A 115,343-nucleotide genomic window follows, 5' to 3' on the forward strand; every position below is an offset into this window, starting at 1 on the left:
GGTTTTCTCTTCAACCGGACCGGCTGTTTGTGTGAAGTGATTCACATCCGCCGTGTCGATGGAGGCGCATTATAGGGAGTCGCCTCAGGAAGACAAGCGGAAAAATGCATTTTTGTTTCAACCGCTCACCTTTTATCCACAACGCTTACTTTTGCTGCTTTTTTATCGCCGATGGCAGGTCAGCCAGACTATTTAGCACTATATCTGCCGCATTTTCTGCTTCCGGGGTGACAGGTTTGCCTGTACGCACTAATACTTTTGTCCCCACATTCGCCGCTGTCGCCGCCTGCATATCTTCTATTTTGTCGCCCACCATATAAGAAGCGGCCATATCAATGTGCAGAAAGTCTCGAGCAGAGATAAGCATGCCCGGATGCGGTTTACGGCAATCGCAGACCTGACGGTACTCTTCTACTGTTCCCTGCGGATGGTGAGGACAATAATAGATACCATCCAGATCAACATCACGATCGGCCAGCGACCAGTCCATCCATTCAGTGAGCGTTTCGAACTGCGCTTCGGTAAATTTACCGCGAGCGATACCAGACTGGTTCGTCACTACAATAAGTGCGTAACCCATACTTTTAAGCTCACGCATGGCATCAATGACACCTTCGATAAACTCGAACTCGTCGATCTCATGTACATAACCGTGGTCCACATTAATGGTGCCGTCACGGTCGAGAAAAATTGCGGGTACAGACTTTGCCACCTTTTATAGCTCCTGAATAAGGCATGTCGCTCTAGTATCGCATGTTTCTGCGGGCAAGAAAGTGCTCATCGTGCAAACCCCGATTGATTTAGACGTCTGGATGCCTTAACATCCATCTTGTTAACGGCTTTGACCGTACCAGACAGACGAAAATGCCACGGCTAACTTAATTACGATAATAAATAACCAATGATTAAACTTTCGAATATCACCAAAGTGTTCCAACAGGGGACTCGCTCTATTCAGGCGCTGAACAATGTCAGCCTGCATGTTCCTGCCGGGCAGATTTATGGCGTTATTGGCGCTTCAGGCGCTGGTAAAAGCACGTTAATCCGCTGCGTTAACTTACTCGAACGCCCTACTGAAGGCAGCGTACAGGTCGGTGGCCAGGAGCTAACAACGCTTTCTGAATCTGAGCTGACCAAAGCTCGCCGTCAAATCGGCATGATTTTCCAGCACTTTAACCTGCTGTCGTCCCGTACTGTTTTTGGTAACGTCGCGCTTCCGCTGGAGCTGGATAACACCCCCAAAGAAGAGATTAAACGTCGCGTGTCGGAGCTGTTGGATTTAGTTGGCCTTGGCGATAAGCATGACAGCTTTCCCGCTAACCTTTCAGGTGGGCAGAAACAGCGCGTCGCCATTGCCCGTGCGTTGGCCAGCAATCCTAAGGTGTTGCTGTGCGATGAAGCCACCAGCGCACTCGATCCAGCAACCACTCGTTCGATACTGGAATTATTGAAAGACATTAACCGTCGTCTTGGATTAACCATTCTGCTGATTACCCATGAGATGGATGTCGTAAAACGTATTTGTGACTGCGTAGCCGTTATCAGTAATGGTGAACTGATTGAGCAGGACACCGTCAGCGAAGTGTTTTCACACCCGAAAACGCCGCTGGCGCAGAAATTTATCCAGTCCACGCTACATCTGGACATTCCGGAAGATTATCTGGAGCGCTTAAAAGCAGAGCCCGAAAACGACAGTGTTCCAATGCTGCGGATGGAATTCACAGGGCATTCGGTGGATGCGCCATTGCTCTCTGAAACAGCACGTCGCTTTAATGTGAATAACAATATTATCAGCGCGCAAATGGATTACGCCGGTGGCGTGAAGTTCGGCATCATGCTGACTGAAATGCACGGTACACAAGAAGATACGCAAGCGGCCATCAACTGGCTGCAGGAACACCATGTAAAAGTAGAGGTACTGGGTTATGTCTGAGCCGATGATGTGGCTGCTGGTTCGCGGCGTATGGGAAACGCTGGCAATGACCTTTGTGTCCGGTTTTTTTGGTTTTGTGATTGGCCTGCCCGTCGGCGTGCTGTTGTACGTGACGCGTCCCGGACAAATCATTGAGAACGCGAAACTTTACCGTACGCTGTCTGCACTGGTAAACATTTTCCGTTCCATCCCGTTCATTATTCTGTTGGTCTGGATGATTCCGTTTACCCGCATGATTGTTGGCACCTCTATTGGTTTGCAGGCAGCCATCGTCCCGTTGACCGTTGGCGCCGCACCATTTATTGCCCGCATGGTTGAGAATGCGCTGCTGGAAATCCCTACCGGACTGATAGAAGCATCACGCGCAATGGGTGCTACACCATTGCAGATCGTACGTAAGGTGTTGCTGCCGGAAGCGTTGCCAGGTCTGGTGAATGCGGCGACTATCACACTGATCACCCTGGTCGGCTATTCTGCGATGGGCGGTGCCGTCGGTGCCGGTGGTCTTGGACAGATTGGCTATCAATACGGTTATATTGGATACAATGCTACCGTGATGAATACAGTACTGGTATTACTTGTAGTTCTGGTTTATTTAATTCAGTTATCCGGCGATCGCATCGTCCGGGCTGTCACGCACAAATAACGTTGCACACAACACAAAAAACTCATTAAGAAAAGGAAATAAGCATGGCGTTCAAATTCAAAACCTTTGCGGCAGTTGGAGCCCTGATCGGTTCTCTGGCACTTGTGGGTTGTGGTCAGGATGAAAAAGATCCTAACCACATCAAAGTGGGCGTTATTGTTGGCGCAGAGCAGCAGGTTGCAGAAGTTGCGCAGAAAGTCGCGAAAGAGAAATACGGTCTGGACGTTGAACTGGTAACTTTCAACGATTACGTTCTGCCTAACGAAGCGTTGAGCAAAGGTGATATCGATGCCAACGCCTTCCAGCACAAACCTTATCTGGATCAGCAGATCAAAGATCGCGGTTACAAACTGGTTGCCGTAGGTAATACATTCGTTTACCCAATTGCGGGTTATTCCAAAAAAATCAAATCACTGGATGAACTGCAGGAAGGTTCTCAGGTCGCAATTCCAAACGACCCGACTAACCTTGGTCGTTCCCTGCTGCTGCTGCAAAAAGTGGGTTTGATCAAACTGAAAGATGGTGTAGGTCTGTTGCCGACTGCCCTGGACGTTGTTGAAAACCCGAAAAACCTGAAGCTGGTTGAGCTGGAAGCACCTCAGTTGCCACGCTCACTGGACGATGCGCAAATCGCTCTGGCCGTTATTAACACCACTTATGCCAGCCAGATTGGCCTGACACCGGCAAAAGATGGCATCTTTGTTGAAGATAAAGATTCCCCGTATGTAAACCTGATCGTCACTCGTGAAGACAATAAAGACGCTGAGAACGTGAAGAAATTCGTTGAGGCGTATCAGTCAGACGAAGTTTACGAAGCGGCAAACAAGGTCTTTAATGGCGGCGCTGTTAAGGGCTGGTAATTTTAGGCTGTTTCCAAAATTTGTAATATCATCAGGACGGGCGCTTGCCCGTCTTGTCATTTATGCAAGCACCTGATTCAATATCTGACGTTTAGATCATTCATTGAGGAAACATTATGCGTGCTTTACCGATCTGTTTATTAGCACTCATGCTGAGCGGCTGTTCTATGTTAAGCAGATCCCCTGTTGAACCCGTTCAAAGCACCGCAACCCCGCCTAAAGCGGAGCCGGAAAAACCGAAAGCACCACGCGCAGTGCCGGTGAGAATTTATACCAATGCAGAAGACTTAGTTGGCAAACCGTTCCGCGATCTCGGTGAAGTGAGCGGCGAGTCCTGCCAGGCATCAAACCAGGATTCCCCTCCGAGCATTCCAACCGCACGCAAACGCATGCAGATTAACGCATCTAAAATGAAAGCTAATGCCGTATTGCTGCACAGCTGTGAAGTCACCAGTGGTACACCTGGTTGCTATCGTCAGGCAGTTTGCATCGGTTCTGCACTGAATATTTCGACTAAATGAGTCATTTTCAGTTCGAGCAAATAGGCGTTATCCGCTCTCCTTATAAAGAAAAATTCGCCGTTCCACGCCAGCCTGGCCTGGTAAAAAGTGCCTGCGGCGAACTGCATTTGCTCGCACCGTATAACCAGGCCGATGCTGTTCGCGGCCTGGAAGCGTTCAGCCATTTATGGATTATTTTCGTCTTTCACCAGACGATGGACGGTGGATGGCGCCCGACCGTACGCCCGCCCCGACTTGGTGGTAACGCCAGAATGGGCGTCTTTGCCACGCGTTCAACCTTTCGCCCTAACCCTGTCGGCATGTCGCTGGTCGAGTTGCAAGGGATTGTCTGCCAGAAAGAGAGCGTCATTCTGAAGCTGGGTAGTCTGGATCTGGTCGATGGTACACCGGTTGTAGATATCAAGCCCTACCTGCCGTTTGCCGAAGCATTACCCGATGCCACCGCCAGCTACGCGCAACATGCTCCAGTTGCCGAAATGGGCGTAAGTTTTACCGCCGAGGTTGAGCAGCAGCTTCTGGCTCTGGAAACACGTTATCCGCAGCTAAAAACATTTATTGGTGAAGTACTGGCACAGGACCCGCGTCCTGCGTATCGTAAGGGTGAAGAGACAGGCAAAACGTACGCCGTCTGGTTACACGATTTCAACGTGCGCTGGCGTGTGACGGAAGAGGGTTTCGAAGTCTTTGCGCTTGAACCCCGGTAATTTCGCGCCCTTCTCTTTTGACATCCCTTTCTCGCTGGTAAACTAAATCACTTTTTTTGTGTCAGGCTCGCATTGAGCCTGTTCGATCGTCCAACTGGAACCGTAACAACATGCGTACTAGCCAATATCTGCTCTCCACTCTGAAGGAGACACCTGCCGACGCCGAGGTTATCAGCCACCAGCTGATGCTGCGCGCCGGGATGATCCGCAAGCTGGCCTCCGGGTTATATACCTGGCTGCCGACCGGCGTGCGCGTCCTGAAAAAAGTCGAAAACATCGTGCGTGAAGAGATGAACAACGCCGGTGCGATCGAGGTGTTGATGCCAGTCGTTCAGCCTTCTGAACTGTGGCAAGAGAGTGGTCGTTGGGAACAGTACGGCCCGGAACTGCTGCGTATTGCTGACCGTGGCGATCGTTCATTCGTACTTGGCCCAACGCATGAAGAAGTCATCACCGACCTGATTCGTAACGAGCTCAGCTCTTACAAACAGCTGCCGCTGAACTTCTACCAAATCCAGACGAAATTCCGTGACGAAGTACGCCCACGTTTCGGCGTAATGCGTTCCCGCGAATTCCTGATGAAAGATGCTTACTCTTTCCATACTTCTCAGGAATCTCTGCAGGAAACCTACGATGCGATGTATGCCGCATACAGCAAAATCTTCAGCCGTATGGGGCTGGATTTCCGTGCTGTACAGGCTGATACCGGCTCTATCGGCGGCAGTGCTTCTCACGAATTCCAGGTGCTGGCACAGAGCGGCGAAGATGACGTCGTATTCTCTGACAGTTCCGATTTTGCCGCCAACATCGAGTTTGCTGAAGCCGTTGCGCCGAAAGAACCTCGTGCAGCCGCTACTCAGGAAATGACGCTGGTTGATACACCAAACGCGAAGACCATCGCGGAGCTGGTTGAGCAATTCAATCTGCCAATTGAAAAAACCGTTAAAACTCTGCTGGTAAAAGCCGTTGAAGGCAGTAGCTACCCGCTGGTTGCTCTGCTGGTTCGTGGTGATCACGAGCTAAACGAAGTCAAAGCAGAAAAACTGCCGCAGGTTGCCAGCCCGCTAACCTTCGCTACCGAAGAAGAAATTCGAGCCGTAGTGAAAGCAGGTCCAGGTTCTCTCGGTCCGGTGAATATGCCGATCCCGGTCGTTATCGATCGTACCGTTGCAGTAATGAGCGATTTCGCTGCCGGTGCCAACATCGACGGCAAACACTATTTCGGTATTAACTGGGATCGTGATGTAGCAACACCTGAAGTTGCAGACATCCGTAACGTAGTGGCAGGTGACCCAAGCCCGGACGGTAAAGGTACATTGCTGATTAAACGTGGTATCGAAGTCGGTCACATCTTCCAGTTGGGTACCAAATACTCTGAAGCGCTGAAAGCCGCAGTTCAGGGCGAAGATGGCCGTAATCAGATTCTGACTATGGGCTGCTACGGTATCGGGGTAACTCGCGTGGTCGCGGCAGCCATTGAGCAGAACTACGACGATCGCGGTATTGTATGGCCGGATGCCATTGCACCGTTCCAGGTAGCGATTCTGCCTATGAACATGCACAAATCCTACCGAGTGCAGGAACTGGCAGAGAAGCTGTACGCTGAACTGCGCGCACAGGGCATCGAAGTGCTGATGGACGATCGTAAAGAGCGTCCTGGCGTAATGTTTGCCGATATGGAGCTTATCGGTATACCACACACTATCGTACTCGGCGACCGTAACCTCGATAACGATGATATCGAATACAAATACCGTCGTAACGGCGAGAAACAGCTGATTAAAACCGGCGACATCGTCGACTATCTGGTAAAAGCGATAAAAGGCTAATACCAGCAAAAGGCCCTGATTCTTCAGGGCCTTTTTACTTTATCGATTAATTACACGCTTTTCCTGGCACAAACTTCGCGTCTTTATCTGCCATCAGCGTTTTCACTTTCTCGCCTGTATCCAGGTTCGCCTCCAGCGTGAAATGCCCTTCCAGAGTCAACAGAACAGATTGTCCCGTTTCCGCGCGCGCGGCTAAATAGTCGCGTTCAAGCTGGGCATTATTCGCCACCGGCATACGTTTTCCCGTTGCGCAGTCGGTAAATACTGCCGCATCCGCCATGTAGAAATACATACCACGCATCGGCATTGGCGTAACCGGCAAACTGGCTGAAACCGGCTGAAGGGTATAGTTAAACTGCGACTCAATCGGATTACCTTCACGATCGAGCATCTCCAGCGCCTCACCTTTTGCCCGATAGTAAGATTTTTCGCCTTTGCTGTCTGTCAGCACCAGTTTATCGGCAGTACGGGCCCATGTCCCATATGAAGCAAACGAAGAGGGTTCATCCCGCACACCCTGATAGCGTTCATTCATCACCCATGTTCCGTCTTTTTCGAGGAACAAAGAGGTTTCAATACCTTCGCAGTCCGCACAAGGTAATATACCGCGCCAGCTTTGCTGCATCGGTTTTAATTCTGCCGCCCGTGTCGGCTGTAGTACATCAACTTCAGTACGATTATTACAGCCGATCAAGGCAAAGAGCGTACATGCAGCCGCTACTGACAATATCGCTGTTTTCACCATGAATTCCTTATAATTTTTTTATTCCCGTTCGTCAGTCTTGCGAGCGACGAACCCTACCTCGCAGTGCCTTCACTGTGGATTTCTGCGCCTTTGATGACAACCTACGCTCTTTCGACGCGCGCGTAGGGCGAGTTGCCTGTCGGCTTTTTTGCACTGCGGTTAACTCTTTAATGACCGCCACCAGTCGGGATATTGCCGCTTCCCGGTTAAGCTCCTGGCTACGGTACTCCTGTGCCTTAATGATAATGACACCATCGCCGCTGATCAGATGATGACTGGCAGCCAGCAGACGTTCCTTATAATACTCTGGCAGGCCAGAGGCCCGAATGTCAAAGCGCAAATGGATAGCCGTCGAAGTCTTATTAACGTGCTGCCCACCTGCTCCCTGAGCCCGGATTGCCGTGATTTCCAGCTCATTATCAGGAATAGAGACATTTCGGGAGATAACAATCATGAAGGTTGCTGCCACGCGCTCAAATGAATTTCCAGATTGTTCTGAGAATCTGACAGCCAGATAGCCCCATCCTGGATAGTCGCCTGAAGCGTCATTGTTCGGCCAGCAAAGTCACTCAGTTGCGCCAGTTGCTCATCATCCAGATACCACACGGATAAATTAGCAAACTGAGAGCACTTACTTTGGTTTTGCTGCCACCAGATTTGAGCCGCACGGCTGTTATAGGCAAACAAAGCAACTTCTGCAGACTGAGTACATGCTTTCTTGATACGGCGTTCATCCGGCAAACCGAGTTCAATCCATAAATCGATACCCAGATGATCATTACGCAACCACGCTTCCGGCTCATCTTCAGCGCTTAATCCCCGCGTAAACTGTAACCGTTCGTCAGCATATTTAATCCACGCCAGCAGGCGCAGCATCATGCGTTCCTGGGTTTCTGAGGGGTGACGCGCCAGCGTCAATGCCGCGTCAAGAAACTGGTTGCGGTCAAGATCCGCCACATTGACTACGGCTTTATATATTGTCGCTTTAAGCGCCATGAGAGAACTCCTTTCGAATCAGGCGTCCATTGTAGCGAAATCTGCGCCAAAAGGCTGCTAACCAGTAGCGTGGGTGTCCTCTATCAAGGCGCTGATATTGCTTGAATGAGTATGGTATAGTCACCTTGCTAAACAGAGTTTATCTTCGTAGGCTTAGACTTGCATCCACGGTTAAGTCAGAGTGCTGACAGGAGGGCATGTGGAAAAATATTGTGAGTTAATACGCAAGCGGTACGCGGAAATTGCCAGCGGAGACTTAGGGTATGTCCCGGATGCGCTGGGTTGCGTATTGAAGGTACTGAATGAAGTGGCTGCAGACAGCGCCCTTTCAGAGTCGGTCAGGGAAAAGGCGGCATATGCGGCCGCGAACTTACTGGTGAGCGATTATGTCAATGAATGAAACGTATCAACCCATTAACTGTGATGATTACGACAATCTTGAGCTCGCCTGCCAGCACCATTTGTTACTGACGCTGGCGCTAAAAGATGGCGAAGTTCTGCAGGCGAAAGCGAATGACCTGGTTTCCCGCAAAAATGTGGAGTATCTGGTTGCAGAAGTCGCAGGTGAAACCCGTGAACTTCGCCTCGACAAAATTGCCAGCTTCAGCCACCCGGAAATCGGTACCGTGGTGGTCAGCGAATCTTAATCCCCTTTGCCGAATGGCGATGCACAAACCTTATCTGGCCTACAATCCGTAGGCCAGATAAGTGCAGCGCCATCATCAGGCATGCCATAGCAGGCGCACACTCTCTTCTTCCTCAGCCATACCTTCACGCGTTACAAATACTCCCGCAGCTGCAATCAGCGTATCGCCGTAAAATAGCAACGGTGTGGTATCTCGTCGCCAGGGAGGGATCCCCTGCTCCTGCCAGATTTTTTTGAGCTTACGCCCGCCGTTACGCCCGACAATATGCAAGAGTCCAGGAGCTTTAAACCGAATACTGACTGTCTCATTCGCTCGCGGTTTTCGTAATTCGCCATCGGGAAGTAACAGCACCGTTCCCAGCCCGGCAGGCAACACCAACGGTGTTTTCGTGCATGACCATGGAATCACCGTTTCACTTTGCCCGACAACAGATTTAACCCACCACAGCTGTGACTGGTAACGACGAATTTCGTACCCGCCAAAGCACAAACGGGGTACAGCATCTTCCCGCGCCAGCGCGACTTCCTGCCAGATACGCTCCAAAGCATCCCGGGAGGGCATCGGTGCATTCAACCCAGCCAGCCAGCGACGAAGCAGCGCCGCACGCCGCACATCGCTCTTCATCATTAATGGTTCCAGTCGCAGCGTACCTTGAGCGGTGACACAGTCAGCTAAATCTTGAGCAAGTAACTCATCCAGTAAACTCTCCTGCTCGGCGCACAGCGAGGCGCTGCGGGCTGTAGCCTCCGCAAAATGCGGCCAGCGTTGTTGCAGGAGTGGAATAATGCGTAGGCGTAAGAAATTGCGGTCATAAGCATCAACCTGATTGCTTTCGTCTTCAATCCAGCTTAACGCATGCGTCCGCGCCCACTTTTCAAGTTCGTCTCGCGTTTGTGTTAGCAGTGGGCGAATAAGCCGGGTTCCGGCAAACGGTGAACTTTCACCCATCGCAGAAAGCCCAGCGGGGCCACTGCCACGTTTTAGTGCGAGCAAAAATGTTTCGCACTGGTCATCAAGATGCTGGGCGGTCATCAGTATTTCATTCGACAACAGTGTCTGTTCAAACGCCTGATAGCGTGCCCGTCGCGCCTGAGCTTCTATTCCTGACCCATCGTCCTGCAGCTGTACCCGCTCAACCACCAGTGGTACCTGCCATTGCGCACATATCGATTCACAGTGGGTCACCCATTCATCAGCGTGGGGACTTAACCCATGATGGATATGGATAGCGCGCAAGGAGACTTCAGGGTGCTGCGTTCGCCACTGCACCAGTTGATGCAACAGCACGGTAGAGTCCAGGCCGCCACTAAAAGCGACGAGGATCTGGTTAGCGTTCAGAAGTGAAGTGTTCAGTGTGAGTGTCGTCATGATAGTTGCTTACAATGGCATTGCCCGGCACGTTACCGGGCTAAAGCCACAATAACAAGACTTACAGTTCATACAGTTCAAGAGGCAATCCGTCTGGATCGTTGAAAAACGTAAAGCGCTTACCAGTAAAAGGATCGACGCGTATCGGCTCGCATTTCACATTATGATCTTCCAGATGGGTTATTGCGGCTTCCACGTTCTCAACGCTAAACGCCAGGTGACGTAAACCGCAAGCCTCTGGTCGGCTGGGGCGGCCAGGCGGAAAAGGAAAGGAAAAAAGCTCAATCACATACTGCCCATTCAACGCGAGGTCGCCTTTCCAGGAGTCACGCTCTTCACGGTAGGCTTCACTCATCAACGTGAAGCCCAGCACATCACAGTAAAATGCCTTACTGACCGCGTAATCCGTCGCAATAATGGCAATATGGTGAACCTGTTTTAATCCCAGCATAGCGTGTTTGCCTCTTTAGTTTTCTTTTCGCACATTACTCATCCGCAGTCGGTTCAGGCAAGTTGTTATGCCATTTTTAGGACTCTCACACGATACACACCGTCCTCGCCCAGTTTAGCGCCATGAATATCTGTTTCGAATCCGGGGTAATGATGGCCTACTGAACACAGCATCAGCAGGAAATCGAGTACAGCACGGCTTTCTTCAGTGATCATTTCCCCCGGCATCAGCAGCGGTACACCAGGTGGATAAGGCAGGATCATATTGGCAGAAACGCGCCCCACCAGTTGATCGAGCGTCACGGTCTCCACTTCGCCTTTAATTTGTCGCTGCCAGGCCTGATGCGGCGTCATTTTCATTTCCGGCAAGGTGTCAAATGCCCGTAGCATCAACCCGGAGAGATCATGCTGGCGGATCAAATTATGGATCCCTTGCGCCAGATCCTGAATACGCATATTGCGATAAAAATCAGGATCTTCAGCATACAAATCCGGCAGCATGTTTTTAACGCGCAAATTAAGGTCATATGAGCGTTTGAACTCAGTAAGTCCTCGCAGTAAGCCCATTGCCCGGGTTTTATCAATCCCAATGCTGAACAGGAACAACAGATTATACGGACCTGTTTTCTCCACCACGACACCGCGTTCATCGAGGAACTTTGCTACCAGCGCGGCAGGGATCCCTTCTTCGCTCATATTTCCTTGTTCATCCATTCCCGGCGTCAGAATAGTGACTTTTACCGGGTCGAGGAACATGTGGTCAGCGTCAGCATCATTAAACCCATGCCAGCCTTCATCAGGAGCGACGGGCCAGCATTCCGCTTGATCTACTTTTTCCGGCTGCCAGATATCGAAGAACCAACCGTCCGATTCTTCTCGCAGTCGCTGTACCTCTTTACGGAAATGGAGCGCGCGCTCCACCGAGCGGTTAATTAGCCGCTTACCGGGATTACCACGCAGCATCGCCGCCGCTGTTTCAATCGATGCCACAATGGGGTAGCTGGGTGAGGTCGAGGTGTGCATCATAAAGGCTTCATTAAAGGTATCTTCGTCATAATCCCCTTTAATGTGAATCAAAGACGCCTGCGACAACGCGGCCAACATCTTGTGGGTGGACTGCGTTTCAAAGATGACTTTACCTGGAACCCTCTCACCGCTCATGCCACTTTTCCCCTGGTAAATCGGATGGAAATGCGTGTAAGGCACCCAGGCAGAGTCAAAATGAATTGAAGGGACATCCAGCGTTTGTTTAATCCAGTTAGTGTTATACAACAGACCGTCGTAGGTCGAGTTAGTGATAACTGCATGCACCGGCCACTGTGCTTGCGTAGTCTCCTCTACCTTACGTGCAATACTCTCGCGGCAGAATTCGCGGCGCGGAATTCCCCCGAGGATCCCCAGCGCATTACGTGTGGGTTTCAGCCAAATGGGCACCACATCACTCATCATCAATAAATGCGCGAGAGATTTATGACAGTTGCGATCAATTAATAACGTACTTCCCGTAGGGGCGGCATACATCCCAACAATCTTATTCGACGTCGATGTGCCGTTGGTGACCATATAACTTTGCTCTGCGCCAAAGGTGCGAGCGATATACTCTTCTGCTTCCAGGTGTGGACCTGTATGGTCCAATAGCGACCCCAGCTCAGTCACAGAAATGGACACGTCAGCCTTTAACGTGTTGCCGCCAAAGAAATCATAGAACAGGCATCCCACCGGGCTTTTCTGGTACGCCGTTCCCGCCATATGCCCTGGCGTACAGAAGGTATACTTCCCTTCCTTCACATAAGTAAACAGCGCTTTGGTAAAGGGAGGCGTAATGTTATCGAGATATTCACTGGTGTACTGCCGAATACGCGTCGCTATATCTTCGGACTGACCAAGCGCATACTCAAAAAACCACAGCGCCATGCGCAGATCGTGGGCGCTGACATCCATCGTCGAATGGGTATTAATAAAAGCGTACAGTGGGAGATATTCATTTAGCTGATTGATATCGCTACACAACTCCAGGCTGTATTCATCCCAGTCAAAAATAACACCGCAAATGCGCGGATTGTGTTCGATAAATTTCAGCAGGTCGACGCTATTCTGCGGCCAGATAATCTGAAACCCCTGCTGCTGCAGCGCACGTTCAAGTTCCTTGATGGGCTCATCTTTATAAAAGACGCCATGCGGTCCCATGATGGCAATAATGTTCATGCGTTCCTCCTGGAAAAACCTTAGTTAATCATAGCCTGGTCAAACCGCAGGTAAAAAAAAGGGCCACAGTGTTGTGGCCCTTTTCAGAATAAATACAGTTTACGCGTAACCGTAGTTCATCAGACGCTGGTAACGACGATTTTTGAGCTCTTCCATACTTAACACGTCAAGATCGGCCAGATCGGCCAGCAATTGTGCCTTCAGCGACGCTGCCATTGCTTCCGGATTACGATGCGCACCACCCAGTGGTTCCGGAACGATGGAGTCGATAAGCTTCAGCTCTTTCAAACGCGTCGCAATAATGCCCATCGCTTCTGCCGCCAACGGCGCTTTGTCTGCGCTTTTCCACAGAATGGACGCGCAGCCTTCCGGGGAGATAACAGAATAGGTGCTGTATTGCAGCATATTCACTTTATCGCCCACGCCGATCGCCAGCGCACCACCGGAACCACCTTCACCGATAACGGTGCAGATAACCGGCACGCTCAGACGTGACATTTCACGCAGGTTGCGCGCAATCGCTTCAGACTGACCACGTTCTTCCGCGCCCACCCCCGGGTAAGCCCCAGGGGTGTCGATGAAGGTGATAATCGGCATCTTGAAGCGTTCGGCCATTTCCATCAGACGCAGCGCTTTGCGATAGCCTTCTGGTGCTGGCATACCAAAGTTACGACGGATCTTTTCTTTGGTTTCACGACCTTTCTGATGACCAATGATCATCACCGGACGACCATCCAGACGCGCGATGCCGCCGACGATAGCTTTGTCATCCGCATAGGCACGATCGCCCGCCAGCTCATCAAATTCATCAAACGCCAGGCGGACATAATCCAGGGTATATGGACGCTGTGGATGGCGAGCCAGTTGGGCTACTTGCCATGCGCCAAGATCGGCGAAGATTTTGCGCGTCAGTTCTACGCTTTTTTCACGCAGACGATGCACTTCTTCATCGATGTTAATATCCAGTTTCTCATCCTGACGGCTAACCGCAGTCAGAGAATCGATTTTTGCTTCCAGCTCTGCAATCGGCTGTTCAAAATCAAGGAAATTCAGACTCATAGTATTCCTGTATTAGTCAAACTCCAGTTCCACCTGCTCCGAACCAATAAGGCCACGGAGATCGTTTAGTAAACGATCGCTCGGAGAGACACGCCACGTTGCGCCAAAACGCAATCGCGCACGTGCATCCGCCCTCTGATAGTAGAGATGTACTGGAATTGTCCCCGAGCGGTGGGGTTCCAGAGACTGACGGAGTCGGTTTAAAAGCTGGTCATCAATTTGCCTGTCCGTCAGCGAGATAGCAAGCCCGCGAGCATATTTTTCCCGGGCTTCGTCAATATCCATGACTTCACGGGCCATCATTTTAAGCCCGCCGTTGAAGTCATCAAAGCTGACCTGTCCGCTGACGATAAGTATGCGGTCTTTTTCCAGCAAATGCTGGTATTTATCCAGAGCATCGGTGAATAACATCACTTCCAGACGCCCGGAACGGTCATCCAGTGTGCAAATGCCGATACGATTACCGCGCTTGGTGACCATTACCCGCGCAGCAATAACGAGCCCCGCAGCAGTGGTAACTTTACCACGTTCTGTCGGATGCATGTCTTTCAGCCTGTGGCCTCCGACATAGCGCTCAATTTCTTTTAAATACTGATTGATAGGGTGTCCGGTCAGGTAAAGTCCTAACGTTTCACGTTCACCCTCTAATACCACCTGCTCCGGCCACGGCGTGCAGCTGGCGTAGGATTGTTCAATTTGTTCCGGCTCTTCCGCCAGTACACCAAACATATCGGCCTGACCGATAGCTTCAGCTTTCGCATGCTGATCGGCAGCTTTAAGCGCATCATTAAGCGAATTCATCAACGCAGCGCGATGCGGGCCAAGGCGGTCAAACGCCCCGGACATGATTAGCTTTTCCAACACCCGGCGATTAAGCTTCTTAATATCTGTGCGGGCACAGAGATCAAACAGCTCGCGGAAGTAGCCACCTTTATTACGCGCTTCAATGATAGCTTCAATTGGCCCTTCACCCACGCCTTTTATCGCGCCGATGCCATACACAATTTCGCCGTCATCATTAACATGGAAATGGTACAGCCCGGAGTTGATATCTGGCGGCAGGATTTTTAGCCCCATGCGCCAGCATTCGTCCACCAGCCCCACCACCTTTTCGGTGTTATCCATATCGGCGGTCATTACCGCTGCCATAAACTCAGCAGGGTAATGCGCTTTCAGCCACAGCGTCTGGTAAGAGACCAGCGCATAGGCCGCTGAGTGCGATTTGTTAAATCCGTAACCGGCGAATTTCTCCACCAGGTCAAAGATTTTCATCGCCAGCTCGCCATCTACACCACGCTTTTTCGCCCCTTCTTCGAAGGTGCCGCGCTGCTTGGCCATCTCTTCCGGTTTTTTCTTACCCATCGCACGACGCAACATGTCCGCGCCGCCAAGAGTATAGCCCGACAGCTCCTGAGCTATCTGCATGACCTGTTCCTGATACAGGATAATGCCATAGGTCGGCTCCAGCACCGGTTTCAGGCACTCATGCTGCCATTGTACGTCCGGGTAGGAAATCTCTTCACGACCGTGTTTACGGTCGATAAAGTTATCTACCATCCCTGACTGCAGCGGACCTGGGCGGAACAGCGCCACCAGAGCGATCATGTCTTCGAAGCAGTCAGGCTGCAGGCGCTTGATCAGATCCTTCATACCGCGAGATTCAAGCTGGAAAACAGCTGTCGTCTCTGAACGCTGCAGCATATCGAAACTTTTTTTATCGTCGAGCGGAATGGCGGCGATATCCAGCGGTGGCTCACCGTTCTTCTTACGGCGAGCGTTTATCATCTCCAGCGCCCAGTTGATGATAGTGAGCGTTCGCAAGCCGAGGAAGTCAAACTTCACCAGCCCGGCGTATTCCACATCGTTCTTATCAAACTGAGTAACCGGGTGCAGCCCCTGCTCATCGCAGTACAACGGCGCAAAGTCAGTAATTTTAGTTGGCGCGATGACCACACCACCAGCATGTTTACCGGCGTTACGTGTGACACCTTCCAGCTTACGCGCCATGTCGATCAGCGCCCTGACCTCTTCATCAGCCTCGTAAATTTCAGGCAGTTGCGGCTCAGCCTCAAAGGCCTTCGCCAGCGTCATCCCCGGATCGGGTGGCACCAGTTTAGAAATACGGTCAACAAAACCGTACGGATGCCCCAGCACGCGGCCTACGTCGCGGATAACCGCTTTTGCCGCCATCGTACCAAAGGTAATAATCTGCGATACCGCGTCACGGCCATACATATCCGCTACGTGCTCAATTACCTGGTCGCGCTTCTCCATACAGAAGTCAACGTCGAAGTCAGGCATCGAGACACGTTCCGGGTTGAGGAAACGTTCGAACAGCAGATCGAATTCCAGCGGATCAAGATCGGTAATTTTTAATGCATAAGCAACCAACGAGCCCGCACCGGAACCACGTCCCGGCCCAACGGGTACACCGTTATCTTTTGACCACTGGATAAACTCCATAACGATCAGGAAGTAACCCGGGAACCCCATTTGGTTAATAACCTGAAGTTCAATATCCAGGCGTTCATCATAGGGTGGGCGCTTCTCTTGACGCTCGGCTTCGTCCGGGAACAAAAATGCCAGACGCTCTTCCAGCCCCTCTTTGGATTTTTTGACCAGATAGTCTTCCGTGGTCATATCACCAGTCGGGAACTGCGGCAGAAAATATTCGCCCAAACGTACCGTCACATTACAGCGTTTGGCTATCTCGACAGTATTTTGCAGCGCTTCCGGGATGTCGGAGAACAGCTCGCACATCTCCTCTTCGCTGCGCATATACTGCTGCGGCGAATAGTTGCGCGGGCGTTTCGGATCATCGAGAGTGAAACCATCGTGGATCGCAACGCGAATTTCATGCGCGTCGAAATCTCCGCTTTCAAGGAAGCGAACATCGTTGGTCGCCACCACTGGCAGACCACGCGTTTCGGCCAGAGCCACTGCGGCATGCAGATAATTTTCTTCGTCTTGCCTGCCGGTGCGGATCAGTTCCAGGAAGTAGCAATTGGGAAAATGTTCTTCATAAAACGTCACGCACTCATCGACCAGTGCGCTGTTACCACGCAGCAGGCTGCGCCCGACGTCGCCCATGCGACCACCGGAAAGCAAAATTAATCCATCTTTTAAATCGACCAGCCAGTCTTTGTCGATAACCGGCCCTTCAGCACCATAGCCACGCTGATAGGCTTTCGATATCAACAATGTCAGGTTCTGGTAACCCGTGTTATTGGCCGCCAGCACGGTCAGTTGAGTGAGCTCATCACCAAACAGTTCACTACGAACATGAAAATCAGCGCCAACAATTGGCTTAATGCCCGCGCCATGACCCGCTCCGTAAAACTTCACCAGACCACACAGGTTGGTAAAATCGGTGATCGCCAGCGCAGGCATGCCTAATGCGGCCGCCTTTTTTACCAGCGGTCCGGTTTTTGCCAGCCCATCAATCATGGAGTAGTCGCTGTGCACCCGCAGGTGGACGAAACGTGGTTCAGACATCTTCAGATTCCGGTTTACTTATTCTCGACACAAGAATCAGGACGCGAGTCCCAGTGCGCGTTTGACAGGGCCAAAGCTGCGACGGTGGTACTCTGTAGCGCCATGCTCTGCCAGCTTTTCCAGATGAAAAGCGGTTGGGTAGCCTTTGTGCTGTGCAAAGCCATACTGCGGAAAAATAATATCCAGCGCCGCCATTTCAGCGTCACGTGTGACTTTCGCCAGGATAGACGCAGCGCTGATCTCTGCCACGCGGCTATCACCTTTCACTACCGCCATCGACGGCATCGGCAATGCCGGGCAACGATTTCCATCAATCAGTACGTATTCAGGCGTAATATGCAGACCTGCAACCGCACGCTGCATAGCCAGCATGGTGGCATGCAGGATATTCAGCTCGTCAATTTCATGCGGTTCCGCTCGCCCAAGGCTCCAGCTTAACGCCTTGTCCTTGATTTCATCGTAAAGTGCCAGACGACGCTTTTCCGACAATTTTTTGGAGTCGTTGAGCCCGACAATCGGACGCGCAGGATCAAGTATAACGGCCGCAGTCACAACGGCTCCCACCAAAGGACCGCGCCCCACTTCATCCACACCCGCCACTAAATGCGTATGTGGATAAACAAATTCAATCATTGTGCTAACTCCAGGACAGCATCCGCCGCTTGTTCATCGGCATTGCAACGGATCTGCTGGTGCAGTTCACGGAAAGTGTCATGCATCGCATGGCTGGTTTTACCATTGGCGAGCAACGGCAACAGCGCTTGTGCCAATGCATGCGGTTCGCATTCATCCTGCAGCAGCTCTTTAACCAGTTCTCTTCCCGCTAACAAGTTCGGCAGAGAAACATAATCGGTTTTCACCAGACGCTTCGCCAGCCAGAACGTGAAGGGTTTCATACGATAGCCGACAACCATCGGACACTTCGCCAGCATGCACTCCAGCGCAGCCGTACCAGAGGCCAGCAACGCAGCATCGCTGGCAACCATGGCTTCACGTCCCATTCCATTAAGCATATGTACGGAAAGTTCTGGAGCCACTTCAGCCTTGATGCGTTCAAACTGCTCTCGGCGTTTGGTATTGACCAACGGAACCACGACTTCGAGATCCGGGTATTGTTGACGTAATAGCTGCGCTGTTTTCAGAAAATCAGCGCTGAGCATTTCCACTTCTGCACCACGACTTCCCGGTAGCAATGCCAGACAGTGCGCATCATGAGGAATACCCAGAACATCACGAGCCGCATTTTTATCAGGATCCAACGGCATGGCATCCGCCATGGTGTGACCGATAAAGCGGCACGGGACGTTAAATTTGTCATAAAACGCTTTTTCGAAAGGCAGAAAGGCCAGCACCATATTGGTGGATCTGCCTATTTTGAAAACGCGTTTCTGTCGCCATGCCCACACGGAGGGGCTGACGTAATGAATGGTTTTAATGCCCTGCTTTTTCAAATTTCCTTCGAGGGTAATGTTGAAATCAGGCGCATCAATACCGACAAAAACATCCGGCTTGAGATCGGTGAAACGGCGAGTTAGATCAGCGCGGATATGCAGCAAACGGCGCAGGCGTCCAAGCACTTCAACAATGCCCATTACCGCCAACTCTTCCATTTCGTACCAGGCTTCACAGCCTTCAGCCTGCATCAGCGGACCTGCAACGCCAACAAATCGCGCATTGGGGACGCGAGCCTTGAGTGCTCGAATTAATCCTGCACCAAGAATATCGCCGGAGGTTTCTCCGGCGACGAGGGCAATCGTTAAAGGACGCTGCTCAGTCATTAACGAATCAGACCACGCGTTGAGCGCTCAAAGAAATCGCTAAAGGCCTGAACATCGGGGTACTGCTTCGCCAGTTCGGCGATTTCCGGTTTCGCTTCGTCAAGCGTTTTGCCGCTGCGGTACAACGCTTTATAGGCATTGCGGATCGCAGTAATCGCTTCCCGAGTGAATCCACGACGCTTCAGACCTTCAATGTTGACGCCAAACGGCGTCGCATGGTTGCCCTGGGCAATAACGTATGGAGGAACATCCTGGGCAACGCCAGAACAGCCACCAACCATCACGTGCGCGCCAATGATGCAGAACTGATGCACCGCTGTCATGCCACCGATGATAACAAAATCATCCAGCGAAACATGTCCGGCAAGCGTGGCGTTATTCGCCAGAATGCAGCGGTTACCCACCGTACAATCGTGCGCGACGTGCGCGTTGATCATCAGTAAGTTATCACTGCCCACCTTCGTCAACCCACCGCCCTGCACTGTGCCACGATGAATGGTGACGCTCTCGCGGATGCGGTTACGATCGCCAATTTCCACACGGGTCGGTTCGCCAGCATATTTCAGGTCCTGGTTCACTTCACCGATGGAGGCAAACTGATAGATCTCGTTATCGCGACCAATCTTGGTATGACCATTCACGACTACGTGAGACTTCAGTACGGTACCCTCACCAATTTCAACATGGGGTCCAACAATACAAAATGGGCCAATGTGAGCATTAGCGCCAATGCTGGCACCATCTTCTACAATGGCAGTTGGGTGAATAAAGGCGGATTTATCAATCACGTATCAGGCCTCCCGGCTACGGGCACACATCATTGTTGCTTCGCACACAACTTTACCGTCGACCAACGCAACCCCTTTAAAACGGGTCAGGCCGCGGCGCGTTTTCTCGAAAGTCACTTCCATGATCATCTGATCGCCTGGCACGACAGGACGCTTAAAGCGTGCCTCATCAATTCCTGCGAAGTAATACAGTTCGCCCGGCTCCAGTTTTCCTACGCTTTTAAACGCCAGAATACCCGTTGCCTGTGCCATCGCTTCCAGAATCAGCACACCAGGGAAAATCGGTTTACCCGGGAAATGGCCCTGAAAGAAAGGCTCGTTAACGGATACATTTTTCACTGCGCGCAGAAAACGACCTTCTTCAAAATCCAGCACACGGTCAACCAGCAGAAACGGAAAACGGTGCGGCAGAAGTTCTAAAATCTCTTCAATATGCAGAGTATGAGTGTTAGTAGTCAAAATACTCTTCCTGTCAAAATATACTAAAAGGCAATAATAACACGGCCTGTCGCAATCGCATGAATGTGACAGGCCGTAAAAGGATGGCACGTACATACACTTTATCTTTCAAGCTGCCGCTTTGTTGGCTGCCTTGGCTCACTCCAGTCACTTACCTGCGCAAGCTCCCGGGATTTCACTCAATTGCCGCTTCAATGCAGCTTGAACGATGTTGTGTACAGGTGGAACGTTAGTCTTGTTGATTAACCTTGCGCTCAATTGCTTTGAGACGCTTGCTCATATCATCAATATTCATCACCAGTGCAGCTGTTTTACGCCATACCTTGTTGGGTTGTAGCGGAATGCCTGAGGAGTAGACGCCAGGTTCAGTAATAGGACGCATCACCATACCCATGCCAGTTACCGTGACTTTGTCGCATATTTCCATATGCCCATTGATCACGCTGGCGCCGCCAATCATGCAGTAACGGCCAATCTTCAGGCTACCCGCCATAATGACGCCACCGGCTACAGCCGTATTGTCGCCAATCACAACGTTATGCGCAATCTGGCACTGGTTATCAATGATAACACCATTGCCGATCACGGTATCATCCAGTGCGCCACGATCGATTGTCGTACAGGCACCAATCTCGACGCGATCGCCAATAATGACGCGACCAAGCTGCGGGATCTTCACCCAATTACCACGATCGTTTGCATAGCCAAAGCCGTCAGATCCGACGACTGTGCTTGACTGGATCAGGCAATTCTCACCGATCTGAATATCGTGGTAAATCGTCACATTGGCCCACAAGCGTGAACCTGCACCGATTTTTGTGTTTTTTCCGACGAAGCAACCTGCGCCGATAACCACGTTATCGCCCAGCTCTACGCCTGACTCGATGACCGCATTTGCGCCAACAGAGACATTATTACCCAGCTTCGCCGTCGCATCGATCACTGCACTGGGTGCAATATTTTGTGCAGGCTGAGGCGTGGTATCTAAAATTTGTGCCATTCGTGCATAGGTCAGGTAGGGATTCTTCACTACCAGCGCGGCACTCTTAGCAAAAGGAAGATCGTCCTGCGTCATCACAACGGCAGAAGCCTGGCATACGCCTAAATGTTCACGGTATTTAGGGTTTACCATGAATGTGATATTGCCAGTTTGCGCAGATTGCATGGACGCTACGCCGGTGATGACGATATCGCCATCACCGTGTAATTCTGCATCCAACTGCTCTGCTAAATCAGCCAGTCGAATTGAAGGCATTACTTATTTAACCTGTTTCAGTACGTCGGCGGTGATGTCTTTTACATCGCTGCTGTTGTATGCAACGGTGTTCGCGTCAACGACCAGATCGATGCTCTGGCTGCTAGCGACAGATTTCACAGCAGTCTGGATACGAGTAACCAGTTTGCCACGTTCTTCGTTGGAACGACGTTGACGATCCTGCTCAAAAGCCTGCGCTTTCTGAGAGAAAGTCTGGCGCTGTGCCATAACGTCTTTTTCCAGCTTGGTACGATCGGCACCCGCTTTCATAGATTGCAGACGCTGCATTTTAGATTGCAGATCGGATTCCATACGCTGCAGTTCGCTGGCGCGGCCTTTGAACTCATTTTCCAGCGTATTAGAAACACCAGTCTTCTGTGCAACCTGTTGGAACAGGCTACCCATATTGACGATTGCAATTTTGTCGGCAGCCTGTGCAGACGTTGCCATCGCTAAACCGAGACCTGCAGCTAATAACCACTTTTTCACAATTAACTCCTTACCATCCCATTTGCATCCGAAGATGCAGTTCTTTGCGTGGCCAGGCGATCCCATGCAAGATCGCCTAAAGTCATCGCTACACAACTCTTACATTCCTTTGTGAAGAACAATTACCAGGTTTTACCAATGTTAAACTGGAACTGCTCTTTTTTGTCTCCCTCATAATCCTTAAACGGCTGGGCGTAGGAGAAGACCAACGGCCCCAATGGGGACATCCATTGTAATGCGATACCTGCAGACATACGGATATTGCTCGGATCGCTGTAGTCTGGATAACCAGAGTACTTGGCCGAATCCCAGTTAGTATCCCAAACGGTACCCATATCCCAGAAGAAGGAAGTACGGACCGAGTTGGCATACTTGTCGCTAATAAACGGCGTCGGAGTAATAAACTCCAGGCTGGCGACAGCCATGGCGTTACCGCCCACAGCATCATCCGATTTACACGGTGCAGTATTGGTAGTGTCACACTCGTTGTCATAATCGTCATCATTATTATAACGATTAGCCGGTAAATAGACGGCTTTCGGACCGATAGTGTTCGACTGGAAGCCACGCACAGTGCTGGAGCCACCGGCATAGAAGTTCTCATAGAACGGCATCTCTTTGCCGCCTATACCGTCACCGTAACCCCACTTAGTACGACCCAGAACAACCCATTTATGGTCGTCATCGATCGGCACATAGGTCGCAGTATCCAACGTCGCTTTGTAGTATTCGTTATCAGAACCAGGAACCGTCACTTTACCGTTCAGGTTGACACGCGTACCTTCCGTTGGGAAGTACCCACGGTCCAGCTTGTTGTATGTCCAACCGTAGTTGAAGGTGAAATCGTCCGATTTGAAGCTATCAGCATCAGGATTCTCACCCATGGAAACCAGATATCGCTGCATCGCAACCTGTGGATCCATGTTAGACAGGGAGTTATGCACATAACCCAGACCCGCACGCAACGTATTGTATTCGTTGATCGGGAAGCCCAGCGTTACGTCTGTACCATAACTTTTGTTGGTATAGTCGGACAGATCCGCATCATCCGCTTCAAAGTCGTTATAGAAGACGCGACCACCAAGGCTGACACCATCAACGGTGAAATACGGGTTGGTAACAGACAACTCAGTATAGGTCTGATAGTCGTTTTTGGTGCCGTTAATACCGACCGAATAACCGGTACCTAACCAGTTATCCTGCTGAACGCCCGCCTGGAAGCTAACGCCGCTCTCTGTACCGTAACCGACGCCGAAGTTGAAGCTACCGGTGTTACGTTCTTTCACCTTATAGACCACATCAACCTGATCCGGACTACCCGGAATACGCTGAGTATCAGTGTCCACGGTTTCGAAGTAGCCCAGACGATTCAGACGTTCTTTACCCTGATCGACCAGATCGCTACCCAACCACGCGCCTTCCATCTGGCGCATTTCGCGACGCAGCACGGAATCTTTAGAGGTGTCGTTACCTTCAAAACGGATCTTACGAACATAGAAACGGTTACCCGCATCCACATTTACACGTAATTTTACGGTTTTGTCTGCATCGTTGATTTCAGGTTGCGACTGTACACGCGGGTAGGCATAGCCATAGCGACCCAGAAGCTTCTTGATATCATCTTCCATTTTGGTCACTTTGGTGCCGTTATAGAGTTCGCCCGGCTCGATTTTCGTCAGGGTCTCAATCTCGGCAGAGTGTCCGGCAAGGTTACCGCTCACTTGCACCCCAGAAAGTTTGTACTGCTCGCCTTCTGTGATGTTGACAGTGATATAGATACCTTTCTTATCCGGCGTCAGGCTGACCTGCGTGGAGTCAATGTTGAAACGAGCGTAACCGCGATCCAGATAGTAGCTGCGCAGGGTTTCGAGATCGCCCGCCAGTTTCTGTTTCTGATATTTACGATCGCCTACGACGTTCCACCACGGCACTTCATCACGCAGTTGGAAGTGAGAGATAAGCTCGTCGGTTGTAAAGGCGTGGTTACCGACGATATTGATCTGTTGGATCTTCGCCGATACACCTTCCTGGAACACCAGTTTGAGATCAACGCGGTTACGCGGCAACGGTGTTACCACCGCTTTCACACTGGCGCTGTACTTACCGACGCTATAGTAGAAATCTTCCAGGCCTTTTTCGATATCGGCAAGGGTTGTGCGATCAAGAGATTCGCCAACACGCACGCCAGACGCCTCGAGGTTCTGCTTAAGCATGTCGTCTTTCACCGATTTGTTACCGGAGAAAGTAATGCTGGCAATCGTCGGACGTTCTTTTACCTGAACCAGAAGGGTATCACCATCGCGCAGGACGCGGACATCCTCAAAGTTTCCGGTGGCGAACAGGGCGCGAATGGTATTACTGATGTCTTCATCATTAACCGTGTCGCCTGTACGCACCGGCATACTAAGGAGAGCCGCACCAACGGCGACTCGCTGTAGGCCTTCGAAATGAATGTCCTTCACTACGAACCCTTCAGCACCGTATACGGTGGCGCTGCTAAACAGCAGCGACGCTATGAGCAACTTTTTCATCGCCATCGTTATTATGCGTTCTTCCTAACACTCTCTTACAACCGAGAGAAATCATTGAAAAGTGCAAGCCCCATTAACAACACCAGCAAAATAGAGCCAATGCGATAACTAAAGTCTTGAACCCGCTCGGATACCGGACCGCCCTTCAGCTTTTCAATCGCCAGGAACAGCAGATGCCCCCCGTCAAGAACGGGCAACGGAAACAGGTTGATTATCCCTAAGTTCACGCTGATAAGCGCAAGGAACATCAGGTAATAAATTACCCCGAACTCCGCTGACATCCCAGCCCCCTGGGCGATAGAAATCGGCCCACTGAGGTTGTTCAGTTTTACATCACCGGTAATCAATTTTCCCAGCATACTGACCGTCAGCTTCATCAGCTGCCACGTTTTATCCGTGGCTTCGAGGATGGCGCTGAACGGCCCATACTGGCGTACAGTCTTGTACTCATCAGGCAGAGGGATAATTTTAGGCACAACGCCCGCAAAACCTTCCGCCTTTCCATTACCCGGTTTGGTATCCGGGATTAATGTTAAAGACAAGGGACTCCCCTGCCTTTCAATTTCGAGCGCTAACGGCTTACCTGGATTATCGCGCACCAACATCACGAACGTCATCCATTGCGTTAGCGGTTGACCATCGACTTTAACGATCCTGTCGCCAGCTTGCAAACCCGCCTTGCTTGCAGCGGAGTTAACCTGCACTTCTGACAGCACCGGTTCAATCTGCGGACCGCGCGGGCGAATCCCCAGACTAGAGACAGGATCCTCTTTATCCGGCTCAAATGCCCAATCGCGCAGATCCAGCGTTTTGTCCTGTCGCTGGTTGCTGCCAAACTGCGCCACGCTGATGGTCGTATGCTCATCGCCGATTTTGGAGACCAGCTGCAACCGCACAGTATCCCAATCTGGGGTTTCGATGCCATCAACAGCTTTTAGTTCCGTACCAGGCAAAATTTGCGCCTGAGCGGCGATCGAATTAGGTGTGATCTCACCAACAACCGGACGCACACCAGGGACACCGATGATAAAGACCAACCAGTAGGCAAAAATAGCAAAGATGAAGTTTGCAATTGGGCCTGCAGCGATAATGGCAGCACGTTGCCCAACTGTTTTATTGTTGAAGGCGTGGTGGCGCAGCTCCGGTATAACCGGCTCAGCACGCTCATCCAGCATTTTGACGTAGCCGCCGAGTGGGATCAGGGCGATGACGTATTCAGTACCCAGTTTATCGGTACGACGCCAAAGCGCTTTTCCAAAGCCAATGGAAAAGCGCTCGACACGGACTCCACAGCGCCGGGCAACCCAGAAATGACCAAATTCATGCACAGTGATAAGCACACCGAGTGCGACGATGAATGCAGCCAGATTCCAGAGAATACTCAGCATAAGACCATCCGTTAGAGTGTCCTGAATACCAGTAACAACAGGCAAGCAAAGACCGGTACTGCAGCCGTCAGGCTATCAATGCGATCCAGAATACCACCGTGCCCTGGGATTAAGTGACCACTGTCCTTAATACCTGCTTCACGCTTAAACATACTCTCGGTCAAGTCACCCAACACGGAGGCCAGGGCTGCAACGATAGAGCAAATGAGCAAGGTGACAGGCGCAACATCAAGATTCGCCCACATACCATAACCCCATGAGATCACAGCAGCAGTGGCGAGTCCGCCAATAAAACCTTGCCAGGTTTTACCAGGAGAGACCTTCGGCGCCAGTTTATGCTTGCCAAACAGCTTTCCAAACATATACGCACCAGAATCCGCTCCCCAGACGAGGATCATGACATAGAGCAGCCATACCGCGCCACTATAATGATTCTCATCATAATGCCAGGCTCGTAGCGCCAGCATTCCCCAAAAGAAAGGGACAATGGTTAAGATGCCGAAAATTATGCGTAATACCTTTGAATTACGCCAGACTGCCGCTGAACCGGGGTAAAATAACACCAGTAATAGCGCTACAGCCCACCAGCCTAACGACGCCCAAAGCGACAATTCAACCAGCGGCTGGTGAATATTGTGATGATATTCAGGCAGCAAAAACAGCATCAGTGCCAGCAGTAGCCCACACAGAACCGCCAGCCAGACTCGCTGCGTGCGAGTGGCAAAACCGCTTAACTGTCCCCATTCCCAGGCTGCCAGCATACAAACGACCAGCGTAACAATGGCGAACCCCACCGGCGGCAACAAAAACAGCGCCGCGATGACCACGGGTATTAAAACAAAAGCAGAAATCAGGCGATACTTCAGCAAAAGCGACCCCCATCAGGCTTTTTCATCACCGGGTTCGGTGCCGCCGAAACGACGCTCTCGATTAGCAAAGGCATGCAGCGCACCTTCAAAGTCTTGTTCATCGAAATCGGGCCAGAGAACATCCGTAAAGTAAAGCTCGGCATAGGCAATTTGCCACAGCAGAAAATTACTAATGCGGTGCTCTCCCCCAGTCCTTATTACTAAATCCACCGGAGCCAGCTCATGCATGCAAATTTGTTGACCAAGCATCTCTTCATCAATTTGCTCAGGACGCAGCAGACCTTCCTGCACCTGTTGTGCCAGTTGTCTGACTCCCTGGACAATATCCCACCGACCACCGTAATTCGCAGCAATATTCAGCGTTAACCCGGTATTTTGGGCGGTAAGCGCTTCAGATTTGCGGATCCGTTCTTGCAAACGTGAGTTAAATCGACTGATATCCCCGATAATACGCAGACGAACGTTATGGCGGTGCAGGTTTTTCACTTCGCTATCAAGCGCCCACACGAACAATTCCATTAACGCGCTCACTTCCTGCGCAGGTCGGTTCCAGTTCTCACTGCTAAAGGCATACAGCGTTAACGCATCAATACCGTTATTGGCAGCAAAAGAGACAGCCCGGCGGACGGATTTTGCTCCGGCCTTATGCCCAAAGGCGCGAATCTTCCCTTGCTTTTTCGCCCAGCGGCCATTGCCATCCATAATAATGGCTACATGGCGGCAGCCATGTGCTGGCAAATTTTCGCTTAATGGTTGAGTTGCAGACAACATAACGCGTTTTTAGTCCCTGAAAGGATTTTACGGTACTCAGGAATACTGAAGCCTTTTGCTCTTCATCCTTCAGGCTGCCTCTTTGTTAGCTGCGCTCATTCGCCCCAGCCACATACTGATTGTATGCTCCTGGGAACTCATTCACTTGCCGCCTTGATGCAACCTGAATGATTTTGTGTATCCACAAAAAAGCCGTGTCAAACCACGGCTTACCCGACCGAAAAAAAGCAAATACCCACAATCGGGTGGCGCAGACTATATCACTGAAGCCCAACGCTAACAAATAGCACGATCCCCCGTAGAGGGATTATCATCAGCTTGAGAGTCGCGTCACTTGTTTTGTGGCGACTTCCCTGGCGATGGCATCGACCCTCAGCACGTCATCAACGCTCTGCGGTTCCTGCAAATCCATCTTATCCAGTACGGATAAATTTAGACGTGCGATATCAGTAAATCGAATCTGCTGCGCCAGGAATGCGGCAACGGTAATTTCATTCGCGGCGTTCAGCGCGGTTGTCGCGGCCTGCCCTTGCTCAAACGCGTCCATTGCCAATTTCAGGCACGGATAACGCTGGTAATCAGGTGCGGAAAAAGTCAACGCACTGAGTTTGCAAAAGTCGACAGGCTTAGCGCCAGACGTCACACGTTCCGGCCATGCCATCGTATGGGCAATCGGTGTACGCATATCAGGCTCACCCAACTGGGCCAGCACACTACCATCCTGATAACGCACCATCGAGTGAATCACCGACTGCGGATGAATCAGCACTTCCATCTGGCTTGCACTGGCATTAAATAACCAACGCGCTTCAATGTATTCCAGACCTTTATTCATCATGGTGGCGGAATCGACTGAGATTTTTCTTCCCATCGACCAGTTCGGATGACGGCATGCCTGATCGGGCGTCATTGAAACCAGATCCTGCAATGGCGTTTCACGGAAAGGGCCACCAGACCCGGTAAGCAGAACGGACATTACGCCATTTTGCTCAAGGTCAGCGTATCCCAGATTGTGTTGGATAGGTTGAGGTAAACTCTGAAAAATCGCATTATGTTCGCTATCTACCGGCAAAAGCTGCGCTTTGTTGCGTTTCACGTCGTCCATAAACAAACGTCCGCAGGTCACTAAAGACTCTTTATTTGCCAACAGAATACTTTTGCCCGCACGGATTGCCGCCAGCGTCGGTAATAGCCCCGCTGCGCCGACAATCGCCGCCATCACCTGATCAACGTCATCCAGCGCAGCCATATCACAGGCTGCCTGTTGCCCACTCATCACCTCAGTGCGACTTCCGTGCTCCCGAAGTGCGGCTTTCACCAGCACTGCGCTTTTTTCATCGTCCATCACCGCATAGCGGGGAGAAAACTCCAGGCATTGCTCTACCATGCGGGTGACATTTTTACCCGCAACCAACGCAGCAACTCGAAACTTTTCCGGGTTATGGCGTACTACATCCAGCGTACTGCAACCAATAGAGCCGGTTGAGCCCAGAACGGTTAATTGCTTCATCAGACATCCAGAAGAATTGAGACAGGATAAAAAGCAAAACGCCGCCAGTTGATCCTCACAGATCCCCCAAGCGGCGTTTTAAACGTACAGGCGAATCAGAACTGCATCAGTTCCGCTTCTTTCTCTGCCAGCGCCGCATCAACTTTCTTGATTGCTGCGTCAGTCAGTTTCTGTACGTCGTCCTGAGAACGGCGATCGTCATCTTCGCTGATCTCTTTATCTTTCAACAGAGCTTTTACTTTATCGTTGGCATCACGGCGTACGTTACGTACAGCAACACGAGCCTGTTCAGCTTCACCACGCACAACTTTCGTCAGATCTTTACGACGCTCTTCGGTCAGCGGAGGCAGCGGAACGCGGATATCGGTACCCGCAGAACTTGGGTTCAGACCGAGGTCGGAAGCCATAATCGCCTTCTCAACAGCCGGCCCCATTGAACGGTCAAACACGTTGATTTTAAGAGTACGGGAATCTTCAACCGTTACGCTTGCCAGCTGACGCAGCGGAGTTGGTGTGCCGTAATATTCTACGACAATACCGTCCAGCAGGCTGGGAGAAGCACGACCCGTGCGAATTTTGCTGATTTGGTTTTTGAACGCTTCTACGCATTTATCCATGCGCACTTCAGCATCTTTTCTGATATCGCTAATCACGTTACGAATCCTTGAAAACTTGTCTCAGACAGACCAGACGGAAGCACTGATGCGCTAAGTATAGTCTTGTTTAAAATATGCCACCGGGTAAGTGACCCGCTTGATTAAAGCGGAATCTTACCCGTATTTGGCCTCGACGGAAATTATTCCGTGATTAAAGTGCCTTCTTTTTCACCCATAACAACACGGCGCAAGGCACCTGGTTTGTTCATGTTGAAGACACGAATCGGTAATTTGTGGTCACGAGCCAGCGTGAACGCAGCCAGATCCATCACTTTCAGTTCTTTATCCAGTACTTCACTGTAGGTCAGTTGTTCGTACATGGTAGCGGTTGGATCCTGAGCCGGATCGGCGGTAAATACGCCATCAACTTTAGTGGCTTTCAGAACCACATCCGCTTCGATTTCAATACCGCGCAGACAGGCTGCAGAGTCAGTAGTGAAGAACGGGTTACCGGTACCCGCGGACAAAATAACAACGCGATTGTTACGCAGCAGGCTGATAGCCTCTGCCCAGCTGTAGTTGTCGCACACGCCGTTCAGCGGAATAGCAGACATCAGGCGAGCGTTCACATAGGCGCGATGCAGTGCGTCACGCATTGCCAGGCCGTTCATAACTGTTGCCAGCATGCCCATGTGGTCGCCCACAACGCGGTTCATACCCGCTTTTGCCAAACCTGCACCGCGGAACAGGTTACCACCGCCAATCACTACGCCAACCTGAATGCCCAGTTCAACAAGTTCTTTAATCTCTTGCGCCATACGGTCAAGGATGCTTGCGTCAATACCGAAACCTTCAGTCCCCTGCAATGCTTCGCCGCTCAGTTTAAGCAGAATGCGTTTGTAGACGGGTTTTGCGTTGGTAGCCATTTTCTTTCCTGCGAGTGTCACGAATGGGATGATTTAAATCGGGTGACATCATGTGTTTCCTGCCGTTTGTTGCCTACTGGAACTGGCTGATTTTCACATGACGGGTACAAAAAGGAGCCGCCCTGAGGCGGCTCCGGACAGTACAATTAAGACTGTTTAGACATTGCAGCAACTTCTGCTGCGAAGTCAGCTTCAACTTTCTCGATGCCTTCGCCCACTTCAAAGCGGATGAAGCCAGTCACGTCAGCGTTGTGCTCTTTCAGCAGCTGGCCAACGTTTTTGCTCGGGTCCATTACGAAAGGCTGACCAGTCAGAGAAACTTCACCGGTGAATTTCTTCATACGGCCTTCAACCATTTTCTCTGCGATTTCTTTCGGCTTACCAGACTGCATCGCGATGTCCAGCTGTACCTGGTATTCTTTCTCTACCACTTCAGCAGACACGTCTTCTGGTTTAACGAATTCTGGTTTGCTTGCAGCAACGTGCATCGCCAGGTGTTTAACCAGCTCTTCATCAGCGCCTTTAGCCGCAACCAGAACACCGATGCGCGCACCGTGTTGGTAGTTGCCCAGAACGTCGCCTTCCAGGATTGCAACGCGACGGATGTTGATGTTTTCACCGATTTTAGCAACCAGCGCAACACGCTCTTCTTCGAACTGTGCTTTCAGGACTTCAACATCAGTCACTTTACCTGCTACAGCCGCGTCCAGAACTTTGTCTGCGAACGCCTGGAAACCACCGTCTTTAGCAACGAAGTCAGTCTGGCAGTTAACTTCCAGAATCACACCGAAGTTGCCTTCGATTTTGGTTTTGATCACGCCGTCAGCAGCAACGTTGCCTGCTTTTTTCGCAGCTTTGATCGCACCAGATTTACGCATGTTTTCGATTGCCAGCTCGATGTCGCCATTAGCTTCAGTCAGTGCTTTTTTGCAATCCATCATGCCTGCGCCAGTACGCTCACGCAGCTCTTTTACCAGGGATGCGGTAATTTCAGCCATTCTAAAATCCTCGGAAGATTTGATCTGCCCGGCATTAAACCGCACAGATTTAAAAGTGAAAAAGGGGGCCTAATACAGGCCCCCTAACCAAACGTGATACTACCTGGTCTATAAGGGCTCTAACGAGCGTGCCTTATTATTCAGCTTCTACGAAGCTTTCTTCCGCCTGGGAAGCCAGATCCTGAGAACGGCCTTCACGAACGGTTGTAGCTACAGCGCCCAGGTACAGGGTCACAGCACGGATTGCGTCGTCGTTACCCGGGATAACGAAGTCAACACCGTCCGGATCAGAGTTGGTATCAACGATAGCAAATACCGGGATACCCAGGTTGTTTGCTTCTTTGATAGCAATGTGCTCGTGGTCAGCATCGATTACGAACAGAGCGTCCGGCAGACCGCCCATGTCTTTGATACCGCCCAGGCTGTTTTCCAGTTTCTCAAGCTCACGGGTGCGCATCAGCGCTTCTTTCTTGGTCAGCTTTTCGAAAGTACCGTCCTGAGACTGAGTTTCCAGATCTTTCAGACGTTTGATGGACTGACGAACAGTTTTCCAGTTAGTCAGCATACCGCCCAGCCAGCGATGGTTCACGAAGAACTGGTCGCAGCTGTTAGCAGCTTCTTTCACCGCTTCGCTTGCAGCGCGTTTAGTACCAACGAAAAGGATTTTACCTTTACGAGCAGAGATCTTGTTCAGTTCAGCCAGAGCTTCGTTGAACATCGGTACAGTTTTCTCAAGGTTGATGATGTGAACTTTGTTACGCGCACCGAAGATGAACGGCTTCATTTTCGGGTTCCAGTAACGGGTCTGGTGACCGAAGTGAACACCAGCCTTGAGCATGTCGCGCATGGAAACAGTTGCCATGATTAAAACCTCTATATATAAAAGTTGGGGTTAAGCCTCCACGCATCCCATATTACCGACCCCAAAGGGCACCCCGGAATATGTGCCGATACGTGTGTGTTGTTACACAAAGTGAGATTTGTCGCTTCAGTCCATCTTGTGTATCTGAGAATGGAACGGAAGTCCGGCGCGCTTTATACCACAAATACGCCGCAGACACCAATAATTGTTGGCGGTCTGTGCTGTTAATGATTCTCAATTTGGCAGCAAGTACGCCGGACTGTTACCATTGGCAGCACTTACACAATTATTGTCGAAATCATCGACACTGATGGACAGAATTCATGGCTATCTCAATCAAGACCCCTGAAGAAATCGAAAAAATGCGCGTCGCTGGTCGTCTGGCCGCTGAAGTGCTGGAAATGATCGAACCGTTTATCAAACCGGGTGTCAGCACCGGCGAACTGGATCGCATCTGTAATGACTACATAGTGAATGAGCAGCAGGCTATATCCGCCTGCCTGGGTTATCACGGTTATCCGAAGTCTGTGTGCATCTCTATTAACGAAGTGGTATGCCACGGGATCCCGGATGATGCCAAACATCTGAAAGATGGCGATATCGTCAATATCGACGTGACTGTCATTAAAGACGAGTTCCATGGCGACACCTCAAAAATGTTTATTGTCGGCAAACCGACAATTCTCGGCGAGCGTCTGTGCCGCGTTACGCAGGAAAGCCTGTATCTGGCGCTGCGGATGGTAAAACCAGGCATTCGTCTGCGCACGCTGGGCGCTGCGATTCAGAAATACGCGGAAGGAGAAGGCTTCTCTGTGGTTCGCGAATACTGTGGTCACGGTATTGGCCGCGGCTTCCATGAAGAACCTCAGGTTCTGCACTACGATGCTGACGATGGCGGTGTAGTACTTCAGCCGGGCATGACCTTTACCGTGGAACCGATGCTGAATGCGGGGGATTATCGCATTCGTACCATGAAAGACGGCTGGACGGTGAAAACCAAAGACCGTAGCTTGTCTGCACAGTACGAGCATACTATTGTAGTTACCGAAAACGGCTGTGAAATTCTGACGTTACGCAAGGATGACACCATCCCGGCGATCATCAAACACGACGAATAATTTTTTGCCTGATGGCGATGTCCCCGCATCTTATCAGGCCTACAAATTGCTCTACTTCGTAGGCCGGATAAGGCGTTAGCGCCGTCATCCGGCTTTTTAATGGGTGGCGCACAATGAATACTCTTCCTGAACAGCACGCAAATACTGCCCTCCCCACCCTGCCTGGCCAACCGCAAAATCCTGGAACCTGGCCACAGCATGATCTCAACTGTACCGGGATTAAAACGCATATCGATACTTTCCAGCACTGGTTAGGCGAAGCGTTTGACAGCGGTATTTCTGCCGAACAGTTGATTGAAGCCCGCACCGAATTTATTGACCAGTTGCTGCAACGCCTGTGGATTGAAGCTGGCTTCGGCCAGATCGCCGATCTGGCTCTGGTTGCCGTCGGTGGCTATGGACGCGGTGAACTGCATCCGCTTTCCGATATTGACCTGCTGATCCTGAGTCGTAAAAAGCTGCCTGACGCCCAAGCTGAGAAAGTCGGCGAGCTGTTAACGTTACTGTGGGACGTCAGGCTGGAGGTCGGGCACAGCGTGCGCACGCTGGAAGAGTGTCTGCTGGAGGGGTTGTCAGATTTAACCGTCGCCACCAACCTGATTGAAACGCGACTGCTGATCGGCGACGTAGCGCTGTTTCTTGAGCTACAGAAACATATTTTTAGCGAAGGTTTCTGGCCGTCTGATAAATTTTACGCCGCCAAGGTGGAAGAGCAAAATCAGCGCCACCAGCGCTATCACGGTACCAGCTACAATCTGGAGCCGGATATCAAAAGCAGCCCGGGCGGCCTGCGCGATATCCACACCCTGCAATGGGTTGCCCGACGCCATTTTGGCGCAACCTCGCTTGATGAAATGGTCGGGTTCGGTTTTCTGACGCTGGCGGAGCGCGCCGAACTCAACGAATGTCTGCACATCCTTTGGCGCATTCGCTTCGCACTGCATCTGGTGGTCAGTCGTTATGATAACCGTCTGCTGTTCGACCGTCAGTTGAGCGTAGCCCAACGGCTTAACTACAGCGGCGATGGCAACGAGCCGGTCGAACGGATGATGAAAGACTATTTTCGCGTCACGCGTCGGGTGAGTGAACTAAACAACATGCTGCTACAGCTGTTTGACGAGGCTATCCTCGCCCTGCCTGCGGATGAAAAACCACGCCCGATTGATGATGACTTTCAACTGCGCGGTACACTGATTGACCTGCGCAACGATGATCTGTTCATCCGTGAACCAGAGGCGATTCTGCGAATGTTTTACACTATGGTGCGTAACAGCGCGATCACTGGAATTTATTCCACGACGTTGCGTCATCTGCGCCATGCCCGCCGCCATTTAACGCAACCGCTGTGCTACATCCCGGAGGCCCGCTCGCTGTTTCTCAGCATGTTGCGACATCCAGGCGCAGTGAGTCGCGGTCTGCTGCCAATGCACCGCCACAGTGTTTTGTGGGCCTATATGCCGCAATGGTCGCACATCGTCGGCCAAATGCAGTTTGACCTGTTTCATGCCTACACGGTGGATGAACACACCATCCGAGTGATGCTAAAGCTGGAAAGTTTTGCCAAAGAAGAGACTCGTCAGCGCCACCCGTTGTGTGTGGATCTCTGGCCGCGCCTGCGCCAGCCGGAGCTGATTCTGATTGCCGCGCTGTTCCACGATATCGCCAAAGGACGCGGCGGCGACCACTCAATTCTTGGTGCCCAGGACGTTCTAAAATTCGCCGAATTGCACGGACTAAATTCCCGCGAAACACAACTGGTCGCCTGGCTTGTACGCCAGCATCTGCTGATGTCAGTTACCGCTCAGCGTCGTGATATTCAGGATCCTGAGATGATTAAGCAATTCGCAGAGGAGGTGCAAACAGAACATCGTCTGCGCTTCCTGGTCTGCCTGACGGTAGCGGATATTTGCGCCACTAACGAAACCCTATGGAACAGCTGGAAGCAAAGTCTGTTGCGAGAACTGTACTTCGCCACAGAAAAACAGTTACGTCGTGGAATGCAAAACACGCCGGATATGCGCGAGCGCGTACGCCACCACCAACTTCAGGCACTGGCGCTGCTGCGTATGGATAATATTGATGAGGAAGCGCTGCACCACATCTGGTCGCGCTGTCGCGCCAACTATTTCGTGCGCCACAGTCCAAACCAGTTGGCTTGGCACGCACGTCATCTGCTACAGCATGATCTGAACGATCCCTTGATTTTACTCAGCCCACAGGCAACACGAGGCGGGACAGAAATTTTCATCTGGAGCCCGGACCGTCCTTACCTGTTTGCTGCGGTCTGTGCAGAACTGGATCGTCGTAATCTTAGCGTCCACGATGCGCAGATTTTCACTACACGTGATGGAATGGCGATGGATACGTTTATCGTGCTGGAACCGGATGGTAGCCCGCTGTCATCAGACAGACACGAAGCGATCCGTTTTGGGCTGGAGCAAGCGATCACTCAGCGTAGCTGGCAGCCGCCGCAGCCACGTCGTCAACCGGCAAAATTACGTCACTTTACCGTCGACACCGAGGTCACTTTTCTGCCGACGCATACTGACCGTAAATCATTCCTGGAGCTTATCGCGCTCGACCAGCCTGGACTGCTGGCGCGGGTCGGACAGATTTTTGCCGATCTGGGAATTTCGCTGCATGGCGCCCGAATTACAACCATTGGCGAGCGAGTAGAAGATTTATTCATAATCGCAACAGCCGACCGGCGTGCCCTTAATAATGAGCTGCAACAGGAAGTGCATCAACGGTTGACAGAGGCCCTCAATCCAAACGATAAAGGGTAATGTTTTTTATTTATATGGAAAGAGTTTAACAATGCAGCAGTTACAGAACGTTATTGAGTCCGCTTTCGAGCGCCGTGCCGACATCACTCCGGCAAATGTGGATACCGTAACCCGTGAAGCGGTTAATCAGGTTATTTCTCTGCTGGATTCCGGTGCACTGCGCGTCGCAGAAAAGATTGAGGGTCAGTGGGTCACTCATCAGTGGCTGAAAAAAGCGGTACTGCTCTCTTTTCGTATTAACGATAACCAGGTTATCGATGGTGCGGAAAGCCGCTACTTCGATAAAGTACCAATGAAATTCGCCAACTATGACGAAGCGCGCTTCCAGAAGGAAGGCTTTCGCGTAGTGCCGCCTGCGGCTGTGCGTCAGGGTGCATTTATCGCCCGTAATACGGTTCTGATGCCGTCATACGTCAATATCGGCGCATACGTTGACGAAGGTACCATGGTTGATACCTGGGCTACCGTAGGTTCGTGTGCCCAGATTGGTAAAAACGTCCACTTGTCTGGCGGTGTTGGCATCGGTGGTGTACTGGAGCCATTACAGGCTAACCCAACCATCATCGAAGATAACTGCTTCATTGGCGCACGCTCTGAAGTCGTAGAAGGCGTAATTGTCGAAGAAGGTTCCGTTATCTCTATGGGCGTTTACATCGGCCAGAGTACGCGTATTTATGACCGCGAAACGGGTGAAGTACATTATGGACGTGTCCCGGCCGGCTCCGTTGTGGTATCAGGCAACCTGCCGTCGAAAGATGGCAAGTACAGCCTTTACTGTGCGGTGATCGTGAAGAAAGTTGATGCTAAGACGCGAGGAAAAGTCGGTATTAACGAGCTGTTACGCACCATCGACTAACGGTATTTTGAAAAAGCGGGCCTGGCCCGCTTTTTTTACATCTGCGAGTGGCATAAACAAGGCTTTTCGTTAATTATTCAATGGTTATAGTGAGCTTAAGGGTACCGCTATGTATGACAATCTGAAAAGTCTGGGCATTACCAATCCTGAAGAGATCGATCGTTACAGCCTGCGGCAAGAAGCCAATAACGATATCCTGAAAATCTATTTCCAGAAGGATAAAGGCGAGTTTTTTGCCAAGAGCGTAAAGTTTAAATATCCCCGTCAGCGTAAAACCGTGGTCGCCGATGGCGTTGGCCAGGGTTACAAAGAAGTGCAGGAGATAAGCCCGAACCTGCGCTACGTGATCGACGAACTGGATCAGATCTGTCTGCGCGATCGTAGTGAAGTCGATCTTAAACGCAAGATCCTTGATGATTTACGTCATCTGGAAAGCGTCGTCACCAACAAGATCAGCGAGATTGAAGCCGATCTGGAAAAACTAACGCGTAAGTAAGCAGTTTGTTGCCGGATGGCGGCGTCTTACGCCTTATCCGGCCTACAGGTATATCCTCGTAGGCCTGATAAGCGTAGCGCCATCAGGCAATCAATCAATGCTGCTCATCCAGTTGTAACGCCACATACAGCAACAACCTGTCATCAAAATTTCCCAAATCCAACCCGGTCAGCTCAGAGATACGATTCAGGCGATATTCCAGCGTATTACGATGGATAAACAATGCCTTAGATGTCGCCAGTGGCTGCACGTTATGACGAAACCACGCCGCTAATGTCCGCCGCAGCAAGCCGTTGTTATCCATCGCTTTCAGCCTTACCAGTGGGCGCGCCAGCTCATTAGCCTGCCAGCCGCCGCGCAGGCTGTCCAGCAGCACCGGCAGCATCAAATCCTGGTAGAAATAGCTGCGACTTTCCGGCATACGTTGCTTTCCGACCATCATGGTCGTACGTGCCGTTCGATATGAACGGGCAATACTGCCTGGTCCGGTAAAGTAGTTACCCAGAGAAACGCGAAAGCGCAACTGCCCATTCTCTTTCATCCGGGCAATTAACTGCTCGACGCGCTTACGGTGATCTTCCGCATCCCAGCGACCAAACTGATTAAGCGCAGGCTTCAGCACCACCATCTCGGTAAGAGAAACAATCGCAATCAGGTTATTACGCTCAGGCGTAGTCAGGGCATTTTGTAGCTGCTGCAGTTCTGCCATGGCACTGTCAACGCCAAGCTGCCCACTGTCAACTTCCACCACCGCCACCACGCGCGGCTGGTTCAAATCAATGCCTAAACGTTGTGCCCACTCCATCAGCGCCGGAGTATTTTCTTCGGCCTGAATCAGGTTCATCACCAACTCTTCACGCAGACGACTGTCCTGCGCGAGCAGATGCATCAGACGCGACTGTTCCAGCATCATTTCCGCGGTCATACAAACCAGTTCACCATACTTGCGCAGATGTTCCGGTTCGCCGGTTAAACCAATAACGCCAACAATTTCACCTTCGAGCCGTAGTGGCAGGTTTATTCCCTGGCGCACACCGTGCAGATGCCTGGCGACGGCATCATCGATATCCACCACGCGCCCCTGCGAAAGCACCAACAGTGCGCCTTCGTGCAATTCACCAATACGCTCGCGATCGCCGCTGCCGATAATCCGCCCACGGGCATCCATTACGTTGATATTGGTATCAATGATGCGCATCGTGCGTGCCACGATATCCTGCGCCATTTTGGTATCAAGATGCCAGCCAGCCATAAACCCTCCTGTGAGCAGAGCTCAAGCATAAGGAAGATCATACGCGGCAGCATTGTGCAAATGCACAAAGCGAAGAAGAGAAGTATGGAGTTGTGGTAAGTATCACAAAAAGAAACCCCTCCCTGGTAACAGGAAGGGGTTTGAGAGGATTACTGCATCAACAGATAGATTGAGGTGTCACCACGCTGAATATTCAGCGCCAGAACAGACGGTTTGCTGTCGAGGATTTTGCGCAGTTCCGCGATATTTTTCACCGGTTGCTGATTGGCACCGATAATCACATCCCCTTTCTTCAGGCCAATCTGAGCCGCCGGAGTATTCGGTTTCACATCGCTTACCACGACCCCTTTGTCCTGGCCTTTGTTGCTCATATCCGCACCTTCAATACCTTTGAAGATGGAGCTGGAATCTACCTGAGTCTGGCTACTCTGCTGCAGTTCCAGGTTCACAGTGACCGGTTTACCGTCGCGCAACAGACCAAGGCTGATTTTGCTACCTACAGGCATCGTGCCGACCTGCGCACGCAGCGCGGCAAAACTGCTGATAGGCTTACCGTTCAGCGAGGTAATCACATCCCCGGCTTTGATACCGGCTTTCGCTGCGGATGAATTCGGCATGACCTGACTGACGAATGCGCCACGCTGTGCGTCAACCTTCATGGCTTTGGCCAGCTCAGAGTTCAGTTCAGTGCCCAAAATACCCAACTCACCACGTTTAACCTGGCCAAACTCAACCATCTGCGAGGTCAGGTTTTTCACCATGTTGCTTGGGATAGCAAAACCGATACCGATATTACCGCCGTCAGGCGCGAGGATCGCGGTGTTAATCCCAATCAGCTCACCGTTCAGGTTGACCAGTGCGCCACCGGAGTTACCCCGGTTAATCGCGGCGTCCGTCTGGATAAAGTTCTCGTAGTTTTCCGCATTCAGACCGCTACGCCCCAGCGCAGAAACGATACCCGAAGTTACCGTTTCACCGAGGCCAAACGGGTTACCAATGGCGACAGTGTAATCACCCACGCGCAGCGCATCAGAATCTGCCAGCTTGATCGCTGTCAGGTTCTTCGGATCCTGAATCTGGATTAACGCAATGTCAGAGCGCGGATCTTTGCCGACGATCTTCGCGTCAAATTTACGCCCATCGCTCAGTTGTACTTTAATCACCGTGGCGTTATCGACCACGTGGTTGTTGGTAACGACATAACCTTTAGCGGCATCAATAATAACGCCGGAACCCAGCGCCATAAATTTCTGCTGCTGCCCGCCACCATTACCTGCGCCCGGCGCACCGCCCTGGCAGAATGGTGAGCTCTGGAACGGAGAACCATCCTGGCAGAACGGGGAATTATCACCGAAGAACTGCTGGAAATTACGCGGCATACGCGGCGTATTCACCGTCGTGCTCCCCTCGACGTTAATACTCACCACCGATGGCATCACTTTTTCGAGCATCGGGGCCAGGCTTGGCATCTGCTGGGCCGTCACTGCTGAAGACGCTGTCTCAGCCGCCGTTGCAGACAGGGGGGACAACGCCAAACCTAAACTCAGAGCCAGTGCACTCATTGCTAATGTGGTTTTTTTCATGTGTTTCGTTCTCGATTAACAGATAACGCAAAATTGCTGTATACGTCAGAGTCGTTTTATAGCGCGAAGTTCCAGAGTAAAGTTTCAGGAAAAAGTAAAATTTTATTGTCAGTCTTTACAAATGAGTATTTATTGTTCTACCGCCATCAGTCGTCGGTATTCATCCCAGGCATACAAATCCGTCATCCCGCTGATATAATCCTGGATCAGGCGACAGCGATAATAATATTCAAAAACCGGATACTCTGCAGAAACAGACGATATTTTACTAACAGCCTCAACGTAAGCCAACCGATGGCGCGTAGACAGCTTTTGAAATAATCGCGACTCAATCGGAAAGTGTTTTAATCTTTCATTTTCAACCAGCGCGCTAAAGTCTGATTGCGTCATTTTTAATAACGGCTGATAGATTTCCAGTAGCCCACTGATAACCCGATACCCCTGTAATTCCAGTTGTTCAACATCGGGATGGCTAAACACATGTTTCATCGCCACATTTTTATAAACCCCGAGCAATTGGCTGAAGCTACTGGCGTCTTCCAACAGCGCGTGATTAAAGCTACCCTCAAAAATCTGCGGCAAGTTATCAATAAAACGCTGGGCCGCATACGGTACTAGCTTATTCAGCGTGTTGACTCGCAAATACATAAAGAACTGATCTTCCGTACTGCGACTTAATGTATTTGAGCGCGATTTCTCCCAGGCATTCTCAACAACCTGGGTAAACAGGGAACCTTTTTCGTGCTGTCCCCATGCCTCGTACAGATGGTGATAAAGTTGTTCGACACTGAAGATTCTTTTCTCAACGGCATCTTCCAGGTCGGCCACACAATAAGAGATATCATCGGCCGCCTCCATAATCCAGGTTAATGGAAAGCGACTGTAAGGTGCTAAAGATAATTCTTTACGCAACCTCTCAATATACGGTTCCTCGGAAAGGTAATATCCCGGTTTTTTCATTAAATAGTTATGTGTTGTCGGGGCAGCTCCGCGCCACCATGCCGGACGCGTATATTTTAAAATACCCCCAACCTGCGCCCAGGTAAGGTTCATTCGCATCAAGGTATGTACCAACCGAATCCCCTGCGCATTACCTTCAAAGTGGCACAAATCCTGCCGCACTTTACGGCGGATATCATTGAGAGACTCTTCGCCTTCACGCAAACGCAGCGCCGCCACCAGGCAGCGGTCATCGCTTAAGGGCTGGCTTTCCGCATCCGCGGGAAAAAGTCGCTGGCGGAACCAGTCGTTAATCGCCGCTTCACCGAAGTGCCCAAACGGTGGATTACCAATGTCATGCATCAGACAGGACATTTCGACAACACTTTCAAAAGGGCCTGTCAGCTCATCCAGGCCATATTGTTCCAGCAACTTTAGCTCTTTTAGTCGGCTGAGGATCTCTTTTGCGATATAGCGTCCCACCTGCTGAACTTCCATCGAATGCGTCAGACGTGTGCGCACCGCTGCATTACGCTCCAGCGGAAAAACCTGGGTTTTTTGCTGCAGCCGGCGGATTGCCGGGGAGTTGATAATACGTCCGCGATCGCTTTCAAAAATTCGCAGGATCTCATGCTCAGATTTCACGCCCTGCGGCGAACGGTAACGACGATGCCAGTTTATTTTTTTTCGGAAATCGATCTGTGCCATGTCCTCTCCCGCCTGAGAAATGCGCTACCCCTTAAGCGCATGATAGACTATGCCCTCAAATCTGGCTTATCGCGAGTAAATCTATGAAAATCGGCATCATTGGTGCAATGGAAGAAGAAGTTACGCTCCTGCGTGACAAAATCGAAAACCGTCAGACTATCTCCCTCGGCGGTTGTGAAATTTACACCGGCCAACTGAACGGTACTGAGGTTGCGCTACTGAAATCTGGTATCGGTAAAGTGGCTGCGGCACTGGGCGCAACGCTTTTGCTCGAACGCTGCAAGCCGGATGCCATCATTAATACCGGTTCTGCGGGCGGCCTGGCCTCTACGCTGACAGTCGGCGATATCGTAGTTTCTGATGAAGCACGTTATCACGATGCTGACGTTACCGCATTTGGCTATGAATTTGGCCAGTTGCCGGGCTGTCCGGCAGGCTTTAAAGCCGATCCCGCACTGATCACCGCGGCTGAGTCCTGCATCGCAGAACTCAATCTGAACGCCGTTCGTGGACTGATTGTCAGCGGTGACGCCTTCATTAATGGATCTGTTGGCCTGGCAAAAATTAAACATAATTTTCCGCAGGCAGTTGCTGTAGAAATGGAAGCCACGGCAATTGCGCACGTTTGCCACAACTTTAAAGTCCCGTTCGTGGTGGTTCGTGCCATCTCTGATGTCGCCGATCAGCAGTCCCATCTCAGCTTTGACGAATTCCTGGTTGTTGCCGCGAAACAGTCGAGCCTGATGGTTGAAACGCTGGTACAGAAACTGGCGCATGGCTAAATTAATGCCCAGGGCGCTGGCCGCCCTGCTTTTCACTCTTCCGGTGTGGCTCTGTGCCGCACCGCGTGTAGTTTCACTCTCCCCTGCTAACACCGAACTGGCCTTTGCCGCCGGCATTACCCCGGTCGGCGTCAGCAGCTACTCAAACTACCCGCCCGAGGCCAAAAATATTGAAGAGGTCTCAACCTGGCAAGGCATGAATCTGGAACGCATCGTGGCGCTCAAACCAGATTTAGTTATCGCCTGGCGCGGAGGGAACGCCGAACGGCAGGTGAATCAACTGACCGCCCTGGGAATTAAAGTTATTTGGGTGGATGCGGTAACCATTGAGCAAGTCGCAGACGCGCTGCGCCAACTGGCGGCGTGGAGTCCCAGACCTGAACAGGCAAAACAGGCCGCGAAAACCTTGCTTGATGAGTATGCTTCACTAAAATCACAGTATGCCAACAAACCGAAAAAACGTGTGTTTCTTCAGTTTGGCGCAAATCCGTTGTTTACCAGTGGGAAAGGCTCCATTCAGCACCAGGTTCTTGAGGTCTGTGGCGGAGAAAACATCTTTGCCGGCAGCCGGGTCCCCTGGCCGCAGGTCAGCCGCGAACAGGTTCTGGCAAGAGCGCCTCAGGCTATCGTTACCACCGGAAATTCGGGCGAAAATCTTAAAATCGAACAATACTGGGGAAATCAGCTAAAAATCCCGGTTATTACCCTTAATAGTGACTGGTTCGAACGCGCGAGCCCGCGTATTATCCTCGCCGCAAAACAACTCTGTAATGCGCTTTCACAGATAAATGAGACACAAAATCATTCATGATGCCTCGAGGCAGCAAGTTAATGAATCCCCGGAAGCGTACAAATAATACGTGACAGGGGTAACTAACGCAGCCAACAAAGAGGCAGCCTGAAGGGTGATGTGTATTGGGGATTCGACAATGCTCGTCTATTGGCTCGATATTGTAGGCACTGCGGTATTTGCTATCTCTGGCGTATTACTGGCCGGGAAATTGCGTATGGACCCCTTTGGTGTCCTGGTCCTCGGCGTTGTTACCGCAGTAGGCGGCGGCACGATCCGCGATATGGCACTGGATAACGGGCCGGTATTTTGGGTTAAAGATCCTACCGATCTGGTTGTTGCCATGATCACCAGCATGCTCACGATCTTACTGGTGCGCCAGCCAAGACGATTACCCAAGTGGATCCTTCCGGCACTGGATGCTGTCGGTCTGGCGGTGTTCGTCGGCATTGGCGTTAATAAAGCATTTCTCGCCGGAACCGGACCACTGGTGGCAATTTGTATGGGAGTGATCACCGGCGTAGGTGGCGGGATTATTCGCGACGTGTTAGCACGTGAAGTACCGATGATATTACGTACAGAAATCTACGCAACTGCATGTATTATTGGCGGGATTGTTCACGCCACGGCGTTTTATACTTTTTCAGTACCGCTGGAAAACGCCAGCATGATGGGGATGATCGTCACATTGCTGATTCGGCTTGCCGCTATTCGCTGGCATTTAAAGCTACCGACGTTTGCGTTAGATGATAATGGTCGATAATTTGACGGCGCGGGATACACAGGCCGGATAAGACGTTTACGCCGTTATCCGACAAATTGCCCGGCGGCGCGACGCTTACCGGGCAGACAGAATCAGCTCATCAAATGCTGAAGGAAGAGCCACACCCGCAGGTGCTTTTAGCATTCGGGTTCGTCACAACGAAGCGGGAACCTTCCAGACCTTCGGTATAGTCAACCGCACCACCCACCAGATATTGCAGGCTCATTGGATCAACCACCAGACCAACGCCTTGTTTCTCAATGGTCATATCACCTTCGTTAACTTGATCATCAAAGGTGAAACCATACTGGAAACCGCTGCAACCACCACCGGTGATATACACGCGTAATTTCAGATTCGGGTTATCTTCGTCAGCGATCAGGCTTTTTACTTTATTGGCTGCTGCTTCTGTAAATTGCAGTGGCAGCGCTACGTCATCACTCATATTTTGCTCCAAACGACATTGGCAATTGGATAAATTTCAACCCAATATTTTGGGCCATTATCTAATACCCTGGTATTTCGTTCAAGTATTCTCGCCAGCAGCTGTACTCTGGCTTTTCGCCGCCTGCTCCGCTTCCTGTTTTGCCAGCGTACGTGCAAGAATAGTCGAGTATAGCGGCTTTCCGCCCATAAATTGGGCTAATAGTGTTGCGCCAAGACAGGTAATAATCATTGGCAAAATGAGCTGGTAGTTATCAGTCATTTCCAGAACCAGCACAATGCCCGTTAATGGTGCACGTACTGAAGCCGCCAGCAACGCCCCCATTCCGGCAATAGCAAACGTTCCGGCTTCCAGATGATACTGCGGAAAAGACGCCGCTGCAGCCATGCCAAATGCGGTGCCGAGCAATGTACCCAGCGCCAGCATCGGTGCAAATATCCCACCGGGCGCACCGGAGGAGAAGCACAGCAGCGTGGTGATGACCCTGGCAACAAAAATAAACAGCAGTATTCCAACACTGAAATTGCCCGCTGCTGCGATAGGGATCAGGTTAAACCCACCACCTGCCGCTTCAGGTTTTATTAAACCGAGGATCCCACACAGACCGCCGATAGCGCCCCCCATCAGCACCCACTTTTTAATTTCGCCGCCGTGGAAGCGTTGAAACATATCCTGGGTCCGCAACACCATCGTATTGAATAACGGTCCGACACAACCAAAAATAATTCCAAGGACGAGATATAACCACAGCGTATTAACCGGTGCATTGGAGAGCTTCCCGACTTCAATGATCGGGGCCTCGCCGTTAAAAATACGGAACACAATGCTGGACATAATAACGCCGGTAAATACGGCTTTGATCGATACGAGGTTGTAACGGAACTGCGGACGCATCTCTTCAAGAATGAACAGGATACCCGCCAGAGGCGCATTAAAAGCGGCCGACAGACCGGCTGCAGCACCGGTAGCCAGCAGAGTATGGCGCGCTTCAGCGCTACGCATACGGAAAACATCAAGCACCATGCGTCCGATATTGCCGCCAATTTGCACCGTCGGCCCTTCTCGTCCAAGCACCATCCCGGCACCCAGCGTTCCCATACCGCCGATAAACTTCACCGGCAATACACGCCACCAACGCACCGGGCGCAACTCTTCCAGTGCACCTTCGATCTCCGGAATCCCCGAACCACCCGCTTCCGGCGCAAATTTACGCACCAGGAAATAACCGACCATTGCCAGCAGCGCAGAGAGAATAAACGCCAGCGGCCACACCAAAATGGCATGATCGGCGACCTGTGCCAGCGTGCCTATACGCAGGTTCTGTACCCAGGACACAGCTTTCTCAAAAGCAACACCAACAAGTCCAGTCACGGTGCCGACAACAGCCGCCATAAAGAGGATCGCCAGCGGCGTCTTGTCCCGATCAAGTAGTCGACGGATCTGATCCCTGCGCCGTAAACGCACAATTTGCTGTGCTTCAAAAGAGGGAGAGTCTGTTTTCATTAGATGATCATTAATTGGTAATACAAATACGGAATCGGCATTCTACTCGCACATTTCGTGAAAATCCCCTGCAAATCGTATTGTTTCAAATGCGCAAAACTTTCATAACCTTCTCTGAATAACTAGAATAGCGGGCATTCACTTTTTCTACGAACCAGGACCCCATCCATGAGTAAGTCTGAAAACCTCTACAGCGCAGCACGCGAACTTATCCCCGGCGGCGTTAACTCCCCTGTTCGCGCCTTTACCGGCGTGGGTGGTACTCCGCTGTTTATCGAAAAAGCAGACGGCGCGTATCTGTATGACGTCGATGGTAAAGCCTACATTGATTATGTTGGTTCCTGGGGCCCGATGGTGCTGGGCCATAACCACCCGGCTATCCGCAATGCGGTGATTGAGGCTGCAGAACGTGGTCTGAGCTTTGGTGCGCCAACCGAGATGGAAGTGAAAATGGCGGCGCTGGTCACTGAACTCGTGCCAACCATGGACATGGTGCGCATGGTCAACTCCGGTACCGAAGCGACGATGAGCGCCATCCGTCTGGCGCGCGGCTTCACCGGACGCGATAAAATTATCAAATTTGAAGGATGCTATCACGGTCATGCCGACTGCCTGCTGGTAAAAGCCGGCTCCGGCGCACTGACGCTGGGCCAGCCGAACTCTCCGGGCGTTCCGGCAGATTTCGCTAAGCATACTCTGACCTGTACTTATAACGATCTCGCCTCTGTACGTGCAGCATTTGAACAGTATCCGCAAGACATTGCCTGCATTATCGTGGAGCCGGTCGCTGGCAACATGAACTGCATCCCGCCGCTGCCGGAATTTCTGCCTGGTCTGCGCGCGTTGTGCGATGAGTTTGGTGCGCTGTTGATTATCGATGAAGTAATGACCGGTTTCCGTGTCGCGTTGGCTGGCGCGCAGGATTACTACGGCGTCGTTCCGGATCTGACCTGTCTGGGCAAAATCATCGGTGGTGGTATGCCTGTTGGTGCATTCGGCGGTCGTCGCGATGTCATGGACGCGCTGGCACCAACCGGACCGGTTTATCAGGCTGGTACGCTGTCTGGTAATCCAATTGCCATGGCGGCAGGATTTGCCTGTCTGAATGAAGTTGCCCAGCCGGGTATTCATGAAACATTAGATGAACTCACCACCCGTCTGGCAGAAGGTCTGCTGGAAGCCGCCCAGGAAGCGAATATTCCTCTGGTGGTTAACCATGTGGGCGGGATGTTCGGGATTTTCTTCACCGAAGCAGAAACCGTGACCTGCTATCAGGACGTAATGGCATGCGATGTCGAGCGCTTTAAGCGTTTCTTCCACATGATGCTGGATGAAGGGGTTTATCTCGCGCCATCAGCCTTTGAAGCTGGCTTTATGTCCGTCGCGCACAGCATGGAAGATATCAATAACACCATCGACGCCGCACGTCGGGTGTTCGGGAAGTTGTAAAAAGCAGCATCAGAGATCGTAAGCCGGGTAAGGCACTCCGCCACCCGGCTTTTTTGTTGCCGGATGGCGACACAAAGTGCTTATCCAGCTTTGTATTACCGGCTCTGCTTACGTAGCAGCCAAATGAAATATGGCGCACCAATAAACGTCGAGAGTAATCCCGCCGGGATCTGATACGGAAACAGCACCATTCTGCCGCACCAGTCCGCAAAGACCAACAGTACCCCACCCGCCAGCGCTGACATTACCATATGCGGCATGGTACGCCGAAAACCGAGCATGCGGGCGATATGCGGCGCCATCAGCCCAACAAAGCTCAACGGTCCAATAGTCATGGTTGCCGTTGCGGTCAGTCCCGCGGCCAGCATCAGCAAACCGACACGTGACGGTGTCAACGCAATACCCACCGCCCGAGCCGTATCACCGCCCAGCGGTAAAATCGTCAGCCAGCGACGGCACAACGGCGTAATCGCCAGCAGAATCACCATCACGATCCCAGTACGTATTACCTGTTCAGGGTAAGCGTTATAGGTCGAGCCGGAGATCCAGGTCAGTATGCTCGCCATCCGCGGGTCGCCGCTGGCCTGTAGCATCATCAGCAACATAGTAAATGCGGTGCTAAGCGCCATCCCTGCCAGCAGCATTCGGTGAGGCGAAAAGCCCCCGCGCCCAGCGGCAATCATGATGATCAGCAACGTCACCGCTGCTCCGATACTCCCGGCAGGTAGCAGCCAACCGAAGGCATTTCCGGGCACCAGAAACAACATCAACACGACGCCAAACGCCGCACCGGAGCTGATACCCAATACTTCCGGGCTGGCCATTGGGTTACCGGTCAGGCGCTGAATAATACAGCCCGCAACCGCCAGCATAACACCCGCAATCAGTGCCGCCATAATTCGTGGCCAGCGCCAGGGCATCAGCTCATCCAGCATCACACCACTGGCCCAACTCCAGCCATGAGCATCGCGACCAAAAGAAAGCGCCACTACGACGGTCAACAACAATATTGCGCCCCCCACCAGGGCGAACATCAGCACGTTCTGACGTTCCGCAACAACGTGACTACTGGCATTCATATCCGGCGCGCTCATGCTGCGCAAACGCGGCAGCAGCCACAACAGCAGCGGTGCGCCAATCAGTGCGGTTACCGAGCCAGTAGAGACTTCCATCCATACGCGGGTCAGCCACAGAATAATTTGATCGGAAAGCCAGAGGATCAGAGCACCAATCAGCGGGGCCAGCATCAGGCGAGCCAGTAAGCGCCGGGCGCCGAGCATTTTTGCCAGAAGCGGCGCAAACAGACCAATAAAACCAATAATTCCGACTGCGTTAACCAGCAAAGCACTCAACACAATCGCCAGCGACAATGCGGCCAGACGCGCCAGCGATAGCGCCAGGCCAAGATTACGCGCTACACCGTCATCCAGCCCCATCAGCGTCATAGGACGTAATAACAGCAGGGTTAGCATCACGCCACCCAGCAGTTGCGGCCACAGTCGCTGCACCCCGTTCCAGTCAGTTTGCGTTAACGTTCCGCTGCTCCACAAAAACATGCTTTGCAGTTGATCGTGATGGAAAATAACCATCAGTTGGTTAATCGCGCCGCAGTACAGACTTACCACCAGACCTGCAAGGATCAATGTGACGGGCGAAAGACGTTTGCCCCAGGCGACACCAAACACCAGCGCTCCGACGATACATGCTCCTGCCAGCGCCGCAAATTGCGTGGTCAGCGCTCCGGGGAGCGCCCACAGTGTAGTGACCGTTATACCTAACTGTGCTCCGGTTGCCACGCCAAGCGTGGTCGGCTCTGCCAGCGGGTTACGCAATACCTGCTGAAACAAAACGCCAACCAGTCCCAGCCCGGCACCGACCAGTAACGCAATCGCCAGCCTCGGCAGCAAACTGAAATGGAAAACCATCTGTTCAATGATATCGATATCCGGCGACCAGATAGCCTGCAGCCACTGGCTGCGCGGCAGGGCAACAGAGAAGTTAACCCAGGTCAGCCAGCAGGCAGATACAAACAAGACTGTCAGTAAAAGTACCGGGAAAAGCGCAACACGTTTACTCACGCTTTGCCTCCCAGCGCATTATCCAGAATGCGCACAAAGCGCATCGCCGACAGTGTTGCGCCATAGAACCAGACGGCAGGTACGCGCTGAAAACGTCCGGCCCGGACAAACGGCATTGCCTGCCACAACGGGGTGGACATCAGCGCATTCATCTCTTTATTGTTGCCATGATCAAAGCACAACACATCAACATCTTTATAGACCGCAAGCCGATCGATACCCACAGCAGTGCTACCCCAGAAGTTTGTTTCCCCCCGCCAGGCGTTACGGATCCCGTACTCGTCCAGCACTTCCTGAAACAGACAGTTAGGACCAAACACCAGCATATGGCGAGGATCCAGCAGGGTCATCAGCAGTAAAGGACGCTCTCCGCGCTGAATAAAGCGTGGTTTCAGGCTGTCAATAAAGCGATCATATTGCGCCAGATGACGTTCGGCAGCAGGTTCCAGATTCAGCAACTGCGCCATTTCCTGCAGCGACTGGCGGGCAACCGCCAGCGGCTTTTTGCCATCGCTGAAGTTAAATCCACGGCCAGGCGCAATACGTGCCAGTTTCTCGGGCGCAGGACCATAGCCTGCCGACCAAACCATAAATGAGGGCTTCATTTCAGTCAGCAGTTCAAGATTGGGTTCAGTGCGTAACCCGACGTCAATCACCGAGTCCGGCAGAGCAGGTTCATTGACCCACAGCTTGTAGTTCGGAACATCTGCGACGCCATAGGGTGTAATACCCAGCGCCAGCAGCAGCTCAACCGGTAACCACTCCAGAGCCACAATGCGCTGCGGATCAACCGCCGCCGCACGCGCCTGATTCATCTGCCAGAGCAATGGTGACAACGCCATTGCCGTTAGCAAACGACGGCGGGTTATATGATGTAATGCGATCATTAATAGACAAAACTCACAGGTGCAGCACCAGCCGGATGCGGCAAAATACCCATCGGGATACCGTAGATCTGTTCCAGGGTTTCACTGCGCATCAGTTCAGCAGGCGTCCCCTGAGCGATCATTTCGCCACCTCTTAGCGCCACCAGATAGTCGCAGTAGCGGGCAGCCATATTGATATCATGCAGCACGGCGATCACCGTCAATCCACGTTGTTGGCTCAAGCGATGCACCAGCGCCAGCACATCAACCTGATGGGCGATATCCAACGCCGAAGTGGGTTCATCGAGCAGCAGGCAACGGCTGTCCTGCGCCACCAGCATGGCGATCCACGCACGTTGACGCTCGCCGCCGGACAAACTATCAACCAGACGATGTGCCAGTGGCTTTAACCCTACCAGCGTTATCGCCTCTTCCACTTTTTCTCTGTCAGCTACACCAAAACGTCCCAGCGCACCGTGCCACGGGTAGCGACCAATCGCCACCAGTTCACGCACTGTCATCCCTTCCGCCTGCGGCAACTGCTGCGGTAACCAGGCAACCTTGCGGGCAAATGCTTTACTCTTCCAGCTATCAACGGGCTGTCCATCCAAAAAAATATCGCCTTCAGAAGGCGGCTGATGGCGAGCTAACATCTTTAATAACGTGGATTTACCGGAACCGTTATGGCCGATAAGACCGGTCACTTTACCCACGGGAAAGGTTAACGAGAGAGGATGCAAAAGCGTGCGGCCAGGTACACGAAAGGAGACATGACTTAGCGCAAAAGTGGTGTCGGGATGGGATCTGTTTTCCTGCATAGCGGCCAACTTGTAAAACGGGCACGCAAAGCGTGCCCAAAGAGAAATTAGAAACGGAAGGTTGCTGTTGCAACGACCTGACGTTCCGCGCCCCAGAAGCAGCCATAGGTATTGAAGCAACTGGCGACGTATTCACGGTCAAACAAGTTGTTCACATGCAGCGCCACGTTGGAGCCCGCCATACCAACGCGAGCCAGATCGTAACGTACCAACGCATCCACCAGCGTATAGCTCCCCACTTTGAAGGAGTTTGCCGGGTCGCCATAGCTGGAACCAGTATAACGAACGCCAGTACCCAACGTCAGCCCGGAAAGCGCACCATCATAGAGGGTATAATCGCCCCACAGTGATGCCATATGTTTTGGCACCTGAGCAGGCGTATTGCCTTTGTAGGTGGTGTCAGTGGTGTATTCCGCATCGGTGTAGGTATAAGAGCCGACAACGTTAACGCTGGCAGACAGTGCCGCTTTCGCTTCGATTTCCACACCGCGAGAACGAATTTCACCGCCTTCAACTGAGAAGAACGATGTGCCTGTCGGGTCAGCCATCAGGTTGTTGGTTTTGGTCAACTGATAGACAGCACCGGTGATCACGATCGGACGATCGCTCGGAACATATTTCACGCCCGCTTCGTACTGCTTACCTTTGGACGGTGCGAAAATATTCCCACTAGCCCCCGTCTGGGAAGCCGGTTCAAACGACTCGCTGTAGCTGAAATACGGGGTTACGCCGTTGTCGAAAAGATAGTTAACACCGCCACGCCAGGTGAACTGCTTATCATCGCGGGAATCCGTAACGCCAGAAACACGGTTCAGAGAGTCCTGTTTAGCCCAGTCGTAACGACCGCCCAGAGTAACCAGCACCTTATCCCACTGCATCTGATCCTGCGCATACAAGCCAGTCTGTTTCTGTTTGTTCAGCACTTTGTAAGGACCAGAAGGGCCTGGGTGTGAGCCAAAATCAAAGTCGCTGCGGTCAAGGTTATAGATATCGGACGGTGCAACAGAACCGGCATAACCAAACCATGAGTCGATATCGTTACGCATGCGCATAAAATCAACGCCGGTCAGCAGGGTATGATCCACATCGGCAGTCGCGAACTTGCTTTGCAGCTGAGTATCAACAGCGAAGTTCTGCAATTTCTCATTATCGATAACGTACTGACGAGTCAGCGTGTGATCCCAATCGGACTGAGGAACGCTGGCGCAAGGACTTTTAGCCGGATCCTTGGTATAGAGCGGATCGGAACACATACCGTAGCCATATACGCTGTTTTGCGAAACTTTGTTTTGCGCATAGCGCAAATTCTGACGCACGGTAAAGGTGTCGTTAAATTCGTGATCGAAGCTGTAGCCTACCATCTTCTCGTTACGAGAATAGGTATTGTTGCCCGCACCTTCATTGAAATCAGTAGGGAGACGTGTGCCATTTGGCAGTTTCGTTACTGTCCCCTCTTTTGGCAGCCAGCCGTAATAACCGGTCTCTGGCTCATTCTGGAAATAAGAGAGGAAAGTGAAGTTCGTTTTATCGTCCGGACGCCAGCTGAAAGAAGGCGCAATGGCATACCGTTGCTCTTCCGCACCTTGCTGCTGTGCATTAGCGGAGCGAGCAAGGCCCGTTAAGCGATAAGAATACACACCGTCATCATCCAGCGCATCGCTGAAGTCAAAACCGGTCTGGAACAGGCTGTCAGTGCCCATTTTGAACTGAACTTCTTTCAACGGTTCCGTCGTCGGGCGCTTGCTGACCATGTTCAGCAAGCCGCCAGGGTTACTCTTTCCGTAAAGAACGGAAACCGGGCCGCGCATAACCTCAGCGCGCTCCAGCATATAGGGATCGATTACCGCGTCGTTATAGAAGTTGCCCTGCATTTTCAGGCCGTTCAGATAGTTATTCTGGCTTTGGCCGTCAGCGGCGAATCCGCGAATGATCAGGTAATCATAGGTATTAGATGCGCCACGAGTTCCCACAGCGACACCAGGAGTGTAGCTGAGCGCCTCTTTCACAGATTTAGGCTGATGCAGCGCCATCTCCTCAGCGGTAACAACAGATATAGACTGCGGGACTTTTTGAATCGGAGTGTCTGTTTTTGTCGCCGTGGCAGATTGTCTTGCCGCGATGGTTGCCGCGGGGCCCCATGCGCTTTCTTGTGCGGCAGGTGCTGCGGTTACGGTGATTGTTTCTTCTTTCGGTTGAACCGCCGCCTGTGCATACACAGACATGCCGCTAACCGCTGTGGCTACTACAACTGCGATTTTACGCAGCGAAGAGTTTGGCTGAGCAGTTTTAAGACGCGCCATTGGTATATCTCTGATGAAAGTGAATGATAACGTAAACGAGAATTATTATTATAACGGCAGCATAATATTCGAAACTCTGGCGGGATAGCAAGCAATACACATCCCTACTAAAACTGAGGGGTTAAGAAATAACCAGATGAAAAGAAAGGGTTAATAAATTACGCTGAAATGTTGTTTGCCTCAATCCAGACGTGGGCAAAGAAAAACCCGCCGAAGCGGGTTTTAGGGGGTATTAGTTGCTACCAAACATATCTTTTATCCAACCTGCGACACCGTCGCCATCTTTCTTCTCCTGCTGCGGCGGTTGTTGTTGCTGCTGCTGTTGGGGTTGTTGCTGCGGCTGCGTTGACTGATCAAACGGATTGCCTGACTGCTGCTGCATCTCACCTTGCTGACACAATGAATCAGGATCGCTTGTCCACACCGGAAGCGTACGCATCCCGCCGCTACAAACGAAGTTACCGTCGTAATCCACGCCCATATCAACAATATCTTCCGGCGGCGTCAGCGTCAGTGGCGTCGGTGTCTGGTTAGCCAGATAGCGCTGGTAAATCGACATCGCTCCGCTCGCGCCGTACAGCTTGGTTGGTTGGTTATTATCACGCCCCACCCAGGTAATGGTCACCTGACTGCCGTCAATACCCGCGAACCAGGTATCAACGTTGTTGTTAGTGGTCCCGGTTTTACCTGCCAGATGCAGCCCAGGATACTTGGCGCCCAGCTGACGACCTGTACCGCGCTGTACAACCTGTTGCATCGTCCACAACGTCATGTACGCCGCCTGTGCCGGAACGGCTCGTTCGGCCTGTGGGAAGCTCTGATACAGCACCGTGCCATCTTCGGCGATCACCGAACGCAGTGCTGATAACGGCGCGCGGTTACCACCGCTGGCGATGGTCTGGAACGCCTGCGCCACTTCGATTGGCGTAAGGTTCAGAGCTCCCAACAGCATAGCCGGAACCGGATTCAGTTGATCTTTCGGTGCACCCAGTTTTATCCATGTATCGGTCACGGCTGGCAGACCCAGCGCCATCCCCAGATTTACCGTCGGTACGTTCATGGAACGCGTTAACGCATCCACCAGCATCACTCTGCCACTTTCGCTGTAGCGACGGTCATCGTTCTGCGGAGACCAGACCTGCCCGTTAGGCTGACGCAACGCAATCGGCGCATCGGCAATCCAGGTATTCAGACGGTACAGCTTCGGCTGGCTCAGTGCGGTCAGATAGGTCGCCGGTTTCGCCAGAGAACCAATCGAGCGGCGTGCCTGCATGGCACGGTTATAGCCTGCAAACTGTGGCTCCGCCCCACCAACCATCGCACGAACTTCCCCACTAAAGCGATCCACAACCACAATCGCGGTTTCCAGATCGCTCAGCTTACGCTGTTTCTTCAGCACCGGAATGCCTTCAACCGCTGCTTTTTCTGCCGCATCCTGCGCCACAGAATCAAAAGTGGTGAAGATCTTCACGCCGGAGAGGTCTTTAACTTTATCACCCAGCTTCGCCTGCAGTTCCTGACGTACCATCTGCATAAACGCTGGCTGCGGTGAAATCACCCCGCCACGTGGTTGTACGCCTAACGGACGCGCACTCAGCATGTCATACAGATCCTGGTCAATAATCTGCTGCTGTTGCAGCAGACGCAGCACCAGGTTACGGCGCTCCAGCGCCAGTTTCGGGTTACGCCACGGATTGTAGATAGACGCCCCTTTCACCATCCCTACTAGCAGCGCCTGCTGATCAAGGCTCAGTTCTTCAACCGGACGCCCAAAATAATAAAGACTCGCCAGCGGGAAACCACGGATCTCGTTGTCGCCGCTCTGACCGAGGTACACCTCGTTCATATACAGCTCAAGAATGCGGTCTTTGCTGTAGCGCGCATCCATGATCAGCGCCATATAGGCTTCGTTAGCCTTACGCCAGTACGAACGCTCACTGGAGAGGAACAGGTTTTTCACCAACTGCTGAGTCAGCGTACTCGCCCCTTGCACAGTACGGCCTGCTGTCAGGTTAGCCAGTACCGCACGCCCAATGGAGTACAAACTGATGCCGTCATGCTCATAGAAATGGCGGTCTTCGGTCGCCAGCAGTGTATCAACCAGCAGATCAGGGAAGCCACTGCGGGGAACGAACAAGCGCTGCTCACCGTTTGGCGAAGAGAGCATGGTAATCAGACGCGGATCCAGACGGAAGAAACCGAACTGGCGGTTGTTGTCCAGATTCTCGATAGTGTCCAGATGATCGCCATCAAAGGTCAGACGCGCACGCACCTGGCCTTCTTTACTGTCCGGGAAGTCAAACGGACGACGGATCATCTCAATGCTGTTCGCCTGTACGGTAAATTCGCCAGGACGCGTCATCTTCGTCACCTGACGATACTGCGTGGCCTCCAGCAGTTTCACCATCTCTTTTTTACCGATGGGCATTTCTGGCTCAAGGTTAACCATACGGCCATACACCGCCGCAGGAAGCTGCCAGACTTTGCCATCAATACGGCTACGGATTTTTTGATCCAGGTAGACGCCGTAAATGGCAATCAGCACCAAAAAGACAATCGAGAGTTTTAGCAGCAGCCAGAACCAGCCGCGCTTACCACGAGGCTTACGCCCTTTGCCTCTACCTTTGCGCGGCATCGGTTCTTCATCCTCATAGTCGTCATCATCATAATCGTCGTCATACTCGTCATCTCTGAGTTGACGACGGCTCACCTTTTGTTTCACCGGACGCGATGGTTTCCCTTTACGTCCAATTGGCTCGCGGTCATTCCCCGCCATGCTTTTTCTCCGCAACATTCAGGCGCAAAGGCCTGATTCTCTGTTCTTCCGTCAGGCGACAGAAGAAGAAATCTCTCAATTTTTACCGCTCTTTCGCCAGAGACGGTGTCAAACGCCTTAATCAACCTACGGAACGCCGTACAGTGTAGGCCTGAAAGCAGCGCACCATCAGGCAGAATACTTCTTGGTGCGCCGTGTTGGCGCGGTATTCGCCGGATCGTCCGGCCAGACATGCCTGGGATAACGCCCTTTCATCTCTTTTTGCACTTCGCGATAAGCCCCCTGCCAGAACGCGCTCAAATCACGGGTGATTTGTAGTGGGCGTTGGGCCGGAGACAATAACTCGAGCACCAATGGAACACGCCCCTGCGCGATGGTAGGGGTCTTCGCTTCGCCAAACATTTCCTGCATTCTAACCGCTAATGCCGGCGGGTTATCCTCGTGATAACGAATGGCTATCCGGCTGCCCGTCGGCACAGTGTAATGCGCAGGCAGCTCACTATCCAGACGTTGCAGCATTGACCAGTCCAGTAGCCCATGCAAAGCCTGCCCCACATTTAACGCTTTGAGAGCACGTAAAGAGTGCACACCTTGCATATGCGGCAACAACCAACTCTCCAGCGTCGCCAGCAAAGAGGCGTCATCCACCGCTGGCCAGTTGTACTCAGGCAACCAATTTGCCGCACATTGCAGACGCAGCCGGAACTGTTCCGCTTCCGGGGTCCAGTTGAGCACACTCAGGCCTTTATCGCGAATACCATTCAGCATCGCCTGATGCAGTTCCTCTTCCGAAGGTTTTGCCAGTGGCTGAACTTTCACCGTCAGTTGACCAATACGCGTTCGGCGCCATGCCTTCAACGTTCCCTGATTTTCATCCCATTCGATGGTGTCTGACTGTTGCAACAGCTCAGGACTTGTTTGCAGCAGCGTATCAATATCCAACGGCAGAGCGAGCAGAATACGCGCATCAGGCGAAGCACTGCCCTGTAGCAACAGAGGCGCGATTAGCCATTCATGCCGCCCTGATGCGTCGTCGGCATCAAGCATTGCCCCCATTCCGTTAGCCAACTGATATCGCCCTTCCTGGCCACGACGCCGCGCAATGCGATCGGCGAATGCTTTTGCCAGTAAAGGCGCGATTAGCTCACTGTCGGGCTGACCACTCTGCACATTAAGCCGCTTCAGCAATTGCTGACTACGCTGCTGCCAGCCTGGCTGGTTACGCGAAAAATGTACGGTCAAATCGGTATGTCCACCGCGCGGCGGCTCTTCCAGAATCGCCGCCAGCTTTGCCGCTGTAACCGCTTCGTTTTCATTTGTCGCGCCGATGAGCATTGCCGCCAGACGGGGATCGTTACCCAGCGCAGCCATCTTCTGCCCGGCAGCGTTCAAGCGCTCACCATCCATAGCTTGCAACATCTGTAATAATCGTCTTGCCGCCTGCAAATTTACAGCAGGCGGCATATCCAGCCAGTTCAGTTGCGCAGGGTCGGTGCATCCCCATTGCAGCAGTTCCATCAGCAAACCGGATAGATCGCTCTGTAAAATCTCTGGCTCACCCTGTGCTGCCGCCCTTTCTGCCTGCTCTTTGGCAAGCAGGTGCAGACAAATCCCCGGTTCCAGACGTCCTGCGCGACCGGCTCGCTGTGTCATAGAGGCCTGGCTAATGCGCTGGGTAATCAGCCTCGTCAAACCGGTGCGGGCATCATAGCGCGCCACGCGCTCCTGCGCGCAGTCCACCACCAGACGAATGCCCTCAATGGTTAAGCTGGTTTCGGCAATGTTCGTTGCCAGCACCACTTTGCGCTTACCTTGTGGCGCGGGCAAAATCGCCTGGCGCTGCTCGGTCAGCGATAACGCGCCATATAACGGGCATAACAGAACATCGCTACCCACACGTGAAGCCAGTTGCTCCTGCACGCGTTGGATCTCCCCAACCCCCGGTAAAAAGAGCAGCAGAGAGCCGCTTTCATTACGCAGTAGCTCCGCAGTAGCAATAGCCACCGCCTCATCAAAACGCAGATGCGCAGCCAGCGGCTGATAGCGCCGCTCAACGGGGAATGCGCGGCCTTCAGAAATAATCGTCGGGGCAGCGGGCAATAACTGTTGCAGGCGGCCGTTATCCAGTGTGGCCGACATGATCAGCAGTTTTAAGTCATCTCGTAATCCTTGTTGCACATCCAACAGCAGCGCCAGTGCAAGGTCTGCCTGTAAGCTGCGCTCGTGAAATTCATCGAGGATCACCAGCCCAACGCCATTCAGCTCGGGATCGCGTTGGATCATTCGCGTTAGCACCCCTTCCGTCACCACTTCGAGCCGGGTCCGTGGCCCGACACAGCTTTGGGCGCGCATACGGTAACCTACTGTCTCACCGGGCTTTTCATTCAGTAATTCAGCCAGGCGCTGCGCCACATTGCGAGCGGCCAGACGTCGCGGTTCCAACAGAACAATCCGCCCCAGGATTCCCTTGTGCGTAAGAAACTGCAACGGCAGCCAGGTTGATTTCCCGGCACCGGTCGGCGCGGTCAACAGAACCTGTGGTGAAGCATCAAGGGCATTAAGCAGTTCAGGCACAACGGCAGCAACGGGCAACGACGTCACAAATGACTCCAGAGGGTTAACATTCTTCGCGCTGCATTGTAGCATCGCGTTAATTCATAACCGAGTATCCATCATGTCTGAGCCAAAAAGGCTGTTCTTTGCCATTGAATTACCAGCCGAGGTTCGGGAGCAACTTATCCACTGGCGGGCGGCACAGTTTCCGCCAGAGGCGGGGCGTCCAGTCGCTTCTGACAATCTGCACCTGACGCTGGCATTTTTAGGCGATATCAGTGCAGAGAAACAGCAGGCGCTGTCACAACTGGCAGGGCGTATTCGCCAGCCAGGCTTTACGTTAAAACTGGATGACGCCGGGCAATGGTTGCGATCAAGGGTAATATGGCTTGGCATGCGTCAACCACCGCGCGGGTTACTGCAACTGGCGAATATGCTGCGGTCACAGGCCGCACGCAGCGGGTGTTACCAAAGTCCGCAGCCATTTCATCCACATATCACGCTGCTGCGCGATGCCAGTCATGCTGTCACTATCCCGCCGCCAGGTTTTTGCTGGTCGTTTCCGGTAACGGAGTTTGCCCTTTACGCCTCTTCATTTGAACGAGGTCGCACGCGCTACACGCCATTACAACGCTGGACGCTTGCAGAATAATTAAGGATAACCCATGCAGTTTTCTCCCCCACTTCAGCGCGCTACGTTAATTCAGCGCTACAAGCGTTTTTTAGCGGATGTGATCACACCTGATGGCACAACGATAACGCTACACTGCCCAAATACCGGTGCCATGACAGGATGTGCAACCCCCGGAGATACCGTCTGGTATTCGACGTCAGAAAATACTAAACGGAAATATCCGCACACCTGGGAATTAACACAAAGCCAATCTGGTGCTTTTATTTGTGTTAACACGCTATGGGCTAACAGATTAACGAAAGAGGCTATTCAGAATTCGCTAATTTCAGAACTTTCAAACTACAATACGTTGAAAAGTGAAGTAAAATATGGTGCCGAAGGTAGCCGCATTGATTTTTTGTTACAGGCGGATTTCCGCCCTGACTGCTATATTGAAGTGAAATCAGTCACGTTGGCGGAGAATGAGCAAGGTTATTTTCCCGATGCCATTACTGAACGAGGTCAGAAACATCTTCGGGAATTGATGAGCGTAGCGGCTGAAGGCAAGCGAGCGGTGATATTTTTCGCCGTTCTGCATTCAGCAATTACACGGTTTTCACCCGCGCGGCATATTGATGCAAAATATGCGCAATTATTAGCCGAAGCGCAGCTTAAGGGGGTAGAAATTCTGGTTTATAAAGCGGAACTTTCTGCCCACGGTATGACTCTTAAAGAGCCATTGCCCATTACTTTGTAATGGTGCGAAAAACGGGTTAATTAGTATTCTGGCCGCGTGCGCAAATACGCTTTTCCTCACAGGGTTGTCAAGTGTTACGTTTAGATAATTGCTATCCGGAAAAGCATCTGCTATTTATAGCGACCTGATTTTTCCCCCGAACATGGGGATCGATAGTGCGTGTTAAGGAGAAGCAACATGCAAGAAGGGCAAAACCGTAAAACATCGTCCCTGAGTATTCTCGCCATCGCTGGGGTGGAGCCTTACCAGGAGAAACCGGGCGAAGAGTATATGAACGAAGCCCAGCTGTCGCACTTCAGGCGTATTCTTGAAGCATGGCGTAATCAACTCAGGGATGAAGTCGATCGCACTGTGACTCATATGCAGGACGAAGCGGCTAACTTCCCTGATCCGGTTGACCGTGCCGCACAGGAAGAAGAGTTCAGCCTTGAGCTACGTAACCGTGACCGTGAGCGCAAACTGATCAAAAAGATCGAGAAGACGCTGAAGAAAGTAGAAGACGAAGATTTCGGCTACTGCGAATCGTGCGGTGTGGAAATTGGTATTCGCCGTCTGGAAGCTCGCCCGACAGCCGATCTGTGCATCGACTGTAAAACGCTGGCAGAAATTCGCGAAAAACAGATGGCGGGTTAATCCCGTAACCTGTTGAATGCCGGATGGCGTTACGCTTATCCGGGCTACGGAACACCTCTATTTCGTAGGCCGGATCAAGTGTTTGCGTCGCCATCTGGCAATACCTGGGCGGGAGCATCTCCCGCCTTATTCTTTTATGTTATCCACCGACATGACTGACAAACGCTATATTGGCCGCTTCGCCCCTTCCCCTTCCGGTGAACTCCATTTTGGTTCGCTGATTGCCGCCCTCGGGAGTTATCTGCAGGCCCGTGCGCAACACGGAATCTGGCGGGTACGCATTGAAGATATTGATCCTCCTCGTGAAGTTCCCGGTGCTGCAGAGACTATCCTGCGTCAGCTGGAACATTACGGCCTGCACTGGGATGGCGACATATTATGGCAATCCCAACGCCACGACGCTTACCGCGAGGCGCTTGCCTGGTTATATAAGCAGGATCTGAGCTATTACTGCACCTGTACTCGCGCCCGGATCCAGAGCATCGGCGGTATTTACGACGGCCATTGTCGCGAGTTGCGCCACGGACCAGAACGGGCAGCGATACGTATCAAGCAACGACATCCCGTCATGCAGTTTAACGACAGGCTGCGCGGCAAGATTCAGGCCGACCCTGAACTTGCACAGGAAGACTTTATCATTCACCGACGCGACGGGCTGTTTGCTTATAATCTTGCTGTGGTGGTCGATGATCATTTTCAGGGCGTTACGGAGATTGTACGTGGCGCGGATCTCATTGAACCAACTGTGCGCCAAATTTCGCTGTATCAACAGTTCGGCTGGCATGCACCTGACTATATTCATCTGCCGCTGGCGCTCAACGAACAAGGCGCTAAACTGTCCAAGCAGAATCATGCGCCAGCCCTGCCACAAGGCGATCCGCGCCCGGTTCTCATCAGCGCATTGCGCTTTCTCGGCCAGAGCACAGCGATACCGTGGCAAGAGTTCAGCGTAGAGGAATTGTTGCGAGTCGCGGTGGAAAACTGGCAGCTTGAGGCGGTACCTGAATCGGGTATTGTAAATCCGGCATTCTCAAATGACTCATGCTGAGCTATGATTAGCCGCTATTTTTACACAGCAACACTTGTTCTGACTGAAGTTTGACACTACCGAGGTGCACTATTTTTACCCGAGTCGCTAATTTTTGCCGCAAGGTGCTAAGCCGCGAGGAGCGCGAGGCAGAGCTTGCCGTCGCCCGTCCCCATATGACGGTAATCCCGCGTGAGCAGCACTCAATCTCCCGCAAAGATATCAGTGAAAATGCCCTGAAGGTAATGTACAGGCTCAATAAGGCCGGCTACGAGGCATGGCTGGTTGGCGGGGGTGTGCGCGATCTTTTGCTGGGCAAAAAGCCGAAAGACTTTGATGTCACCACCAACGCGACACCGGATCAGGTACGGAAACTGTTTCGTAACTGCCGTCTTGTTGGCCGTCGTTTCCGTCTGGCCCATGTAATGTTCGGCCCGGAAATTATCGAAGTGGCAACTTTTCGCGGACATCATGAAGGCAGCGAAGCCGATCGTGCGACATCTCAGCGCGGACAAAACGGTATGCTACTGCGCGATAACATCTTCGGTTCTATCGAAGAAGATGCTCAACGCCGCGATTTCACGATCAACAGCCTCTATTATAGCGTTGCTGATTTCACCGTTCGCGACTACGTTGGCGGTATGCAGGATCTGGAAGATGGCGTCATTCGCCTGATTGGTAATCCGGAAACGCGTTATCGTGAAGATCCCGTACGCATGCTGCGCGCTGTCCGCTTTGCAGCAAAACTCGACATGCGCATCAGCCCGGAAACCGCAGAGCCGATCCCGCGTCTGGCTACGTTGCTTAACGATATCCCGCCAGCGCGCCTGTTTGAAGAAGCCCTCAAGCTATTACAGGCGGGCTACGGCTATGAAACCTATAAAAAGCTGCGTGAGTACAGCCTGTTCCAGCCGCTGTTCCCGACCATTACCCGCTATTTCACCGAAGACGGTGACAGCGCAATGGAACGCATCATTGCCCAGGTTCTGAAGAATACCGATACCCGCATTCACAACGATATGCGTGTTAACCCGGCATTCTTGTTTGCCGCCATGTTCTGGTATCCGTTACTGGAAACGGCACAGAAAATTGCCCAGGAAAGCGGTCTGGCCTACTACGATGCCTTCGCACTGGCGATGAACGATGTCCTGGACGAAGCGTGCCGCTCACTGGCAATTCCAAAACGCCTGACGTCGCTCACCCGCGATATCTGGCAGCTTCAGTTACGCATGTCCCGCCGCCAGGGTAAACGCGCCTGGAAGCTGATGGAGCATCCGAAATTCCGCGCAGCCTACGATTTACTGGCCCTGCGTGCCGAAGTGGAAAACAACGCCGAACTGCAACGTCTGGCGCAGTGGTGGGGTGAATTCCAGGTTTCGGCTCCGCCAGAGCAAAAAGGCATGCTGAACGAACTTGATGAAGAACCAGATGCCCGCCGCCGTCATCGTCGCCCGCGTAAACGCGCCCCACGCCGCGAGGGAACCGCGTGACCAATCGCGTATACCCAATAGATTTCGAGTTGCATCAAGGCGGCGACACAGCGAATGCCCAGGAGCGTACATCAGTACGTGACTGGGATGAGTGAGGAAAGCCAACACAAATGCAGCTTGAAAGACAACGGGTATATATCGCGCTCGGCAGTAATTTAGCCTCTCCTCTTGAGCAGGTTAATGCTGCCGTGCAGGCGCTGGGAGAAATCCCGGACAGCCGGATCATCGCCGTTTCATCCTTCTACCGCACGCCGCCATTAGGTCCTCAGGATCAACCTGATTATCTGAATGCTGCCGTTGCGCTGGAAACAACCCTCGAACCTGAAGAATTGCTTAATCACACTCAACGTATTGAGTTGCAGCAAGGTCGGGTACGCAAAGCCGAGCGCTGGGGTCCGCGTACGCTGGATCTCGACATCATGTTGTTTGGCAATGACGTGATTAACACCGAGCGCCTGACGGTTCCGCATTACGATATGAAAAACCGGGGCTTTATGTTGTGGCCGCTATTTGAAATCGCGCCCGACCTGACCTTCCCGGATGGTATCAGCTTACATCAGCATCTCACCCGCCTCGCCGTAGCAAAACCTGCGCACTGGTAAAGCATACTCTCACCTAAAAAGTTTACTACTTTTGCGCCAAACGGTTGCTTAAAACAATTGCCGCCCTGAATCTGACTGCTAGAATGCCGTTAAATATGACTTCCACATTCAGGAAATGTTATGAAACCAACGACTATCTCATTGCTGCAAAAATGTAAGCAAGAGAAAAAGCGCTTCGCGACTATTACGGCCTACGACTACAGCTTCGCCAAATTATTTGCCGACGAAGGTATCAATGTGATGCTGGTAGGCGATTCACTGGGGATGACGGTACAAGGGCACGACTCCACCTTGCCGGTCAGCGTCGAAGACGTTGCCTATCACACCCGTGCTGTGCGTCGTGGTGCGCCAAACTGCCTGCTGCTTTCCGACCTGCCGTTTATGGCCTATGCCACACCGCAACAGGCCTTTGAAAACGCCGCCGCTGTTATGCGCGCGGGCGCGAATATGGTCAAGATTGAAGGCGGTGCGTGGCTGGTTGATACGGTGAAAATGCTCACCGATCGCGCGGTACCGGTATGCGGCCATCTGGGCTTAACCCCGCAGTCAGTTAACATCTTCGGTGGCTATAAGGTGCAGGGTCGCGGAGATGCGGGCCAGACATTGCTCGACGATGCGCTGGCGTTAGAAGCCGCAGGAGCACAGTTGCTGGTGCTGGAATGCGTTCCGGTTGAGCTGGCTAAACGCGTGACTGAAGCTCTGTCCATTCCGGTCATCGGTATAGGCGCAGGCAATGTCACCGATGGTCAGATCCTGGTGATGCATGACGCGTTTGGTATCACAGGCGGCCATATTCCAAAATTTGCAAAAAACTTTCTCAATGAAGCAGGCGACATGCGCGCCGCAGTGCGGCAGTATATTGCGGAGGTTGAATCCGGCGTCTACCCGGGTGAAGAACATAGCTTCCATTAAGCAAAGTTTGGAATTTGTAGGCCAAATAAGGCGTTGCGCTTTCCTGGCCTACAGATCATCAGGCAACTAAAGGAGTCTTGTTGTGCTAATTATTGAAACCCTGCCGCTGTTACGCCAGCACATTCGTCGTCTGCGTCAGGAAGGTAAACGTGTGGCTCTGGTCCCTACCATGGGAAACCTGCACGACGGTCACATGAAGCTGGTCGATGAAGCAAAAGCTCAGGCTGATGTGGTGATCGTCAGTATTTTCGTCAACCCAATGCAGTTCGACCGTCCGGACGATCTGGTGCGCTACCCGCGTACGCTGCAAGAAGACTGCGAAAAGCTGAACAAGCGCAAAGTTGATTTTGTCTTTGCTCCTGCAGCGCAAGAAATCTACCCGCAAGGGACAGATAGCCAAACCTATGTAGAAGTTCCGGGGCTTTCCACCATGCTGGAAGGCGCAAGTCGTCCTGGTCACTTCCGTGGTGTTGCTACCATCGTCAGCAAACTGTTCAATCTGATCCAACCGGATATCGCATGTTTTGGCGAGAAGGATTTTCAGCAACTGGCGCTGATCCGCAAAATGGTTGCCGACATGGGATATGACATTGAGATCGTCGGCGTTCCCATTATTCGCGCTAAAGACGGTCTGGCCCTCAGTTCACGCAATGGCTATCTGACCGCAGAGCAGCGAAAAATCGCGCCCGGCTTGTTCAAAGTGATGAGCAGTATTGGTGAAAAATTACAGGCTGGTGAACGTGAGCAGGAAGAGATAATTGCCATTGCTGAACAAGAACTGAATGAAAAAGGTTTTCGTGCCGACGACATTCAAATCCGCGATGCTGATACGCTGCTCGAGCTGACTGACAGCAGCAAACGCGCGGTGATTCTGGTCGCTGCATGGCTGGGTCAGGCACGTTTGATCGACAATCTGAGTGTAACATTAGCCCAGTAGACAGGGGTTAAAAATAGGGCAATACTGCCTAAGAAATTACTCAAAGCAGGTACCGCCTGCTTTGCTTCTGATAAGCGTTAAAGGTAGACGTTATGATTCGCACCATGCTGCAAGGCAAGCTCCACCGCGTGAAAGTCACACAGGCGGACCTGCATTACGAAGGCTCCTGCGCCATTGACCAGGATTTCCTTGATGCTTCCGGCATCCTGGAAAACGAAGCCATTGATATCTGGAACGTGACTAATGGTAAACGTTTCTCGACCTACGCCATTGCGGCTGAACGCGGTTCTAAAATCATCTCGGTGAACGGTGCGGCCGCGCACTGTGCCGAGGTTGGCGATATTGTGATTATCGCCAGCTTCGTCACGATGTCTGATGAAGAAGCGCGTACCTGGCGGCCAAAAGTTGCCTACTTTGAAGGTGACAATGAAATGAAACGTACTGCGAAAGCCATCCCGGTACAGGTAGCTTGATAAAGGCTACCCCTGCGGCTGGTTGCTGACCAGCCGCGACATGGTCTCTAACGAATCCGTTCTTAAGATATACAACCGTTTTAACAGCATTGGGTTATCTCCTGGTTTTACCTTTCCTTTCACCGTGGTCACAGCCATATGAAACCCTGCATCATTCGCCGCCTTCACGGCCGTCACGTTATAACCGCCAAACGGATAAGATAGATAAAGAACATGCGGGTTAAATTGCGCCAGCGCCCGACGAGAATGCGCAAAATCAAAAAGAATATTGTGATAGCTACGGCTAAGCAGGATCGGCCGGTGATAACCATCCACACGATGTAAAAAATGGGTATGTGACTGGAAGTCGAACACATCCCTGATCTCATTCAGTTCAGAAATACTCATAAACTGCAGCGATTTCGGATCCCACTTCTGCGGATGACGCTTAATACGTGATGAGATAATAAATGCTGTCGCCTTCATTCCATACTGTTTCAGTACCGGATATGCATAACGGCTCACCGACTTCAAACCATCATCAAAGGTAATCACTACCGCCCGCGCAGGCAAATTAGCGCGGTTACGCACATAGTCTTCCAACTGATACAGGGTCAGCGTGGTGTAACCCATATCGCGCAGCCATGTCATCTGGTTGCTGAAAGCGCGTACGGAGGTGGTAGTAGAGGTATGACGAAAACGGGTGTTCTCTTCATCACGCAGAATATGGTGATAGGTCAGTACCGGAATACCGTGGTCTTGCTGCGCATCCAGCGCGCTAACGTAGGCCAGCCTGTCACCAATACGAATTTGGTACCACGTCTGGTTTAGCCTGTCCTTCAGTCTGTTAATTATGGGATATCGCAGATTGTCCGCCAGCACGCCAAACGGTGCGCTACCGGCGTCAGGGGCATTGTAAACAGGTGTCGCTTTCCAGGTAACCAGGTTCTGATTGCTCAGCGGTTTATTGAGATCACCCAGGCCATCTTCCACCTTCTGCCGCCCCTGTACGCGATCCAGATGGCCTTTATCGATAAACCCTCGGCCAAATCCAAATGTAAATGCGTAATAGTCTTCGCCAGTGGGGATGACTGAGAGGATTTGACCTGCGCGAATATGGCCTACCGTCACCATTTTATTGCCAATCTGCGCCCAGACGGCAGCATCTTCAGTAGTTTGCATATAACGAGCAGGCAAAGCGGCAGCAGCACAACCAGAGAACAGGAACAACAGTATGAGCAGGACGCGCGTAGCCATATGAGTTAACCGAGGCGAAGAACCTCAGCTATTGTAGCAAAAGCATCATCAATACCAATGATTAATACTCATACAAATCATGCAGTAAAACAAAAGGCGGATTTTTCTGTTGTTGATGCCACAAACTCGTAACGCCAGGGCCTCCAAGAGAGACTATTTCATCACGAAACGCAGAACTGCTCATCGACTCTCGCGACAAAAGCATTCGCTCCAGCAATGGATAGCTTATCCCGGAAATCACTTCACAGGCCGGATGCTTATGACTCATCAACGCGGCCACGCGGTAAGGCGCAGAGCCAGCAATATCTGTCAGGAATATCACGCCATCACCAGAATCGGCAGCATGCAGAGCATCGCACATCATCCGGCTTAACATATTCGAACTTAGACCATGCCAAAAACTGACCACCTGGCATTGCGCCAGAGGGCCGTACTTTTCTTCCAGACGATGCAGCATATCCTGTGCGTTATCATCATGACAGGTAATGACCCAACCTAACATTGCCCACCTCCTTAGCAGGCAAGTAGTTTATCAGAGTGATAAAAACTTAACGGTGATAAACATCAAAGGTCTTCCTCTCCCGTGATGGGAGAGGAAGAAATAATTAGCTACGTAACCCGCGCCCACGCTGAATCAGGTACCAGCACAACAAATAAAATGCCGCGATAAACACCATCAGTACACCGAATGTCGTGACCAGCGGCACATCATGGATGCCCAGGAAGCCGTAGCGGAATCCACTGATCATGTAAACAATCGGGTTGAGATGCGACAACCCCTGCCAGAATGGCGGCAACAACGTTAACGAGTAGAAAACGCCCCCCAGGTAGGTCAACGGCGTCAGTACGAAAGTTGGGATCAGGCTGATGTCGTCAAAGGTTTTGGCAAAGACGGCATTCAATAACCCGGCCAACGAAAACAGAACCGCCGTCAGCACCAGCGTTAGCGCCACAAAGACCCATGAATGCACCTGGAACGGAACGAAGAACAGTGAAATAGCCGTAACCAATATTCCTACGCACAGGCCGCGCGCCACGCCGCCGCCGACAAACCCCGTGATGATAACGTGCGTCGGAACCGGTGCGACCAGCAATTCTTCAATGTTACGTTGAAATTTGGCACTAAAGAATGACGACGCTACGTTGGCGTAGGAGTTAGTGATAACCGCCATCATAATCAGACCCGGCACAATAAATTGCATGTAGCTAAAACCGTGCATTTCACCGATACGCGAACCAATTAAATTACCGAAGATAATAAAATAGAGCGTCATGGTGATAACGGGTGGAACCAGAGTCTGGACCCAGATGCGCATAAAACGGTGGATCTCTTTCGCCCAGATACTTTTCAGCGCGACCCAGTAAAGCTGCATCATGCGCGATCTCCTTGCTTTTCATGAACCAGGGAAACAAACAACTCTTCCAGTCGGTTTGCCTTGTTACGCATACTCAACACCTGAACCCCCTGCGCGCTCAGTTGGGAAAATACGCTGTTAACACCTTGCTCTCTGAGCACTTCGACTTCCAGTGTCGAGGTATCAACCAGACGGTATTGATATCCTTCCAGCTTGGGCAGCGGACTTTTCGCCGCCAGATCGAGAATAAAGGTCTCGGACTTGAGTTTGGAGAGCAGGTTTTTCATTGAGGTATTTTCCACCAGCTCGCCATGCTGAATAATGCCAATATTACGGCACAGCATTTCCGCTTCTTCGAGATAGTGTGTTGTCAGAATAATCGTCGTACCCTTGTCGTTTAAATCCTTTAAAAAACCCCACATTGAGCGACGTAATTCAATATCAACGCCCGCTGTCGGTTCATCGAGGATCAGCAGCTTTGGTTCATGCATCAATGCACGGGCAATCATCAGACGGCGCTTCATACCGCCAGACAGCATACGCGCTCGCTCACTACGCTTTTCCCACAGGTCGAGCTGCTTTAAATATATTTCACTGCGCTTTACAGCCTCTTTATGCTCAACGCCGTAATACCCCGCCTGATTCACCACGATCTGCTGCACCGTTTCAAACGGGTTAAAGTTAAATTCCTGCGGTACCAGCCCAAGCTGTCGTTTAGCGTTAACCGTATCTTTTTCAAGATCGTATCCGAAGACGCTAACCCGTCCGGAGCTTTTATTCACCAGGGAACTGATAATCCCGATAGTGGTGGACTTCCCTGCGCCATTGGGTCCTAAAAGCGCATAGAAATCACCCGCTTCGACTTGCAAATCTATGCCACGTAGCGCCTGAACGCCACCGGGATAGGTTTTCTTAAGTTGCTGAAGTTCCAGAGCAATGGTCATGGTTTTTTGCTTACCTTACGTTCTGACATTTTATATATAGTTTAATTAATCCTGGAGTTACCCTATATTAGCCCATCGCATTTATCTGGCTTCGGGTCGAAACCTCCATGAAAGACATAGATACACTCATCAGCAACAATGCACTATGGTCAAAGATGCTGGTAGAAGAGGATCCCGGATTTTTTGAAACGCTGACGCATGCGCAGAATCCACGTTTTCTATGGATTGGATGTTCCGATAGTCGCGTTCCCGCGGAACGTTTAACCGGTCTTGAGCCGGGCGAATTATTTGTCCACCGTAATGTTGCCAATCTGGTTATTCATACCGATCTGAACTGTCTCTCTGTCGTTCAGTATGCGGTTGATGTGCTGGAAGTGGAACATATTATTATTTGTGGTCATTACGGATGCGGTGGCGTACAGGCAGCCATTGAAAATACGGAACTGGGACTGATTGATAACTGGTTGCTGCATATCCGCGATATCTGGTTTAAACACAGCTCTCTGCTGGGTGAGATGCCGCAGGAACGCCGTATTGATACACTGTGCGAACTGAACGTAATGGAACAGGTGTACAACCTGGGCCACTCAACAATTATGCGGTCCGCCTGGAAACGTGGTCAGAAAGTTACCATTCACGGATGGGCTTACGGTATTCATGATGGTCTGCTTCGCGATCTGGAAGTTACGGCCACCAGTCGTGAATCACTGGAACAACGCTACAGACAAGGTCTGTCTAACCTCAGTAAAAAACACATAAACCATAAATAACGCAGTATTGCCGGGCGGCGACTCCATCTTATCCGGCCTACGAGGTACATACCTGTAGACCGGATAAGCAGAGCGCCATCAGGCGCTCGCACAGAATTACTCGTCCAGCAGCACGACTTTGCCAACATATGGCAGGTGGCGATAACGCTGGGCATAGTCAATGCCGTAGCCGACAACGAACTCATCCGGGATAGAGAATCCGATAAACTCAACCGGGACATTCACTTCTCGACGGGAAGGTTTGTCCAACAGCGTACAGATCGCCAGCGATTTCGGCTCGCGCAGGCTAAGGATTTCACGCACTTTTGACAGTGTGTTGCCGGAGTCGATAATGTCTTCGACAATCAGCACATCCTTACCACGAATATCTTCATCCAGGTCTTTCAGGATTTTAACATCACGCGTGGTTGACATGCCGCTGCCGTAGCTGGAGGCGGTCATGAAATCGACTTCGTGGGAGACATGCACTTCACGGCACAGATCTGCCATAAACATAAACGAGCCACGTAACAGCCCGACCAGCACCATGTCACTGCCGCTGTCCTTGTAGCGTTCGTTAATCTGACGCCCGAGTTCAGCAATACGCGCTTTGATCTCCGCTTCCGGGATCATGACTTCTACAGTATGTTTCATAAAAAATATAACTCACTGATTTTTATCAGTTAACACATCATGCAAATCGAAAGAAAGCGCTTATGTTGATACACCGACTGACAGACGGTGGCTCGCACTAACCACAAAACTTGCGACAGCATACAAACAATTCAGTGGGTGAAGTATACCAGTAAAGAAGCCGCGTTCCTCTGATAGTTAGCAGGATTGTCGGTATGTTAATCGCCGGACGGTAATTCCATCCGGCAATGAAGCCGTTACACAGTAAAGCCGAGCATCATACCAGTATCTTCATGCTCCAGCAGATGGCAGTGCGCCATGTAGGCATGTTCTTTTGGCGCGTCGTGGTCAAACTTCACCAGTACCTCGCTGACACCACCTTCGACACGTACTGTGTCCTTCCAGCCTGCGCGATGCGCGGCTGGCGCTTTACCGTTCTCGGACAAAATGCGGAACTGAGTACCGTGAATGTGGAACGGATGCAGCATCATGTCCCCTTGCCCGGAAATCACCCAGCGTTCATGCTGACCTTTCGTTGCCGCAAACATGGGTTTATTCATATCAAATGCCTGGCCATTGATCCGGTTGGCATTATGGAAATCAAACTTCCCGCCATGTTTCATATTACCCATATTACCGTGGTTCATATTACCGTGGTTCATACCGTCGTTATCCATATGCCCCATCATCCGCCCATGCCCCATTCCCGTCATGGCCTGTTCGCCATACTTCTGCACCAGCATTTGCATTCCCATCATGTCGAGCATCGGATCCATTGATAGTTGCAGTTTGCGCACAGTCAGGCCATCAAGCGAAGGCAGTGATGGCATTGTCGTCAGCGTATCCGGCAGCGTACCGGAAGCAGTAATAAGGAGCGGCTGAATGCGCATCACAGGATGCGGCTTATCAAATGGCGCTATAGCCATCCCCATTTGAGTCACGGGTAAGGTCAGCAGATCGAAGGCTTTACCGTCGCTAATATCCACCAGCACTTCAAAGCGTTCGCCCATCAGCATAGGAAGTTCAGTAACTTTAACCGGCTCAGCCAACAGTCCACCATCGCTGGCAATAACATACAGAGGACGATTATCGCTGGCAGCCACGTTAAGCGAGCGAGCGTTACAACCGTTTAGCAAACGCAGACGTAACCACCCACGCGGCGCGGAATGCTGCGGATAAATTGCACCATTGGTCAGCAGCGTATCACCAAACCAACCCACAGCGGCTGTCATCATATCCAGTTGATAGTTAACTTGTCCGTCAGCAGAAAATTGTTTGTCCTGAATAATCACCGGAACATCATCAATTCCCCACTGCTTCGGCAGCATCAGTTTGCGGATGTCATCGTCTTCAATCAGCACCAGTCCAGCCAGCCCCATCGCCACCTGACGGCCCGTTTTCCCGTGTTGGTGCGGGTGGAACCAGCAGGTTGCTGCCCGTTGATCGGGGATGAAGGTTACGGAACGTTTTCCGCCCGCCGGAATAATCCCTTGCGGGCCACCGTCGACTTCGCCAGGTATCTCCAGTCCGTGCCAGTGTAATGTGGTCTCTTCAGCCAACTGATTATAGATATCAACGGTCACCGACTTGCCTTTATGCAGTTTCACCGCAGGTCCAAGTAAATTACCGTTATATCCCCAGGTTGTAGCGGTTTTACCGCCGAAGGTCGATTGCCCAGCCTTAACGATCAGTTGCATACGATTAGAGGCATCCGCCGTTAACAGGTCTGGAACAGGCAACACGGGACGGTCGGCCGCAAAAACAGTACGACTCCAGAGAGGTAACGCTGACGCGACGCCCAGCGCCACGGAGTACTTTAAAAAGTCACGACGTTGCATAATCACTTCCTTATATTCAGCAGCTTAAGCAGGCTATCTTTTAAGCATAAGCCCTCCCCTTACGGGAAGGTCAAGTGAACGGCTGATAATAAAGGTCGTCGCTTCGCTCACAGTATGCTAACGTTTAATTTCCGTGATGCAGTGGTAGAAGCAATGAAGACGTTTTTCAGAACAGTGTTGTTCGGCAGCCTGATGGCCGTATGCGCAAACAGCTACGCGCTTAGCGAGTCCGAAGCCGAAGATATGGCCGATTTAACGGCAGTTTTTGTTTTTCTGAAAAATGACTGTGGATACCAGAATTTGCCCAACGGGCAGATCCGACGCGCACTGGTCTTTTTTGCCCAACAGAACCAGTGGGACCTCAGTAATTACGACACCTTCGATATGAAATCTCTCGGTGAAGACAGTTATCGCGATTTGAGCGGTATTGGTATTCCGGTCGCAAAAAAATGCAAAGCGCTGGCACGAGATTCCCTGAGCCTGTTGGCCTACGTTAAATAATGTGAAGCCGGATGGCGGCACAAGTGCCTTATCCGGCAGGTAAAGACTCATCTGGCGTTAATCATTTCCCCTGCTGTACAAATTCGCGATATGCCGCCACGACCTGAAGAAAATCCTCTACGCCACACAGCGAAAAGCTCTCTTCGTCGTAGTAATTCATCCCTTCTTCCATTTCGTCGCCCGTGAACTCCAGTTGGTTGGCACGCACCATCACCTCTTCGCCATCCAGCCAGAGCGTGTATTCATGCCCTGCCCGTTGCCAGGAACGTTCACTGCCTTTTACCGCACGTGCCGCCTGTTCCACTTCATCAAGTAAGGCCAGGTTCTCTTTCACTTCTTCATTAAACCAGTGCCCCACAACTTCGTGACCCATGGACATACGCACTTTTACCACTCCGGTAATATCGCGCAGAAATTCGTAATCCATAATGTGTTCCTCTACTCCCGGCAATGCGCCAATACCGCATTGCGCCTATGCTGTAATTATCGCAGCACAACGAAAGAAAAAAAGCAGAGCAGGCATAAGGATTGGAAATAAAAATGCCCGATAACGCAAGGTTTACCGGGCATTGGTGAGTTTGTGCACAAAAATCAGGTGCAGCAACTTATGGCGTTACACCGCCGTCTGGAAAATCACGCTATCCGCTTTCTCGGTGTACTGAGAAAGTTGGTCAAAGTTCAGATAACGGTAAGTATCCACGGCCGTTTTATCCACCTGTGCCACATAGTTCTGGTACTCTTCCGGCGTTGGCAGTTTACCAATAAGCGCCGCAACAGCCGCCAGCTCAGCAGAAGCCAGGAAGACGTTAGCACCAGTACCCAGACGGTTCGGGAAGTTACGGGTAGAGGTAGAAACTACCGTCGCGCCATCAGCCACACGCGCCTGGTTACCCATGCACAGTGAACAGCCAGGGATCTCGATACGCGCCCCGCTCTTACCAAAGACGCTGTAGTAGCCTTCTTCAGTCAATTGCGCGGCATCCATACGGGTTGGCGGAGCCACCCACAGGCGCGTCGGCAGTTGGCCTTTATGCGAATCCAGCAGTTTACCTGCCGCACGGAAGTGACCGATGTTAGTCATGCAGGAACCGATGAACACTTCGTCGATCTTCTCGCCCTGCACGTCAGACAGCAGACGCGCATCGTCCGGATCGTTCGGCGCGCACAGGATTGGCTCTTTGATATCAGCCAGATCGATATCGATCACTGCCGCATATTCGGCGTCAGCATCGCCTTCCAGCAGTTGCGGATCGGCCAGCCATTTTTCCATACCCTGAATACGACGCTCCAGCGTACGGCGATCGCCGTAACCTTCTGCGATCATCCACTTCAGCAGAACGATGTTAGAGCTGAGGTATTCAATGATCGGCTCTTTGTTCAGCTTGATGGTACAGCCCGCAGCGGAACGCTCAGCAGAGGCATCGGTCAGCTCAAACGCCTGTTCAACTTTCAGATCCGGCAGACCTTCGATTTCCAGAATGCGACCAGAGAAGATGTTTTTCTTACCTTTCTTCTCAACGGTCAGCAGACCCTGTTTGATCGCGTACAGCGGAATGGCGTGAACCAGGTCGCGCAGGGTGATACCCGGCTGCATTTTGCCTTTGAAACGCACCAGAACGGATTCCGGCATATCCAGTGGCATTACACCAGTCGCAGCAGCAAACGCTACCAGGCCAGAGCCTGCCGGGAAGGAGATCCCGATCGGGAAACGGGTATGAGAGTCACCACCAGTACCCACGGTATCCGGCAGCAGCATGCGGTTCAGCCAGGAGTGGATAACACCATCGCCCGGACGAAGCGATACGCCGCCACGGTTCATGATGAAGTCAGGCAGTGTATGGTGCGTGGTCACGTCTACCGGCTTCGGATACGCCGCGGTATGACAGAACGACTGCATAACCAGATCTGAAGAAAAGCCCAGACACGCCAGATCTTTCAGTTCATCACGGGTCATTGGGCCGGTGGTATCCTGAGAACCTACGGAGGTCATCTTCGGTTCGCAGTACGCGCCCGGACGGACACCTTTCACGCCACAAGCGCGACCAACCATTTTCTGTGCCAGAGAGAAGCCACGGCTGCTTTCAGCCACATCTTTCGCCTGACGGAATACGTCGCTGTGCGGCAGACCAAGCGCCTCACGCGCTTTGGTTGTCAGGCCACGGCCGATAATCAACGGAATACGGCCACCGGCACGCACTTCGTCGATCAGTACTTCAGTTTTCAGCTCAAAGCTTGCCAGCAGTTCACCTGTTGCGTGGTTACGCACTTCACCTTTGAACGGGTAAACGTCAATCACATCGCCCATGTTCAGGTTAGACACATCGACTTCGATTGGCAGTGCGCCCGCATCTTCCATGGTATTGAAGAAGATGGGCGCAATTTTGCCGCCGAGACACAAACCGCCGCCGCGCTTATTCGGGACATGAGGAATATCATCGCCCATGAACCACAACACAGAGTTGGTTGCAGATTTACGTGAAGAACCAGTGCCGACAACATCACCTACGTAAGCCAGCGGGTAACCTTTTTTCTGCAACTCTTCGATCTGTTTGATCGGGCCAACGCTGCCCGGCTGATCCGGCTCGATACCTTCACGGGCGTTTTTCAGCATTGCCAGAGCGTGCAGAGGGATATCCGGACGAGACCAGGCATCCGGCGCCGGGGACAGGTCATCGGTGTTGGTTTCACCCGTCACTTTAAACACGGTAACGGTGATTTTCTCAGCCAGTGCAGGCCGATTCAGGAACCATTCTGCATCGGCCCAGGATTGCATCACCTGCCTTGCATATTCGTTGCCTGCTTTGGCTTTCTCTTCTACATCATAGAAATTATCGAACATCAGCAGTGTTGAAGAGAGGGCTTTGGCGGCAATCGGCGCCAGTTTTGCATCATCCAGAGCATCAATCAGCGGATGAATGTTGTAACCACCCTGCATAGTACCCAGCAGTTCAATGGCTTTTTCTGGTGTCACCAGCGGGGAGGTTGTGTCGCCTTTCGCGACAGCGGCAAGAAAACCGGCTTTTACATAAGCGGCTTCATCTACGCCAGGAGGAACGCGGTTGATCAACAGGTCTAACAGGAATTCTTCTTCGCCCACAGGCGGGGTCTTCAGCAGCTCGACAAGTGCGGCCATTTGGGTTGCATCTAAAGGTTTTGGCACAATCCCAAGGGCGGCACGCTCAGCTACGTGCTTACGGTATTCTTCTAGCACGACGGTATCTCCTCGCTCTCATTGTCATATGCGGTAGGCGATTCTCTTCACGCTCCTGTGAGACAGCAGTTTGTAGGGTAAATGCCCGGTACCGCATAGGGCACAATAACAGGATTTTCATTAAGTGTTAATCTGTTTACAAAAAAGTAACATAAAAAATTGGCTGAATCGTTAAGAATGGTATAGCGGAAAGAAAGGGCAAAATTCGAGCACAAAAAACGCTGTGCAGCCGTAACTTGCAAGAGTGACCTTCCGAATATTCCAGCGGCTTTTCAACCATCAGATATAATTGTGTAATAAATGTTCACACTCTTTATCCGAACACTACGGGCGGTTTCCCAATAAAAGTCAAAACTGTAAAACACGGGTGATTGATACTCGCGCCAACAAGAACGCCTCACGGCACAACGCTTGTCTCGTTGGAGTCATTTTATGAAGTTGCCCATTAAGCCACACCTGCTCGTCCTTTTGTGCAGTGCCGGGCTGTTTGCCGCCTCAGGCGTAATGCTCGTCAAAAGTCGCACAACGGAACCTGCAGCTCCTGCGCCTGTCGAGCAAGCCCCTGCCGCAGCGGCCCCCGCAGCCGCACCAGCCGATCAACCTGCACCGACCGTAACGCCAACATACTCCGCCGCGCAAATCGATCAGTGGGTTGCGCCAATTGCGCTCTATCCCGATGCGTTGTTGTCGCAAATATTGATGGCCTCAACCTACCCGGCCAACGTTATTCAGGCTGCGCAATGGTCGAAAGACAATCCCAAAATGCAGGGTGATGCCGCTATTCAGGCCGTAGCCGGACAACCGTGGGATCCTAGCGTGAAATCGCTGGTCGCGTTTCCTCAGTTGATGTCGCTGCTGGGAGAAAATCCGCCGTGGGTACAAAATCTGGGCGATGCTTTCCTCGCGCAACCAAAAGATGTCATGGATTCTGTTCAACGCCTGCGCTTACTGGCGCAGCAAACTGGTGCATTACAATCAACGCCGCAGCAGACTGTCACCACCGTGACAAAACCGACACCCGCTAAAACCACCAGCAGCGAGTCGACAACAAGTGCCACGACTACCACGACCAGCCCGACGGTTATCAAGATTGAGTCTGCCGACCCACAGGTGGTTTACGTCCCCACCTATAACCCAAACACAGTTTACGGGACCTGGCCAAACACCGCCTATCCGCCGACCTATTTACCGCCATCACCCGGCGAGCAATTTGGCAACAGCTTTGTTAACGGTCTGGGCTTCAGCCTCGGTGTGGCGACAACCTATGCAATCTTCAGCAACATCGACTGGGATGATGATGACGACGACTGGGATCACCACCACGATAATGATTACAACCACCATGGTAGTTATAACCGCAACGGTGATAACAACATCAATATCAACGTTGATAACTTCAATAAAATCAGTGGGCAGCGTCTGACTGATGCCAACCGCACCTGGCAACATAATCCGGCGTATCGCGAAGGTGTACCGTACCCTAATAACCAGCTCAATAACCGTTTCCACTCCACCAACTCAGCGACCGGGCTCAGTGCTACACAGCAAAAACCAGTCAACCGTGATAGCCAGCGTCAGGCGGCCATGTCCCAGATGGAGAAATCGACGGGGAAAACATTCCCTCAAACAACGCGTCCGGGGACTAAAGATGCACAGCGCCTGGCTTCAAACCAACAGTTGAAGCAGATTTCCCAGCGTAATAACTATCGTGGTTACGACACAAAACCGCAAACCGCGAAGCGGACATCCTCACAACAGCGAGAGAACCGCCAGGCAACACCGCAGAGACAGGAAAAACGGGTTTCGCAAACGGCGCAACAACGCGGTCATCAACAGCGAAATATGCAACAACGAACCAGCCAGCCACGCGCCAATGCGTTAAGCGGCAATGATAGCCGTTCAGGAAGTTGGCAGGCACAGCAACAGCGAGGCGCCCAGAGCCGGCAAATATCCCGCAACCAGGCATCGCGCCAGGCACAAGCCGGGCGTACTGAACACCGTGAATTCCGTCATCGTTAAGGGAGCCGACATGAAAATACAATTACTCAGTGGGATAGTGCTGTTCATGGTTTCGTCCGTCGCGATGGCGCAACAACAATTCAGCACACCGGCTCAGGCAACCGATGCTCTGGTTAATGCCATCAGCGAGCAAAATGAAGGTGCCATGAGCAACCTGCTTGGGGAGAACTGGCGCGACTTTCTGCCGCCGGAAGGTGTGGATCCTGATGCCGTTGATCGCTTCCTGCGCGACTGGAAAGTGAAACATGACACCGTCATCAACGGTGATATGGCACATCTGATCGTCGGAGACAGTGACTGGCAGCTCCCAATCCCGGTGATCAAAACTGCCGATGGATGGCAATTTGATATGCAGGAAGCTGCCGAAGAGATCCAGACCCGCGAGATCGGTCGCAACGAGCTTGCCGCGATTGAAGCACTTCACGCGTATGTTGATGCGCAGCAAAGCTATTTTGCGATGAACCAGAAATATGCAAAGAAAATTGTCAGCTCAGATGGCAAAAAGGACGGTCTTTATTGGCCGGTAGCCCCCGGTGAAGCACCCAGCCCTCTGGGTCCCGCCTTCAGTCCACAGGAACCAGGTACGGGTTATCACGGTTATCATTTCCGCATACTTCCCGACAAAGCCAGTGGTTTTGCGATGATTGCCTGGCCCATCAGTTACAGTCATACCGGTGTAATGAGCTTTATTATTAGTGGGGATGATACGGTTTATCAGGCCAATCTTGGCGCAACATCCCAGCAGAAAGCGCAGGCAATGACCGAATTCAGCCCTGATAAATCCTGGCAACCTGTAGCGCCCTGAGTCTCCAGCACTTTGGCTATACGGATCTAAAGCGTCAGATTAGTTGCTGTTATGCTTCAGGCAAAAAAAACGCCTCCGAAGAGGCGTTTTCACAAAAGTGGGAAGATTATTTTTTCTTCGCTTTCGGGTTCGGCAGGTCGGTAATGCTACCTTCGAACACTTCTGCCGCCAGGCCCACAGACTCATGCAGAGTCGGGTGCGCGTGGATGGTCAGCGCGATATCTTCAGCATCACAGCCCATTTCGATCGCCAGACCGATTTCACCCAACAGCTCGCCGCCGTTGGTGCCGACAATCGCGCCACCGATAACACGGTGAGATTCTTTGTCGAAAATCAGTTTGGTCATACCGTCTGCGCAGTCGGAAGCGATAGCACGGCCAGAAGCAGCCCACGGGAAGGTGGCGGTTTCATAGCTGATGCCTTTTTCTTTCGCTTCTTTCTCAGTCAGGCCAACCCATGCAACTTCTGGTTCAGTGTACGCAATGGATGGGATAACTTTCGGATCGAAGTAGTGTTTCTTACCGGCGATAACTTCAGCAGCAACGTGACCTTCGTGAACACCTTTGTGCGCCAGCATCGGCTGACCGACGATATCGCCGATTGCAAAGATGTGCGGTACGTTGGTACGCAGTTGTTTGTCAACACGGATGAAACCACGGTCATCAACTTCCACGCCAGCTTTACCAGCGTCGAGGTTCTTACCGTTCGGCACACGACCGATAGCCACCAGCACGGCGTCATAACGCTGTGCTTCTGCCGGCGCTTTTTTGCCTTCCATGGAAACGTAAATACCGTCTGCTTTTGCTTCAACGGCAGTCACTTTAGTTTCCAGCATCAGGTTGAATTTCTTGCTGATACGTTTGGTGAAGACTTTAACCACGTCTTTATCGGCAGCCGGGATAACCTGGTCAAACATTTCAACCACGTCGATCTCTGAACCCAGCGCATGGTACACAGTACCCATTTCCAGACCGATGATACCGCCACCCATAACCAGCAGGCGTTTTGGTACGGTTTTCAGCTCCAGCGCGTCGGTGGAATCCCACACGCGCGGATCTTCATGCGGAATAAACGGCAGTTCGATCGGACGGGAACCCGCCGCGATGATCGCGTTGTCAAAGTTGATCACGGTTTTGCCGTTTTCGCCTTCAACTTCCAGGGTGTTCGCCCCGGTAAATTTACCCAGACCGTTTACCACTTTCACTTTACGGCCTTTGGCCATACCAGCCAGCCCGCCAGTCAGTTGGGTGATAACTTTTTCTTTCCAGGTACGAATCTTGTCGATATCGGTTTTCGGCTCGCCGAAAACAATACCGTGCTCTGCCAGTGCTTTGGCTTCTTCGATAACTTTTGCTACGTGCAACAGTGCTTTAGAAGGGATACAGCCGACGTTCAGACAAACACCACCGAGGGTGCTGTAACGTTCTACGATGACGGTCTCCAGACCTAAATCTGCGCAACGGAAGGCAGCAGAGTAACCTGCAGGGCCTGCCCCAAGTACCACGACCTGAGTTTTGATTTCAGTGCTCATCATGACCTCTTAATTTATACCCGTCGTCCACCGGGTCGTTCTATCCGCCAGTATTTTACAAAATTGTTAACAATTTTGAAACAACAAACGGCAACCGATTTGTCTTTCGCACAATAACCTCACTGACTTCATGAGATTACCAGAAAAAAGCCGGCCGTCGGGCCGGCTTTTTCGCTTACATCACCAGACGGCGAATGTCAGACAGCGTGTTGTTGATGATGGTGATAAAGCGAGCACCATCAGCACCGTCAATCACGCGGTGGTCGAAGGAGAGTGAAATCGGCATCATCAGACGCGGAGTAAACTCTTTACCGTTCCACACCGGTTCAATAGCAGACTTGGACACGCCGAGAATAGCCACTTCAGGCGCGTTCACAATCGGTGCGAAATGGGTAGTACCCAGGCCGCCGATGCTGGAGATAGTGAAGCAACCGCCCTGCATTTCGCCAGCAGTCAGCTTACCATCACGCGCTTTCTTGGAGATCGTAGTCAGTTCACGAGACAGCTCGGTAATGCTCTTCTTGTTCACGTCTTTAAAGACCGGAACGACCAGACCATTCGGGGTATCAACCGCAACACCGATGTTGATGTATTTCTTCAGCGTCAGCTTCTGGCCATCTTCGGACAGGGAGCTGTTAAAGCGTGGCATCTGCTCAAGAGCAGCGGCAACGGCTTTCATGATGAAGACAACTGGTGTGAATTTCACGTCCAGTTTACGTTTCTCAGCTTCGGCGTTCTGCTGTTTACGGAACGCTTCCAGATCGGTGATATCGGTTTTGTCGAAGTGAGTAACATGCGGGATCATCACCCAGTTACGGCTCAGGTTAGCACCAGAGATTTTCTGGATACGGCCCAGTTCCACTTCCTCGATTTCACCAAACTTGCTGAAGTCCACTTTCGGCCAAGGCAGCATGCCCGGAATACCGCCGCCAGCCGCAGCTGCCGGTGCAGATTCAGCGCGTTTAACCGCATCTTTCACGTAAGCCTGAACGTCTTCGCGCAGGATACGACCTTTACGGCCCGTTCCTTTCACTTTCGCCAGGTTCACACCAAATTCGCGCGCCAGGCGACGAATCAGCGGAGTCGCGTGGACGTAAGCATCGTTTTCTGCGAAGTCAGATTTACCTTCAGCTTTCGCCGCCGGAGCAGGTGCAGCAGCCTGTGCAGGTGCTGCGGCCGGAGCCGGGGCAGCGGCTTGTGCCGGAGCGGCAGCTGGTGCTGCGCCTTCTACTTCGAAGATCATAATCAGAGAACCGGTTTTCACTTTGTCGCCAGTACTGATTTTGATTTCTTTAACGGTACCCGCGAACGGAGCCGGCACTTCCATAGACGCTTTGTCACCTTCAACGGTGATCAGTGACTGCTCAGCGGCAATTTTATCGCCCACTTTCACCATCACTTCGGTCACTTCAACTTCGTCACCGCCGATGTCCGGTACATTAACTTCTTTAGAACCCGTGGCAGCCGGAGCCGCCGCTGCGGCTGGTGCAGCAGCCTGAGCCGGAGCAGCTGCAGGCGCGCTGCCTGCTACTTCGAAGACCATGATCAGGGAGCCGGTAGACACTTTGTCGCCAGTGCTGATTTTGATCTCTTTCACGGTGCCCGCGAACGGTGCCGGGACTTCCATAGAGGCTTTGTCGCCTTCTACAGTAATCAGAGACTGTTCAGCCGCAACGGTGTCGCCCACTTTGACCATGATCTCAGTGACTTCAACTTCGTCACCGCCGATGTCCGGTACGTGTACATCTTTCGCTGCCGCAGCAGCAGGAGCAGCTGCAGGAGCGGCTTCTTTCTTCTCTTCTGCCGGAGCAGGTGCAGCAGCTGCTGCACCGTCGGCGGAATCGAAAATCATGATCAGTTTGCCGGTCTCAGTTTTATCGCCAACAGAGACTTTAATCTCTTTAACGATACCCGCCTGAGGGGACGGAACTTCCATAGAGGCTTTGTCGCCTTCTACGGTGATCAGCGACTGTTCAGCTTCAACTTTGTCGCCCACTTTGACCAGGATCTCGGTGATTTCAACTTCATCAGCCCCGATGTCCGGTACATTGATTTCGATAGCCATTATTCTTTTACCTCTTACGCCAGACGCGGGTTAACTTTATCTGCATCGATATTGAATTTAGTGATAGCGTCAGCAACCACTTTCTTATCGATTTCGCCACGTTTAGCCAGTTCGCCCAGTGCCGCTACAACCACATAAGAAGCGTCAACTTCGAAGTGGTGACGCAGGTTTTCACGGCTGTCAGAGCGACCGAAGCCGTCAGTACCCAGTACACGGTAATCATCAGCCGGTACGTAAGTACGAACCTGTTCGGCAAACAGTTTCATATAGTCAGTAGATGCTACAGCCGGCGCGTCGTTCATCACCTGAGCAATGTACGGAACGCGTGGGGTTTCCAGCGGATGCAGCATGTTCCAGCGCTCACAATCCTGGCCATCACGCGCCAGTTCAGTGAAGGACGTGACGCTATACACGTCAGAACCTACGCCGTAGTCGTTCGCCAGGATCTGCGCTGCTTCACGTACGTGACGCAGAATAGAACCGGAGCCCAGCAGCTGAACTTTACCTTTGCTACCTTCGAGGGTTTCGAGTTTGTAGATACCTTTACGGATACCTTCCTCGGCACCTGCTGGCATTGCCGGCATGTGGTAGTTTTCGTTCAGCGTGGTGATGTAGTAGTAAACGTTCTCTTGTTTCTCGCCGTACATGCGCTCCAGACCATCATGCATGATGACTGCAACTTCGTACGCGTAAGATGGATCGTAAGAGATACAGTTCGGGATAGTCAGAGACTGAATATGGCTGTGACCATCTTCGTGCTGTAGACCTTCACCGTTCAGCGTTGTACGACCGGAAGTACCACCGATCAGGAAGCCGCGCGCCTGCTGATCGCCCGCCTGCCAGCACAGGTCGCCGATACGCTGGAACCCGAACATGGAGTAGTAAATGTAGAACGGGATCATCGGCAGATCGTTGGTGCTGTAAGAGGTCGCAGCAGCCAACCAGGACGCGCCGGCACCCAGTTCGTTGATACCTTCCTGCAGGATCTGACCTTTCTCGTCTTCTTTGTAGTAAGCAACCTGCTCACGGTCCTGCGGAGTGTACTGCTGGCCGTTCGGGCTGTAGATACCGATCTGGCGGAACAGACCTTCCATACCGAAAGTACGTGCTTCGTCGGCGATGATCGGCACCAGACGATCTTTGATCGACTTGTTCTTCAGCATCACGTTCAGGGCACGAACGAAAGCGATAGTGGTGGAGATTTCTTTGTTCTGCTCTTCCAGCAGCGCACCGAAGTCTTCCAGAGCCGGCAGCTCCAGTTTCTCGGTGAAGTTCGGCTGACGAGCCGGCAGGTAACCGTGCAGTTTCTGACGCTGAGCGTGCAGATAGGTATGCTCTTCAGAACCTTCAGGGAAGGTAATGTAAGACAGGTTTTCAACCTGCTCATCGGTTACAGGAACGTTGAAACGGTCGCGGATGTAACGCACGCCGTCCATGTTCATTTTCTTAACCTGGTGCGCGATGTTTTTACCTTCAGCGGTGTCACCCATGCCGTAACCTTTGATGGTATGGGCGAGGATTACAGTTGCTTTGCCTTTGGTTTCCTGCGCTTTTTTCAGTGCTGCGTAGACTTTCTTCGGATCGTGACCACCACGGTTCAGAGCCCAAATCTGCTCGTCAGTCCAGTCAGCAACCAGTGCTGCGGTTTCCGGGTATTTACCGAAGAAGTGCTCACGAACGTAAGCGCCATCTTTGGATTTGAAGGTCTGGTAGTCGCCATCAACGGTTTCGTTCATCAGCTGGATCAGTTTACCGCTGGTGTCTTTACGCAGCAGCTCATCCCAACGACCGCCCCACATGACTTTGATCACGTTCCAGCCAGCGCCCGCGAAGATGCCTTCCAGTTCGTTAACAATCTTGCCGTTACCGGTGACCGGGCCGTCAAGACGCTGCAGGTTACAGTTGATAACAAAGACCAGGTTGTCCAGTTTTTCACGGGTCGCGATGGTGATCGCACCTTTAGATTCTGGCTCATCCATCTCGCCGTCGCCTAGGAAGGCATAAACGGTTTGTTTAGAGGTATCTTTCAGACCACGGTGTTCCAGATACTTCAGGAATTTAGCCTGGTAGATAGCACCGATTGGACCCAGACCCATAGAAACGGTCGGGAACTGCCAGAATTCTGGCATCAGTTTCGGGTGCGGGTAGGAAGACAGGCCTTTGCCATGAACTTCCTGACGGAAGTTGTTCATCTGCTCTTCAGTCAGACGACCTTCCAGGAATGCGCGTGCATAGATGCCCGGAGAGATGTGGCCCTGGAAGTAAATCAGGTCGCCGCCATCCTGCTCGTTGCGTGCACGGAAGAAATGGTTGAAGCAAACATCATATACCGTTGCGGAGGACTGGAAGGATGCCATGTGGCCACCCAGCTCGAGGTCCTTTTTAGACGCACGCAGTACGGTCATGATGGCGTTCCAGCGGATAGCAGAACGAATACGACGCTCCAGCTCCAGATTGCCCGGGTATTCCGGTTCATCTTCAACGGCAATAGTGTTTATATAATTGCTGGCCCCTGCACCTGCCGCTACTTTCACGCCGCCTTTGCGGGCTTCTGAAAGCAGTTGGTCGATCAGATACTGAGCACGCTCAACACCTTCTTCACGGATGACCGATTCGATCGCCTGTAGCCAGTCGCGAGTTTCGATCGGATCCACGTCATTTGGGAAACGTTCTGACATGGGGGTATTCCTTATCTATCTAGTACGTTGAGTTATCTGGAACCTGTCCCATTGTGTTCTTGCTCGCAAGAGCACAATAAGACAGGTTCTGCGTTTAGTTGCCGCGCACTTTAATTGGCGCATGATTTACAACATCTTCTGGTTAACTTTCTGCCAGAAAAATCACTAATTCTTTCGTTGCTCCAGACGGCGTAAGGCGCGTTCACGACGGCTTTCCTCACGACTTCTGTCCAGCAAAATTTCTTCGATAAACGCCAGATGACGGTGGGACGCTTCGCGTGCCTCTTCTGGCTTACCGGCAATAATTGCCTCAAAAATACGGGTGCGGTGACTGCTAACCAGTGGCAGCATTTCCCGACGCGCATACAGCAATTCAAAGTTTTGGCGGACGTTCTGGGCCAACATGGGCTCCATACACCTTAGCAAATGGAGGAGCACCACATTGTGTGCCGCCTCAGTGACAGCAATTTGATACTGGAGAACCGCATCAGACTCGCCGTCAAGATCGCCGGACTGTTGAGCAAGCTCGATTGCATGGTGGAGTTCACGGATACGCGTTTTATCTTCATCCGTGCTGCGCAGTGCTGCGTAATATGCAGCAATACCTTCCAGCGCATGACGCGTCTCAAGCAGGTCAAACTGGGATTCAGGATGGTCGGAGAGCAGTTCGACCAGTGGGTCGCTAAAGCTCTGCCACAGGCTACTCTGCACAAAAGTGCCACCGCCCTGACGACGAAGCAGCAAACCCTTCGCTTCAAGGCGTTGGATCGCCTCGCGTAAAGAGGGGCGGGATACGTCGAACTGTTTTGCCAGCTCGCGTTCCGGTGGGAGTTTTTCTCCGGGGCGAAGTGTCCCCTCAAGAATTAAAAACTCCAGCTGCTGCTCAATCACATCGGAGAGTTTTGGTTGGCGGATTTTGCTGTAGGCCATGATTTCCTGTCTTAAGCCATTTGCCCGAAGTCAATTGGTCTTACCAATTTCATGTTCTTGACGCTAAAGTAACAAAGTATTCACCTTCTGTCCATACAGGTTTTGATTGAAATCAGTAAAGCGGGCACATTTTAACAACATTACAGAAATAACGTTTCAAACATGTAACTATGCACAAATGTTAAATTTACCCATCACGGAGTAGTTTTAACGTAATTGAAACGAAAAAATATCTTATCTGAACCGATTCAACTCTCAATTTATCGATTTTGTAAGCACAATTTTCGAATAAAAATTCATATCGGAAATTTTGTGGTAGATAATCCTGCGTTTACAAATGGTTTCTTTTTATTCAACTCGTCATCCCCCCTTCATAAAGCAGGTGCATTCGCGTCCGCATAACATTATTCTGTCCAGGACAAAAGTATTTAGGCAACATTTTACCGACCACTGCCGTAAACAAAACAATACAACAAACGGAATTGCAAACTTACACACGCGTCACTGCGTGGTTCAAAAAATAGGTACTCGAATATAAAGAGTAAAACCACACACGAGGTTTCATGATGGAAAGTCAACAGCATGGCGATCAGCTAAAGCGCGGCCTTAAAAACCGCCATATACAGCTTATCGCGCTGGGTGGCGCGATAGGCACCGGGTTATTCCTCGGGAGCGCATCCGTTATTCAGTCTGCAGGGCCGGGTATTATTCTGGGTTACGCTATCGCCGGCTTTATTGCCTTTTTGATAATGCGTCAGTTGGGTGAAATGGTGGTTGAAGAGCCAGTTGCAGGCTCCTTCAGCCACTTTGCTTATAAATATTGGGGCGGTTTCGCAGGTTTTTCCTCCGGCTGGAACTACTGGGTACTGTACGTACTGGTTGCCATGGCCGAGTTGACTGCCGTCGGGAAATACATTCAGTTCTGGTGGCCAGAAATTCCAACCTGGGTTTCTGCTGCGGTCTTTTTCGTTGCTATCAACGCCATCAACCTGACCAACGTTAAAGTGTTCGGTGAGATGGAGTTCTGGTTCGCCATTATTAAAGTCATTGCGGTCGTGGCGATGATCCTGTTCGGCGGCTGGTTGCTGTTTAGCGGCAACGGTGGCCCGCAGGCCAGCGTCAGTAACTTGTGGGATCAAGGTGGCTTCCTGCCACACGGTTTCACCGGTCTGGTCATGATGATGGCCATTATCATGTTCTCCTTCGGTGGACTTGAGCTGGTTGGCATCACGGCTGCAGAAGCGGATAACCCGGAACAAAGCATCCCCAAAGCGACCAACCAGGTTATTTACCGTATCCTGATTTTCTACGTAGGCTCCCTGGCCGTTCTGCTCTCTTTGATGCCGTGGACGCGTGTGACAGCAGATACCAGCCCGTTCGTACTGATCTTCCACGAACTGGGAGACACATTCGTCGCTAATGCGCTGAACGTCGTGGTGCTGACCGCTGCTCTTTCTGTTTATAACAGCTGTGTATATTGCAACAGTCGTATGCTGTTCGGTCTGGCTCAGCAGGGTAATGCGCCAAAAGTACTGATGAGCGTGGATAAACGCGGTGTACCAGTCAACACGATCCTGGTCTCTGCGCTGGTTACGGCTTTATGCGTACTGATTAACTATCTGGCACCGGAATCCGCATTTGGTTTACTGATGGCACTGGTGGTTTCTGCACTGGTGATCAACTGGGCAATGATCAGCCTCGCGCACATGAAGTTCCGCAAAGCGAAACAACAACAGGGCGTTGCCACCCGCTTCCCGGCGCTGTTCTATCCGATGGGTAACTGGATCTGCCTGATTTTCATGGCAGCTGTACTGGTGATTATGCTGATGACACCAGGCATGGCAATCTCTGTTTACCTGATCCCGGTGTGGATTGCCATTCTTGGTATTGGCTATCTGTGCAAACAAAAAACAGCCAGGGCTGTTAAAGCGCATTAATTATACCCCCTACCTGCATAAGGTAGGGGGTATTACCTACGCCGTCCGGCAACAATACGTTAAATCAACGTCCCGTAAATCGTCAGCAGCGCAATAACGACCACCACTACGAACGAAGTTTTCTTGGCCATTGAAACAGCGGCTTTAGGTGTTTCTACTTTATCGGTGTGAGATTCACGCGCCAGCGAGAACTGTGCCAGGCGAGTTAACACCTGATATTGCGAAGTATGCAGATCTCCCAGCGAGGCAAACCAGGCAGGTAGCGCCTTTTCACCATGCCCCAGCAGCGCATAGACCACACCGGCAAGACGTACCGGGATCCAATCCAGCACATGCAGAATCGCATCAATACCCGATTGTAAACGCTGATGAGGTGTCTGATAACGCGCCAACCAGGACTGCCACGCGCGCAGAAAAGCATAGCCTACCAGCGTCACCGGTCCCCATGGGCCACCGACGATCAACCAGAATAACGGCGCCAGGTAAAAGCGAAAGTTGTTCCATAACAGCGCATTTTGCAGTTCACGCAAAAACTCACGCTCATCACAGTCCGGTGGAACACCATGGATAAGCGTGAGTTCGCTGGCCATCGCCTCACGGGCATGTGCATCATTACGCGAAGCCGCATTCAGGTATGCATGGTAATGAAGACGAACCTTACCTGCGCCAATGCACAGCAAGCCAATTGAGATCCAAACCACCAGCAGCGGGACATTAAACAGCAGCCCATTCAGGGCTCGCAGCAGCAAAAACGTCACCGCCATCGCGATAATTGTCATTCCTGATGTGCGCGCCATAGAAAAATGTTTTATCCGGCGGAAGAAGGCTTCGAGCCTGTGGTCAAGCTGCCAGTGTTCACCCAGCTTAAACAGGCGTTCAACCATCAACACCAGTAATGTTGTAAACAGCGTCATGTCATCTCCTTGTGTGACGAGGGGGTGACCAGGGCGCGAAACCTTGCCCAGTCAAAAGACGGACCGGGATCGGTCTTACGCTCAGGCGCAATATCACAATGCCCGGTTATGTTACTGGCAATTTCCGGATAACGCTGAATCAGAGCATGCGTAACGGCTGCCAGTTGCTGGTACTGCGCATCGGTATAGGCCAGCGTATCCGTTCCCTCCAGCTCAATACCAATCGAAAAGTCATTACAGCGTTCACGTCCCTGATAGTTCGATACACCTGCATGCCAGGCGCGTTTATTAAAAGGGACATACTGCACAATCTCGCCGTCGCGACGAATCAGACAATGGGCAGAAACGCGCAAATGGGCGATCTCTGCAAAAAAAGGGTGGGCATTGGGATCAATTGTTCCAGTGAATAACGCGTCTATCCACGGACCACCAAATTCACCAGGCGGCAGACTGATGTTATGAACCACCAACAAAGAAGGGGTTTCGTCGTCCGGGCGGCAATCGTAATGTGGAGAAGGAACGCGTCGTGCCTCAGCCAGCCAGCCCTCATCTAACAACATGCAGAATCTCCTTATTGGTGGTGCTCATATCCGGTTCAGGGTAGCATGTTTCTACCTTATGATTCGTTAGCAATTTGGAGTTTTATCATGCCGCCTCGCCGCTATAACCCTGACTACCGACGTGACGCGCTGTTGGAACGCATAAACCTCGATATCCCTGCTGCTGTTGCCCAGGCACTGTGCGAAGATTTAGGTGGGGAAGTTAATGCCAATAACGATATCACCGCGCAACTTTTGCCTGAGGATATGCGTTCCCACGCTACCGTAATTACGCGTGAAGATGGCGTTTTTTGTGGAAAACGCTGGGTGGAAGAGGTCTTTATTCAGCTTGCTGGCGATGATGTAAGCGTCACCTGGCATGTCGAAGATGGCGACAGTATTAAAGCTAATCAGCCGCTGTTTGAACTGGACGGTCCTTCCCGTGTATTGCTTACAGGTGAACGCACCGCGCTCAATTTTGTGCAAACGCTGTCCGGTGTCGCCAGCGTGGTGCGCAGTTACGTCGACCTGCTGGCAGGGACAAATACCCAACTTCTCGATACGCGTAAAACCCTGCCGGGACTCCGGACAGCGCTGAAATATGCCGTACTATGCGGCGGCGGCGCAAATCATCGACTAGGGCTTTCGGATGCATTCCTGATTAAAGAAAACCACATTATTGCTTCCGGATCGGTACGTCAGGCTGTCGAAAAAGCCTTCTGGCTGCATCCGGACGTACCGGTCGAAGTCGAAGTTGAAAATCTGGATGAACTGGACGACGCGCTGAAAGCTGGGGCGGACATTATCATGCTGGACAATTTTGAGACCGATCAAATGCGCGAAGCGGTTAAACGCACCAACGGCCAGGCCCGTCTGGAAGTCTCTGGGAACGTCACCCACGAAACGTTACGCGAATTTGCCGAAACCGGCGTGGATTTCATCTCCGTAGGTGCACTGACAAAGCACGTTCGCGCCCTCGATCTCTCTATGCGTTTTCGTTAATAGCAAAGTGTATTGCCCGATGGCGCTTCGCGTATCGGGCCTTCTTCCCCGCTTATTCGGCAATTTCCTCGAGCCTTTTCGCAAATACGCCATCTTGCGTTGAAAGAAATATAGATATCTCTGAACCCACCTTCCCGTTTTGTTTTTTGCCTCTCGCAAACGCTCCCTCCTGTTTGCCAAAGTAGCGCCAGCTAACTCAAGGAGAGAACAATGGACAAGCAACGAGGCTTCACGCTTATCGAACTTATGGTAGTCATTGGCATCATTGCCATTCTCAGTGCTATTGGTATTCCGGCCTATCAAAATTATCTGCGCAAAGCAGCACTAACAGACATGCTGCAAACCTTTGTCCCCTATCGTACGGCAGTCGAACTCTGCGCACTGGAGCATGGCGGAACTGAGACCTGTGATGCCGGGACCAATGGTATTCCCTCTCCAGCCACGACCCGCTATGTCTCCGGCATGAGCGTTGAAAAGGGCGTGGTTACCCTCACCGGGCAGGAAAGCCTGAACGGTCTGAACATCACCATGACGCCAAACTGGGAAAATGCCAACGGTATTACCGGCTGGAGCCGTAACTGCGGCATCTCAAATGACAGCGCTTTGCAGCAGGCCTGTGAAGACGTTTTCCGATTTGATGCGCAGTAAGAGGAAAAGAGATGAATACCACACAACTGACAGCACTGTGCCAGCGTTATCAGGGCATATTGTTGGATGCAGACCATGACGTGGTGCATATTGCCGTCGTGGATGCCCCATCTCACGAACTGCTGGACGCTTTGCATTTTGCGACTACAAGACGCATCGACATTGTGTGCTGGACTCGTCAGCAAATGGAAGGTCACTCGCACAATACACGGGCAAGGCTTCCGGCAATCGTCCCTGAAAGCAGTGTTACCGCAGCAGAATTGCTGGATCAGACGTTGCAATCCGCTCTGGCGAAACGCGCTTCTGATATTCACATTGAACCAGCAGAACATCGCTACCGAATAAGGTTACGCGTGGATGGTGTTCTTCACACCTTACCAGATATCGCGACGGATACAGGCATTGCCCTCACTGCAAGGTTAAAAGTATTAGGGAGTCTGGACATTGCTGAGCACCGGCTTCCACAAGATGGGCAGTTTACCATTGATATTTCAGGAGAACCGATCTCGTTTCGCATCGCGACGTTACCCTGTCGTCATGGTGAAAAAGTGGTGCTGAGATTGCTGCATCAGGTTGAGCAGACGCTGGAGATCAAGGCGTTGGGAATGCAGAACGCGCAACTGGCGGCATTTTCACAAGCATTACAGCAACCTCAGGGGCTGGTTCTGGTAACCGGACCTACCGGGAGTGGCAAAACGGTTACGCTGTACAGCGCGCTGCAAACCAGAAACTCCCCGGATGTGAATATCTGTAGCGTGGAAGACCCAATAGAGATCCCGATCGAAGGACTCAACCAGACTCAAATTCACCCACGCGCAGGTCTCACGTTTCAGAGCGTATTACGTGCGCTGCTGCGACAGGACCCCGACATTATCATGGTGGGTGAAATCCGCGACGGCGAGACGGCTGAGTTTGCCCTCAAAGCCGCGCAAACCGGTCATCTGGTCCTTTCAACTCTGCATACCAACTCCACCAGTGAAACGCTGATACGCCTGCAGCAAATGGGCGTAGCACGGTGGATGATCGCCTCCGCGTTGACGCTGGTGATTGCGCAGCGACTCGTCAGAAAACTGTGTCCCTATTGTCGACAACGTCTTGACTCCCCCATCACACTCCCGGCTACGCTGTGGCCCACCCCACTTCCACGCTGGCTGGCGCCTGGCTGCGAACACTGTTATCACGGTTATTATGGCCGCAGTGCATTGTTTGAAGTCCTGCCCGTCACACCAGCATTACGACAGTGCATCGCCAGCGGCACATCCATCGACATCGTGGAATCGGATGCACAGCAGGCGGGGATGCTCACACTTTTCGGTAATGGCTGCCAGGCCGTTGAACAAGGATTAACAACGTTTGAAGAGCTGATCCGCGTACTGGGTATGCCCCATGTCAGCTAAACAACTCTGGCGCTGGCATGGAATTAACAACGAGGGACAACCAATGGAGGGGGCTCTTTGGGCGGATACTCGCCCTTCGCTAATATTGGCGTTGGAGCATTCGCATATTACACCGATACGCGTTAAGCGCATGAAGGTTAAAACCTCACAATGGAGCAGAACAAGAAGTCGCGAAGCGATACACCAGTTAGCCACGTTACTTAAAGCAGGACTGACACTTTCCGAAGGATTAGCGCTACTTGCCGAGCAACATCCCAGCAGCCAATGGCAGGCGTTACTACGCACACTGGCTTACGATATGGAACAGGGCATTTCACTTTCCACTTCACTTTCACAATGGCAGCACGTATTCCCTCCATTGTACCAGGCGATGATTCGCACGGGAGAACTCACCGGTAAGCTGGACGACTGCTGTTTTGAACTCGCCCGACAACAGAAAGAACAGCAACAGCTTACTGATAAAGTTAAAAAAGCGCTGCGTTATCCGGTCATCATTCTCACAATGGCTGTCATGGTGGTGCTCGCCATGCTGCATTTTGTACTACCTGAATTTGCTGCCATCTATCGTACATTCAACACCCCGTTGCCGGCACTGACGCAGGGAATTATTGCTGTCGCACAATACAGTAGTCGATGGGGGTGGCTGGCGGGATTACTCGGACTGGCATTGGGGCTGGCATACTGTCTGGTAAAGCAGAAACCCTACTACCTTATTCAGCGTCAGAGATTTCTTCTGTGTTGCCCTGTCATAGGGCCACTGGTAAGGGGCCAAAAACTCACGCAGATCTTTACCGTCCTGGCGTTAACACAAAGTGCAGGCATTCCCTTTTTGCAAGGTCTGGAGAGTGTGGCCGAAACGCTGGCTTGCCCTTTCTGGTCTCAACGTTTAGCGCAAGCGCACCGAGACATCAGTGCCGGAAAACCGATCTGGCTGGCACTCAAAAATGCCGGAGAATTCAGTCCATTGTGTTTACAGCTGGTGAGAACAGGAGAAACGTCCGGCTCGCTGGATGCAATGTTGCAAAATCTGGCACGACATCATAGCGAGAACACAATGTCACAGGCAGAGAACCTGGCTGCGCTACTTGAGCCTGCGCTGCTTGTCATTACAGGGTTGATTATCGGTACACTGGTTGTCGCGATGTATTTACCGATTTTTCACCTGGGAGATGCGATGAGCGGTGTGGGGTAATCCTCAGATGCCGGATGGCGGCGTAAACGGTTTATCCGGCCTACGAAGCACATAACGTAGGCCTTCAAGCAGCACACCATCAGGCATTTTACGATTGACTATCTGTTTTTACAGACTATTGAAAACACGGTTTTCTTGTTCCTGAACACGAATAAACGTTGTACGTTTAGTCAGCTCTTTCAGGCGGGAAGCACCTACGTAAGTACAGGCAGAACGCAGACCACCAAGGATGTCACGAGCCGTATTATCAACCGGGCCACGCAGCGGTAGCTTAACGGTTTTGCCTTCCGCTGCACGGTATTGTGCTACACCACCAACGTGGCGCGTCATGGCGGATTCAGAACTCATACCATAGAACAGCATGAATTTTTCACCGTTCTCTTCGACCACTTTACCACCGCTTTCTTCGTGACCGGCCAGCATGCCACCAAGCATCACAAAGTCTGCACCGCCACCAAACGCTTTTGCCACATCACCGGGCATCGTGCAGCCGCCGTCGCTGACAATCATTCCGCCCAGACCGTGAGCGGCATCAGCACATTCAATAACAGCAGAAAGCTGTGGATAGCCCACACCGGTTTTTACACGCGTGGTACAAACAGAACCTGGACCAATACCAACTTTGACAATATCAGCACCAGAAAGCACCAGTTCTTCACACATTTCGCCGGTAACGACATTACCCGCGCAAATCGTTTTTGTCGGCCATGCTTCGCGCGCTTTCGACACAAACTGCACAAAGTGCTCTGAGTAACCATTTGCCACATCGATGCAGATAAAGTTCAGCGCAGGATTCAGGGCCAGGATTTGTTTGGTTTTTTCGAAATCAGCGTCAGAGGTCCCGGTTGAAACCATCACGTGTTTCAGTACATCAGCAGAAGTACCCGCGATGAAAGCAGCCCAGTCTTCTACAGAATAGTGTTTGTGCACAGCGGTCAGGATGTCGAAGGATGCAAGTGCCGTAGCCATTGCAAATGTCCCGACGGTGTCCATATTCGCGGCGATAATAGGTACGCCGGACCAGGTCTGACCTGAATGTTTAAAGGTAAATTGACGTTCCAGCTCAACATCGGAACGGCTTTTGAGAGTAGAACGCTTAGGGCGGATAAGAACGTCTTTGAAACCTAACTTCAGATCTTCTTCGATACGCATGTGCGGATTCCTGGGGTTAATGGCTAAAAATCGAAACTCACAACTCCAGTGACGCTATCATACGCACTAATCAATACCGCGCAAGACTGCGAAATTCTCTTTTTTTACGCTACAATCCCATAAATTTACCTGGCGAATAGTAGGTTAATCCTGCAACAGCCTCGCCTTCGCATGCTTAACTTTTAACTGTTTGATAATCAAACTTAAACTCCAGGATCTGGATCTATGAGGTATACGGTAGCCTTAACCGGCGGTATTGGCAGTGGTAAAAGTACCGTTGCGAATGCGTTCGCTGACCTCGGAATAAACGTGATTGATGCAGATATTATTGCGCGTCAGGTGGTCGAACCAGGTATGCCAGCGCTCAAGGCGATTGCCGAACATTTTGGCTCCGAACTCATTGCTGCAGATGGATCGTTACAACGGCGAATTTTACGCGAACGTATTTTTTCCGATCCTGATGAAAAAGCCTGGCTGAATGCCCTGCTCCATCCGCTTATTCAGCAGGAAACTCAGCGCCAGTTTCAACAAGCAACCTCTCCTTATCTGTTATGGGTTGTACCTCTGCTGGTTGAGAATTCATTGTATAAAAAAGCCAATCGCGTGCTCGTGGTTGATGTTACTCCCGAGACACAACTCAGACGCACCATGCTGCGTGATGATGTGACTCGCCAGCATGTAGAACAAATTCTGGCTGCCCAGGCCTCGCGTGAAGCGCGTCTTGCCGTGGCAGACGATGTTATTGATAATAATGGCGCACCGGATGCCATCGTCTCGGATGTTGCCCGCCTGCACGCGCTCTATTTGCAATGCGCGTCGCAGTTTGTCTCACAGGAAAAACCGTAATGCACACCCAGGTCCTTTTTGAACACCCTCTCAATGAGAAGATGCGTACATGGCTGCGCATTGAATTTCTAACTCAGCAACTCTCCGTTAATTTACCCATTGCAGACCATGCAGATGCACTGCATTTTTTCCGCAACATTGGGGATTTACTGGATGTCTTTGAACGGGGTGAAGTGCGTACCGAACTCCTCAAAGAACTGGAGCGACAACAGCGTAAACTTCAGGCCTGGGTTGAAGTTCCCGGCGTCGATCAAAACCGAATTGACTCTCTGCGCCAGCAGTTAAAAAACGCAGGCAGTATTTTAATTTCGGCCCCGCGCATCGGACAAACATTGCGTGAAGATCGCTTAATTGGTCTGGTTCGCCAGCGTTTAAGTATTCCTGGTGGGTGTTGCAGTTTTGATTTACCAACTCTGCATATCTGGTTGCACTCATCGCAGGCGCAGCGTGACGAACAGGTCGGGCGCTGGATTGCCAGCCTGGAGCCCCTCAATCAGGCGCTGACGCTGGTTCTTGATTTAATCCGTAATTCTGCACCGTTTCGCAAACAGACCAGTTTGAACGGGTTTTATCAGGATAATGGCGAAGATGCAGATTTGCTGCGTTTGCAATTGCCGCTTGATTCGCAGCTTTATCCGCAAATATCTGGCCATAAAAGCCGTTTTGCCATCCGCTTTATGCCACTGGATAGTGAGAATGGCCAGGTACCCGAGCGTCTCGATTTTGACCTGGCATGCTGTTAAGGAATGAATATGTCTGAACAAACTATCGTCAACTGTCCAACCTGTGGAAAGCCTGTCGTGTGGGCTGAAACCAGTCCGTTTCGCCCATTCTGCAGCAAACGCTGCCAGCTAATTGATTTGGGTGAGTGGGCAGCAGAAGAGAAACGTATCCCCAGTTCCGGCGATCTGTCAGAAAGCGATGACTGGAGCGAAGAAAAAGAATAGTAAGACTTAAACCTGCGCGCCATCAGGTATACATGCTTTATGCCGGATGGCAGCGTCGCCTCATCCGGCATAAGAACTACATATTTTGCTTTAACTTCGTAATAACGGGTTCATTTGCCGGCGGAAAATCTTCCGCATTCAGCGCGTTTTGCGCAATCCACTGAGACGGTTGTCCCTCTTTTCCCCACGGCGTGCCTTCCCAACTGTCTACCAGCCAAAACCACAATGTGATATGCCGATCCGGAAACTGATATTCCAGTTTTTCGAACAACCGGCTCTGAATTGGCGTAATCCCAACCTCTTCCTGTAGCTCACGAATCAGAGCTTGTTCAGGTGTTTCACCTGATTCAATTTTCCCACCGGGAAATTCCAGCTTGTTAGCCATATGAGCATCAGCGGCGCGCTGAGTAATAAAAATCTCATTCTGCTGATTACGAATAATTCCAACAGCGATTTGCAGTGTTTTCATATTGTACGTCCATAAAAAAGGCGCAGAATTCTGCGCCTTTTCAGTAAGTTATTTTTTTAGCTCAGACGACCATGGCACTGTTTGTATTTTTTACCAGAACCGCAAGGGCAAGGATCGTTACGACCGACTTTACGATCGCCGGTTTGCGCTGCCAGCTCTTCTGCAACAGCAGACTCGTCATCTTTATGGCTCAACTGCTGCATCTGCGCTAAACGCTCAGCGTCTTCGCGACGCTGCTGCTCCATCGCTTCCACCTCTTCAGGCATACGCACCTGAACTTTACTCAGGGTGCTGATCACTTCATATTTAAGTGATTCCAGCATTGAAGCAAACATGGAGAAAGATTCGCGTTTGTATTCCTGCTTCGGATCTTTCTGTGCGTAACCACGCAGGTGAATACCCTGGCGCAGGTAGTCCATCGCGGCAAGGTGCTCTTTCCACAGGGAATCGAGGGTTTGCAGCATCACTCCTTTTTCGAAATGACGCATCATTTCAGCGCCCACAACTTCTTCTTTACGCTGATAAACTTCAATGGCATTCGCCAGAATACGTTCGCGCAGCGTTTCTTCATGCAGCTCAGGCTCTTTATCCAGCCACTCTGAGATCGGCATTTCGAGATCGAAGTCGTTTTTCAAACGTTCCTGCAGGCCCGGAATATCCCACATCTCTTCCAGTGACTGAGGCGGAATGTACGCATCAATTGTCGCTTTGAAGACATCTTCACGGATACTGTTGATGGTTTCGCTTACGTCGGATACGTCCAGCAGCTCGTTACGTTGGCTGTAAATTGCGCGACGCTGATCGTTGGCGACGTCATCGTATTCCAGCAGTTGCTTACGAATATCGAAGTTACGGCTTTCAACCTTGCGTTGGGCGTTGGCAATCGCTTTAGTTACCCACGGGTGTTCAATTGCTTCACCCGGCTTCATACCCAGTTTACGCATCATGCCAGACACACGGTCAGAGGCAAAAATACGCATCAGCGCATCTTCCATCGACAGGTAGAAACGAGAGGAACCCGCATCCCCCTGGCGACCAGAACGACCGCGCAGCTGGTTATCGATACGACGTGACTCGTGACGCTCAGTACCAATAATGTGCAACCCGCCAGATGCTAATACTGCGTCATGGCGAACCTGCCAGTCAGCTTTAATCTTCGCGATCTGCTCTTCAGTTGGGTTTTCCAGCTCAGCGACTTCGGCTTGCCAGCTACCACCCAACACGATATCCGTACCACGCCCCGCCATGTTAGTTGCGATCGTCACGGCTGACGGATAGCCCGCCTGCGCGACAATCGCCGCTTCGTTAGCGTGGAACTTGGCGTTAAGAACGTTGTGCTTGATACCCGCTTTGGTCAACTCATTAGAGACCACTTCAGATTTTTCAATGGAGATAGTACCCACCAGCACCGGCTGGCCATTAGCGGTACGCTCTTTAATATCTTCAATGATTGCCTGAATTTTTTCAGCTTCAGTCATGTACACCAGATCCGGTAAATCCTTACGGATCATCGGACGGTTCGTCGGCACGACAACAGTATCAAGTTTGTAGATAGAGCTGAATTCAAACGCTTCGGTATCTGCTGTACCAGTCATACCGGCCAGTTTTTCGTACAAGCGGAAGTAGTTCTGGAATGTGATGGAAGCCAGAGTCTGGTTTTCGTTCTGGATATCCACCCCTTCTTTCGCTTCGACAGCCTGATGCAGGCCATCGGACCAGCGACGCCCCTGCATAGTACGACCGGTGTGCTCATCGACGATGATAACTTCACCGTCTTTCACAATGTAGTCCACATCGCGAGTGAACAGGACGTGCGCACGCAGAGCAGCAGTCACGTGATGCATCAGCATAATGTTGCCCGGAGAGTACAGTGACTCACCTTCATCCATAATGCCTTCGTTCACCAGCAGTTCTTCAATCAGTACCAGACCACGTTCCGTCAGGTTCACCTGACGTGCTTTCTCATCGACAGAGAAGTGGCCTTCGCCCTGGAAAGTATCAGAATCTTCCTTCTCCTGACGGATCAGATGCGGGATGATTTTGTTCACTTTTTTGTACATTTCCGAGCTGTCTTCTGCCGGGCCGGAAATGATCAGCGGAGTACGCGCTTCATCGATCAGGATGGAGTCGACCTCATCCACCAGCGCATAGTGCAGTTTACGTTGAACACGCTCTTCCGGGCTAAATGCCATGTTGTCGCGCAGGTAGTCAAAGCCGTATTCGTTGTTGGTACCGTAGGTGATATCTGCCGCATAAGCTTCACGCTTAGCAGGTGCAGGTAATCCTGACATGTTGATACCCACGGTCATGCCGAGGAATTCAAACAGCGGGCGGTTATTTTCGGCGTCACGCTGCGCCAGATAGTCGTTGACGGTGACAACGTGTACGCCCTTACCACTTAACGCATTCAGGTAAGCGGGCAGCGTTGCGGTCAAAGTTTTACCTTCACCGGTACGCATTTCGGCGATGCAGCGATCGTTGAGGACCATACCGCCCAGCAACTGGACGTCGAAGTGGCGCATGCCAAACACGCGCTTACTCGCCTCACGGACAACAGCAAACGCTTCAGGGATCAGGCTTTCAACACTTGCGCCCTTTTCCAGACGCGCACGGAATTCGGCGGTCTTTGCTTTCAGTTCGTCATCGGAGAGTTTTTCCATCTCCGGTTCCATCGCATTAATGACGTTAACCACTTTACGCATACGACGCAGCGTACGTTCGTTACGGCTACCGAATACTTTCGTTAATAATTTGATTAGCATAATAAAATCTCAAACGCCCCGCGGTGCGGAGTCAAAAATTATAAGTTGGAAGGTTCTTTTTTAGCTGAGGCGTTGGGGGCCAGCGCGGATCCCCTGTCGCTGGCTTATCCAGACAGGGATGCTAAACGCGGCTTGAGAAGTAAAATGTGCATACGTCACGCGACTTACGGTCGCTGGCGGTCGGCCTTCTTGCGTCAGCATCGCGCTGAGCGTATTCAGCAAAGCAAGATGATGCGCCTGAATTGGCAAGGGCTCTTCGGCAACGGGAAGCGCCTGAGGGGCCATGGCAAAAGATAGGTGGCGAATGACCGTACGAATAGCATGCTGATGCCAATAATCGACGGTAAAATTCGGACGACGATTAGTCGCTTCCAGCAATGCGAGCTGGCTAAAGTTAACCTTAGCTGATTGATCGTGATTACTGGCTGTCGCTTTTGCGGGAGTATTAGGTTCAGCAGTATTACCGAGCGCAGGCAGGCCAAAACTCGCCGCGACCATCCCCAACAGGAGATGCGGCCAGAAGTACCGTCTGCCTAACTGTCGCCATCGCGTCAGTATTCCACTCACGTTATTGCCACCTGATATACCCTGAATTTGGGGTTATGAATTCAAAACTTTTTTTGCGCACAAATCTTATCATTAAAGTGTACGCTCCACAGCAGTAATGACGATAAGTCACAGCTAAATATGCTTAAGAAAGCAGCGAACGCACTGTATTTTAATGTCGTGACAGAGAAAAAATTGCATCGGGAAAGGTAGTGGTCAATCAATACAATAAAAAAACGACTGGCTCATCTGGCCGGAGAGAGTGCCAGATTTACCAGTCGAATTTATGCGACAGCTTGTGTCGTTACGCCAGTACGGTCGAAGGTGCTTTGAACGCCAACGGCAGTTCTGCATCGTCCTGGAAGGTCACAAATTCCCAGGCTTCCTGTTTTGCCAGGACGGCCTGCAACAATTTGTTATTCAATGCATGACCGGATTTATACGCGGTAAATGCACCAATAATATTGTGACCACACATGAACAAGTCACCAATCGCGTCGAGCATTTTGTGACGAACGAATTCATCTTCAAAACGCAGACCGTCTTCGTTCAATACGCGATAATCGTCAACAACGATGGCACAATCGAAGCTGCCGCCCAGGCACAGGCCACGGGACTGCAGATATTCGATATCACGCATGAAACCGAAAGTACGCGCGCGGCTAATCTGGCGCATGAACGCATCCGCAGAGAAGTTCATCGCATAGCGCTGTGTACTGGAGTCAATCGCCGGATGGTTAAAGTCGATGGTAAAGTCCAACGAGAAACCATTGTACGGTTTGAATTCAGCCCACTTGTCGCCATCTTCGACACGAACAGTCTCTTTGATGCGTACAAATTTTTTGGCGCAGTTCAGTTCTTCAATACCTGCATCAAGCAGCAGGTAAACGAACGGAGCAGCACTGCCATCCATGATCGGGATTTCCGGGGCATTAACCTCAATAACAATGTTATCGATACCTAAGCCCGCCAGAGCAGCATTCAGGTGCTCAACGGTTGAAATCCGTACATCATGCTCATTGACCAGACACGTACAGAGCATGGTATCACGCACAGATTTGGCATCGGCCGGGAAATCTACCGGAGGATTCAAGTCGGTGCGACGATAGATGACCCCGGTGTTGGCCGGCGCAGGGCGTAATGTCAGGGTGACTTTTTTGCCGGTATGCAAACCGACGCCAGTCGCCTGAACGATACGTTTAAGAGTCCTTTGTTTGATCATCGTATAATCTCGCCAAATTACCTATCCAACCGAAGTGTACTATACATTCGGTGGGCCAGTTTAGCACAAAGAGGCACAATTCCCAAATTCCAGCTAATTCTTAATCAGCTTGCTTACGCAGGAATGCGGGGATATCCAGATAATCCGGCTCTTTGGTGGTCTGCGGCGTATTGTCGTTTACCACTTTTGCTACCGGTTTCTGTTCTTGCGTCAACGGTGCCATACCGTGCTGCTGGTAACGATCCATTACTGGTTGCTGTACCTGCTTGTTGGTCACCAGAGTGATTTCAGGACGCTTGTCCATACCAATTCCAGTGGCAACAACGGTGACGCGCAGTTCGTCGTTCATATCCGGGTCCAGAGAGGTACCGATAACCACGGTCGCGTTATCCGATGCAAATGCACGGATGGTGTTACCTACAGTTTCGAACTCATCCAGACGCAGGTCGAAGCCCGCAGTAATGTTGACCAGCACGCCACGCGCACCCGACAGATCGATGTCTTCCAGCAGCGGAGAAGAGATAGCCATTTCAGCCGCTTCTTCTGCACGGTCTTCACCGCTCGCCACACCGGAACCCATCATCGCGTAGCCCATTTCGGACATCACTGTGCGCACGTCTGCAAAGTCAACGTTCATCAGACCCGGACGGGTGATCAGTTCGGCGATACCCTGAACTGCGCCTTTCAGCACATCGTTCGCTGCACCAAACGCGTCCAGCAGAGAAATACCGCGTCCCAGCACTTTCAGCAGTTTATCGTTCGGGATAGTGATCAGAGAGTCCACATGTTTGGACAACTCAGTGATCCCCTGCTCCGCGAATGCCATACGCTTCTTGCCTTCGAAGTTAAAAGGCTTGGTGACGACAGCAACGGTCAGAATACCTAAATCTTTTGCTACTTCAGCTACCACTGGCGCTGCACCGGTTCCGGTACCGCCACCCATGCCTGCTGCGATAAACACCATGTCTGCGCCGTCAAGCGCTGCACGCAGAGCTTCACGATCTTCATCTGCCGCATTGCGACCGACTTCCGGGTTTGCACCCGCGCCCAGACCCTTGGTGATGCCGCTACCAATCTGAATGGTCTGTCCAACCGCCGTCTTACGCAACGCCTGAGCGTCGGTATTCACCGCGAAGAATTCAACACCTTCGATGCGCTCGCGCACCATGTGTTCAACGGCATTACCGCCGCCGCCGCCGACGCCGATGACTTTAATCACCGCGTCATTGGTTAGTTCCATAGGTTCAAACATAGTTTCTCTCTCCGTTGTGCCTGTCGCCTGAGGCCGTAATATTTGCCAGCCTCATAAAAATTAGAACTCTTTTCTCAGCCAGCTATTGAGTCGTTTGATCCACGAGCCAACCGATGCCGTAACGCGTTTTTCAACTTCAGCCTCACCACTCAAATGGGATTCTTTCCCGTAGTGAAGCAGCCCCACAGCCGTTGAATAATACGGCTCCTGGGCATAATCTGTCAGACCGGTGATATTCAGCGGTGCGCCAATACGCACCTGCGTATGGAACACGCGCTGAGCGCAGGCTGCAAGGCCTTCAATTTGCGCAGCACCGCCGGTTAACACAATCCCCGCCGCCAGGTGATGTTTCACACCCTGCTGGCGAAGCTGTTCCTGTAATTGCAATATCTCTTCGTTGACCAGGTTAAGCAGCTCGGTATAACGCGGCTCAATCACTTCTGCCAGGGTCTGACGCTGCAGACTGCGCGGCGGACGACCGCCCACGCTTGGCACTTCAACGCTTTCATCTTTACCAACGATAGAACCCAGTGCGCAGCCATGACGAACTTTGATGGCTTCAGCATCACTTGGCGGCGTACCAAAGGCGTACGCGATATCGCTGGTTACCACATTCCCTGCGTAAGGAATTACTTTGGTATGACGCAATGCCCCGCCAGTATAAACGGCGATATCCATTGTACCACCACCGATATCCACCACGCAGACACCCAGTTCACGTTCGTCTTCCGTCAAAACAGAATAACTGGCTGCCAACCCGGCAAATATAAGTTGGTCAACTTTCAGACCACAACGTTCAACGGCTTTAACAATGTTCTTCGCCATATCGTTGTGGCAGGTAATCAGATGAACTTTTGCCTGCATACGCACGCCGGAAAGACCCACCGGATTTTTAATACCTTCCTGGTAATCAATGGCGTATTCCTGTGGAATAACGTGCAAAACACGATGCTCATCGCGTACGCGTACGGATTTTGCCGTATGCACAACGTTTTCCACATCTTCCTGGGTCACTTCCTCTTCGGAAATCGGCACCATACCAATTTCATTCTGACAGCTAATATGTTTACCTGAAAGCGCCAGATACACCGAAGAAATCTGGCAATCCGCCATCAGTTCAGCCTGGTCAATGGCGCGCTGTACGCACTTCACCACTGACTCAAGGTCGTTCACCCCACCTTTATCCATACCTCGCGACGGGCAACTGCCCACGCCAATGATATTGACCATACCGTCGGGCAGAACTTCCCCTACTAAAGCGGCTACCTTCGCGGTGCCAATCTCCAGTCCAACTACCAGTTTTCTGTCCGTCGCCTTGATCATTGTTGTTCTGCCTGTGCCTGATTCTGTTGCTGATTAGATTCCTCAGGAGGCAAGGGAACCCAGCCTACTGCCGCTCCTGAGTCATAACGCAAATCAACGTAGCTAATCCGTTTGCCATCGGTTTGCGCCTGCTGCTGTAAAACCGGGTAAAGTTCCACAAAGCGAGCCAAACGTTTTATCGTATCGCCCCTGCCCAGATTGAGCTTAATATCGTTATTCAGCGTCAACTGCCAGGAACGACGAGCGGTCATCGCCGCTTCCTTCAGGGTGAATCTATCCTTAGCCAGCACCTGCCCCATATCGCGGAACCCTTGCAACACTTCATTTGCGCTGCCTTCCGGGCCATACAACATAGGTAATACCTGCTTGTTAGCTCGACCAGCCGGTATACTGAACGTATTTCCTTCAGCATCCACCATATGCTGGTCATTCCAACGCGCTATCGGCACATATTCAACCAGATGAATCTTCAATTCATCGGGCCACTGCTTTCTGACACTCGCCTGTTTAATCCAGGGGAGGCGTTCAATTTGACTCTGGATGATGTTCACATCCTGAGTCATAAAGGTTCCAGGTGCGCCTAGCGCCAGAATGGACTGACGAATATCGTCATTGCGCGTGTAATGCCGTTCACCGGTCAATACCAGCTTCGACAAAGGCAAACGCTGCGCATCTTCCATCCATCCCAACACCACCCAGCCGCTCACAAACACGGTGCACAGCACTGTCAGCAGAAACAGTATTCCTGCAAGACGCGTTCCATTATTGCGGCGTGAGGAGAGAACCTCTTCTTCATCACCGTTTCGCGTGTTCAGCGCAGCCTGCGACATATCAGTCCGCCAACTCCAGAATTCGTACAACCAACTGCGAGAAGCTTAAGCCCGCCTGACGCGCCGCCATGGGCACCAGACTATGGCTGGTCATACCCGGAGAGGTATTCGCTTCCAGCAGATAAAACTGACCATCGCTGTCCAGCATGACGTCGATGCGTCCCCAACCTTTACAGCCCAACGCAGTCCATGCTTTCAGGACTAATGCCTGTAAAGCCGCTTCTTGTTCGTCTTCCAGACCAGCGGGACAGAAATATTGTGTCTCATCAGACAGATACTTCGCCTCATAATCATAGAAGGTTCCCGCCGGTTGGATACGTATTGACGGTAAAATTTCTTCGCCAAGTATCGCAACTGTGAATTCCGGGCCACTTAGCCATTTTTCGATCAGTACTTCTTCATCATGCTGAAAAGCCAATGCTAATGCACTCTGCAAAGCATTTTCTTCTTCAACTTTTGACATCCCCACGCTGGAGCCTTCGCGGCTTGGCTTAACAATAAGCGGTAAACCTAGCGCAGAGATTTTCGTAACCACTTCATCACCAAGCCCTTTTTCGAACTCAGCGCGGGTCAATGCGACCCACGGCGCAACGGGTAAGCCTGCGCCCTTCCACAGCAACTTACTGCGCAGTTTGTCCATCGAGATAGCAGAAGCCATGACCCCACTGCCGGTGTACGGCAGGCCAATCAGATCCAGCATGCCCTGCAAGGTGCCATCTTCACCGCCACGGCCATGTAACGCAATAAACACCTTCTGAAAGCCCATAGATTTCAGAAGAGTGACATCAATCTCTTTTGGGTCAATCGGGTGTGCATCCACACCACCTTCACGTAATCCGGCCAGTACAGCTGCACCAGAATTCAGCGATACTTCTCGCTCTGCGGAGGTTCCTCCCAACAGGACCGCAATTTTATCAGCCATGTTGTTCTTCCTCCGGGTTTTGCGGCTTCAGTTTGATTTCAGCTAAGGAACGCGCGATTTTGCCGATATTTCCAGCGCCTTGCACCAAAATCAGATCGTTTCCGGTTAATACCGGTGCCAACATTTCCGCCACCTGAGCCGGATCGGACACTAAAATAGGGTCGATCTTACCGCGACCACGGATAGTACGGCACAGTGAACGACTGTCAGCACCAGGAATCGGCGCTTCACCTGCAGCATAAACATCCAGCATCAGCAGCGTGTCTACTTGAGTCAGTACGTTGGCAAAGTCATCGTACAGATCGCGGGTACGCGTGAAGCGGTGCGGCTGAAACAACATCACCAGATTTTTATCCGGCCAGCCTGCACGTGCAGCTTTAATCGTTGCATCCACTTCCGTTGGATGATGCCCGTAGTCATCCACTAGCATCGCGGTCCCTGTTTTACCGTTTACCGGTTCAAGTGGGAATTCACCAAGGAAGTCAAAACGACGTCCGGTTCCCTGGAAACTTTCCAGCGCGCGTAGGATCGCCTCGTCTTCAATGCCCTCTTCCGTTGCCACGGCAACAGCTGCCGCCGCGTTCAGCGCATTGTGACGCCCTGGCGCATTCAACGTCACGCGCAGATCGGCCATCCCCTGACGCATCAGCGTGAAGTGCCCCTGTGGGCCAATCTGCTGATAATCTTCAACGCGTACGTCTGCGTCATCGCTAAAACCATAGGTCGTTGTCTGGCGACCTACGCGTGGTAACAATTCGCGGATCACCGGATCGTCAACGCACATCACCGCACGACCATAAAACGGCAAGTTATGCAGGAAATTAATAAAGGTCTGCTTTAAATTTTCGAAATCACCATGGTAAGTATCCATATGGTCAGCTTCGATATTGGTGACAATCGCCACCATCGGCTGCAAATGCAGGAACGACGCATCGCTCTCATCCGCTTCCGCAATCAAATAACGGCTATGCCCCAGACGCGCATGCACACCCGCCGCTTTCACCAGACCACCGTTTACGAAGGTTGGATCCAGCCCCGCTTCCGCATAGATACTGGAAACCATCGCGGTCGTCGTGGTTTTACCATGCGTCCCGGCAATGGCGATGCCGTGACGAAAACGCATTAACTCTGCAAGCATCTCTGCACGGCGGATCACCGGGATACGTGCCTCGTGTGCCGCAACGATTTCCGGGTTATCTGCAGAAATTGCGCTGGAAACTACTACCACGCTCGCATCACGCACGTTTTCCGGACGATGGTTGAAGAAAATGGTGGCCCCCAGGTTGGTCAGCTGCTGAGTAACCGGATTCGGCGCTAAGTCAGAACCGCTAATCTGATAACCTTCATTGGCCAAAACTTCGGCAATACCGCCCATACCAGCACCACCGATGCCGACAAAGTGAATGTGCCGAACGCGACGCATTTCGGGCACGATGGAACGCAGTTTTGCCAATTGTTGTGTATTCATTCTTTACGCCATTAACTTCGAAATATCCTGTGATGCAAAAGGCATCACCACAATTACACCCGGGCAGCCCGACTAACTTCATTTGCCACACGCTCAGTGGCATCCGGTATGGATGCAGCGCGTGCACGTTCTGCCATGGTTAATAAAGTTTCTCGCGACCACCCGGAAAGGGTGCTTACGACGGCATCCACAGTAAACTGCGGCTGCTCTAAAATTTTTGCTGCGCCCGCTTTTTCCAGTGGAAGCGCATTCCAGTACTGTTGCCTGTCTTTGTGTTGAAACGGCACAAACAGCGCTGGTAAACCTGCAGCAGCAACCTCACTCACCGTCAGTGCACCAGAACGACACACGACGACATCCGCCCAGGCATAGGCTGCGGCCATATCATCAATAAACTCGGTGACCTTATGCTGCGGCTGCCCCGCTTCGGCGTAAGCCTGTTCAACGGTTTGCTGTGCGCCTTTGCCGCTCTGATGCCAGATAGTCACCTCGTCACCAAGTTTTGCGGCAACCTGCGGCAGCGTCTGATTCAGCACTCGCGCGCCCTGAGATCCACCAACAACCAGCACGCGAACCGGGCCTTCACGTCCGGCCAGACGAACCTTGGGTAACGGCAACGCCAGCACATCGGTCCGCACCGGGTTACCCACCACTTCCGCTTTAGGGAAGGCGCCAGGAAATGCCTGCATGACCGTCGTTGCAATCTTCGCCAGCCATTTATTGGTCAATCCCGCGATGCCGTTCTGTTCGTGCAGCACCACCGGAATACCTAACGACCAGGCTGCCAGCCCACCGGGACCTGACACATAACCGCCCATACCGAGCACCACGTCAGGTTTAAACTGCTTCATGATGGCGCGAGCCTGACGCCAGGCATTAAAAATACGTAATGGCGCAGCCAGCAATGCTTTAATGCCCTTTCCACGCAAACCGGAGATGCGAATAAAGTCAATTTCAATGCCATGCTTCGGCACTAAGTCCGCTTCCATACGATCGGCGGTGCCGAGCCAACGAACCTGCCAGCCCTGGGCCATTAAATGGTGGGCGACAGCCAGCCCCGGGAACACATGCCCGCCGGTACCGCCCGCCATCACCATTAACCGCTTCGGTTGACCACTCATCGTGCACCTCGTGTAAACGCCTGGGCTTTTTCCAGACGCGTTTCATAATCAATACGTAACAAAAACATGATGGCTGTCGACATGATCAACAAACTGGAACCACCATAACTGATCAGCGGCAGCGTCAGACCTTTCGTTGGCAGCATACCTGCTGCCGCGCCGACGTTGACCAGCGCCTGAAAACTGAACCAGATCCCGATGGAGCAGGCTAAGAAACCTGAAAAACGGTGGTCAATTTCCAGCGCCTTACGACCAATCGACATCGCGCGAAAAGCGACGAAGAATACCATTAAAAGTGCCAGTACCACACCGATATAACCCAGTTCTTCCCCAATAATGGCGAAGATAAAGTCAGTGTGCGCTTCCGGCAAATACTCCAGTTTTTGTACTGAATTACCCAGGCCCTGACCCCAAATCTCACCACGTCCGAAAGCCATCAAAGATTGCGTCAACTGGTAACCGCTGCCAAACGGATCTTCCCATGGGTTCCAGAAAGAGGTTACACGGCGAATACGATACGGCTCCGCGAGGATCAGCAGCACCACCGCCGAAATCCCCATACCGATGATGGCAATGAACTGCCACAACTTAGCCCCGGCAAGGAACAACATCGCCAGCGTAGTGACAAATAGCACCACTACCGTTCCGAGGTCAGGCTGTGCCAGCAGTAGCACGGCCAGCACCAGAATCACGCCCATCGGTTTTAAGAAGCCGCGAAGGTTGTTACGTACCTCATCAACTTTACGCACCAGATAGTTGGCGAGATAACAAAACAGAGACAGCTTAGTAAATTCCGCAGGCTGAATACGCAGCGGTCCCAGTGCGATCCAGCGTGATGCCCCGTTAACGGAGCTACCAACCACCAGCACGATCAGCAACATGATGATCGACGCGATCAGCATTGTGGTGCTGTACTTTTGCCAGAATTCCATAGGCAGACGCAGCGTAACCATGGCCAGACAGAACGCCAGAAAAATGTACAGTGCATCACGCTTGGCGAACAGGAAGGGATCGCCCGCCAGACGTTGCCCCACAGGCATTGACGCAGATGTGACCATGATAAAACCGATCGCTGCCAGACCGAACGTCAACCACAACAGCATACGGTCGTACATGATCAGGCTATCCGCGTCTTTGTCACGCGAAGCCATCACCCAGCCTTTAAGTGCCGCGAAGATCCACGCCAGGACACCAAATCCTGGTAAGCGCGGCATTCTCAGACGAGGGAGAGATAATCGCATCAACCCAACTCCTTCGCCAGGCGGGTAAAGACATCGCCTCGTTGTTCAAAATTCTTGAACTGATCAAGGCTGGCACAAGCTGGCGACAACAGCACCATATCACCCGGCTTCACGCGGGGAGCGAGCAAACGCATCGCCTCTTCCATCGTTTCAGTTTGTTCGGCGATGTCCGGACGCAGTGCCGCCAGCTGTCCACCATCTCGCCCAAAGCAGTACAGACGCACACGATCACCGTGCAAATAACGCTCCAGTGAAGAGAAATCTGCTGATTTTCCATCGCCACCGAGGAGCAGATGCAAAGTGCCATCAACATGTAGTCCATTCAACGCGGCTTCAGTACTGCCAACATTGGTGGCTTTCGAGTCGTTGATCCACCGCACGCCGTTATGATCCAGTACCAGTTGGAAGCGGTGCGCCAGACCGGTGAATGTCGTCAGCGCTTTCAGACTAGAGGCGCGAGGCAGACCCGCTGCATCAGCCAGCGCCAACGCCGCAAGTGCGTTGGTATAGTTATGCTGACCGGAAAGAGTCATCTCTTTCACGTTCAATATTTTTTCACCCTTCACCCGCAGCCAGGTCTCCCCTTGCTGACGGTTAAGGTGATAATCGCCCATATTGACGCCAAAGCTCACACAACGCTCATCGGCGCCACGAACCGGCATGGTTAACGCATCATCTGCGTTTACGACGCAGACTTTCGCGTTCTCGTAGACGCGCAGTTTGGCGGCACGATATTGCTGCAACCCAAACGGATAGCGGTCCATATGATCTTCAGTAACGTTCAAAATGGTTGCTGCCACGGCCTGCAGGCTGGAGGTTGTCTCCAGTTGGAAGCTGGAGAGCTCCAGAACATACAGTTCACGTTCAGCGTCCAGTAGCATGAGTGCGGGTAAACCAATGTTGCCACCCACCCCCACGTTCACGCCGGCCGCTTTCGCCATCTCGCCAACTAACGTGGTAACCGTACTTTTACCATTGGAGCCAGTAATCGCGACGATCGGTGCCTGCGCTTCACGGCAGAACAGTTCTATATCGCCGACAATTTCAATACCCGCATCCGCGGCAGCGCTTAACGAAGAATGCGCCAGGGCAATACCAGGGCTGGCGACGATTAAATCCGCAGCCAGCAGCCAGTCATCATTCAGACTGCCGACATGACGCTCAACCGCTTCAGGTAATTTATCCAGGCCCGGCGGTGTCGCACGGGTATCCATTACGCGCGGCGTTACACCACGCGCGAGGAAGAAATCTACGCAGGACAACCCGGTCAAACCCAGACCGATAATGACGACTTTTTTACCCTGGTAATCAACCATGATTAACGTACCTTCAGCGTTGCCAGGCCAATCAGCACCAGCATCAGCGAAATAATCCAGAAGCGCACAATCACGCGCGGCTCCGGCCAGCCTTTCAATTCATAGTGATGATGAATCGGCGCCATTCGGAAGATGCGCTGTCCACGCAGCTTGAAGGAACCAACCTGCAAAATAACCGACAGGGTTTCTACCACAAATACGCCACCCATGATCACCAACAGGAATTCCTGACGCAGCAGCACAGCAATAATGCCCAGCGCGCCACCCAGTGCCAGCGAACCGACATCGCCCATAAAGACCTGAGCCGGATAGGTGTTAAACCACAGGAAGCCAAGGCCCGCGCCCACAATCGCCGTACAGACGATCACCAGTTCACCGGCATGGCGCAAATAGGGAATATGCAGATAGCTGGCAAAGTTCATGTTACCGGTCGCCCACGCCACCAGCGCAAATCCGGCCGCGACGAACACGGTAGGCATAATCGCCAGACCATCCAGACCATCGGTCAGATTAACCGCATTACCGGTACCAACAATGACGAAATACGCCAGCAGGACATAGAACAGACCCAACTGCGGCATCACATCTTTAAAGAACGGCACCACCAGCTCAGTTGCCGGAGTATCTTTCCCCGCCAGATACAGCGCGAACGCAACACCTAACGCAATCACCGACATCCAAAAGTACTTCCAGCGGGCTATCAGGCCCTTGGTGTCTTTACGCACGACTTTGCGGTAATCATCTACGAAACCGATAATGCCGTAGCCAATCAGAACCACTAACACGCACCAGACGTAAGGATTCGATGGATAGGCCCACAGCAGAACGGAGATGACAATCGCGGTGAGGATCATAATGCCGCCCATAGTCGGCGTACCGCGTTTACTGAAGTGTGATTCCGGGCCGTCGTTACGAACGACCTGACCAAAAGACATTTTTTGCAGACGGGCAATCATGCGCGGGCCCATCCACAAAGAGATGAACAGCGCGGTCAGCAGGCTGACGATGGCGCGAAACGTCAGATAGGAAAAGACGTTAAAGCCGGAATAATATTTGACCAAATGTTCGGCCAGCCAAACTAACATGTTCCATTCTCCTGTAATGCGCGTACTACCTCTTCCATAGCGGCACTACGTGAACCCTTCACTAAAATCGTCATTACCTGATGCTCTGCAATCAGCGTTTTAAGATGCGCGGTCAGCACGGTTTTATCCGCAAAATGCTCGCCAACCCCGCTGGCATCGCTAATTGCCTTGCTCAGTTTCCCTGTACTCAGTACACGGTCAATGCCTGCCGCTTTCGCTGCTTCACCTACCTGTACGTGGCATGCTTCACTTTCCGCACCAAGCTCTGCCATATCCCCCACCACCAGCACACGGTAGCCCGGCATTTCGGACAGAACCTGTACCGCCGCGGTCATCGAACCAACGTTCGCGTTATAGGAGTCGTCCAGCAGCAGCTGATTTTCAGCAAGTTGAATCGGGAACAGACGCCCCGGCACTGCTTTCAGATCCTTCAGACCGGTTTTAATTGCCTCATGCGTAGCGCCAACTGCCATTGAGAGCGCGGCCGCAGCCAATGCGTTGGCAATGTTGTGGCGGCCCGGTAATGGCAGCAGGACATCAATGCTGCCCACAGGCGTTTGCAGAGAAAACTCAGTACCGTGCGAGGTGATATGAATGTTGGTTGCAGAAAAATCGCTGTTGGCCGCATTCGGGGAAAAGCGCCAGACTTTGCGATCGCCAATAACGTTCTGCCAGTTCAGCCAGTCGTTGTTATCAGCATTCATAATGGCAATGCCGTTCGCCGACAGACCGGTAAAGATTTCGCCTTTGGCTTTGGCCACACCCGCAAGCGAACCAAACCCTTCCAGGTGAGCCGCAGCAAGATTGTTAACCAGCGCAGCTTCTGGACGCGTCAGACCGACAGTCCACGCGATCTCACCCTGATGATTGGCGCCAAGTTCAATCACGGCATAGTCATAATCGTTGTTTAACCGCAGCAGCGTCATTGGTACGCCAATGTCATTATTCAGGTTGCCAGCCGTGTACAGGGTATTTCCGCACTGGCTCAGAATAGAAGCGGTCATCTCTTTGACAGACGTTTTACCGGATGAACCGGTCAGCGCTACCACGCGAGCCGGAACTTGCGCGCGAACCCACGCTGCCAGCTCACCGAACGCCAGTCGCGTATCCTTCACAATCAATTGCGGCAAATCGATTTCCAGCGGACGGCTAACCAGCAGTGCGCCAGCCCCGCTCGCTTTTGCTTGTTCAGCAAAATCGTGAGCATCAAAGCGTTCGCCTTTCAGCGCCACAAACAAACAGCCCGGCGTGACTTTACGCGTATCGGTTGTAACTGCATCCAGGGTCAGATCGGCCCCTTTCAGTTCGCCGCGGAGGATCTCCGTCAGTTGGCTGAGGGTTACGCTAATCATGCGATCACCCCCAGCAAGCGGGCTGCCGTAACACGGTCAGAGTAGTCAAGGCGATGAGACCCGACGATCTGGTAATCCTCGTGACCTTTCCCTGCCACCAGCACCACGTCGTTTTCTTTCGCCTGCATGATGGCGTTTGTCACCGCTTCAGCGCGCCCTTCCATCACCTTCGCATGCCCGGCATCCAGCATACCTGCCAGAATGTCGTTAATGATGGCGCGTGGTTCTTCGGTGCGCGGGTTGTCGTCCGTCACCACGACTACATCAGCAAACTGCTCTGCAATAGCCCCCATCAGCGGGCGTTTACCTTTGTCACGATCGCCGCCGCAGCCAAAGACGCACCACAGTTTACCGGCACAGTGTAGACGTGCTGCCTGCAACG

At 51.9% G+C, this 115,343-nt stretch carries 103 protein-coding genes (1 of these 103 cut by a window edge); 37 read left to right on the forward strand and 66 right to left on the reverse strand.

Features of this window, described 5'->3' with window-relative positions; genetic code table 11:
- Positions 1 to 145: 145 nt before the first annotated feature.
- A complete protein-coding gene (gene gmhB, locus OGY01_RS18015) occupies positions 146 to 712 on the reverse strand; it encodes a D-glycero-beta-D-manno-heptose 1,7-bisphosphate 7-phosphatase (protein ID WP_045440049.1) in 567 nt (188 codons plus the stop codon).
- 189 nt (positions 713 to 901) lie between these two features.
- On the opposite strand from gmhB, the gene metN reads away from it, so the two are divergent.
- From metN to proS, 6 genes are all read left to right on the forward strand, one after another.
- Positions 902 to 1,933 (forward strand): methionine ABC transporter ATP-binding protein MetN, encoded by a 1,032-nt coding sequence (metN, locus tag OGY01_RS18020; protein WP_045440046.1) that lies wholly within the window; start codon positions 902 to 904, stop codon positions 1,931 to 1,933.
- Complete coding sequence (locus OGY01_RS18025) at positions 1,926 to 2,579, forward strand: methionine ABC transporter permease MetI (RefSeq protein ID WP_003018471.1); 654 nt, start codon at positions 1,926 to 1,928, stop codon at positions 2,577 to 2,579. Before metN ends, OGY01_RS18025 begins: the two co-directional genes overlap by 8 nt.
- 44 nt (positions 2,580 to 2,623) lie before the next feature.
- A complete protein-coding gene (gene metQ, locus OGY01_RS18030) occupies positions 2,624 to 3,439 on the forward strand; it encodes a methionine ABC transporter substrate-binding lipoprotein MetQ (RefSeq protein ID WP_045440042.1) in 816 nt (271 codons plus the stop codon).
- Between the two features lie 116 nt (positions 3,440 to 3,555).
- Positions 3,556 to 3,960, forward strand: coding sequence for an envelope stress sensor lipoprotein RcsF (gene rcsF, locus OGY01_RS18035; RefSeq protein ID WP_045440039.1), 405 nt, complete (start codon positions 3,556 to 3,558; stop codon positions 3,958 to 3,960).
- The gene (gene tsaA / locus OGY01_RS18040) at positions 3,957 to 4,664 is read left to right on the forward strand and encodes a tRNA (N6-threonylcarbamoyladenosine(37)-N6)-methyltransferase TrmO (RefSeq protein ID WP_045440036.1); all 708 of its coding nucleotides are present in this window, start codon (positions 3,957 to 3,959) and stop codon (positions 4,662 to 4,664) included. The genes rcsF and tsaA overlap by 4 nt, the downstream gene beginning before the upstream one ends.
- Positions 4,665 to 4,774: 110 nt before the next feature.
- Positions 4,775 to 6,493 (forward strand): proline--tRNA ligase, encoded by a 1,719-nt coding sequence (gene proS / locus OGY01_RS18045; RefSeq protein WP_048222024.1) that lies wholly within the window; start codon positions 4,775 to 4,777, stop codon positions 6,491 to 6,493.
- Positions 6,494 to 6,539: 46 nt separating this feature from the next.
- Here proS and nlpE read toward each other — a convergent pair whose 3' ends face one another.
- From nlpE to OGY01_RS18060, 3 genes are read right to left on the reverse strand one after another with little or no spacing between them, the layout of a single operon-like run.
- Positions 6,540 to 7,238, reverse strand: a complete 699-nt coding sequence (nlpE, locus tag OGY01_RS18050; RefSeq protein ID WP_286493472.1) for an envelope stress response activation lipoprotein NlpE — start codon at positions 7,236 to 7,238, stop codon at positions 6,540 to 6,542.
- Positions 7,239 to 7,269: 31 nt separating this feature from the next.
- A complete protein-coding gene (arfB, locus tag OGY01_RS18055; RefSeq protein WP_045440031.1) occupies positions 7,270 to 7,692 on the reverse strand; it encodes an alternative ribosome rescue aminoacyl-tRNA hydrolase ArfB in 423 nt (140 codons plus the stop codon).
- Positions 7,689 to 8,234 (reverse strand): YaeQ family protein, encoded by a 546-nt coding sequence (locus OGY01_RS18060; RefSeq protein ID WP_045440028.1) that lies wholly within the window; start codon positions 8,232 to 8,234, stop codon positions 7,689 to 7,691. The genes arfB and OGY01_RS18060 overlap by 4 nt, the downstream gene beginning before the upstream one ends.
- Positions 8,235 to 8,433: 199 nt before the next feature.
- On the opposite strand from OGY01_RS18060, the gene OGY01_RS18065 reads away from it, so the two are divergent.
- Both OGY01_RS18065 and rof read left to right on the forward strand, forming a co-directional pair.
- Entirely contained in the window at positions 8,434 to 8,634 is a 201-nt protein-coding gene (locus OGY01_RS18065; protein ID WP_005132083.1) for a YaeP family protein, read from the forward strand.
- Positions 8,621 to 8,881 carry a Rho-binding antiterminator gene (gene rof / locus OGY01_RS18070; RefSeq protein WP_045440024.1) on the forward strand — a complete coding sequence of 87 codons (261 nt, stop codon included), beginning with the start codon at positions 8,621 to 8,623 and terminating at the stop codon, positions 8,879 to 8,881. Before OGY01_RS18065 ends, rof begins: the two co-directional genes overlap by 14 nt.
- A 75-nt stretch (positions 8,882 to 8,956) precedes the next feature.
- Here rof and tilS read toward each other — a convergent pair whose 3' ends face one another.
- The 20 genes from tilS to rpsB form a co-directional block, all read right to left on the reverse strand.
- A complete protein-coding gene (gene tilS / locus OGY01_RS18075) occupies positions 8,957 to 10,249 on the reverse strand; it encodes a tRNA lysidine(34) synthetase TilS (protein ID WP_045440022.1) in 1,293 nt (430 codons plus the stop codon).
- A 61-nt stretch (positions 10,250 to 10,310) separates the two neighbouring features.
- Positions 10,311 to 10,700, reverse strand: coding sequence for a VOC family protein (locus OGY01_RS18080; RefSeq protein WP_045440020.1), 390 nt, complete (start codon positions 10,698 to 10,700; stop codon positions 10,311 to 10,313).
- A gap of 65 nt (positions 10,701 to 10,765) precedes the next feature.
- Positions 10,766 to 12,904: a lysine decarboxylase LdcC gene (gene ldcC / locus OGY01_RS18085; protein ID WP_045440018.1), complete on the reverse strand. Its 2,139-nt coding sequence runs from the start codon at positions 12,902 to 12,904 to the stop codon at positions 10,766 to 10,768.
- Between the two features lie 99 nt (positions 12,905 to 13,003).
- The gene (gene accA, locus OGY01_RS18090) at positions 13,004 to 13,963 is read right to left on the reverse strand and encodes an acetyl-CoA carboxylase carboxyl transferase subunit alpha (RefSeq protein WP_286493474.1); all 960 of its coding nucleotides are present in this window, start codon (positions 13,961 to 13,963) and stop codon (positions 13,004 to 13,006) included.
- 12 nt (positions 13,964 to 13,975) lie between these two features.
- Positions 13,976 to 17,458: a DNA polymerase III subunit alpha gene (dnaE, locus tag OGY01_RS18095; protein ID WP_045440012.1), complete on the reverse strand. Its 3,483-nt coding sequence runs from the start codon at positions 17,456 to 17,458 to the stop codon at positions 13,976 to 13,978.
- 36 nt (positions 17,459 to 17,494) lie between these two features.
- A complete protein-coding gene (gene rnhB, locus OGY01_RS18100) occupies positions 17,495 to 18,091 on the reverse strand; it encodes a ribonuclease HII (RefSeq protein WP_225760482.1) in 597 nt (198 codons plus the stop codon).
- Positions 18,088 to 19,236 (reverse strand): lipid-A-disaccharide synthase, encoded by a 1,149-nt coding sequence (gene lpxB / locus OGY01_RS18105; RefSeq protein WP_048222027.1) that lies wholly within the window; start codon positions 19,234 to 19,236, stop codon positions 18,088 to 18,090. Before lpxB ends, rnhB begins: the two co-directional genes overlap by 4 nt.
- The gene (gene lpxA, locus OGY01_RS18110; protein WP_045440007.1) at positions 19,236 to 20,024 is read right to left on the reverse strand and encodes an acyl-ACP--UDP-N-acetylglucosamine O-acyltransferase; all 789 of its coding nucleotides are present in this window, start codon (positions 20,022 to 20,024) and stop codon (positions 19,236 to 19,238) included. The genes lpxB and lpxA overlap by 1 nt, the downstream gene beginning before the upstream one ends.
- A 3-nt stretch (positions 20,025 to 20,027) precedes the next feature.
- Positions 20,028 to 20,483 (reverse strand): 3-hydroxyacyl-ACP dehydratase FabZ, encoded by a 456-nt coding sequence (gene fabZ / locus OGY01_RS18115; RefSeq protein ID WP_003018528.1) that lies wholly within the window; start codon positions 20,481 to 20,483, stop codon positions 20,028 to 20,030.
- 229 nt (positions 20,484 to 20,712) lie between these two features.
- Positions 20,713 to 21,738, reverse strand: coding sequence for a UDP-3-O-(3-hydroxymyristoyl)glucosamine N-acyltransferase (gene lpxD / locus OGY01_RS18120; protein WP_003018531.1), 1,026 nt, complete (start codon positions 21,736 to 21,738; stop codon positions 20,713 to 20,715).
- A gap of 3 nt (positions 21,739 to 21,741) precedes the next feature.
- Positions 21,742 to 22,227, reverse strand: a complete 486-nt coding sequence (skp, locus tag OGY01_RS18125) for a molecular chaperone Skp (RefSeq protein ID WP_045440005.1) — start codon at positions 22,225 to 22,227, stop codon at positions 21,742 to 21,744.
- 122 nt (positions 22,228 to 22,349) lie between these two features.
- A complete protein-coding gene (gene bamA, locus OGY01_RS18130) occupies positions 22,350 to 24,764 on the reverse strand; it encodes an outer membrane protein assembly factor BamA (protein WP_045440002.1) in 2,415 nt (804 codons plus the stop codon).
- A gap of 29 nt (positions 24,765 to 24,793) precedes the next feature.
- Positions 24,794 to 26,146, reverse strand: coding sequence for a sigma E protease regulator RseP (gene rseP / locus OGY01_RS18135; protein WP_045439992.1), 1,353 nt, complete (start codon positions 26,144 to 26,146; stop codon positions 24,794 to 24,796).
- Between the two features lie 11 nt (positions 26,147 to 26,157).
- Complete coding sequence (cdsA, locus tag OGY01_RS18140) at positions 26,158 to 27,015, reverse strand: phosphatidate cytidylyltransferase (protein ID WP_045439989.1); 858 nt, start codon at positions 27,013 to 27,015, stop codon at positions 26,158 to 26,160.
- A gap of 12 nt (positions 27,016 to 27,027) precedes the next feature.
- Positions 27,028 to 27,786, reverse strand: a complete 759-nt coding sequence (gene ispU, locus OGY01_RS18145) for a (2E,6E)-farnesyl-diphosphate-specific ditrans,polycis-undecaprenyl-diphosphate synthase (RefSeq protein ID WP_200011490.1) — start codon at positions 27,784 to 27,786, stop codon at positions 27,028 to 27,030.
- A 313-nt stretch (positions 27,787 to 28,099) separates the two neighbouring features.
- Positions 28,100 to 29,296 carry a 1-deoxy-D-xylulose-5-phosphate reductoisomerase gene (gene ispC, locus OGY01_RS18150; RefSeq protein WP_286493477.1) on the reverse strand — a complete coding sequence of 399 codons (1,197 nt, stop codon included), beginning with the start codon at positions 29,294 to 29,296 and terminating at the stop codon, positions 28,100 to 28,102.
- A gap of 95 nt (positions 29,297 to 29,391) precedes the next feature.
- Entirely contained in the window at positions 29,392 to 29,949 is a 558-nt protein-coding gene (gene frr, locus OGY01_RS18155) for a ribosome recycling factor (protein ID WP_045439981.1), read from the reverse strand.
- Positions 29,950 to 30,092: 143 nt separating this feature from the next.
- The gene (gene pyrH, locus OGY01_RS18160; protein ID WP_045439978.1) at positions 30,093 to 30,818 is read right to left on the reverse strand and encodes a UMP kinase; all 726 of its coding nucleotides are present in this window, start codon (positions 30,816 to 30,818) and stop codon (positions 30,093 to 30,095) included.
- Between the two features lie 146 nt (positions 30,819 to 30,964).
- Positions 30,965 to 31,816, reverse strand: a complete 852-nt coding sequence (tsf, locus tag OGY01_RS18165) for a translation elongation factor Ts (protein ID WP_045439976.1) — start codon at positions 31,814 to 31,816, stop codon at positions 30,965 to 30,967.
- A gap of 136 nt (positions 31,817 to 31,952) precedes the next feature.
- Complete coding sequence (gene rpsB / locus OGY01_RS18170; protein WP_003018553.1) at positions 31,953 to 32,678, reverse strand: 30S ribosomal protein S2; 726 nt, start codon at positions 32,676 to 32,678, stop codon at positions 31,953 to 31,955.
- Positions 32,679 to 33,001: 323 nt separating this feature from the next.
- Between rpsB and map the strand changes: the two genes are divergently transcribed.
- From map to OGY01_RS18190, 4 genes are all read left to right on the forward strand, one after another.
- On the forward strand, positions 33,002 to 33,796 hold the full coding sequence (gene map / locus OGY01_RS18175) for a type I methionyl aminopeptidase (RefSeq protein WP_045439973.1): 795 nt from the start codon (positions 33,002 to 33,004) through the stop codon (positions 33,794 to 33,796).
- 113 nt (positions 33,797 to 33,909) lie between these two features.
- The gene (gene glnD / locus OGY01_RS18180; protein WP_286493478.1) at positions 33,910 to 36,582 is read left to right on the forward strand and encodes a bifunctional uridylyltransferase/uridylyl-removing protein GlnD; all 2,673 of its coding nucleotides are present in this window, start codon (positions 33,910 to 33,912) and stop codon (positions 36,580 to 36,582) included.
- 31 nt (positions 36,583 to 36,613) lie between these two features.
- A complete protein-coding gene (gene dapD, locus OGY01_RS18185; RefSeq protein WP_198906405.1) occupies positions 36,614 to 37,438 on the forward strand; it encodes a 2,3,4,5-tetrahydropyridine-2,6-dicarboxylate N-succinyltransferase in 825 nt (274 codons plus the stop codon).
- Positions 37,439 to 37,547: 109 nt separating this feature from the next.
- Positions 37,548 to 37,934 (forward strand): DUF3461 family protein, encoded by a 387-nt coding sequence (locus tag OGY01_RS18190; protein ID WP_045439967.1) that lies wholly within the window; start codon positions 37,548 to 37,550, stop codon positions 37,932 to 37,934.
- A gap of 94 nt (positions 37,935 to 38,028) precedes the next feature.
- On the opposite strand, the gene cdaR is transcribed toward OGY01_RS18190, so the two are convergent.
- From cdaR to dgt, 3 genes are all read right to left on the reverse strand, one after another.
- The gene (gene cdaR / locus OGY01_RS18195; RefSeq protein ID WP_003018564.1) at positions 38,029 to 39,186 is read right to left on the reverse strand and encodes a DNA-binding transcriptional regulator CdaR; all 1,158 of its coding nucleotides are present in this window, start codon (positions 39,184 to 39,186) and stop codon (positions 38,029 to 38,031) included.
- A gap of 149 nt (positions 39,187 to 39,335) precedes the next feature.
- Positions 39,336 to 40,769, reverse strand: a complete 1,434-nt coding sequence (gene degP, locus OGY01_RS18200) for a serine endoprotease DegP (RefSeq protein ID WP_045439965.1) — start codon at positions 40,767 to 40,769, stop codon at positions 39,336 to 39,338.
- Positions 40,770 to 40,898: 129 nt separating this feature from the next.
- Positions 40,899 to 42,416, reverse strand: coding sequence for a dGTPase (gene dgt, locus OGY01_RS18205; protein WP_048222031.1), 1,518 nt, complete (start codon positions 42,414 to 42,416; stop codon positions 40,899 to 40,901).
- An 83-nt stretch (positions 42,417 to 42,499) separates the two neighbouring features.
- Here dgt and mtnN point away from each other — a divergent pair, with 83 nt between their 5' ends.
- The 3 genes from mtnN (at position 42,500) to OGY01_RS18220 (ending at position 44,751) form a co-directional block, all read left to right on the forward strand.
- The gene (gene mtnN, locus OGY01_RS18210; protein ID WP_045439962.1) at positions 42,500 to 43,198 is read left to right on the forward strand and encodes a 5'-methylthioadenosine/S-adenosylhomocysteine nucleosidase; all 699 of its coding nucleotides are present in this window, start codon (positions 42,500 to 42,502) and stop codon (positions 43,196 to 43,198) included.
- Positions 43,191 to 44,009, forward strand: coding sequence for a vitamin B12 ABC transporter substrate-binding protein BtuF (btuF, locus tag OGY01_RS18215; RefSeq protein WP_045439959.1), 819 nt, complete (start codon positions 43,191 to 43,193; stop codon positions 44,007 to 44,009). The genes mtnN and btuF overlap by 8 nt, the downstream gene beginning before the upstream one ends.
- Positions 44,010 to 44,127: 118 nt before the next feature.
- Positions 44,128 to 44,751, forward strand: a complete 624-nt coding sequence (locus tag OGY01_RS18220; RefSeq protein ID WP_045439956.1) for a TRIC cation channel family protein — start codon at positions 44,128 to 44,130, stop codon at positions 44,749 to 44,751.
- Positions 44,752 to 44,851: 100 nt separating this feature from the next.
- Here OGY01_RS18220 and erpA read toward each other — a convergent pair whose 3' ends face one another.
- The 3 genes from erpA to clcA are packed head-to-tail and all read right to left on the reverse strand — an operon-like array spanning position 44,852 to position 46,699.
- Entirely contained in the window at positions 44,852 to 45,196 is a 345-nt protein-coding gene (gene erpA / locus OGY01_RS18225) for an iron-sulfur cluster insertion protein ErpA (RefSeq protein ID WP_008786260.1), read from the reverse strand.
- Positions 45,189 to 45,254: a small protein YadW gene (gene yadW, locus OGY01_RS18230; protein WP_136345333.1), complete on the reverse strand. Its 66-nt coding sequence runs from the start codon at positions 45,252 to 45,254 to the stop codon at positions 45,189 to 45,191. Before yadW ends, erpA begins: the two co-directional genes overlap by 8 nt.
- 23 nt (positions 45,255 to 45,277) lie before the next feature.
- Positions 45,278 to 46,699: a H(+)/Cl(-) exchange transporter ClcA gene (clcA, locus tag OGY01_RS18235; RefSeq protein WP_045439953.1), complete on the reverse strand. Its 1,422-nt coding sequence runs from the start codon at positions 46,697 to 46,699 to the stop codon at positions 45,278 to 45,280.
- A 168-nt stretch (positions 46,700 to 46,867) separates the two neighbouring features.
- Here clcA and hemL point away from each other — a divergent pair, with 168 nt between their 5' ends.
- A complete protein-coding gene (gene hemL / locus OGY01_RS18240) occupies positions 46,868 to 48,148 on the forward strand; it encodes a glutamate-1-semialdehyde 2,1-aminomutase (RefSeq protein WP_048222032.1) in 1,281 nt (426 codons plus the stop codon).
- 95 nt (positions 48,149 to 48,243) lie between these two features.
- Here the strand turns inward: hemL and fhuB are convergent, their stop codons facing one another.
- From fhuB to hrpB, 6 genes are all read right to left on the reverse strand, one after another.
- Positions 48,244 to 50,226, reverse strand: a complete 1,983-nt coding sequence (fhuB, locus tag OGY01_RS18245; RefSeq protein WP_200011485.1) for a Fe(3+)-hydroxamate ABC transporter permease FhuB — start codon at positions 50,224 to 50,226, stop codon at positions 48,244 to 48,246.
- Positions 50,223 to 51,113, reverse strand: a complete 891-nt coding sequence (gene fhuD, locus OGY01_RS18250; RefSeq protein ID WP_286493479.1) for a Fe(3+)-hydroxamate ABC transporter substrate-binding protein FhuD — start codon at positions 51,111 to 51,113, stop codon at positions 50,223 to 50,225. The genes fhuB and fhuD overlap by 4 nt, the downstream gene beginning before the upstream one ends.
- Positions 51,113 to 51,910, reverse strand: coding sequence for a Fe3+-hydroxamate ABC transporter ATP-binding protein FhuC (fhuC, locus tag OGY01_RS18255; protein WP_045439935.1), 798 nt, complete (start codon positions 51,908 to 51,910; stop codon positions 51,113 to 51,115). Before fhuC ends, fhuD begins: the two co-directional genes overlap by 1 nt.
- Positions 51,911 to 51,957: 47 nt before the next feature.
- Positions 51,958 to 54,210 carry a ferrichrome porin FhuA gene (fhuA, locus tag OGY01_RS18260; protein WP_045439933.1) on the reverse strand — a complete coding sequence of 751 codons (2,253 nt, stop codon included), beginning with the start codon at positions 54,208 to 54,210 and terminating at the stop codon, positions 51,958 to 51,960.
- Between the two features lie 232 nt (positions 54,211 to 54,442).
- Positions 54,443 to 56,986 (reverse strand): bifunctional glycosyl transferase/transpeptidase, encoded by a 2,544-nt coding sequence (gene mrcB, locus OGY01_RS18265; RefSeq protein ID WP_286493481.1) that lies wholly within the window; start codon positions 56,984 to 56,986, stop codon positions 54,443 to 54,445.
- 168 nt (positions 56,987 to 57,154) lie between these two features.
- A complete protein-coding gene (gene hrpB, locus OGY01_RS18270; RefSeq protein WP_286493483.1) occupies positions 57,155 to 59,587 on the reverse strand; it encodes an ATP-dependent helicase HrpB in 2,433 nt (810 codons plus the stop codon).
- A gap of 73 nt (positions 59,588 to 59,660) precedes the next feature.
- Between hrpB and thpR the strand changes: the two genes are divergently transcribed.
- The 9 genes from thpR to panD all read left to right on the forward strand — a co-directional run bounded on the left by thpR (position 59,661) and on the right by panD (position 66,983).
- A complete protein-coding gene (gene thpR / locus OGY01_RS18275; protein ID WP_048222036.1) occupies positions 59,661 to 60,191 on the forward strand; it encodes an RNA 2',3'-cyclic phosphodiesterase in 531 nt (176 codons plus the stop codon).
- Between the two features lie 13 nt (positions 60,192 to 60,204).
- The gene (gene sfsA / locus OGY01_RS18280) at positions 60,205 to 60,909 is read left to right on the forward strand and encodes a DNA/RNA nuclease SfsA (RefSeq protein ID WP_045439921.1); all 705 of its coding nucleotides are present in this window, start codon (positions 60,205 to 60,207) and stop codon (positions 60,907 to 60,909) included.
- Between the two features lie 177 nt (positions 60,910 to 61,086).
- A complete protein-coding gene (dksA, locus tag OGY01_RS18285; protein WP_003829221.1) occupies positions 61,087 to 61,542 on the forward strand; it encodes an RNA polymerase-binding protein DksA in 456 nt (151 codons plus the stop codon).
- Between the two features lie 151 nt (positions 61,543 to 61,693).
- Complete coding sequence (gene gluQRS / locus OGY01_RS18290; RefSeq protein ID WP_048222797.1) at positions 61,694 to 62,590, forward strand: tRNA glutamyl-Q(34) synthetase GluQRS; 897 nt, start codon at positions 61,694 to 61,696, stop codon at positions 62,588 to 62,590.
- Positions 62,591 to 62,661: 71 nt separating this feature from the next.
- Positions 62,662 to 64,059: a polynucleotide adenylyltransferase PcnB gene (pcnB, locus tag OGY01_RS18295; RefSeq protein ID WP_223307024.1), complete on the forward strand. Its 1,398-nt coding sequence runs from the start codon at positions 62,662 to 62,664 to the stop codon at positions 64,057 to 64,059.
- A 110-nt stretch (positions 64,060 to 64,169) separates the two neighbouring features.
- A complete protein-coding gene (gene folK / locus OGY01_RS18300) occupies positions 64,170 to 64,661 on the forward strand; it encodes a 2-amino-4-hydroxy-6-hydroxymethyldihydropteridine diphosphokinase (RefSeq protein WP_048222039.1) in 492 nt (163 codons plus the stop codon).
- A gap of 120 nt (positions 64,662 to 64,781) precedes the next feature.
- Entirely contained in the window at positions 64,782 to 65,573 is a 792-nt protein-coding gene (gene panB / locus OGY01_RS18305) for a 3-methyl-2-oxobutanoate hydroxymethyltransferase (protein ID WP_286493484.1), read from the forward strand.
- A gap of 82 nt (positions 65,574 to 65,655) precedes the next feature.
- Positions 65,656 to 66,510, forward strand: coding sequence for a pantoate--beta-alanine ligase (gene panC, locus OGY01_RS18310; protein ID WP_045439910.1), 855 nt, complete (start codon positions 65,656 to 65,658; stop codon positions 66,508 to 66,510).
- Positions 66,511 to 66,602: 92 nt separating this feature from the next.
- A complete protein-coding gene (gene panD, locus OGY01_RS18315) occupies positions 66,603 to 66,983 on the forward strand; it encodes an aspartate 1-decarboxylase (RefSeq protein WP_023178331.1) in 381 nt (126 codons plus the stop codon).
- A gap of 6 nt (positions 66,984 to 66,989) precedes the next feature.
- Here panD and OGY01_RS18320 read toward each other — a convergent pair whose 3' ends face one another.
- The 4 genes from OGY01_RS18320 to OGY01_RS18335 all read right to left on the reverse strand — a co-directional run bounded on the left by OGY01_RS18320 (position 66,990) and on the right by OGY01_RS18335 (position 70,518).
- Positions 66,990 to 68,219 (reverse strand): polysaccharide deacetylase family protein, encoded by a 1,230-nt coding sequence (locus OGY01_RS18320; protein ID WP_045439903.1) that lies wholly within the window; start codon positions 68,217 to 68,219, stop codon positions 66,990 to 66,992.
- Between the two features lie 61 nt (positions 68,220 to 68,280).
- On the reverse strand, positions 68,281 to 68,721 hold the full coding sequence (locus OGY01_RS18325; protein ID WP_045439900.1) for a PTS sugar transporter subunit IIA: 441 nt from the start codon (positions 68,719 to 68,721) through the stop codon (positions 68,281 to 68,283).
- Positions 68,722 to 68,824: 103 nt separating this feature from the next.
- On the reverse strand, positions 68,825 to 69,595 hold the full coding sequence (locus OGY01_RS18330; protein ID WP_286493486.1) for an ABC transporter permease: 771 nt from the start codon (positions 69,593 to 69,595) through the stop codon (positions 68,825 to 68,827).
- Complete coding sequence (locus OGY01_RS18335) at positions 69,592 to 70,518, reverse strand: ABC transporter ATP-binding protein (RefSeq protein ID WP_048222042.1); 927 nt, start codon at positions 70,516 to 70,518, stop codon at positions 69,592 to 69,594. The genes OGY01_RS18330 and OGY01_RS18335 overlap by 4 nt, the downstream gene beginning before the upstream one ends.
- Before the next feature lie 107 nt (positions 70,519 to 70,625).
- Here OGY01_RS18335 and can point away from each other — a divergent pair, with 107 nt between their 5' ends.
- Entirely contained in the window at positions 70,626 to 71,288 is a 663-nt protein-coding gene (can, locus tag OGY01_RS18340; RefSeq protein WP_045439892.1) for a carbonate dehydratase, read from the forward strand.
- 96 nt (positions 71,289 to 71,384) lie between these two features.
- On the opposite strand, the gene hpt is transcribed toward can, so the two are convergent.
- A complete protein-coding gene (gene hpt / locus OGY01_RS18345) occupies positions 71,385 to 71,921 on the reverse strand; it encodes a hypoxanthine phosphoribosyltransferase (protein WP_003018658.1) in 537 nt (178 codons plus the stop codon).
- A 236-nt stretch (positions 71,922 to 72,157) separates the two neighbouring features.
- Entirely contained in the window at positions 72,158 to 73,738 is a 1,581-nt protein-coding gene (cueO, locus tag OGY01_RS18350) for a multicopper oxidase CueO (protein ID WP_286493489.1), read from the reverse strand.
- A 153-nt stretch (positions 73,739 to 73,891) separates the two neighbouring features.
- On the opposite strand from cueO, the gene OGY01_RS18355 reads away from it, so the two are divergent.
- Positions 73,892 to 74,239 carry a YacC family pilotin-like protein gene (locus tag OGY01_RS18355; RefSeq protein WP_000846617.1) on the forward strand — a complete coding sequence of 116 codons (348 nt, stop codon included), beginning with the start codon at positions 73,892 to 73,894 and terminating at the stop codon, positions 74,237 to 74,239.
- Between the two features lie 61 nt (positions 74,240 to 74,300).
- Here OGY01_RS18355 and yacL read toward each other — a convergent pair whose 3' ends face one another.
- Together yacL and acnB are read right to left on the reverse strand one after the other, a co-directional pair.
- The gene (yacL, locus tag OGY01_RS18360; protein ID WP_045439883.1) at positions 74,301 to 74,666 is read right to left on the reverse strand and encodes a protein YacL; all 366 of its coding nucleotides are present in this window, start codon (positions 74,664 to 74,666) and stop codon (positions 74,301 to 74,303) included.
- A gap of 186 nt (positions 74,667 to 74,852) precedes the next feature.
- A complete protein-coding gene (acnB, locus tag OGY01_RS18365; RefSeq protein WP_286493490.1) occupies positions 74,853 to 77,450 on the reverse strand; it encodes a bifunctional aconitate hydratase 2/2-methylisocitrate dehydratase in 2,598 nt (865 codons plus the stop codon).
- 432 nt (positions 77,451 to 77,882) lie between these two features.
- Between acnB and OGY01_RS18370 the strand changes: the two genes are divergently transcribed.
- Together OGY01_RS18370 and OGY01_RS18375 are read left to right on the forward strand one after the other, a co-directional pair.
- Positions 77,883 to 79,469 (forward strand): DUF3300 domain-containing protein, encoded by a 1,587-nt coding sequence (locus OGY01_RS18370; protein WP_286493491.1) that lies wholly within the window; start codon positions 77,883 to 77,885, stop codon positions 79,467 to 79,469.
- A 10-nt stretch (positions 79,470 to 79,479) separates the two neighbouring features.
- Positions 79,480 to 80,274: a DUF2950 family protein gene (locus OGY01_RS18375; RefSeq protein WP_225760471.1), complete on the forward strand. Its 795-nt coding sequence runs from the start codon at positions 79,480 to 79,482 to the stop codon at positions 80,272 to 80,274.
- A gap of 106 nt (positions 80,275 to 80,380) precedes the next feature.
- Here OGY01_RS18375 and lpdA read toward each other — a convergent pair whose 3' ends face one another.
- The 4 genes from lpdA to pdhR all read right to left on the reverse strand — a co-directional run bounded on the left by lpdA (position 80,381) and on the right by pdhR (position 87,478).
- Entirely contained in the window at positions 80,381 to 81,805 is a 1,425-nt protein-coding gene (gene lpdA / locus OGY01_RS18380) for a dihydrolipoyl dehydrogenase (RefSeq protein WP_045439872.1), read from the reverse strand.
- A 175-nt stretch (positions 81,806 to 81,980) separates the two neighbouring features.
- The gene (gene aceF, locus OGY01_RS18385) at positions 81,981 to 83,870 is read right to left on the reverse strand and encodes a pyruvate dehydrogenase complex dihydrolipoyllysine-residue acetyltransferase (RefSeq protein ID WP_286493492.1); all 1,890 of its coding nucleotides are present in this window, start codon (positions 83,868 to 83,870) and stop codon (positions 81,981 to 81,983) included.
- A gap of 14 nt (positions 83,871 to 83,884) precedes the next feature.
- Positions 83,885 to 86,548 carry a pyruvate dehydrogenase (acetyl-transferring), homodimeric type gene (gene aceE / locus OGY01_RS18390; RefSeq protein WP_045439866.1) on the reverse strand — a complete coding sequence of 888 codons (2,664 nt, stop codon included), beginning with the start codon at positions 86,546 to 86,548 and terminating at the stop codon, positions 83,885 to 83,887.
- Between the two features lie 165 nt (positions 86,549 to 86,713).
- Positions 86,714 to 87,478, reverse strand: a complete 765-nt coding sequence (gene pdhR, locus OGY01_RS18395; protein ID WP_003018699.1) for a pyruvate dehydrogenase complex transcriptional repressor PdhR — start codon at positions 87,476 to 87,478, stop codon at positions 86,714 to 86,716.
- Between the two features lie 563 nt (positions 87,479 to 88,041).
- Here pdhR and aroP point away from each other — a divergent pair.
- Positions 88,042 to 89,415, forward strand: coding sequence for an aromatic amino acid transporter AroP (aroP, locus tag OGY01_RS18400; protein ID WP_167493945.1), 1,374 nt, complete (start codon positions 88,042 to 88,044; stop codon positions 89,413 to 89,415).
- 59 nt (positions 89,416 to 89,474) lie between these two features.
- On the opposite strand, the gene ampE is transcribed toward aroP, so the two are convergent.
- Both ampE and ampD read right to left on the reverse strand, forming a co-directional pair.
- Entirely contained in the window at positions 89,475 to 90,329 is an 855-nt protein-coding gene (gene ampE, locus OGY01_RS18405) for a beta-lactamase regulator AmpE (RefSeq protein WP_286493494.1), read from the reverse strand.
- On the reverse strand, positions 90,326 to 90,889 hold the full coding sequence (ampD, locus tag OGY01_RS18410; RefSeq protein ID WP_048222049.1) for a 1,6-anhydro-N-acetylmuramyl-L-alanine amidase AmpD: 564 nt from the start codon (positions 90,887 to 90,889) through the stop codon (positions 90,326 to 90,328). The genes ampE and ampD overlap by 4 nt, the downstream gene beginning before the upstream one ends.
- Positions 90,890 to 90,976: 87 nt before the next feature.
- Here ampD and nadC point away from each other — a divergent pair, with 87 nt between their 5' ends.
- From nadC to hofC, 4 genes are all read left to right on the forward strand, one after another.
- Complete coding sequence (gene nadC, locus OGY01_RS18415) at positions 90,977 to 91,870, forward strand: carboxylating nicotinate-nucleotide diphosphorylase (protein WP_045449439.1); 894 nt, start codon at positions 90,977 to 90,979, stop codon at positions 91,868 to 91,870.
- A 210-nt stretch (positions 91,871 to 92,080) separates the two neighbouring features.
- On the forward strand, positions 92,081 to 92,518 hold the full coding sequence (gene ppdD, locus OGY01_RS18420; RefSeq protein WP_045439856.1) for a prepilin peptidase-dependent pilin: 438 nt from the start codon (positions 92,081 to 92,083) through the stop codon (positions 92,516 to 92,518).
- 11 nt (positions 92,519 to 92,529) lie between these two features.
- Complete coding sequence (gene gspE / locus OGY01_RS18425) at positions 92,530 to 93,915, forward strand: type II secretion system protein GspE (protein WP_286493496.1); 1,386 nt, start codon at positions 92,530 to 92,532, stop codon at positions 93,913 to 93,915.
- Positions 93,905 to 95,107 carry a protein transport protein HofC gene (gene hofC / locus OGY01_RS18430; RefSeq protein WP_045439850.1) on the forward strand — a complete coding sequence of 401 codons (1,203 nt, stop codon included), beginning with the start codon at positions 93,905 to 93,907 and terminating at the stop codon, positions 95,105 to 95,107. Before gspE ends, hofC begins: the two co-directional genes overlap by 11 nt.
- 108 nt (positions 95,108 to 95,215) lie before the next feature.
- On the opposite strand, the gene OGY01_RS18435 is transcribed toward hofC, so the two are convergent.
- Positions 95,216 to 96,259 carry a GMP reductase gene (locus tag OGY01_RS18435; RefSeq protein ID WP_048222053.1) on the reverse strand — a complete coding sequence of 348 codons (1,044 nt, stop codon included), beginning with the start codon at positions 96,257 to 96,259 and terminating at the stop codon, positions 95,216 to 95,218.
- Between the two features lie 225 nt (positions 96,260 to 96,484).
- On the opposite strand from OGY01_RS18435, the gene coaE reads away from it, so the two are divergent.
- From coaE to yacG, 3 genes are read left to right on the forward strand one after another with little or no spacing between them, the layout of a single operon-like run.
- Complete coding sequence (coaE, locus tag OGY01_RS18440) at positions 96,485 to 97,105, forward strand: dephospho-CoA kinase (RefSeq protein WP_048222054.1); 621 nt, start codon at positions 96,485 to 96,487, stop codon at positions 97,103 to 97,105.
- Positions 97,105 to 97,848: a cell division protein ZapD gene (gene zapD / locus OGY01_RS18445; protein ID WP_045439837.1), complete on the forward strand. Its 744-nt coding sequence runs from the start codon at positions 97,105 to 97,107 to the stop codon at positions 97,846 to 97,848. The genes coaE and zapD overlap by 1 nt, the downstream gene beginning before the upstream one ends.
- Positions 97,849 to 97,857: 9 nt before the next feature.
- Positions 97,858 to 98,052, forward strand: coding sequence for a DNA gyrase inhibitor YacG (gene yacG / locus OGY01_RS18450; protein ID WP_045439835.1), 195 nt, complete (start codon positions 97,858 to 97,860; stop codon positions 98,050 to 98,052).
- Between the two features lie 76 nt (positions 98,053 to 98,128).
- On the opposite strand, the gene mutT is transcribed toward yacG, so the two are convergent.
- The 15 genes from mutT to murE form a co-directional block, all read right to left on the reverse strand.
- Positions 98,129 to 98,521: an 8-oxo-dGTP diphosphatase MutT gene (gene mutT, locus OGY01_RS18455; protein ID WP_045439833.1), complete on the reverse strand. Its 393-nt coding sequence runs from the start codon at positions 98,519 to 98,521 to the stop codon at positions 98,129 to 98,131.
- A 56-nt stretch (positions 98,522 to 98,577) separates the two neighbouring features.
- Complete coding sequence (gene secA, locus OGY01_RS18460) at positions 98,578 to 101,283, reverse strand: preprotein translocase subunit SecA (protein ID WP_045439831.1); 2,706 nt, start codon at positions 101,281 to 101,283, stop codon at positions 98,578 to 98,580.
- A 60-nt stretch (positions 101,284 to 101,343) separates the two neighbouring features.
- Positions 101,344 to 101,850: a secA translation cis-regulator SecM gene (secM, locus tag OGY01_RS18465; RefSeq protein ID WP_048222056.1), complete on the reverse strand. Its 507-nt coding sequence runs from the start codon at positions 101,848 to 101,850 to the stop codon at positions 101,344 to 101,346.
- 283 nt (positions 101,851 to 102,133) lie between these two features.
- Entirely contained in the window at positions 102,134 to 103,051 is a 918-nt protein-coding gene (gene lpxC, locus OGY01_RS18470) for a UDP-3-O-acyl-N-acetylglucosamine deacetylase (RefSeq protein WP_045439825.1), read from the reverse strand.
- Between the two features lie 100 nt (positions 103,052 to 103,151).
- Positions 103,152 to 104,303 (reverse strand): cell division protein FtsZ, encoded by a 1,152-nt coding sequence (gene ftsZ / locus OGY01_RS18475; protein ID WP_003018753.1) that lies wholly within the window; start codon positions 104,301 to 104,303, stop codon positions 103,152 to 103,154.
- Between the two features lie 60 nt (positions 104,304 to 104,363).
- The gene (ftsA, locus tag OGY01_RS18480; protein ID WP_003018755.1) at positions 104,364 to 105,626 is read right to left on the reverse strand and encodes a cell division protein FtsA; all 1,263 of its coding nucleotides are present in this window, start codon (positions 105,624 to 105,626) and stop codon (positions 104,364 to 104,366) included.
- On the reverse strand, positions 105,623 to 106,456 hold the full coding sequence (gene ftsQ, locus OGY01_RS18485) for a cell division protein FtsQ (protein WP_045439820.1): 834 nt from the start codon (positions 106,454 to 106,456) through the stop codon (positions 105,623 to 105,625). The genes ftsA and ftsQ overlap by 4 nt, the downstream gene beginning before the upstream one ends.
- Position 106,457: 1 nt before the next feature.
- Entirely contained in the window at positions 106,458 to 107,378 is a 921-nt protein-coding gene (locus tag OGY01_RS18490) for a D-alanine--D-alanine ligase (protein ID WP_225760467.1), read from the reverse strand.
- Positions 107,371 to 108,846, reverse strand: coding sequence for a UDP-N-acetylmuramate--L-alanine ligase (murC, locus tag OGY01_RS18495; protein ID WP_045439815.1), 1,476 nt, complete (start codon positions 108,844 to 108,846; stop codon positions 107,371 to 107,373). The genes OGY01_RS18490 and murC overlap by 8 nt, the downstream gene beginning before the upstream one ends.
- Before the next feature lie 53 nt (positions 108,847 to 108,899).
- Positions 108,900 to 109,967, reverse strand: coding sequence for an undecaprenyldiphospho-muramoylpentapeptide beta-N-acetylglucosaminyltransferase (gene murG / locus OGY01_RS18500; RefSeq protein ID WP_286493498.1), 1,068 nt, complete (start codon positions 109,965 to 109,967; stop codon positions 108,900 to 108,902).
- Positions 109,964 to 111,208 carry a cell division protein FtsW gene (ftsW, locus tag OGY01_RS18505; protein WP_045439809.1) on the reverse strand — a complete coding sequence of 415 codons (1,245 nt, stop codon included), beginning with the start codon at positions 111,206 to 111,208 and terminating at the stop codon, positions 109,964 to 109,966. Before ftsW ends, murG begins: the two co-directional genes overlap by 4 nt.
- Positions 111,208 to 112,524, reverse strand: a complete 1,317-nt coding sequence (gene murD / locus OGY01_RS18510) for a UDP-N-acetylmuramoyl-L-alanine--D-glutamate ligase (RefSeq protein WP_286493499.1) — start codon at positions 112,522 to 112,524, stop codon at positions 111,208 to 111,210. The genes ftsW and murD overlap by 1 nt, the downstream gene beginning before the upstream one ends.
- A 2-nt stretch (positions 112,525 to 112,526) precedes the next feature.
- The gene (gene mraY, locus OGY01_RS18515; protein ID WP_045439803.1) at positions 112,527 to 113,609 is read right to left on the reverse strand and encodes a phospho-N-acetylmuramoyl-pentapeptide-transferase; all 1,083 of its coding nucleotides are present in this window, start codon (positions 113,607 to 113,609) and stop codon (positions 112,527 to 112,529) included.
- Complete coding sequence (murF, locus tag OGY01_RS18520) at positions 113,603 to 114,961, reverse strand: UDP-N-acetylmuramoyl-tripeptide--D-alanyl-D-alanine ligase (protein WP_045439800.1); 1,359 nt, start codon at positions 114,959 to 114,961, stop codon at positions 113,603 to 113,605. The genes mraY and murF overlap by 7 nt, the downstream gene beginning before the upstream one ends.
- Positions 114,958 to 115,343, reverse strand: partial view of a UDP-N-acetylmuramoyl-L-alanyl-D-glutamate--2,6-diaminopimelate ligase gene (murE, locus tag OGY01_RS18525; RefSeq protein WP_048222059.1) — the final stretch only. The gene runs 1,102 nt beyond the window's last position; only the last 386 of its 1,488 coding nucleotides appear in the window; its start codon lies off the right edge, out of view; the stop codon is at positions 114,958 to 114,960. Before murE ends, murF begins: the two co-directional genes overlap by 4 nt.

Source organism: Citrobacter sp. Cm038 (genome assembly GCF_030333105.1).
GTDB lineage: Bacteria > Pseudomonadota > Gammaproteobacteria > Enterobacterales > Enterobacteriaceae > Citrobacter > Citrobacter murliniae.

Coding starts and splice junctions, on each gene's coding strand:
- metN (WP_045440046.1), top strand. CDS start 902: ATGATTAAACTTTCGAATATCACCAAAGTGTTCCAACAGGGGACTCGC.
- OGY01_RS18025 (WP_003018471.1), top strand. CDS start 1,926: ATGTCTGAGCCGATGATGTGGCTGCTGGTTCGCGGCGTATGGGAAACG.
- metQ (WP_045440042.1), top strand. CDS start 2,624: ATGGCGTTCAAATTCAAAACCTTTGCGGCAGTTGGAGCCCTGATCGGT.
- rcsF (WP_045440039.1), top strand. CDS start 3,556: ATGCGTGCTTTACCGATCTGTTTATTAGCACTCATGCTGAGCGGCTGT.
- tsaA (WP_045440036.1), top strand. CDS start 3,957: ATGAGTCATTTTCAGTTCGAGCAAATAGGCGTTATCCGCTCTCCTTAT.
- proS (WP_048222024.1), top strand. CDS start 4,775: ATGCGTACTAGCCAATATCTGCTCTCCACTCTGAAGGAGACACCTGCC.
- nlpE (WP_286493472.1), bottom strand. CDS start 7,238: ATGGTGAAAACAGCGATATTGTCAGTAGCGGCTGCATGTACGCTCTTT.
- arfB (WP_045440031.1), bottom strand. CDS start 7,692: ATGATTGTTATCTCCCGAAATGTCTCTATTCCTGATAATGAGCTGGAA.
- OGY01_RS18060 (WP_045440028.1), bottom strand. CDS start 8,234: ATGGCGCTTAAAGCGACAATATATAAAGCCGTAGTCAATGTGGCGGAT.
- rof (WP_045440024.1), top strand. CDS start 8,621: ATGTCAATGAATGAAACGTATCAACCCATTAACTGTGATGATTACGAC.
- tilS (WP_045440022.1), bottom strand. CDS start 10,249: ATGACGACACTCACACTGAACACTTCACTTCTGAACGCTAACCAGATC.
- OGY01_RS18080 (WP_045440020.1), bottom strand. CDS start 10,700: ATGCTGGGATTAAAACAGGTTCACCATATTGCCATTATTGCGACGGAT.
- ldcC (WP_045440018.1), bottom strand. CDS start 12,904: ATGAACATTATTGCCATCATGGGACCGCATGGCGTCTTTTATAAAGAT.
- accA (WP_286493474.1), bottom strand. CDS start 13,963: ATGAGTCTGAATTTCCTTGATTTTGAACAGCCGATTGCAGAGCTGGAA.
- dnaE (WP_045440012.1), bottom strand. CDS start 17,458: ATGTCTGAACCACGTTTCGTCCACCTGCGGGTGCACAGCGACTACTCC.
- rnhB (WP_225760482.1), bottom strand. CDS start 18,091: ATGATTGAATTTGTTTATCCACATACGCATTTAGTGGCGGGTGTGGAT.
- lpxB (WP_048222027.1), bottom strand. CDS start 19,236: ATGACTGAGCAGCGTCCTTTAACGATTGCCCTCGTCGCCGGAGAAACC.
- lpxD (WP_003018531.1), bottom strand. CDS start 21,738: ATGCCTTCAATTCGACTGGCTGATTTAGCAGAGCAGTTGGATGCAGAA.
- bamA (WP_045440002.1), bottom strand. CDS start 24,764: ATGGCGATGAAAAAGTTGCTCATAGCGTCGCTGCTGTTTAGCAGCGCC.
- rseP (WP_045439992.1), bottom strand. CDS start 26,146: ATGCTGAGTATTCTCTGGAATCTGGCTGCATTCATCGTCGCACTCGGT.
- ispU (WP_200011490.1), bottom strand. CDS start 27,786: ATGTTGTCTGCAACTCAACCATTAAGCGAAAATTTGCCAGCACATGGC.
- ispC (WP_286493477.1), bottom strand. CDS start 29,296: ATGAAGCAATTAACCGTTCTGGGCTCAACCGGCTCTATTGGTTGCAGT.
- pyrH (WP_045439978.1), bottom strand. CDS start 30,818: ATGGCTACCAACGCAAAACCCGTCTACAAACGCATTCTGCTTAAACTG.
- tsf (WP_045439976.1), bottom strand. CDS start 31,816: ATGGCTGAAATTACCGCATCCCTGGTAAAAGAGCTGCGTGAGCGTACT.
- rpsB (WP_003018553.1), bottom strand. CDS start 32,678: ATGGCAACTGTTTCCATGCGCGACATGCTCAAGGCTGGTGTTCACTTC.
- map (WP_045439973.1), top strand. CDS start 33,002: ATGGCTATCTCAATCAAGACCCCTGAAGAAATCGAAAAAATGCGCGTC.
- glnD (WP_286493478.1), top strand. CDS start 33,910: ATGAATACTCTTCCTGAACAGCACGCAAATACTGCCCTCCCCACCCTG.
- dapD (WP_198906405.1), top strand. CDS start 36,614: ATGCAGCAGTTACAGAACGTTATTGAGTCCGCTTTCGAGCGCCGTGCC.
- OGY01_RS18190 (WP_045439967.1), top strand. CDS start 37,548: ATGTATGACAATCTGAAAAGTCTGGGCATTACCAATCCTGAAGAGATC.
- cdaR (WP_003018564.1), bottom strand. CDS start 39,186: ATGGCTGGCTGGCATCTTGATACCAAAATGGCGCAGGATATCGTGGCA.
- degP (WP_045439965.1), bottom strand. CDS start 40,769: ATGAAAAAAACCACATTAGCAATGAGTGCACTGGCTCTGAGTTTAGGT.
- dgt (WP_048222031.1), bottom strand. CDS start 42,416: ATGGCACAGATCGATTTCCGAAAAAAAATAAACTGGCATCGTCGTTAC.
- mtnN (WP_045439962.1), top strand. CDS start 42,500: ATGAAAATCGGCATCATTGGTGCAATGGAAGAAGAAGTTACGCTCCTG.
- btuF (WP_045439959.1), top strand. CDS start 43,191: ATGGCTAAATTAATGCCCAGGGCGCTGGCCGCCCTGCTTTTCACTCTT.
- OGY01_RS18220 (WP_045439956.1), top strand. CDS start 44,128: ATGCTCGTCTATTGGCTCGATATTGTAGGCACTGCGGTATTTGCTATC.
- erpA (WP_008786260.1), bottom strand. CDS start 45,196: ATGAGTGATGACGTAGCGCTGCCACTGCAATTTACAGAAGCAGCAGCC.
- clcA (WP_045439953.1), bottom strand. CDS start 46,699: ATGAAAACAGACTCTCCCTCTTTTGAAGCACAGCAAATTGTGCGTTTA.
- hemL (WP_048222032.1), top strand. CDS start 46,868: ATGAGTAAGTCTGAAAACCTCTACAGCGCAGCACGCGAACTTATCCCC.
- fhuD (WP_286493479.1), bottom strand. CDS start 51,113: ATGATCGCATTACATCATATAACCCGCCGTCGTTTGCTAACGGCAATG.
- fhuC (WP_045439935.1), bottom strand. CDS start 51,910: ATGCAGGAAAACAGATCCCATCCCGACACCACTTTTGCGCTAAGTCAT.
- fhuA (WP_045439933.1), bottom strand. CDS start 54,210: ATGGCGCGTCTTAAAACTGCTCAGCCAAACTCTTCGCTGCGTAAAATC.
- mrcB (WP_286493481.1), bottom strand. CDS start 56,986: ATGGCGGGGAATGACCGCGAGCCAATTGGACGTAAAGGGAAACCATCG.
- thpR (WP_048222036.1), top strand. CDS start 59,661: ATGTCTGAGCCAAAAAGGCTGTTCTTTGCCATTGAATTACCAGCCGAG.
- sfsA (WP_045439921.1), top strand. CDS start 60,205: ATGCAGTTTTCTCCCCCACTTCAGCGCGCTACGTTAATTCAGCGCTAC.
- dksA (WP_003829221.1), top strand. CDS start 61,087: ATGCAAGAAGGGCAAAACCGTAAAACATCGTCCCTGAGTATTCTCGCC.
- gluQRS (WP_048222797.1), top strand. CDS start 61,694: ATGACTGACAAACGCTATATTGGCCGCTTCGCCCCTTCCCCTTCCGGT.
- folK (WP_048222039.1), top strand. CDS start 64,170: ATGCAGCTTGAAAGACAACGGGTATATATCGCGCTCGGCAGTAATTTA.
- panB (WP_286493484.1), top strand. CDS start 64,782: ATGAAACCAACGACTATCTCATTGCTGCAAAAATGTAAGCAAGAGAAA.
- panD (WP_023178331.1), top strand. CDS start 66,603: ATGATTCGCACCATGCTGCAAGGCAAGCTCCACCGCGTGAAAGTCACA.
- OGY01_RS18320 (WP_045439903.1), bottom strand. CDS start 68,219: ATGGCTACGCGCGTCCTGCTCATACTGTTGTTCCTGTTCTCTGGTTGT.
- OGY01_RS18325 (WP_045439900.1), bottom strand. CDS start 68,721: ATGTTAGGTTGGGTCATTACCTGTCATGATGATAACGCACAGGATATG.
- OGY01_RS18330 (WP_286493486.1), bottom strand. CDS start 69,595: ATGATGCAGCTTTACTGGGTCGCGCTGAAAAGTATCTGGGCGAAAGAG.
- OGY01_RS18335 (WP_048222042.1), bottom strand. CDS start 70,518: ATGACCATTGCTCTGGAACTTCAGCAACTTAAGAAAACCTATCCCGGT.
- can (WP_045439892.1), top strand. CDS start 70,626: ATGAAAGACATAGATACACTCATCAGCAACAATGCACTATGGTCAAAG.
- hpt (WP_003018658.1), bottom strand. CDS start 71,921: ATGAAACATACTGTAGAAGTCATGATCCCGGAAGCGGAGATCAAAGCG.
- cueO (WP_286493489.1), bottom strand. CDS start 73,738: ATGCAACGTCGTGACTTTTTAAAGTACTCCGTGGCGCTGGGCGTCGCG.
- OGY01_RS18355 (WP_000846617.1), top strand. CDS start 73,892: ATGAAGACGTTTTTCAGAACAGTGTTGTTCGGCAGCCTGATGGCCGTA.
- yacL (WP_045439883.1), bottom strand. CDS start 74,666: ATGGATTACGAATTTCTGCGCGATATTACCGGAGTGGTAAAAGTGCGT.
- OGY01_RS18370 (WP_286493491.1), top strand. CDS start 77,883: ATGAAGTTGCCCATTAAGCCACACCTGCTCGTCCTTTTGTGCAGTGCC.
- OGY01_RS18375 (WP_225760471.1), top strand. CDS start 79,480: ATGAAAATACAATTACTCAGTGGGATAGTGCTGTTCATGGTTTCGTCC.
- lpdA (WP_045439872.1), bottom strand. CDS start 81,805: ATGAGCACTGAAATCAAAACTCAGGTCGTGGTACTTGGGGCAGGCCCT.
- aceF (WP_286493492.1), bottom strand. CDS start 83,870: ATGGCTATCGAAATCAATGTACCGGACATCGGGGCTGATGAAGTTGAA.
- aceE (WP_045439866.1), bottom strand. CDS start 86,548: ATGTCAGAACGTTTCCCAAATGACGTGGATCCGATCGAAACTCGCGAC.
- pdhR (WP_003018699.1), bottom strand. CDS start 87,478: ATGGCCTACAGCAAAATCCGCCAACCAAAACTCTCCGATGTGATTGAG.
- aroP (WP_167493945.1), top strand. CDS start 88,042: ATGATGGAAAGTCAACAGCATGGCGATCAGCTAAAGCGCGGCCTTAAA.
- ampE (WP_286493494.1), bottom strand. CDS start 90,329: ATGACGCTGTTTACAACATTACTGGTGTTGATGGTTGAACGCCTGTTT.
- ampD (WP_048222049.1), bottom strand. CDS start 90,889: ATGTTGTTAGATGAGGGCTGGCTGGCTGAGGCACGACGCGTTCCTTCT.
- nadC (WP_045449439.1), top strand. CDS start 90,977: ATGCCGCCTCGCCGCTATAACCCTGACTACCGACGTGACGCGCTGTTG.
- ppdD (WP_045439856.1), top strand. CDS start 92,081: ATGGACAAGCAACGAGGCTTCACGCTTATCGAACTTATGGTAGTCATT.
- gspE (WP_286493496.1), top strand. CDS start 92,530: ATGAATACCACACAACTGACAGCACTGTGCCAGCGTTATCAGGGCATA.
- hofC (WP_045439850.1), top strand. CDS start 93,905: ATGTCAGCTAAACAACTCTGGCGCTGGCATGGAATTAACAACGAGGGA.
- OGY01_RS18435 (WP_048222053.1), bottom strand. CDS start 96,259: ATGCGTATCGAAGAAGATCTGAAGTTAGGTTTCAAAGACGTTCTTATC.
- coaE (WP_048222054.1), top strand. CDS start 96,485: ATGAGGTATACGGTAGCCTTAACCGGCGGTATTGGCAGTGGTAAAAGT.
- zapD (WP_045439837.1), top strand. CDS start 97,105: ATGCACACCCAGGTCCTTTTTGAACACCCTCTCAATGAGAAGATGCGT.
- yacG (WP_045439835.1), top strand. CDS start 97,858: ATGTCTGAACAAACTATCGTCAACTGTCCAACCTGTGGAAAGCCTGTC.
- mutT (WP_045439833.1), bottom strand. CDS start 98,521: ATGAAAACACTGCAAATCGCTGTTGGAATTATTCGTAATCAGCAGAAT.
- secA (WP_045439831.1), bottom strand. CDS start 101,283: ATGCTAATCAAATTATTAACGAAAGTATTCGGTAGCCGTAACGAACGT.
- lpxC (WP_045439825.1), bottom strand. CDS start 103,051: ATGATCAAACAAAGGACTCTTAAACGTATCGTTCAGGCGACTGGCGTC.
- ftsZ (WP_003018753.1), bottom strand. CDS start 104,303: ATGTTTGAACCTATGGAACTAACCAATGACGCGGTGATTAAAGTCATC.
- ftsA (WP_003018755.1), bottom strand. CDS start 105,626: ATGATCAAGGCGACGGACAGAAAACTGGTAGTTGGACTGGAGATTGGC.
- ftsQ (WP_045439820.1), bottom strand. CDS start 106,456: ATGTCGCAGGCTGCGCTGAACACGCGAAACGGTGATGAAGAAGAGGTT.
- OGY01_RS18490 (WP_225760467.1), bottom strand. CDS start 107,378: ATGGCTGATAAAATTGCGGTCCTGTTGGGAGGAACCTCCGCAGAGCGA.
- murC (WP_045439815.1), bottom strand. CDS start 108,846: ATGAATACACAACAATTGGCAAAACTGCGTTCCATCGTGCCCGAAATG.
- murG (WP_286493498.1), bottom strand. CDS start 109,967: ATGAGTGGTCAACCGAAGCGGTTAATGGTGATGGCGGGCGGTACCGGC.
- ftsW (WP_045439809.1), bottom strand. CDS start 111,208: ATGCGATTATCTCTCCCTCGTCTGAGAATGCCGCGCTTACCAGGATTT.
- murD (WP_286493499.1), bottom strand. CDS start 112,524: ATGGTTGATTACCAGGGTAAAAAAGTCGTCATTATCGGTCTGGGTTTG.
- mraY (WP_045439803.1), bottom strand. CDS start 113,609: ATGTTAGTTTGGCTGGCCGAACATTTGGTCAAATATTATTCCGGCTTT.
- murF (WP_045439800.1), bottom strand. CDS start 114,961: ATGATTAGCGTAACCCTCAGCCAACTGACGGAGATCCTCCGCGGCGAA.